Origin of the sequence: Pedobacter rhizosphaerae (assembly GCF_900111155.1) — a bacterium.
Lineage (GTDB): Bacteria > Bacteroidota > Bacteroidia > Sphingobacteriales > Sphingobacteriaceae > Pedobacter > Pedobacter rhizosphaerae.
The window spans coordinates 1-115,343 of the sequence record NZ_FOGG01000012.1 but is presented as its reverse complement, the minus strand read 5'-3'; the positions used below and the strand labels follow the sequence as shown (position 1 = coordinate 115,343).

Genomic DNA, 115,343 nt, shown 5'->3' with positions numbered 1-115,343 from the left:
TGATGCTGAAATTGTACAGCTTATTCTGGACAATTTATTGTCTAATGCCTGCAAATATACCGTATCAGGCAAGATTGAAGTGCGCTTGCGTTATGAACAAGATCGTTTAAGCACAACTGCACTTATTTGTGTTGCGGATACCGGATGTGGGATCGAAAAGGAACACCTCGAGAAAATTTTCGATCGTTATTATCAAATCCCAAAAACAGTTAGTCAGGGCACTGGAGTTGGATTGGCACTGGTTAAGGAACTAACTGCGATACATCAGGGCAAAATCTCGGTGAAAAGCGAGCCGGGAAAAGGAAGTGAATTTTGCGTTCGATTACTCACTAATGCAGTAGCTTCAAATTCCCCGGTTACCCAGCCAGAAGCTACTCATCAAACCATAGATGAAACCGCCCGCCCTTTAGTTTTACTGGTGGAAGACGAAAGAGATGTGAGAGAATACCTGGCCAAGATATTAGCTGTAAATTATGAGGTCATTACTGCGCAAAATGGAAGAGAAGGCTTTGCTGAAGCAACAAAACGCATACCCGATTTAATATTGAGTGATGTTATGATGCCGGATATGGACGGTTTTGAGATGCTAACCAGGATTAAGGAACAGCGCGAAACAAGTCATATCCCATCCATTTTCTTAACGGCCAAGGATACCGATTCAGATAAAGCTCATGGTTATCGCCTCGGCATTGATTCTTACCTCACTAAGCCCGTAAGTCCTAAAGTGCTCAACTTAAGAATTGAAAATCTCCTGATGAAGCGCAAAGCCGTTTACGCGTCTATTATGGAACAGCTTTCTAGCGATAGAAAGACTGGAAAGGAAAATGAAGCACCAGCAACGAATCCAGACCTATGGCGAGAAAATGCCTTCGTTAGCGAATTTGTAAATCTCGTTGAAGCATGCATACAGGATGAAGTGCTGGATGCTGCCACATTATCAGAAAAAATGAACATGAGCCAGTCTACCCTTTACCGAAAGTTAAAAGGACTTACAGGCAAAAACATCAACCAACTGGTACGTAAAATCAGGATACAGCGGGCGGCACATTTGCTACGTTCGGGAGAATACAATGTTACCGAAGTAGCCCTCATGGTTGGCATCAACAGTTCGATATATTTCCGTCAGTGTTTTAAGGAAGAGTTCGGACTACTCCCCTCAGAATATCAGAAAAAAGGCACTCAAAAGGCATAAAAGTTCATTTTTGACCAAAAAACAAATGTTAATTGACGGATTTGTATATGTCTGAAAACAGTGCAATCTCCTAAGTTTGGTTTCAGTAACCAATTATAAATCCAGTTACATTGAGCAAACTGCCTCTTCCCTAAGAGAGGTGCTTCGACCGTTTTTCAAATTGATGGTTGTGGGTTTCTCGTACATCAGGATCTGTAATATGGGTTACGAAAACACTTTTTAAACAAAACCAAATATAACATGAGAATCCTGAAAATTTTCTTTTTCTGCCTGATGGTATGGGTAATCCCCAAATACTCTTATGCGCAACGCAAGATTACCGGACAGGTATTGAGCGAAACCAATGAACCCCTAACCGGCGTTACCATTGTAGTTCCTGGTGCCGTCCCAAAAGAAATTACAACAACCGATGGTCAGGGACGCTTTACCCTTAATGCAAGTAAGGGTACATTTCTGGTAACCTACATTGGTTACAAAAACCAAACCATCACCATTGGCGAAAAAACCCAGTTTACGATTACAATGGAAAGCGACGACCAGGGGCTGGAAGACGTGGTAGTAGTAGGTTATGGTAAGCAATCCAAACGCAACATCACCGGAGCAGTAAGTAACCTGAAATCAGAAGATGTGGTACGTACTTCATCCACTTCTACCGCAGGAGCGCTTGCGGGTAAAGTGCAGGGTATTTCTGTACGCGCCAAAGATGCTCGTCCAGGACGTGGAGCCAATATCGAAATCCGCAACATGGGTAATCCATTATTTGTAATTGATGGTGTAGCATATGGCGGGCAAACCGGAACAGACTGGGTAGGTACACAAAATGCCTCAGGTGCCGATATCTTTAACTCCTTAAACCTGGAAGATATTGAAAGCATTTCCATCCTGAAAGATGCTGCAGCAGCAGTTTATGGATTCAGGGCTTCTAAGGGGGTCGTTCTAATCACCACGAAAAAAGGGTCAAAAGATGAAAATGTAAAAATAAATGTCAACGGTTATCTGGGTTGGCAAAACCTGACCCGTTTCCCTGAAATGGCTACAGCTGCGCAATACACCAAAGGGTTGGTAGAAGCAGCACAGAATGAAGGGCGCGATCCGAGCACAGTGTATACCCGTGCCGAACTTGCAAAATGGCAGGCCGGTACCGAACCAGGCTATCAGGGATATGATTACGCTGATATGGTTATCCGCAAAAACATTCCGCAAAAATACATCAACGCCAACATCACCGGTGGCGGTAAAAAATCAAATTACTTTCTATCAGTAGGCAACCTGCAACAGGATGCCATGATTAAAGATTTCAACTATAAACGCACCAATTTACAAGCCAACCTCGAGGCAACAGTTCTGGAAGGGCTTACTTTAGGCACACAGATCTCAGGCCGACAGGAAAAAACACAGGATGTGGGTTTGCCTGGTGGCGATGGCTATTTCTCTTCTATCCTGGCCATCTTCAAAAACAGACCAACAGTGGGGCCTTATGCCAACGACAATCCACTGTATCCTAACCAAACCAATGAATTTGCCTATAATCCGGCAATTTTTAGCCGCGACATTGCAGGTTACAAAGACAATAGCTTTATGAGCGGCAATGTGAACATGACCGCAACTTACAAAACCAAATTTGGTTTGTCGGCAAAGGGTATCGTTTCTTACAATTACACCAATAACAAATTTGATGGGTTTCAGTACAGTTATGACGTATTCCGGTATGAAAACGGCAATTATGTGCGCAGCAACGGAACCAATTCGAGATGGCGCTATAAAACTGACCGTGTGGCCATAGCGAGATCAGGACAGTTTCAGTTGGATTATACCAAGCAAATCGGCGATCATAACTTCTCCGTAATGGCTGGATATGAACGCTCTGATTGGAACAGAACACTGACTACCATTGGCTCTAATCCTACCAACAACTATATCCCTCTGGTAAACACCATCTCTGAACTGAGCGGTGTTGGTGATGAATGGTTGTATGAAGCGAGGGCAGGTTATATTGGCCGTTTGAATTACAATTACAAAGGTAAATACCTGTTAGAAATCCTCGGCCGTTATGATGGCTCCTACCTGTATTATTCAGGCAAAGAGTGGGGACTATTCCCTGGGGGAAGTTTAGGATGGAGAATCTCTGATGAACCTTTCTTTAAGTCGTTGAAAAGCGTAGTTAACGACATGAAAATTCGCGTTTCAGTTGGTCAAACCGGGCTGGAAGAAGGTGTAGGCATGCATGGCTACTTATCCGGCTACAACTGGGCTTCAGGAAGTGCAGTATTAAACGGAGCCTACTACCCTGGAATTCAGCCTAAGGGCCTTCCCGTAAGAAATCTTTCGTGGGTAAAAAACACCAACTACAATGTAGGTATAGATGTAGGTATGTTTGATAATAAATTAACCTTCACAGCCGATGCATTTAAAATTATCCGTACGGGTTATCCAGGAACAAGGTATGATGTTTTACTACCTTCTGAAATCGGATATACATTACCGAATGAAAACTTAAACAGTAATGGCTACTACGGTGCCGAAGGTATCATTACTTATGCCAGCAAGGTAGGCGAATTTAACTATACCGTGAGTGGAAACTTTACTTTCTCCAGGTACAAAGTGCTCGATTCTTACAAACCGCGCTTCAGCAATTCATACAACGAATATACCAATTCAAGCGAAAACCGTTGGGGAGGCATCTGGTGGGGCTACGAGGTGGTAGGCCGTTTCCAGTCTGAAGCAGAAATCCGTAATTATGCTGTAAACAATGATGGACAAAACAACAGAACACAGCTTCCTGGCGACTTTATCTATAAAGATGTAAACGGTGATGGCGTAATCAATGATCTTGATCAACGTCCTATAGGCTACCCTACAGGCTGGGCACCAATGATGTCATTCGGTGGACGCATCGGCCTAAGCTACAAAGGTATTGACCTGAACATTGACCTAGCCGGTGGCGCTATGCAATCGTGGAATCAGGATTATGAATTAAGAAACGCATTCCATGGTGGTGGAAATTCGCCTGCCTATTTATTAGAAGACAGATGGCACCGTGCCGATCCTTACGATCCAAACAGTGCCTGGATTCCGGGTACCTATCCTGCCATCCGAAACGGTAATACTGGCCCTAACGGTAGAAACAACAGTTTCTGGCTAAAAAATGTGAAATACTTGCGTGTAAGAAATATGGAACTGGCTTATAGTCTGCCTAAAACCATTGCCGAAAAGATTAAAGCACAGAAAATCCGCTTTTATGTAAACGGTTCAAATATGATTTCTTTCGACAATGTAAAAGATTTCCAGATCGATCCGGAAATCGAAGCAGCTGCAGCAGTAGTATATCCGCAGCAGAAAGTATTTATGGCAGGATTTAACATCACGTTTTAAAAAATGATTAAGATGAAAAAAATTTATATAGCTTTTGCACTGCTTTTCGGTTTAAGCATGAACAGTTGCAAACACGATGAATGGCTTTACCGCGAGTCAAAAACCACCATTACAGATGAGCAATTGTGGAATGACCCCAATTTGATTACCTCTCTTCTGGCGAATTACTACGACCGTTTACCCTCACTTCATGGTGTATTTAATACTGGCGGCATGACAGAGATTGATGATGCCATGTGGTCGGGAACACGAGATCAGAATGGCAGAAACGATTTCCAGTATGGCAACGACTATGGTCGCTACTGGAATTATGGCTTGATCCGCGACCTTAACCTTTCATTAGAAAGTATAAACGCATTAGGGGGTAAGTTAACACCAGCCCAAAAAAGCCTTTTTATTGCTGAAATGCGCTTTATCCGCGCTTTTGTTTATTTCGAAATGGTAAAACGCATGGGTGGCGTGCCTTTGGTAACCAAACAACTGATTTACGACTTCAGTGGCGACCCTACCCCATTACAGATCCCACGCGCTAAAGAATCAGAAGTCTACGATTTCATTTATAAAGAGCTGGAAGAAGTTAAAGTCGATTTATCAGCTAATAATGGTATAGCCACCCGTGCAAATAGATATACTGCACTGGCATTGGAAAGCAGGGCCATGTTGTACGCAGCTTCTATTGCTAAGTACAACAGTTTAATGGCAGCACCCATTACCACTACCGGTGGCGAAGTAGGCATTCCGGCATCAATGGCAACCGACTATTACAATAAATCACTTACGGCTTCAAAAGAACTAATTGCGGGTCCATATGCCTTATACAATACCAACCCAGATAAGGGGGCTAACTTCTACGACATGCTGAATAAGAAACCGGTTAGTGAAGTAATCTTTGCTAAAGATTTTTCATTGGGCACCAAAGTGCACCGCTTCACTTACGATAACATCATCAAAAGCATGACCGAAGATAACGAAGCTTCATCTGCTATTTCACCATCATTAAGTTTGGTAGAAAGCTTCAATTATCTCGACGGAAGCAAGGGTACATTAAAAGATAAGGATGCAAACGGCAACTACATTGCTTATACCAACCCGGCCGATATTTTCGCCAATAAAGATGGTCGTTTATTTGGAACAGTAATTTATCCAGGTACCACATTTAAAAACAATCCGGTGAGGATGCAGGCGGGTGTAGCAGTGTATAACAATGGCGCTTACCAGTTAACTACATCAGCGGTACTGGGTGGCAACTACACAGATGGGCAGATTTGGACAGGGTTTGACGGTCCTAAAGACGATGCCGTGGATGTGAGCAATACAGGTTTCTATATCCGTAAGATGGTTAGCGATGCCCCGGCAGCAAGTACCCGAGGAACAGCTGCTGTAAACTGGTGGCCATGGTTCCGCTTAGGCGAAATTTACTTAAATGCTGCAGAGGCTGCTTTTGAATTGGGTCGTCCGGAAGGGTTAGGCTACGTGAACACCATTCGTACACGTGCAGGATTTCCGGCCAACAGTTTAAGCACATTAACAAACGACATCATCCGCAATGAGCGTCGGGTTGAGCTTGCTTTTGAAGATCACCGTTATTTCGATTTGAAAAGATGGCGCATTGCGCATTTGGTTTGGGATGGTACAGAAACCGATCCAAATGCAGTAGTAATGGGCTTATATTCTTACCGCGTGGTAAGACCGGGCCATCCCGATAACGGAAAATACATTTTTGCACGGGTACGCCCAACCCGCTTCCGTCGCGCAAGGATGTTCCGTATGGCCAATTATTATTCTTCAATCGCCCAGGATGTATTAAACAACAACCCTAAAATTGTTCGTAATCCATTCCATTAATCTCTAAAATGATGAAAACCAAATTTTTAACCCTAATAGCAGCTGCCAGTTTATTTCTGGCCAGCTGCAGCAAATACGATAATTTTGATGCACCCGAACTAACCTTATCAGGTAAGGTTGTATACCAGGGCAAAGTGCTGGGTGTACGCAATAATGGTCCTCAGCTGGAACTCTGGCAGGATGGTTATCCCCTCAAATCTCCTATTTATGTTTACATGAACCAGGACGGAAGCTTTTCGGCAAAATTATTTGCCGGACAGTATAAACTCACGCGACGCCCTGATGCGCCATGGCTACAGCAAGCCACTGATACCATCAGAATAAACCTTACCGGAGATACCAACCTTGAGGTACCGGTAACGCCATATTTCTCCATCACCAACGAAACCTTTGCAAAATCCGGTAATACCATTAATGCAAGTTTCGTAGTGAATAAAGTAGTTCAAACGGCAAACGTGGAATTGGTTCGGCTTTATCTGGGCAAATCGGTGTTAACTGACCAGGTACTTCGTGATGTTAGGGTAGATGCCAATATATCCTCCTTAGTATTTGGTTCAGCAACCAGCCTCTCAGCCGATATTCCCGACAACCTGAAAAACCTCGACTTTATCTACGCAAGAGTTGGTGTAAAAGCTACAATTGCCAGCGAATATGTTTATTCACAAGTCCAAAAAATAGCACTAAAATAATCAACAAAGAAGGGTCATGCAGATACGAACCCAATTTTTTATGAAGATAACCCATTTAACGACCCAGACACATGATTAAAAACTATCTAAGCTTGTGCTTTATTCTCCTGGCCGCTTTACAGTTAGTTTTAGTTAAAAAAACATTGGGCCAGACCTACAAGTCTGGCCCTGCTGATAAAGATTTTGCAGGCTACCTTTTTACCTATTTTAAGGGAAATGCAATTAAAGATGAGGCAATATGCTATGCCATTAGTACTGATGGCTATAATTACCGTGCCTTGAATAATAATGAACCTGTGATCGATTCGAAAACTATCAGTTCCACAGGTGGTGTTCGCGATCCGCACGTCCTTCGTGCTGAAGACGGAAAGACGTTTTACATGGTTGCTACAGATATGACCTCCTCCAAAGGATGGGATTCGAACCGCGCAATGGTATTAATGAAGTCAACCGACCTCATCAACTGGAAACACACCATAATCAATATCCAGAAAGACTACAAAGGACACGATGACCTTAAAAGAGTATGGGCTCCGCAAACCATTTACGATCCGGCAAAGGGCAAGTACATGGTTTACTTTTCCATGCAACATGGCCATGGTGCTGATATCATTTATTACGCCTACGCCAACAGCGACTTTACAGGCTTTGAAGCAGAACCTCAGGTACTGTTTAACCCAAAAAATAGAAAGTCCTGCATAGATGGCGATATTATTAGCAAAAACGGCTTATTTTACCTTTTCTATAAAACTGAAGGCAATGGAAATGGAATTAAACTGGCCATCACAGATTCTCTTACCTCCGGAAAATGGCTGGAGCAGCCGGGATACAAGCAACAAACCAAAGATGCCGTTGAAGGTTCGGGTGTATTCAAACTGAACCGCTCTGATAAATATATCCTGATGTATGATGTATATGGAAAAGGCAAATATCAGTTTTGTGAAAGTGCTGATCTGGACCGCTTTAAAGTGATCGACCATGAAATAAAAATGGACTTTCATCCGCGGCACGGTACAATTATGCCCATTTCCCGCACTGAGCTGAGAAATTTGACAGCAAAATGGGGTCTTCCGCAAGGGATGGAGCTGAAGCTGGCCAAAAACCCCGTAATTGATGGCTTTTACGCAGATCCGGATGTTCTCTATTCAAACAAAACCAAAAAATACTACATTTACCCTACCAGCGATGGTTTTGATGGCTGGGGAGGATATTACTTTAAAACGTTTTCTTCTACCGACCTCAGCAACTGGAAAGATGAAGGGGTAATCCTCGACTTAAAAAAAGATGTTAGCTGGGGCAACCGCAATGCCTGGGCACCAACCATAGCCGAAAAGAAAGTGGGAAAAGATTATAAATATTTCTATTACTTTACCGCAGCACAGAAAATTGGTGTCGCTTCGGCCGATTTACCAACAGGCCCTTTTAAGGATTCGGGCAAACCCCTTGTTAATTTTAAACCTGCCGGCGTTAAGGGTGGGCAGGAAATTGATCCTGCTGTATTTACCGATCCGCAAACAGGGAAAAGTTATCTGTACTGGGGGAATGGGTATCTGGCAGTGGCCGAACTCAATAAGGATATGCTTTCCTTAAAAGCCAATAGTACCAAGGTGTTAAATACAGATCAGACCTTCAGGGAGGGCTGTTATGTATTTTTCAGAAAAGGAATTTATTACTTTCTGTGGTCAGAAGATGATACAAGGAGCGAAAATTACAGGGTACGTTACGGCACTTCTAAATCACCACTAGGGCCAATCTCTGTTCCTGAAAACAACCTGATCCTGCAAAAAAATCCTCAATTGGGTATCTATGGAACCGGGCATAATTCGGTTTTACAAATTCCGGGTAAAGATGAATGGTATTTGATATATCATAGATTTAACTACCCAAATGGCATTAATATGGGAGATGCCGCAGGATTTAACCGCGAAGTTTGTATGGACCAAATGTTTTTCGATGAGAAAGGTAACATTATCCCAGTAACGCCAACACACTAAATAATGATAAAATCGATTAAAAAGTTGACCTTATTACTTGCTGTAGCTGCTTTAACTACTGCAAATCTTTCTGCCCAGACAGGATTTGGCAGCCCTGAAAAAATCAATTCCGAATGGCGTTTTCATCTTGGAGATATAGATCTTAAAAAAGAAGTAAATTCAAGAGATAGGTCCTGGAAATCTATACAACTTCCGCACGACTGGAGTATTAAGCAGCCCTACAGCCCTACTTATGCCAGTGCATCGGGATATCTTCCCGGAGGAATTGGATGGTATCAAAAAAAACTCAGTATTACCAAAGATGATGAAGGGAAAAAACTATTCCTGTACTTTGAAGGGGTATACAACAGAAGTGAAGTGTATTTAAACGGACAGCTGCTCGGCAAAAGACCCAACGGCTATATTTCATTTAGTTACGATATAACACCCTTTGTAAAATACGGAGCAGACAACCTGATCAGCGTTCGGGTAGATCATAGCCAGGATGCAGATTCACGTTGGTACACCGGCTCAGGAATTTACCGAGATGTTTATCTGGTTCGTTCCAAGCCTGTTCATTTTGAGCAATGGGGAGTATTTGCCTTCCCTGAAGTTAAGGCAAACAAAGGTATTTTGCATGTTCAGGCCACTTTGAAGAACGAATCTTCTTCAAACACGGCATTATCGGTTGTTTCCGAATTATTAGATACAGAAGGGAAAACGGTAGCGAAGAAAAAAAGCAAGCTCGCACTTGCATCAAAAAGCAATGGCGAAATTAATGTTGATCTGGCTGTAACTAATCCGAAGATCTGGAGTCTTGATGCGCCGAATCGTTATACGTTACGTACAAGCATTGTTCAGGGTAACCAGGTGATTGACAGCACAACAACGATTACCGGATTTAGAACTTTCACTTTTAATCCCGACAAAGGTTTTGCACTTAATGGTCAACCTATGAAAGTTAAAGGTGTGTGTTTGCATCATGATGCAGGAGTATTGGGGGCCGAGATGTATCCCGAGGTATGGCGCAGACGTTTAATCACTTTAAAATCACTCGGCGTTAATGCCATTAGGACAAGCCACAATCCACAGGCTCCATCTTTATACAACCTTTGCGATGAATTGGGTATATTGGTAATGAATGAAGCCTTTGACGAGTGGGAATTCCCTAAACGCAAATGGCTTCAGGGTTGGAATGTAGGCACTCCTGGATTTCAGGGCTCTTTCGATTTCTTCAAAGAATGGGGTGAAAAAGACCTTGCAGATATGGTAAAAAGAGACCGTAACCACCTTTCTATATTCGCCTGGAGCATTGGAAACGAGGTAGACTATCCTAACGACCCTTACTCCCACCCTGTACTGGCTGGCACTGCAGAAGGCGGCTTTACCCAGCCCATTTTTGGTGGATATAAAAAAGATGCTCCAGATGCGATGCGCCTGGGTGATATTGCCAAAAGGCTTGCTGCAGTTGTAAAAAAATACGACAAAAGCCGTCCCGTAACTGCTGGATTGGCCGGAGTAGCCATGTCTAATGAAACGGAATATCCTGGAACCCTGGATATTGCAGGATACAATTATACCGAAAGCCGCTATATCCAAGACCACAAACGCTATCCTAAACGTGTAATTTTTGGAAGCGAAAACCGACACGATTTTAGTGCCTGGAAAGCGGTAAAAGACAATGAACACATTTTCGGGCAATTCTTATGGACAGGTATTGATTACCTGGGTGAATCTGGCAGATGGCCTTCACGTGGTTTTTACTCAGGTCTCCTTGATTTTGCAGGATTTATTAAACCAAGGGGGTATTTCCGCCAATCACTTTGGTCTGACAAACCCATGGCATACCTGGGCACCTACCCTATTAAGGGAGAAGGCCATGCAACAGACGTTTGGTCGGTACTTGAAAGTGAACAGGGACAATCCAAAAATGAAACCCCTTCAATGGATGCATGGCCCATTTGGAACTATCAGGAAGGGCAGATTATACGTGTTGTTTCCTACACCAATGCAGCTAAAGCGCGTTTAGAACTCAATGGAAAAGTAGTGGGAACCACCAAAGAATACGATAACAAAAACGGGATCATTTATTGGGATATTCCCTATGCCGATGGAAAGCTTGAAGTGGTGGTAATGGATACTAAGGGAAAAGAGGTAATCAGGCACCAACTGCAATCTAGCAAGCGCCCGGATGCAATCAAATTAATGCAGGGAGAACAAATCCAGCTTAAAGCAAAAGATGGTGTTGCACAAATAGAGCTGCAGCTGATGGATGAAAACGACATCCCTATAACCACGGCCGATAATGAAATTACCTGTGAAATTTCAGGAAATGCCCGTTTATTGGGAATGGAAGCCGGAGATAATGCAGACAAGGGAAATTATACCGATAACAAACAAAGGGCATTTCATGGCAAAATGATCGTTTATATCCAATCAACAGGAAAAGCAGGTGATGATGTTTCGGTACGTTTTAATTCACCCTGGCTAAAAACCGCACAAGTAAAGATTACATTGTTATAAGTTGCCTAATAGGACGTCATAACTTGTAATTAGCAAACAATATTCCTTCAAATCCCGGGCTAATCTCATATTCTAAACGCAGATGGCCCGGGCTTATTTATTTTAACATAACTTTCAATAGGTTCATTTAAAGCCCATACACAACCAACCAAACCAGATAAGGCATTCAATCCCGAAGAATGGCACCGAGCAAAAATAGCTCCCTATTTTTTTAGAAATGCTTCTGGGTAACCATGCCTGATAAAATAGATCATATCCTCGCTGAAAAGCTCTAAAATGAGATTTTTTATGGCCTGATTGTACAAAACATTTCCAACTGCTCGTTTGTTGAGAAGTACAATGATTTGACCTGCTTATGATCCCCACAAAAATAACATCACTAAAAGTTGTGAAACACCAGCCAATATCAACCTCCATGGTCTCACAGCATACTGAAAAGGAAAATGAATATTTTCTGAGGTATATAAAATTCCCTCTCCATTCCTCAATAAATCCTTTGGATCATTAATTTTGCAGGATTAGATACGTTTACCGCAAACCTATCCATAAACAACCGTAACACATCAATGGCAGAAAACAATAATTTTGACCGGGAATTCTGTGGCAATCTGGCCATCCATCAAACCAATTCCATCCAAGACTATGGGTATCTGCTGGTACTTAACAGTTCGGACCTAAACATTATACAAGGCAGTGAAAATATCGCTGATTTGACCGGGATGGATATTAGAACACTGATAGGAACATCCTTTGTCGATTTTCTAAACGAGGAAGATAAAGAGCGTTTTCGGGAAGAGGCTACCAGACAGGGACGCACCAGGGTGCCATTCAATTCCACCATCAGTGGCAATGGCTTCAATAAATCGCTTAATATACTACTGCATATTAGCAGGGAAATCATCATCATGGAAATAGAGGAAGCTGACCTCTCCTCAGCACGTACCTTTTCAGAAGTATTTCAGGAAGTGAGATCATTTATCTCTACACTGGAAGGAATTGAAGAACTGGAAGAAATTTGTAAGACCAGCCTTGCCGAAATCAGGCGTTTGTCTGGGTTTGATGGAGCCAGGATGTACCGCTTTGATACACAATGGAATGGAACGGTGATTGCGGAGGATATTGAAGGTGCGCTGGAGAGCTACCTCGGACAGACTTTTCCTGCCTCTGATGTGCCTAAACAGGCCCGTGCACTTTACATTAGAAATCCATTCAGGTTGATCTCTAACCGCAACTATAAGCCGCAGCGACTTTTTCCGGTAATCAATCCCGCTACAAATGGTTTTACAGATCTATCAGATTGTAATTTAAGGAGTGTTGCTGGTGTTCATCTCGAATACATGGCCAATATGAATGTAAGCGCTTCTATGTCAATCAGGGTAATGGTAGATGGAAAGCTCTGGGGCCTTATCTCTTGTCATCATGTTGCAGCCAGGCATCCGAGTTTTGAACTTCGTTCTATTTTTGAATGGCTCAGTATGGAAATATCGCACAGGATATCATCAGTTCTGAAACAGGAACAGCTCAAACGCTCGCATGAAATATTGCTTTTACAAGGCGAAATTGCCCGGGCGGTTTATCAAAGATCAGATATTGTACTTGGGCTTATGGAAGAAGGATACCAGAGTCTGCTCTCGCTCTTTAAATGCTCAGGCATGATCATCAGTCTCAACGGAAAAATTCATTTCAAAGGCAAAGTACCACCACGCGAAGAGCTAGACAACCTGTTGCTTTGGGCTTCAGGAATGGGATTTAGTAAGGTGTTCTCCAGTAACGAGCTGAGCCGCTCTTATGACGAAGCCAAATCATTTCAACAAACAGCAAGCGGGATTCTTAGCATACCAATTAACAGCAAAAACGGAGATTACCTGCTTTGTTTCAGACCTGAGGCGGTGAAAGACATTAAATGGGGTGGAAATCCCAATCAGGCGGTCAACTTTGATCAAGACAGTCCGCAATACCATCCCAGAACCTCATTTAAACTTTGGTTACAAACAGTTTACGGACAGTCTGAGGCCTGGTCGGAAACAGATATTGAGGCCGCAGAATCTCTTAAAAACTTCCTGATGGAATTTAGCTCATCCCTTGTTCTTTAATCACAATACTTTAATATGCCCGAAAATAAAAGAGAAGAAAAGACCAAAAGATACGATAAATACATAGTCGCCATCGGTGCATCGGCCGGAGGCTTAGAAGCTATACATGAGTTTTTTGATCATATGCCGGGCAGTGCCAGTTTTTCCTTTGTGGTGATACAGCACCTTTCTTCAGATTATAAAAGCCTGCTGGTAGAGTTAGTGGCTAAGCATACCCATATGAAAGTATTTGAGGCTGCACACGATATGGCTATTCAGCAAGATTGCGTTTATATAATTCCAAACAATAAACTCATGACCGTGAGCAACGGACGGTTAAAGCTGGCCGAGAAATCACTGATTAAGGCTCCAAACACTGCAATAGATCATTTCCTTTACACCCTGGCCCGCGATAAAAAAGAGAAGGCTATAGCGGTTATCCTCTCGGGTACAGGAACCGATGGAACTAAAGGCATCCAGGCGATTAAAGAACGTGGTGGTATGGTGATTGTGCAAGACCCCGACACAGCAAAATTCGATGGAATGCCTAACAGCGCCATCTTATCTGGCAATGCCGATTTTGTGTTACCGCCATCCAAAATGAGTGCCGAACTCTTTAATTATGTAAATGAAGCCCCTATACAAATCCTTGAAAACGGAAAGGTAAATGAAACGCTGCTAGACAGCATTTTTAAGCTGGTGCACGAACAGAGCGGAAACAACTTTCATCTTTATAAAACCCCAACCATCATCAGGCGCATTGGGAGAAGAATGAACGAAAACAAAATTAAAACGCTGGAAGAATATGTGACCGTTTTAAAGCAAAACAATGAGGAAGTTAGGATTTTGGGGCAGGATTTTTTAATTGGAGTAACCAAATTTTTTCGAGATATAGATGCCTTTGATGTTTTCTCAGCGCAACTGGATCAAATTGTTGAAGAAAAGAAATCTGGCGACACCCTAAAAATCTGGGTTTGTGCCTGTAGTACAGGCCAGGAAGCCTACACAGTGGCGATCATAGCGAATGAATGCATTTCGCGATCGGGAAAAGATATTGATATTAAAATTTTCGCTACGGATATTGATGAGAAGAGCATTGAAATTGCTTCCCGTAACCAGTATCCGGCTTCAATTAAACAGGAAGTTCCTTCCAAACTATTCAAAAAATACTTCCATCAGGATGGTAAGTTTTTTTCTTTGATTACAAAAGTTCGAAAACAGGTGGTATTTGCGAAACACGATGTTACCAAATCACCGCCTTTTATCAAAAATGATGCAGTTACCTGTAGGAATATGCTCATTTATGTGAATAATGTGCTTCAGGAGAAAATTCTTTCCGTTTTTCATTTTTCACTTGTTAATGGGGGAATTCTCTTTTTAGGATCAAGCGAAACAGCCTCGGCCATGAAGAGTGGGCTCAGTGAAATTTCGGGTAAATGGAAAATCTATAAAAAAACTGGTACAGTAAATTATGCCCATTACAATACCTACAACACCACATCTGCCACAACTTCCGGCCGGGAGAAAAAACGGGGGGCTGTACCTGAAAGCCATTTAAGCTCAATTGAAAAGAATTTTGTTGAGTTTATGGTTCGAGACATGGGATATGCGGCTGTGTATATTGACAAATCTTACATCATTCAGGAAGCTATCGGAGAATACAGGCGCTACCTTTCCCTTCCTGATGGAAAGATAGAGCTCAATATCTTAAAAATGCTGAGTAGGGAGATTTCTGTCATCTTAAACAGTGCCTTAAGAAAAGCCTGGAAAGAACAACAGGTAGCTCATCTGAAACACCTGCATCTCAAGCTTGATACCCAGGATATTTACCTGGATGTATCCGTTCAACCTCCCAGCGCTGCCTCCGGATCTTCGCTCACCCTGATTCTGTTTAAAGAGTGTCCGCCAGAACAGGCGCAGATAAGAGAAGAAGGTGTTGAAACAGATCATAGTCTCATCAACCACCAAGACTATATATTCGAGCTGGAAGCCGAGCTTGACGAAACCAGGACGAATCTGCAGATGGCTGTGGAAGAAATGGAAACAACCAACGAAGAGCTACAATCTGCAAATGAAGAGCTGCTCTCGGCTAATGAGGAACTCCAATCGAGTAATGAGGAGTTACAGTCGCTTAACGAAGAACTTCATACCCTAAATACAGAACACCAGGTCAAGATCAGGGAATTACTTGATCTTAATGATGATCTGGATAATTATTTTCGCAGTACAGATATTGGCCAGATTTTCATCGATCCGGATATGTATATCCGCAAATTCAATGTCGCTGCAATTGCCATGGTTAATCTGATTGAGGCCGATATTGGACGGTCTATAGAGCAGATTTCTAACAACATTGTCAATGAAAACCTCAATACTGACATACAGCAGGTTCTCTCTACCGGCCACGTAACAGAAAAAGAAGTTACCCTTAAAAATGGTAAGAGTAGTTTGATGCGGATAATGCCTTATATACGTAAGGACAGAAAGACCGATGGCGTGGTTATTACCTTCGTGGATATATCAAAGCTTACCGAACTTAACAATATCATTACCGGGGTATTTAATGCCAGTTTAAACGGGGTAATGGTGTTCAGGGCAATACGCAATAAACAGCACCTGATTACTGATTTTGAGGTCATTTCCTTTAATGATGCTGCCGTAAAATTACTCAAGAAAAACCATTCAGATCTTCAGAAGGCACACCTAACGGGGCAACTCGAGCAATTGCTTAATCAGGTTACACTTGATCGTTATATCAACGTCACCGAAAAAGGCACGCCCTTTCATTCGGAACTTCAATTGCGTGAAAATATGTGGATAGAGATTGTTGCTGTAAAAATGGCAGATGGTTTTGCAGCTACTTTAACCGATATCACTCAAAAGAAAATCTCTGAACAGAAACTTAAGCGAAACTACAACGAACTCCTGATGGCCAGGGAGAACCTAAAACAATTAAACTCTGGTTTGGAGGTTAAGGTAAGGGAAAGAACCCGTAAACTTTCTGAAAGCGAGTCGCGTTTTAATCTGGTATCCAGGGCAACCAATGATACGGTATGGGATTGGAATCTTTCTGAAAATACGATGTGGCGGAACGACAACTTCAGCACCATGTTTGGTTATGAGAACAATACGGAGAGTCAGAACATTACCTTCTTTTTTAACAAAATCCATCCCGATGATAAAAAGAGAGTGGTGGATAGTGTTTACGATGCCATTAATCAGGGTGCCGAACAATGGTCCTCACAATACCGCCTGAAACGAAAAGACGGAAGTTACGCAACTATACTCGACAGGGGAAGCATTCTGCTGGATGAGAATGGCGTTCCTTATCGGATGGTGGGCTCTATACTTGATATTTCTGTACTTACCGATACTGAAATCAAACTGAACTCTACAGAACGGAAATTCAGGAAGATCTTCGATTCGAATGTAATAGGTATGCTTTTTTCAGATGTACAATCAGGAAAAATAGAAACAGCAAACCGGATTTTTTTGGATATGCTGGGCTACACCCAGGCAGATTTTCAAAATGGCAATATCAACTGGAAAGACATTACGCCGGAAGAATATATGCCGATCAGCAAGATGTCTGCAGAACTGCTCAGGGCAGAGGGTTTCTGTCCTCCTTTCGAAAAACAGTACCTCAGCAAAAGCGGAAAGGCTATTGATGTACTCGTAGGCGCAGCAGTGCTTGATCCTGAACACCCCAGGGATGCCGTAACTTACGTGATCGATATTTCTAAGCAGAAACATAATGAAAAGCGCAGAAATGAGCTTCAGCAACTTGTTAAACGGCAACAGGAAGAATTTTATCGTATTTTTCAGAAAGCGCCGGCACTGATTAGCATACGCAGGGGGCCAGAACTTCGCTATGAATTTGTTAATGATGCCTTTATTTCCTTTGATGGAGATGTAGAACACATTGGGGCTAAAATGGCTACCGATTCACCACTGTATATCCCTGAAATAATTGAGATTGAGCAACAGGTACTTCAAACTGGTGAAACATTTATTGCAAGCGCCTATCCCGTGCAAAAGCAGACGGGCACTGCGAACAAGCAGGAAGACAGGTGGTTTGACCTGATTCTTAACCCTGTATTTTCTGCCGATGGGAAAATTGACGGAATTTCGTTCTTTGGTTTTGAGGTTACCGACCTGATGGTTGCCCAGCGCACCACCAAAGCACTGATGAACAAGAAGGACGAATTTATGAGCATTGCCAGCCACGAACTGAAAACACCAATCACCAGCATTAAAGGATATCTCCAGTTTGCTATGAAAATGGCCGGAGAAGAAAGATTTGGGGATATATTTCGCTTTATCGACAAAGCTAACCGTCAGGTGGGAAAACTAACCACCCTGGTAGATGATTTGCTTGACGTAACCAAGATCCAGGCTGGAAAAATGACTTTCAACACTTCTACATTTAAAGTAGAAGAAGTAGTAAATGAAGCTGTAGACGGCGTTCAGGGTAGCCTGACGAAGCAAACACTGGTGCGGGATGTGGATGATATTGCTATAACAGCCGACCGGAACAGAATTGAACAGGTGATTTCCAACTTTCTTTCCAATGCGGTAAAATATTCACCACAGGATAAGGAAATTAAAATCACAGCCAAATCTGATGGAAAAATGCTGAAATTATCGGTTAAAGATGAGGGAATTGGTATTCCACCAGACAAGGCCAAATTGATATTTGAAAGGTTCTTTCGCGTGGAAGATTCTTCGAGCTTTGTATCGGGGCTTGGCCTAGGCCTATATATCTCTTCACAGATCATTCATCGTCATGGTGGCGAAATCGGTGTAGAAAGCGTACCTGGTAACGGCTCTGAATTCTGGTTCAGCGTTCCCCTTCAGGCTAAACTTTAAAGAGCTATACGTAAGAAATAAAATCAGTGGGGTTTGATTTTAAGATCCATTGTGATTCTTGAGCGTACTGATGTAAAACCATGACAAGTTGTTGAAGTGCCTGATTAAGTACTATTAGGGCATTTTGACAAGCTATCATTGACATTATTTTGGGGGTATTTCGATTAGCTCAATGATTTGGTCGGTGGGGACACCAACCAATAGAGAAAAGATATTAGCGTTTATTAATGAGGCACTTTATGTCGATATGAAATTCCGCCCAACAAGGCCAGAGCACCACATCTTCGTTCTACCTAAACCTGGCCTAACAAATTTTTCGGGTAGCACTACCCAAGCCATACCACTGACTTCAAAAGAAAAATTTTCAGCCAGTGGTTTTTGTTTCTTTTTGCCAACAAAAAGAAAGAGCTCTTCGGCGGCGGCGAGCCGGGCAAAGACTGTGTAGGAGGATAAAAAATGTGATTAACTCACTGATCTGGTCAGGTAGGGACACCAACCAATAGAGAAATTACAAGATAGTTGATTCTTTTTTTCTACGACTCATTTATTTGTAACAAAATCGTTTTTCTTAAACCTAAAAATCAAATTAAACAGTTTGAAATATAAATTTGTTCAGTAATAGAAATCCTCATCAGGTTTAAACACATTAATCATGGAAAATAAACTAACTGAAAAGATCATCCTGGAACAAGAAAATAAGCTTTACAAGGCAATCAAAAATGCTAACATTACTGCGCTTGCTGAGTTGCTTCATGATGACCTGCTATTCATTCTTCCCAGCGGGCAAACGATAACAAAGGAGGACGATCTGGATACTTATCGCAATGGCGCATTAAAGGTTGACGAACTGCTGCCGGAAGTTGAAAATCTAAATATTATCGATGATGTGGCGGTAATTACCTTAACAATAAAATTGAATGGAAAGTTTAATGAGCTGCCCTTCGAAGCTAAATTTCGCTACATCAGGTTTTGGAAAAAATCCGGGGATAAGATAGAGGTAATCGGTGGTAGCGGAATCGCTATTTAATAATCGTGGTTTAAGATCGTTTCAGAAATTCATTTTCATTTTGTCGTTTTAAGACGCTCAATGCTTATAATATCCTAACGATTAATGTTATCAGCCCTACCCTGCTGCGCCTATTTCACCGCCCTAATTGCCTTATCAAAAGACAGCAGCAGGTTCTTCTGATCTACCTGCTTCAAAGGAACCTCATGTACCCCACTTCCCCGGCCTGCAGTAAAATAAACTTCAGTTTTAACCTCGCTCCCTCTTTCAAGTCGCTCCTCAAACAAAGCAATCCCGAACAAAGTGCTGTCAACCCTAGAGGAAGCAATTATACTCACTGTTCCGAGATCGTACTTCCCGTTATTCTTTAAAGTCACAATCCCCTCTTTATAAGTATAGCTCACTCCTTTCAGCGTTTCCAGATAGGTTTTATTCTTGCTGGTAATGGGCTGATAAGACTGTGCATGAGCCGAAACCCCGGCAAACGAAAGCATTAAAAACAAAATAATTTTCCTCATGATCTTCAAAAAATAAAAATAGGATAAAAATCTAAAAAAATCGCCAAGAGCCTTATACCCTGAACGCAAACTGTGGATTACTTACATAAAAAACGATATATTATGTGATAATCTCCAATTACCAAAAGCTTAAACTGCTAAGCCTAATTAAGAAATAAGAGGATTTTTTTGTTATAATCTGAACTAAATATTATTCATTCGCAAACAAAGCGATGCGCTAATCGTTTATCAAAAAAATCTACCACAATACTTTTGTTTTTTATGCTGTTAAGAAAAAATATTCCCTTTACTTATATCTTTAAAAAGATCAGGATCGAACTGCTTTATGTTCTAACCATTGGTCTTATAATTTATTACCTTACCTCCACTTTCCGAAATGTAATTCCGGAAATGCCATTGGGAATACCCGCATTTTTAGGTACGGCCATATCTGTAATATTATCCTTCAAGCTTAATCAGTCTTACGACAGGTGGTGGGAAGCAAGAAAAATATGGGGAAGTATTGTAAACGATAGCAGAACATTTGTACTTCAGTTGCAATCATTTTTACCCAGGAACTGCAGCGACATTAAAACAATCGCCTTTCGGCACCTGGCCTGGTGCTACAGTCTCAACCGCTCACTTAGGGGAAAAGACGGATCAGAACACCTTGAAAATTTTTTGAATGATGAGGAGCTTCAACACATCAAAAGCCATAACAATCGGCACTTGGCTATTCTTCAGCTGAACACTTCGCACTTGGCTGACCTGAGAAACATGAATATGTTGAACACTTTTAGCCACGTACAGATCAACAATACCATGGTTAACTTCTCTAACGAAATGGGCATGGCAGAACGTATCAAAACTACTATATTTCCAGTTACTTACAGGTACTTCCTGCATCTGGCCATATATCTCTTTTTAATTACCCTTTCCATCTCACTTCGAGATATTGAAAGCTACTTTGAAATCCCCTTACTGCTGGTTATTTCGGCAGCTTTTTTTCTTTTAGAAAAAACCGCCACCCACCTGGAAAATCCATTCAGCAATTTACCTACAGATACGGCTATGGATGCGATATGTAATACTATAGAAATTAACGTTAAGCAGCTCTTATCAGAATCAGAGGTGCCTGCCCCATTGAGTTCAGAAACCTTTTATATATTATAGCCCGAAGTGGTTTTAGACTCCAAACTCCCAGCTCCTAACTTGTTTAGCTGCTGAGTGGCTAAGTGACGAGTTGGATCTGCACCCAAAACTCCCATCTCCAAACCCCCAACTCCTAACTTGTTTAGCTGGTGAGTTGGCTAGGTGGTGAGTTGGCTATACGCCCAAAACTCCCAGCCCCTAACTCCCAACTCCTAACTTGTTTAGCTGGTGAGTTGGCTAGGCGGTGAGTTGGATCTGCACCCCAGACTAAAGACTCCAGACTGAGGACTAATTTGAGGCGGAAAAGCGAAAACGGTATAGTTATAAACAGGCCAAACTATTTATGCCTATATTTATTTTACCAAATCCAATCACATGCAGTTTTCAAACAAGCGACTTTACCTATTCTTCTTATTATTACTGTCAACTACAGGGTATGCCCAAGATCAGGAGTCGAAGGAAACCTTCGCAGATATTGCACTCAGCAATAGGATTGATTTTGTGGATTCAAAATTCGACCAACCGAGATTCAGTTGTGGTTTTTTGATCAAATATAAGGCAGATACATTTGCAGTAACAGCTAAACACCTGTTAAAGATTATTAAACCAGCCGAAATGAAAACACTCTGGTTTGAAAACTATATCAAAAGCTGGGTCTTGTATCCATTAGATAAAAAAGACCAGGTAGTTACAACAGATAATCTACTAAATGAAGATAAATCGAAATCGCTTAGTGATAATGCGACATACCAACAAGACTGGTTACTATTTTCAATAAAAAACAATCACTCCAAAGTGAAACCTTTAGAAATACGAACAACACCGTTAACTCCGGGAGAAAAAGTATACGTGCTTGGCTGGACTCGAAAAATGGAAGAAGGAAGTCAGCGGGTATATGAATTTGAGTATTATAAATCAATCGGAAGCCGCATTTTATTAAAGGATGTTATCGTACCCCAACAATTCGGAGGGTTAAGCGGCGCTCCTGTAATAGACAGGCAAGGATTGTTGATTGGTATAGTTTCAGGGGCAACCGTTGATCCTGAAACGAATAAAAAATACTTCTCACCCTGCTCAACAGATGATTTACTCAAGTTTATTGCAAATTTATAAATCACACATATTCCAAAACCGGGACAAAGACAATTAAATCTTTGTAAACAGCATCAGCTGATAAATAAGCCTTTGAATGAGGTTTGTAAAATCCCAAGTTGAAACATAATCAGGAGCACCAGCAATATAATTAAGCCGATAAGTATATTTTCGAGAGAAAAGGTATCCTGGGGCAATTTTGCTGTCCATTGCCGAATTAGTGCGTTCATTAATTGATAAATTTAACTACTAACACCAATCCTAAATAATTGTTTAGTGTAAAACGGAAATTTCTCTGAAAAAATACATCTTGCAGTTAAATGAGAGATGGAGACAGCAAATTAAAGCATCTATTTGATATAGATCAGCCAAAGTGCATTCTATCAATTGCGCCAAAATGATATTAAGCTAAGGAAAAGATTAAAATGAGTCTGTGTTTATGGCTTATAGGGTGATAAAAACGGAAACTAGCTTCTTTTGGACTTCAACATAACGGCAGGCATAGGAACCTCTCCCTTATCCTGGCCATAATATTTGAATAGGACAACAAAATTAACCTGCTTTGCTCTGAGATAAGTTATTGGACCTGAATTCCCTGCTAAGCTGCTTAATTTCATGGATAGATATGGTATCCGGATCGTTAAATTGCCGGTAAAGAATGGTTGTAGGAATCTCTAAATAGCCTGTATTGGTAGTAAGCAATACGTGCGAATCTGCTGCAAATACGGAGAGGTACTCTCCCACATCAGGCCTGAACTCGGCTATTCTAACTAGTAATTCATAATACAGGTAGAGAGGAAATTTCATGCTGCAAAGCTAACTAATGATAAATTTAATATTAAATTATCATTATATCAAGGTTAAATCTCACCTTAACATAGAGTTAACCTTCGGAGGGAATACATAAAAGGGTATATTCGAGCGATTATTCATCAAAGTAATTACGACATGATAAACCTATTAATGCCCTTTGTAGGCTGGTCTGGTGTATTATTCTGCACACTGGGTTATCTATTACTGAGTTTAAAGATCATCCGTGCCGACTCCCTGTCTTTTCAGTTACTCAACATTACTGGTGGTTTATGCCTGGCGGTAACAGCCTTCAATACCCAGGACCTACCCAATGCTGTAGCCAATATCCTTTGGATGTCTATAGGATTATTCGCACTCAGCAGGCAGTTCAGCCGCAAGCAGATCGGATCTGAGGGGAGGAATGGATAAAGCATCATAAGCCCGCTGCTTATAAGCCTCCAATCGTTCGTTGTAAGCCTTTTTATCACTTTCCATAGAGAGATAAAAATACGCTCCATCTACCAAAACAAATATAAAATCTGCTACGGCCTGAGGATCACTTATTTTTGTGAGTGATTGTGCATTGCACTGATCTATCATAGTGGAAAGTCCGGTACGCAGAGCATCCAAAATGACCTTATACTTCTGCTTAATCTTTTTCTCTCTGAAGGCCAGGGCATAAAAGGTATAAAAAAGTCCATCATCAAAAAGCAGGTTCCACTTTTTGGAAAAAAGCATCTCAATGGTACGTTGAAGATCTGTTATAGTAGCCTGCCCCTTATGCTTAATGGTATAGATCAATAGGTATCGCTCCAGAATATGATCAATAAGCGCGTAAGTCAGGTCTTCCTTAGTCTCAAAATAATGTATAATCAGGCTGGGGTTAATATCCATTACCTTCGCAATCTTGGCGATGGAAGTGTTTTCGTACCCTTCTTTTTTTGCCACCTTATAAAATACCTGGATAATCTCCAGTTGTCTGGCCTCTTTTAAACTCTTGCGTCCCATCCTGCTGTTAATTTTGATTGCGCAAACTAGTCAAATCTGCAGAAATTTCACAACTTATTTTCGATAATAAATTGAATGAACGTTCAATTAATCTTTTAATCAAAGATTAACTTCCCCTTAATATGATATACTCAATTTAGCGGCCGCTGAAATACATATAGCATATTCTAAATCAAACAACTAAACAATAAGCAAATGAAAAAAAAGCTACTTTGGATGTTCTTTACCCTGTTCATCTCTGCCAGCAGCTTTGCACAAGGCATAGCCGTTAAGGGCGTGGTGTCTGATGCGAAGACTAAAGAAACCTTACCCGCAGTAAACATCAGTGTAAAGGGAACAAACCTGCACATAGCTACTAACGGCAATGGGGAATACACTTTAAGTAACCTGAAAGCGGATGCCATATTGATATTCTCTTACATTGGATACAAACAAAAGGAAATCCAGGTTGGAGGCCGAAACACCATTAACGTTGTCCTGGAGGCAGATTACGCCAACCTGGACGAAGTTATGGTAGTGGGCTTCGGTACCAAGAAAAAGATCAACGTAGCAGGAGCCATTGATCAGATCTCGGGTAAGCAGCTCGAATCAAGACCCGTAAGCAATGTAATGCAGGGGCTTCAGGGGGCTAGTCCGGGGCTAAATATCACATATGCCGGCGGTGCACCAGGGAGTGTTCCAAACATCAACATCAGGGGCTATACTTCTATTAATGGGGGCTCTCCGCTTATCGTTATTGATGGTATTCCGGCTACCAGCAACGATGATATGCTACGCCTTACACCGTCAGACATTACCTCATTTACAGTATTGAGAGATGCAGCCTCCGCAGCAATTTATGGTGCCAGAGCAGCATTTGGCGTAATTTTGATTACCACCAAACAGGGTGTAGCAGGAAATAATGTAATCAGCTACAACAGCTTTTACTCCTGGTCTAAACCAACCCTACTGCCAAAGCCCGTTACCGACCCTTACATTTTTTCGAGGGTATTAGAAACCTCTACCGATAATACGCCCTGGGATTATGTGAATTATTCTGATGAATATTATCGCTGGGCGAAAGAAAGGTCGGATAATCCGGCTATTGAAGACACCCGTTTAAACCCCACCGATCCCACTAAATGGGCTTATATGGGAAGCAACGACTGGTATAATTACTTCTTTAATAATTCCAGTATCTCTAAAAGCCATACCCTATCATTTTCTGGGGGTGCAACTGTGAATAATAAGCCACTAACCTATTATCTATCGGCAGATTATGCCCGAGACAATGGATTAAACAAATTGACAGCCGATTATTGGGACCGTTATGGGTTGAGATCAAAAGTTGGTTTTTCTCCGCTTTCCTGGCTTAAGATAGATAACAACCTGAATATTTACCAAACCAAACGTGCCGTTCCTAATGGAAACATTACCGACCTGTATTACCTGATGCCTACAGATGTGGCTAAAAATCCTGATGGTACCTGGGCCAATACCGCAGCCGGAAAGCTGGCAGCCAAACTTGTTGACGGAGGAAATAACCTGGGAAATATGTTCGGTTTCCAGAATATTACCAGTGCTACTGCCCTATTTTTAAACGGAGATTTGCAAGTGAATGCCGACGCTTCTTTTAAACGTGAGCTTTGGAAGGTACACAACGATAGTAAAAAATATAAAATTGGTTACGGACCCAACGATATCCGTGAAGAAGGTGGTACTGGCTCTGTAACTGAAAACAACAGCTATCTCTACAATAATACCTTTAACGTTTATGCCACCTATAAAAAAACGATTGGTGATCACTTTATGAGCGCCATGGTTGGTTTTAATAGTGAAGATTACGATTATTCTACCGTAGATGCTTACCGTGATGTGCTGATTTCTTCATCACTGCCTTACCTTTCGCTAACCAGTGGCACCGGAACCGTGGGAGCAGCTTATTCGGCATATGCGACCAATAGTGTATTCTCACGCTTAAACTACACCTATAAAAACAGGTATATTTTAGAAGCTACCGGTAGATACGATGGTTCTTCACGCTTCCCGGTAAACAGACGCTGGGGCTTATTCCCATCGGCCTCGCTTGCCTGGATAGTGAGTAACGAAGATTTCTTTAAATCGCTTTCTCCTGCTGTATCTACCTTCAAGTTGCGTACCTCTTATGGCGATCTAGGTAATCAGGGGGCTCTAGGAAACGATAACACAGCCAATTTTGGTTATATCCAATCGCTGGCTACCGGAACTTCCGGTTATCTGATTGGTGGTGCAGGACAAAACCTGGTTATAAACGGTGCACCCGGACTTAACGTAGATCCACAAACTTACACCTGGGAAAGGGTATCTACCTTGAACATGGGGGCAGATTTAGGCTTGTTAAATGATAAACTTTCTTTCACCTTCGACTATTACATCCGTGATACTAAAGGAATGTTAACTGCCGGGCAGGAATTACCTGCGGTATTGGGTACAGGGGTTCCACGCCAGAATGCTGCCGACCTTCGCACCAAGGGATGGGAACTATCTGTAACCTACAGAGATAGATTTAACCTGGGTTCAAAACCTTTCAGTTTTGATGCGAAATTATTTCTTGCCGATTCCAGAGCCAAAATCACCAAATTTAAAAACGATCAGAACCTGTTCTCTGGATACCGCGTAGGTCAGGATATTGGGGAGATATGGGGACTGGAAAACGATGGCGTTTTCCGCAGCAAAGCAGAAATTGACGCTTTAGATCAATCTGCAATTATTCCATGGGGAGCACTTTCCATTGTTGAGGGCTGGCCTAAATACAAAGACCTGGATGGAAACGGAAAAATTGAACGTGGATTGAGTTCAAATAATGCAAAGGACCTGAAAGTAATCGGCAATAGCTTAGATCGTTACACCATAGGCGCAAACCTAAACATGGACTGGGCAGGCTTTGATCTTGCTGTGTTTTTACAAGGTGTACTGAAAAGGGATTTCTATCCACATCACTACCTTTTCTGGGGCCCTTACCAACAGCCTTATGCCAATGTTTATCCATGGAATCTCGATTTCTATCGCGGCGCTGCAGATTCACCGGCACAAAGGGCCAAGCATTCGGCTTCTTATATTGCAGCAGGTTTGGCCGATGCGAATACCGATTCAGAATATCCCGTATTACAATCATGGCTGGCAGATGCCAATTATGGCGCTGGTCTTGATATCCCACAAACGAAATACCTCTTAAATGGTGCCTACTTAAGGATTAAAAACGTATCTCTGGGATATACTTTCCCTGGCAAATGGACTAAGAAATTTAATGTATCGCGATTACGGGTATTCGTAACCGGAGAGAACCTATACGAATTTTCATCCATCAAAAAATACATAGATCCGGAAGCCGTAAACCAAGGCCCAAGTGCCTGGGCGTATCCCTATCAAAGAAGATATGCTTTCGGTATAAACCTCGATTTCTAATATTAGCGACCAATTTATCCTATTCAAATGAAAAAGTACACATACATCATATTTATTGCAGTGTTGGGATTATTCGCAGGCTGTAAAAAGGGTGAACTCGACCGTTTTCCCCAGACTTCAATTTCTCCGAATCTATTCTTTAATACAGAAAGTGATTTATCTTTATACATAAACGGTTTGCTGCAACAGCCCGATCGGGGCACATATCTGAACGACCAAAGTACAGATAATGTGGCAACTACGGCAGCTGTAGAGGTTAAAAACATCATGACGGGTAGTGCCAATGCCCAGAATATTACCACCGGCTGGAGCTGGACACGACTTAGGAACATCAATTATTTTCTCGAAAATTATGGAAAGGCTCAAGTTACTCCCGTTATAAAAAACCATTATGCAGGTTTAGCCAGGTATTACCGTGCTGAATTCTATCTCGATAAAATGAAGCGTTTTTCTGACGTTCCCTGGTATTCGGCCACACTCGAACCAACAGATGAAGATCTTTATAAACCACGTGACCCCAGAACACTGATAGCAGATAGTATCATGGCCGATCTGGATTTCGCCTATAAAAACGTGAGGGAAACCGTTCCTGTAGGTACCCCAGGAAAATGGGCGGTAGCCACACTTTATGCAAGGGCAGCGCTGTATGAAGGCACATTCCGCAAATACCACAATGAGCTCAACCTAAGCGCTTCGGCCAATACGTTTTTAGAAACTGCAGCCAGAATTTCAGGAGAGATCATCAACGCTAAAAAATTTAATATCTACAATACCGGAAAACCTGACCAGGATTATGCTACTTTGTTCTCCAGTCAGGATTTAACAGGCATCAGTGAGGTTATTATGGTCAATATCTTTGATCTGGCAAAAGGAAAGAGCCAGAATGTAAACTCAACTGTGTTTGGAGATTATGAGCAGGCCCCGGCAAGAGATTTGATTCAAACTTACCTGATGAAAGACGGAAGCCGTTTTACGAGCCTACCCAATTATAATCAGCTGGGTTTTGTTCAAGAGTTTCAAAATCGCGATCCACGCCTATCTCAAACAATGGTGTACCCAGGGTGGATCAGGGTACCAGATGCAACACCTTACATTCAGCGTTTAAACAAAAATTTCACCGGCTATCATCAATTAAAGGGTTATGTAAACAGTAGCGATAACGCCATATTAAACGGCGTAGATTTTCCCGTGTACCGTTATGCCGAGGTATTGCTTACTTACGCTGAAGCTTTAGCAGAACTTGGAACCTTAACACAAGCACAATTAGACCAGAGTGTTAATCTGTTGAGAAGAAGAGCAGGAATACCCGATCTTAATTTAGCCACAGCAAATGCAGCTCCTGATCCGGTATTACAAGTTCAGTACCCGAATGTAACCGCTAACCTGGGGGTAATACTAGAAATAAGAAGAGAGCGACGGGTAGAATTTGCCTTTGAAAACATGAGGTTTGATGACCTGATGCGCTGGAAAGTGGGTAAACTATTGACTAAAAGCCCTGAGGGGATCTATTTTGCAGGACTAGGCAAATATGATCTAAGTGGCGATGGTGTTGATGATATTATCTTAATTGACAGAACGGCAACCATCCCTGGAGAGGACCAAAAGGAAAAAAATTCATTGGGGGTAAAACTCATCTATTACCGTTCCGGAACAATTGGTAGCGATGCAACGGTTTACCTTAAAAATGGCAATAGCGGAGGCAATATTGTAACGGAGAATGTAACGCGCAATTTTGAGGAGCCGAAATTCTACTATCGCCCTATCCCTCAGCAGCAGGTGGTACTTAATCCGAATCTTAAACAAATATTTGGCTGGTAATTATAAGATATGAAAAGGAGATCACTATTAAAAGCGATGGGCTTGTCGGCAGGTGCTGCACTTACCGGAGGATTACCCGCGCTCGCTTCAACTGATAAAGATAAAACAGCCGCCAGAAAACCTGTACTTACAGTTGCCCATATTACCGATGTACATATCCGCGAAGGCGATGATGCCCCCGAAAGATTTAAAAAATGCCTGAATCATATTATCCAAAAGCACCGGCCAGACTTTTTCCTTAACGGTGGAGATTCTATTAATGATGCTTCTTATGACAATGTAGTTCGAGAGCAGGTAACTGCACAATGGGCAATTTGGGATGAATGCATTAAGGCAATAGAACGATATGAGATAAAAAGTTGTATAGGTAATCATGATACTTGGTGGAAAGCACCAACCAAGGAAGATGAGATGTATGGTAAGGAGTATGTAGTTAAGCGACTTAAAATACCCGGACGCTACTACAGCTTTTCAAAAGCAGGCTGGCATTTCATTATTCTGGATGGGAATAACAGTAAAATCTCTCTGGATGAGCAGCAGTATAACTGGCTGGAACAAGAACTGAAGCATTTAAAACCGGGTACACCTACCCTGCTGATGTCACACTATCCTATTCTGGGTACGACACAGGTATTAGTAGGCGGAGGGCATTCTGATTGTAAAAAACTGAAAGACCTTTTCTACAAACATCAGGATAAGGTAAAGATCTGCCTGAGTGGACATAATCACCTCTCAGACAACACTTGCTATAACGGTGTACGCTATTGCTGTAACGGAGCCATGAGTGGGTTCTGGTGGGGAAAAGGCGATGCAGAATCGGCAGGGCCAGGCTATTACCTGGAAACTCCGCCAGGTTATGCCATACTTAAAATGTATGCCGATGGAACGGTGGAAAACGACTATTTTCAACATCGTTTCTAAGCTTTAAAAGCATATTTTAAACAGTGTGGTTAAGGAACGAGGCTGCCTTATAAATTCCATTTAATTCTGTCACGTTGAACCTGTCGAAATAGAGAAGTTTGTAAATGATAGTAGGAGGACTGGTAGGTGCGGACAGCAACCAGTAGATAAATTCTGTCACGTTGAGCCTGTCGAAACGCACTAAAACTACATAATTTGATCCTTCGACAGGCTAACAATGACATTATTTAGCTTACCTTAATAACATTGGTGTTGTGCCCACCAGCCGAAATAGAGAAGTTTGTAAATGGTAGTAGGAGGACTGGTAAGTGCGGACACCAACCAGTAGATAAAGACGGTTAGGTGGGGAAACTAATGCTATTAACTTAAGGAGAAAACTAAAATGGATTGTCAATCCTGAGCCTGTCGAATGGTAATCCATTTTAGTTTTCGACTTATTAAGAAGGTCTTCGACTACTTGTCCCGATTTCACATCGGAAAGCTCAAACTGACAGCATTTAGCTTAAGTTAACAGCATTGGTGCGGACACCGACCAGTAGAGAAATAGTTTTTTCCATTTTCTCTTAAGAGCTTATTTGTGTTTTAACTCTGTAAAATGGGAAGATGCACGGTAAAAACTGAACCTTTATCTCTTTCGCTTTCCAGTGTAATCCTTCCCCCATGGCGGCTTACGATATTGTGAACTAAAAACAATCCGATTCCGAAGCCGCTAAAATATTGCTCATTCTGCCCCTCAACCCTGTAAAAACGTTCAAAAATCTTTTTCTGATTTTTTTCTTCAATCCCAATCCCATAATCCTTTACTGCAATTAACACCTCATCTCCTATTGCCGATACGGCAATATCAACCACATTACTTTTAGGCGAGTATTTTACTGCATTGGCCAGTAAATTAATCAACACCTGACTAATCCTGTCTCTATCAGCAGTGATAGCTGTTCCGGCACCTAATTCCAGCTGAAAGAAATGTTGCTGATGACTCAAACGGAAATCCTGCACCACTTCATTTACCAGATCATCTATATTGAAACGATCCATTTTCAGGTCCATCCTACCCGCATCTATTCGGCTAAGATCGAGCATATCACCAATTAGACCCGTTAATTGTATTAACAAAACATCTATTCGAGATAACGATGAATTCAGCTTCTCCAAAAATGGAGTCAGTTCTTCTCTTGATAATAACCTTAATGCCAGTTGCACATGGCCTTTTATGGCCGTAACCGGGGTTTTGAGTTCATGGCTCAACATACTCACAAAATCACTCTTGCGCTGTTCTTCTTGTTTTATGGCCTGAATATCGGTAGTTGAACCCACCCACATGGTGATGTTTCCCTGCTCATCTAAAATCGGCGATGCAATATTCAGATGCCAGATATAATTTCCCGTGGTATCCCGAAAACGCATCTCGGAAATATGAGGAACGCCATTTTGAGCAGCCAAAGCCAGACCTTCCTGAAATGCAGGGATTTCATCTGGATGCATCATTTGATGGTAGCCAAAATCCCGGAGTTCTTCAAAACTCAATCCGGAAAAATCAAGCCAATGTTTATTAAAAAAGGTTACCTCTCCGTTGGGTAATGCATTTGATATTTTGGCGGGTACCAGATCTGCGAGTTTTCGAAAATGTTGTTCACTTTGCTCAATAGCCTTCCGGGCATTTACCTGTTCGGTTACATCCCTGGTAACACCTGAAACTGCTACCACCTCGCCGCTGGCATCAAAAACAGGAGTTAAAATATAATCATACGTTCTTGGTCCTAAAACCGCATGAGGAAAATCTACTTCTCCACGGATAGCTTCACCAGTTGCGATAATCTGGTCTATCTCCCGCTCGTGCATTTCGGCATGCCAGGGTTCATATCCATTCTCAAGCAGGCTCTTTCCAACAGAATCTTCAAAACTTTTCCCCCACATCTCGAGCAGGGCTTTATTGGCGTAGGTAAACCGGTAGTCTAATCCAAATACATAAATAAGATCGGGCGTATTGGAGGTTACCGTTTCATAAAGCCGTTGTTGCTGTTCGGCTTGCTCTTTTGCCCGCTGCAATTCAATTTCTGCCTGCTTTCTTAGTGTAATATCGCTGGCTGCACCAAACCACTCTAAAATATTCCCTTCTGCATCCAGTATTGGCACAGCCCTCGAAACTGTCCAGCCTGCACTCCCATCTGCGCGCAGAACCCTATGCTCCAGGTCAAACATCGTCTGATTTTCAATCGCTTTGGCTATTGCAGCATTTACCATTTCCAGATCATCTGGATGGACATTAATTTTCCGCCAACCTATAATGGGTTCAGAAGTGCTCTTCAAAAAGCCCCTGCCATCCAGCTCATACATCACTTCCCAATCTGGGCTAAGCCGATAAACCACATCCGAAGTTGCCGCTACAAGGGCACTGAAGCGGTCTTGGTTTACTGCACCATCACTCATATTTAAAAAGCTATTAATTTTCTCAACATGGATGCAAATTAATCAAAAGATTATAAACGTAAAGTTACTTATGAAATGTTGATTAAGTTGATGAATCCTATTTCCATGCTTGATATGGTAAAACAATAGGTTTAGTGACCTCATAATCGCAACAAGGGCTTCCCTTTATTTTTTTTTATTTTTAAATATTTAAGGCTTCAAAGAACCGTTTTAATTCAAAATAATCATGCTATGAAAACAACCGATACCGGAAACAGCACCGAATCATTCGTACCAAAACCTTTTTCTCAGACCTTTTTCCATGGAACCAAAGCCGATTTAAAAATCGGAGATTTGATCCAAACGGGCTATCAGTCAAATTTTGTTGATAGGAAACTCAAACACATTTACCTTTCTGCTACACTAAGTGCCGCAATATGGGGTGCCGAACTGGCCTCGGGAGAGGGCCGGGAAAGAATATACCTGGTAGAAGCAACAGGCTTGCTGGAAGATGACCCCAATGTAACCGATAAAAAATTCCCAGGCAACCCCACCATGTCGTACAGGTCGGTGCATCCATTTAAAGTAATTGGAGAAGTTACGGTATGGCAAAGCCATTCGTCTGAACAGATCAGGGCTATGAAAGAAGGAATTGAAAAACTCAAACAGCAAGGGATTATGGCGATAGAGGAATGAGACTATTCAGTTCTATGAATATATAGAAACCTTATTTAATTGAGACCGAATTAGTATACTCTGGCTATCGCAAAAAGTGCACACGACTACATAAATGTAAAAATAATAATACACTCGAATATTTTCACTGAGACATAAGTGTATATTGCTATATTTATGTCGTTAAGACAATTAAACGCTCCATCATAAACTCATGTTCAAGCTCTCCTTCATAAACAAAAAGCGGTTAAGCAAAGTTAAACAGCAGCTTGCAGGAGATCATTTAATATTTCTTAATAGCATAATAATCCAGGAAAGTACCGCATTTTTAATACCCTCAGATAGTTGGAATGGAAAATAACATTAAAGATATTCTAGGCATGTTAATCGCTATCGTAGCCATCACCTTTGTCCTTCAAAAACTTACAAAAGGAAAATCCTTAACTAAGGAGGAAGTTGAAAAATGCTTTGAATGTAAATCCATCTATTATTCAGTTCCCGAATTATTTCCGGAAATAATAAAAAAGTAAAAGCATATTCTTCCACAAGAAGAACAGCAAAATAATGTTAGTTTGTTTGGTTTAGGCTCGCAGGGATGCGGGCCTTTTTTTGTCACAATAGCGGGTTTTGCTTAACTTAGGTGCTTCCCACATTATCTTTTTTCTCTATGGATTCAATTGCATTTTCCACTCAGCTGGCCAGTCAGATAGCCTCTCTTAGCAGATCACAAAGGCTGGCCTTCGGGCTCGACCTCTGTAACCGTCTGCTGCCAGATTATATTACTTTCTTTCAGGAATATAATTGGGGTGATGCGGAGGTTCTAATCCGATCGTTGGAATATGTAAAGTCTGCAACCGATACTGAAATTGATGAAGACAAGGTAAATCAATTGATGGATGAACTTGATCTGGTTATTCCAGACACTGAAGAGTTCGGTGATTTTTCTACCAGTTATGCCATAAATGCCTCATGTGCGGTATGGGAACTACTCGAATATTTATTGGATGACGACCAAACCCATTTTATGCACATGAGCACACTCGCAACAGACACCATAGATTTCAAGTTACAGGAAATTGTTGATACGCTTACGGCTGAAGAGCTTGCCACACATCCTATGCGCATAAAAGAGTGGCAATATCAATTAGAGATAAGCAGATAAGCCTGGCATGAACGCTAAACAGAAACTGATTTTGTATTTCATTGATACGGGCTTTGCTGTTGATCAGTACAACTGGTGAAGCACCTGGATCGTTCATCTTATTTAAACTAAAGATACCGCAATACCAATTCTTCCCATTCCTCCTCTAACGAGATTTGCGGGCGACTTTCTCCAGCTCTTCGATACCAGTAATCAGCATTCCAGATATCCCCTTCTTTTCGATGCAGGTAAGCATGTATCCGCGCAGAAACCCGATCACTTAAGTGGTCAACCCGGCTGTGCGCAGCATTCCAATCACCTTTTGCATCATACCACAAGGCGATTAAAGGTGCAGAAAGCTGATCACCCGGGGCATCCATTTTTAAAGAATTTTTAAATGCTGCTAAATTCATCGAAATAAGGGAATGGTTTTATCACAAAGTTACAACTGATACTGAAATATTAAATCAAATTCTTATCGTGACTAAGCAACTAGGTGAGATCCGCTTCTGCAAGTAAAAATTAAAGTTCTTTAGGATACTCTTCTTCCGTTACTGGTGCTAACCAGGTAACCTGAACATCATCTTTGTAGTTTGTAATGGCCACATGTACCATGCTGCTTATTGAGTTTGCCCCATGCCAGTGTTCAACATCTTCAGGGATGTTCACCACATCTCCCTTTTTAATCGCCTGAACGGGTTTACCTTTCTCCTGATAAAATCCATTGCCCTCAATAACCAATAAAACCTGTCCTTTCGGGTGCGTATGCCAGTTGGTACGGGCACCGGGCTCAAAGGTTACACTGCCTGCAGAAAAGTCATTATTTTTATCTTTTGAAACTAAAAGCGTTAAAAACGCATTCCCTACAAACCATTCATTTGGCAGTGGTTGTCCTTTTGGAAAAATTTCTGTTGTATTCATTGTTGTTTTCTTTAATGTTAGTATTTAAAATGTAACCTACACTATTAATTCAGGAATCTCACAGCTAAAATATTACTTTAGGTTTTGTTTAAAAAAGTTTTCTAACTGATCAAATGGGATGACATCTGTTTGATCATACAAATCAACATGTACTGCATCTGGAATAATATAAAGCTCTTTTGGTTCTGCCGCCATCTTGTAAGCGTCTTCACTAAAATAACGGGAATGGGCATTTGCTCCTGCAATTAAAAGTATCGGACGGGGAGATATTTCTCCAATATAAGTTAACAAGGGCATGTTCATAAAAGAAAGTGGATTGGTAACTAGCCAGGCTCCATTCGAATTAACAGAATTGGGATGAAAACCTCGTGGAGTACGATAGTAATTATAATAATCAACAACGAACTGTGGCTCATCTCCTTTTAATTTTTCAGGTAAATTCCTAAGGCCATCGGCAGGTTTCCCCTGCTCTGCGTCAACCCAACGCTGTTCACTCATTGCTTCAAGCATTTTAGAGCGTTCCCCCAACGTCATTTTATCATTATACCCCTTCGACATCACTCTGGTCATATCGTACATGCTTGTAGTAGCCACTGCCTTAACACGCTTATCAACAGCTGTAGCATTCAAAGCCATACCTCCAAAACCACAAATCCCAATGAGTCCTATTTTATTTCTATCAACAAATGGCTGCAATCCCAGAAAGTCAACAGCCGCACTGAAGTCTTCGGTATTAATGTCTGGAGAAGCCACATTACGGGGTTCACCCTCACTTTCACCAGTATAAGCGGGATCAAATGCAACTACAGCAAAGCCACGTTTGGCCATTGTGTTGGCGTATAAGCCAGAAGATTGCTCTTTAACTGCCCCAAAAGGACCGCTTATCGCCAATGCGGGTAAGGTTTCATTTCCACGTTTTTTAGGAAGATATAAATCGCCAGCCAGGGTAATTCCGTAACGATTCTTAAAAGTGACCTTTTGACGAGTAACCTCGTCGCTTAGTTCAAAAGTATAATGTCCATTTTCTATGTTATTTTTCATTTTTATTACTTTTTTAGATTGTGCTATCGCATTTCCACCTATTAAAAGGAATGCGATTAATAAAAGGTTAATTATTTTCATCCTATCTTATTTTTATTGTTTTTTTATCGCTTACTTTTCAATTATTGAGCATTAGCATAACTCGACATATTGGCATTTTCAATTGAATTTTGGTGATTTTCTTTGGCCAGCCTTTTATCCAAAACCACTCTGAAAAAGATCATCAGCAATGCCAATACACCAAAAACTGCCCCCAGCCATGGTAAATCATTAATACCCCTATTTGCAATAAACCACCCTCCAACTGCAGTTCCAATAGAAACGCCAAGATTACCAAACGATGATTGTAAGCTGTTGGCAAACTCCGGTGCTTCGGGTGCGGCGTCTATCATATAAGAAATGGCAGTTAGAAAAGCAGGACCGTACATTATCCCCCAAAAAGCGATCACCAGAATTTGAATAAGAAAGTTATCACCGGAAAATTGCAGGATAATAGGAAGCACCATGGTACCCAACAGGAAAAAGGCTGTGGTAAGCGGAATGTTTTTAGACAATAAACGACCTGCCAACCAATTGGCAAATAGGCCTGCTATACCAAAAAGGAATAACATATAGCTAATCTGTTCCCCCGTCATCATTTTTGCTTTACCCAGATAATCTGCGAAATAGCTATACGATGAAAACCATGCTGAAATTAGAAATACGTTCATGGCCACACTGATGATAAAACGAGGTTTTTTCAATATGCTTAATTGACTTCCATAAGTTGGTGTCTCGGTAACAGGCATATCAGGTATAAATGCCATGATGCCCGCAACAGCTATAAGGCTAATCAAGCCCTGCACCATAAAACTCGTTTGCCAGCCGTATAAACTAGACATATATGTTGTTAATGGAATGATGGTTACCTGCGCTATAGCAATACCACCAATTACAATTCCCATTAACTTATGCTGTTCAGCTTTTGTTGACTGACTAATGACTGCGCCCATTGCTGCTGAAAAGAATACTGGCTGCAAAATGGCTGGCAGCACCCTGAAGACCAGCAACAACCAAAATGGTGGCCCGAATGCGGAAACAATATTCGACACCAGGAAAAGTGATATGGCAACCATCATCATCTTTTTCTTATTGATACCCGATGTAAAAAGGACAACGAAAGGCCCCAGTAAGAAAATAGTTAATGCAAAGGCACTTAGTAATAATCCGGCCTGCTCAATTGCAATATGATAATGTGAAGCAACCTGGGGCAGTACACCAATTATACCGAATTCTGTACTGATAATCCCTATTACCCCCAGGCATCCCGCGTATGCTATCCTCTTTAACTCAGCTATCCTGTTGTATGGTTTCATATCTAATGCTTTCATCAATAATAGAAAGTACAAAGATACCCGCCCCATTTGCTCGGGCGCTAAAGATTATCAAACCGATGATTAAGAATTTCAAACCAGCAACTCGCGAAAGGAAGTAGGATTGGTTCCAGTTACTTTTTTAAAGAAGTTGTTAAAGTAGGTAGGATATTCGAACCCTAATGCGTAAGCAATGTCGGCCACATTCCAATCGGTATGTTGAAGAAGTGCCTTCGCTTCATTAACAATACGTTCTGTGATATGTGCCGTAGTGGGTTTACCTGTAATTTCCTTCACTGCCCGGTTGAGATAGTTTGCATGTACATTTAGTGAAAGGGCATAATCCTGAGCTGTTTTAAATTTGAGGGGCCTATCTATTGTTTCTACAGGGAATTGTCTTTCTAACAACTCCAGAAATACGGAAGTAAGTCGACCTGCTGCATTTTTGTGCTGATCGAAACTGACCGATGGTTGTATTTTGAGCGCTTCATGGATAATCAGATTGATGTAATTCCTTATGAGGTCGTCCTTGTATGCATAGTCACTCTTTTGCTCCTCAATCATTTTAAGGAACATGGTGTTCAGTAAATCTCTTTGTTTTTCATCAAGGCTCACGATAGGCGTACCTCCAATTTTGAAAAGTGGAGAATGTTGCAGGCTCTCACTACGCCCCAAACTGCTAAAAAAATCTTCAGAAAAGAGCACAGTATATCCTACATAGGTAGTAGAAAGTGTTTCCCAGGAATAAGGGATATGGGGGTTACCAAAAAATAAAATGGTCCCTTCATGTTCAAAACTCCGGTCGGCATAATGAATAATGCTTTTGCCTGTAGTAAGGCAGATTTTATAAAAATCTTTACGATTATAAATGCGTGTTGCATGGCTATCTGCTTCAAGCTGCCATACATTAAAGCCTTTCAATTTTAACTCACTGTTGAATTCTGATACCGGACGTTCGATCTTTGCCATTTCACAAAGTTAAGAAATTCAAAACAAATGAGCTTTCCCTGTCAATGCCAGGTATCACTTCTTTAACGAAGTTTCCGCTCCCACTTTACTACCAGACCTTTCACTTTTAATTTTTTCCCGATGCTGCATGCCCCAACGGGTCATCGCTCCCACCACTTCTTCCAGCGTATGGCTGTAAGGTAACAGCTGATATTCTATCATGACCGGATACCCTACTGATACTTTTTTGATGATAAAACCATTGAGCTCAAGTTCTTTTAATTCGCTGGATAAAACCCTTGCCGATATTCCGGTTACCTGCTTCTGAAGTTCAGTAAATCTGTTATTTCCCCTGGCCATGGCAATGATAATCATTAGCTTCCATTTACCTCCGATGGCATATAGCGCATCGCTAACAGCCATCAGTACCTTAGTACATTCAGCTGTAAATTCTTTATTGGACTCTGCAATTTCTTCTTTCATATTTCAATATAATCAATTGGTTATTCACTAACTTTTAGGTAACTACTAATAAAATGTAAGCGAATATACGCTAATTTTGGCAATAACAAAAAGCTTAATCCACAGCATAAGAGTGTGCAAAATTTATACTATAAACATAACAGTATGAAACTTGATCAAATTATAGATTCTTTAATATTGGAAATTTATCCATTAATGCCCTCTACAGGTACCTGGCCATTTACCATGGTCCGTGTAGAACGCAATAACCTGCGAGGCATGGAGCAACTTCCTCAATTTTATGCTTCTTCTGGCCTGCTCATTCTTCAACGTACTGACTTCCTCGAAGAGCATCTGGTAGATTATGCGCGGGGAGCTAAAGAATACGGTAATCTTTCATCAGAGCAAAGGCTTGAGTACCTGGAAAAACACAGAAAACAGCATGAAAGCAAAGAAAAACTTAAAGAATGGGTCGACAGAATTACCAGCCTGGCCATTGGACTAATTAGCCAGGTTGCGATACAGAAAGGGCTGCATCTTAACCCTATTGGTGTAGATTTCTCTGTTGTAGATACTTATTTGAAGTTGAAAAGCAAAAATCTCAAAACCTACCAGTTATTCGATATCTATCAGATAGATCCATCATCATTTGGATAACATTACCATGCTAATGCGATATCATTAACCACATGCAAAAAACAATTTTACATAATCAAAAAAATCATGACACTAGAAAATTTAATAACAAAAGACGAATTAAGGAGCCTGACAGATGCTTATGCTTCCTTAGGAGATGACAAGAGAATTTCTGAGCAAATGGCTTTATTTACGCCCGATGCAACTTACCAAGTTTACATGAACGGCTCCTTGGTCGCGAATATTGCCGGAACAGAAAATCTGGAAAAGGAATTTAACGGGCACGCTTCACAGGTAAAAACCTATTTCACCCTGAATGGGCAACACGTAGTAACTATAGCGGAGAACACGGCAACGGGCACTTCATTTTCTCAGATTAAAATGATCAGAGAATCGGAAGGAAAACACAACATTACAGACTATAGTGTAAAGTATGATGACACTTATGTCCGCCAAAATGGAAAATGGCTGATAAAGGATCGCACAGGGTACTTTGTGATCGTAGAGGCCAGGGCACTGAATCTTTAATACAATAAACAAGAAAGGTTGCTGAATCTGATAAAGATTAGGTTAACCTTTCTTGATCCAAAAATCTATAAGTTTGAAAACCAATCAGCATAAAACACAAAAATGCTGAGCTGATTATTTTTTCTTCCTCAAGAACCCTCCATTTGCATTAAAGTACAATTTGGTGTCGTTAGTTAGCTCCAATTTGTAGCCAGCAGCACTTTTATCAATGCTTTCTACCCCAATGCCCGAAAATTTCTTTTTCAGATAAGCCTGTATCGCCCCTGGAAAAAACGAGGTTGGTAATTTATTGGGCTCTTCCGCCTTTGCCTCAATCCAATTTCCGGCCTTGCCAAAATCGATTTCCGTATCATCTGCCAGTTTTACCTCATAAAAAGTACCTTGTGGTGTTGGCGATTTTTTTGCTTTAACTTCCCTTACTGCGGTCTTTCCAAAATGTTTTTGAATAAAGGCCAGAGCAGTTTTGGGGAGTGAAACCTGTACCACAGGCTTATGATCAAATAAAGTTGTGCTCATAACCACTTCCTCATCAAAACGATTGGGTGGGCTGGCATGTAAGCTAGCGGAGAACAATAAAAGGGCAGGCAAAATTTTGAATGTATTCTTCATCATGTCAATTAAGATTTTTTAATACAACGTGCAAGTAATCCAAATGTTTACAAAAATATGCAGACCATTATCTAAGGAATATTTTCTGTATATTAAGCCTGTTAAAAATCAATATCCTACAGATAGTTATCTATTTTATTTAGCTCATCTGGAGTAACTGATATACACCTTAACCAAATACCATGAGCGCCTCTCTGCCCACAAATGTGCCTTGCTGCAATAATTTATACTTAGCCGTAGAGCTGGGCAATCATCCGGTAAAAAAGCTTAGCGATTACCATATCTCCTGCAAAACATCTATTACCCGATAAATACATTATCTAAACGCAAATCAACCCATATTAACCCTATCTCACATCCCAAAATTATGAAATCAATCAAAATGTTATCGGCATTTCTAATGCTATCCTCTACATTATTTGCTCAATCTATCAAATTTCCTTCGGTAGATAGCGCTGAAGATCCTACAACCGTTATCACTGCAATTGAAACCAATAGCAATGCCACAATTGTATCTTTCAAACATACCAGCCCCGTAAAAGGCAATTGGGTACAATTAAATAAAAGCATGTATTTACAGGATGCTAATGGCGAGGAAAGATACAACTACATCAAATCTGAAGGAATTCCCTTAAGACCGGAAAGATTTGTTTCTAAGGAAGATAACCAGGAAGTAATCTTCAAGGTATATTTTGAAAAGTTAAAACCGGGAACTAAAAGTATCAATATCATCGAACGGGCACGTTCAATGTCTGAATTAAATAATGGCATTAACTTTCTAAATTACTTCAAGGTAGACCTACTTAAATCTAAGTCTGAAACAAGCCATGAAACCCGTGCAACGCAAGTTATTATCGCTCCACCTCCACCCTTAGAAAATGGCACATCAACTGCAATGGGTTTTGAAAATATGGCCAACCTGGCTCCAATGATGAACAACATGTATGGCAGTATGCTTCAGGCACAATTGAATACGCTTAGCAAGCCAGCGGTAATCAATCAAATGGCCAAGGTTACCAAAAATTATTATGATGCTTTAATTAAGGCTGGCTTCTCTGTTGATGCCGCTTTAAAGATTGTGATTTCCAAGCCATTGGTATCGATAAATGATGGAGTAAGAAATTAATGAAAAAGGGTTTAATATTAGTCATTATCCTTCATTTCTTTCAGCTTGAGGTAAGCTCACAAGAGGTAAATTTACAGGTACTATTTCAAAAAGTTAATGCTGCATCGGGAAAGATAAGTAGTGGCCGATATCAGTTGGGAGAAAGTTATCAAAAAGTATCTGTTGGAGAAGACAGCTCCAACAGAACAAGCTATTATGATGTTTACTTTAAACTAAATCCTGCTGACACCCTGGTTGGCTATAAAGTGGCATCTGCCAGCAGTTCGGGGCTTACCCAACTTTATAACGGACATGAGCTACTTACATTAACATCCTGGGATGGTCAGCTTGAAATTAGCCCCAGCTCCAAAAATATCCGGAGGATTAAAGATTTGAAACATAGCTTTACCCAGTATCCATTTTTCCATAATGTAAATACTGGTTTTCAGAACATTAGTAAATACCATAGGGAAAAAACCGTTAATCTTGCGCTAAAAACCGTTCAATACAGGGGAAATTCCTGTTTTAAGATAACCGTTCCCTCGGGTGGAGTTCAAAAAACAAATGCTTATTCCAACTATTACATTTCTGCGGTTAGCTTTTTACCAATGGGGCAGGAAATTGTGATGGAAACCGTCATTTCAAATGCCAGGGAAATTCAGACTTTTGAATACTTCGTCTCAGCCTTAAAAGCCAATATAAAAATTGATGATGATAAGTTTAACAAGGAATCGTTACCTGGCTACAGCCGGGAAAGCATTGTTGATGAATCTGTTAAGCCAGTGAGCAATGAACTTCTTAAAAAAGGCTCCCTTTCTCCTGATTGGGAGTTACCTTTAATTAATGGCGGAACGCTGAAAGCCGGCGATTTAAAAAATAAAGTAGTAATTCTGGATTTTTGGTACAAAGCCTGTGCGCCTTGCCAACGACAAATGATTGCGTTGCAGCAACTCCAAGATAGATTTGACAAGCAAAAAGTGGTCTTTATTGGGGTTAATACCATAGATGATCCGGTAAAAGATAAGCTTCAGACTTTTTTAAAAAACAGAGGTTTAACAATGCCAAGTGTTTATAACGGACGCGAAATAGAAAAACTTTATCAGGTATACGCTTCTCCGGCATTATTTATCATTAATCAGCAAGGTATAATTAGCTTTTCACTTGATGGATATGCTGATAACCTGCTTCAAGAGGTACAAAAGGAAGTAGAGAAATTGCTCTAAACTGGCATTTTAAGATCAACTATCCATTGGAGCATGAGAAAAATTGCTCTTCAGCTATTGAAACAGGTAAAAATACTGAGAGATGTGGAATCTACTTAAGCGACCACTTTTGCAACTTAGCAGGCGGTTTCACTGGTATATGTTTTGTTTGGCTTACAACATACGCTAAAACAAAAACTTATGACACAGAAAGAATTCAGTGAGACCATTAGTTTGCATGCGCCATCACTTAAATCGCATGCACTCCATTTCACCAAGGATCCCGAAGATGCCAATGACCTCCTGCAGGAAACCTTGCTTAAGGCCACCCGCTTTGTCTCCAAGTTCGAGGATGGCACTAATATTAAAGGCTGGCTCTTCGTGATCATGAAAAACACGTTTATTAACAACTATAAGAGGAGTTTAAAAACCCGCGACCGTACAGTACAAGAGGATGAAATTACCTCTGCCAACCTTCATTACAGTGCCAGCACGAATAGTTCAGTGGGAAGTTTTATACTGCAGGATATTAATCTGGCTCTGGCCATGCTACCAGATAAGTATTCGGTTCCCTTTATCCGCTACTTTGAGGGCTACAAATACCATGAAATTGCTGAAGAGCTGCACCTACCTTTGGGAACAGTAAAAACCTACATACATGAAGCTCGGATTTTACTCAAGAAATATCTCAAACAGTACCAGTCATAAAAGCCAAAAGGGAAAGCAATCAAAAATTACTTTCCCTTTTTTTATACAGTATCTTAAAAATCATGCAATGCTAAAGCGCTTCATATGGTGTAAAAATACTTGTTTTAGAGGTGCAGAATACGCAAAATAATAATATTAAGATTTCAATAAATGGTGGTAGAAGTGCAAAAAATTTTATCAGTTAATAATGCCCTTGGTATAGGCAAAGCGCATGAGTACGGCAGTATTCTTGGCTCCTGTTTTATCTATCAGGCTTTGGCGATGTCCTTCCACTGTTCTGCGGGAAATAAATAGCTTATCGGCCATCTCTGCATTGGTTAAACCTTGACCAATAAGTTGTAAAATCTCGATCTCCCTGGAAGAAAAATCGGAATCATGCATTTTATTAGCAGTTAGAAATGTAGATTCGATTACCTTATCTATAATTTTTATGGAAAGGCCTGAACAGATGTATCGCTCCCCGGAGATAATTCTCGATAGCGCAAAGAAAAGTTCATCAGCATCTACCGACTTGGTTAGAAACCCCTTTGCCCCCGCACCTATCGCCTGGTAAAGGTGGGAATCGTCTTCAAGCATGGAAATAATAAGTACCGGAACCTCGCATTGATTTTCTTTAAGGGCTTTAATCATAGCAATCCCATCCATAACCGGCATACCAATATCCGAAACAATCAGATCTACCTGTAACCCCTGGTCCAATGCATTTAGTACCTCCTGTCCGTTACCTGCGTCGTAAATTACCTTGTACTCATTTGTGGATTCCAAAAGCATTTTAAGTCCGTACCTGATGACTTTGTGATCTTCTGCTAGAATAATATTTTTCATGATGATTTAGGCGTGATCAGGACAAAGCTGATTTGGATTGTCGAGTAGCAGGCATATAAAGAACACCTCTCATTCCAGAAAGTTTTAGAATTACCTATTTCATTTGACGGAAGATAAAAAACCGGATGTTGTGCATCCGGTCATTATTTCACTCTGAGTTATATTTCATTACTGTACTCGCTCCATTGTGCAATTCCTTCGGGTTCTGAAGACTTAACTTCTGCGCTTTTCTCCTCGCTCATTTTTATATTCAATGCTTCGGTCTCTTCCGTTTCCTCTGCTTTACGGTCTGGAAGATCGGTTAATCCATCGGTTACTTTCACAAAAGTGATTGGATCTTCAATTAATTCCCAATCCTTGCCCATTCCTGGCATTTCTCCCGTATTCCATGGTCCTTCAAACGAATTTTCTGGAGAAAGGTTAAAATACTGTTGGGTAAATCTTGGGTCGGCCTGTAAAACACCAGGAGGAAAGTTTGGTTGTATGGTATCTAATGCGGCTTCGAACATTTTATAATGGGCTACTTCCCTGGTCATCAGAAACGACAGTGTTTCCTTTACATATGGATCGTCTGTAAACTTCATGAGGTGTTCATATACCAGTTTTGCCCGTGATTCTGATGCCAGGTTGGATCTTAAGTCCACGGTCAAATCGCCATTAGAATGGATATAAGATGCACACCATGGGATGCCCTGACTATTGGCAAGCCTCGGCCCGCCACTGCTAAGCATTACAAAATGTGGATTTGCCGTAAGCGCCGAATGGATAATATTTTCCTTCGCTGCATTGCCATCTAACACCTGCATAATCTCCGAAGCATCAGCGGCATCTTTTAGTTCTCCATTAATCCCTTTTAGCAACATCTGAATGGTTGCACCAACAATCTCCAGGTGGGAAAACTCTTCTGTAGCAATATCCATCAGCATATCATACTTATCGGGATGTGGCTGTTTAGCGCCAAAAGCCTGGGTAAAGTATTGCATTGCTGCTGCAAGCTCGCCATTCTCGCCGCCGAACTGTTCTAATAAAATATTAGCAAAAACCGGGTCTGGCCTGGAAACCCTTGCATTAAATTGTAGGTCTTTTGAATGATGAAACATAAGCTTATTGTTTTGTTATTCGTTTATGAAACTGATAATCTTTACAGCTTCCGTAGTAAACACATTAAAAAGAGCCAACTGGTTTGCTTAATAAACAAAACACGTAGTGAGGCACAGAACAGGTAGCGAACCACGGTGTATACCTGTTATTAGAAATCTTTCAGGATAGTATTCCAGAAACCAGCAAGTGCCATTGCACGAATGACATTCCAACAGCACTTCCTCCATTCACGAGTAAATTCCTGGCTTTATCGAGCAAGGGCTGTTCATCAATATTAGGTACTTCATTACGACCGTGAACTTCGGCACTAAGCACGTTCTCCCTACGATAAACCATGAAGGTGGAGGTTGCCCTATCGGTAAAGAAATGAGCAATCTTCTCTCCTGCCTCCCCGGGAATGCTACTTGGCCTGGCTACAAATAAGGTGAAATCAATATCTGAGCCTACATCAGAAAATTTTTCCAGATATTCTATACAAACCCAGTCATAGCCTTTGCCCACTTTGGTCCCTGGCCCGGGAATATCAATCCGTACGTAATCATTTTCTTCCACAGGTCTGTTTAGCGGCAGTCCGCTAAAATCATACAGCGCAAAATCACTGGCCTCAATGGTAGAGATAGTTTGCCAGTTATTTATATCCAACAAGCGAACAACAGCTTCTTCATAAGCAGCTCTGGCCTCAGCGCTGGATGAGAATTTCTTTTCTTCCTCAGCGTCAGTTTGTTGCCCAATCTGCTGGGTGGGTATAAGGGTTTCTTTTTCCATTACTGTGTTTTATTAAAAAATCCCATTCGCCGAGGAATTGTTTTTATGTTTCCTGTAATAAGCCTAAATCGGGTAATCGACACGAGATGTGACAAATACCTGTTAACAAGATGTAAACTACCTGTTTGCGCATTATTCTAAACCATTTAGTATCAGCATAGTTCTTAAAGCAAACAGAAACCAAAAAGAAAAATATATGGCAACTACAACAAAAGCAGCAACAGCTAAGGCTGCGAGCAAAACAGAACCTAAAAAAACGACAAGTAATAATAAAGGTAAAATTGAACCATCAGAATTCCATGAGTTTTTTGTTGATGAGCTAAAAGATATCTATTGGGCAGAAAAACATCTGGTGAAGGCACTTCCAAAAATGAAAAAGGCTGCTACCAGTCCTGAGCTTGCCGCAGCATTTGATAAACACGCGCAAGAAACCCAAACGCATATTGATACCCTGGAACAGGTTTTCGACCTATTGGGCGAAAAAGCTTCAGCAAAAAAATGTGATGCTATGGCTGGATTATTAGAAGAGGCGAATGGTATTATTGAAGATACTGACACGGGTACCATGATCAGGGATGCAGGATTGATTCTTGCAGCGCAAAAGGTTGAGCATTATGAAATTGCTACTTATGGCACCTTAAAGGTATTTGCTCAGAATATCGATCGCGCAGATGTGGCAGATCTTTTGGATCAAACGCTTGAAAATGAAAAGGCAACGGATGTAGCCCTTACTGAGATTGCGGTTAGCACCATCAACGCTGAGGCCGCAGCAGAGTAAACAAAAGCTAAATTAGCTTACTTCAATTAAAGAGCTGTAACCTAACCCATTCATCTTTTGAAAGTTGACAAATTAAGCTTCCCGATGAGATCGGGAAGCTTAATTTGTACGTTAGAATTGATGATTCGAACGTTTTAGTTATTTATTATGGGATATTATGCGGCATCAATAGCTTCGCGAAGCGCTTTTGCAGCTTCTGCAGGATTTTCTGCCGCATAAATTGCTGCTCCGGCAACTGCAACCTGAGCGCCAGCCTTAATAACAGCACTCACATTATTGATGTTTACACCACCAGCTATTGATACCGGAACACCCGCTCTGGCTGCCTCATCAATCAATACCTGTATAGAATATCCCGCAGTCCATTGTTCGTCAAGTCCAGCATGTAATTCCACAAATTCTACGCCTAAATCAATAACGTCCTGCGCTCTCTTTACGCGATCAGGATATCCAATGGTATCTACTACTACACCTTTACCATGAGCCTTGGCTGCTTTAACTGCACCAATAATTGTTGCATTTCCTGCTGCTCCCATAACCGTTACCAAATCAGCACCTGCCTTAAATGCGATATCTGCTTCCAATTCACCTGCATCTGCAGTTTTAAGATCTGCGAAAACCAGTTTATCAGGGTGAGCATTTTTCATTGCTGTAATAACGGTTGAACCCATATTTTTGATTAATGGAGTTCCTAATTCTATGATATCAACATAAGGAGCCACTTTTGCTGCAAGTGCCAAAGCTTCGTCTGTGGTTAATAAATCTATTGCTACTTGTAATTTTGCCATGTTTTTGATTATTTATTAATGTTATTGATTGATTTTTTTATTCCAGATTAGCGTGTCGTTCCCATAGTTCTTCTGCTGGTACCGCACTAATTTTCCAAAGCGATTGAAACACTACATCCATCAGGAGAAATAAGAACTGCTCAAATAAGCTGCCTGCATATTGCTTGGACTTTGATCTCTTCACCTCCTGTTTTCCTGCTGCAGGGATAAAGATTACATGATTAGCCAGTTCGGCAAGTGGAGCATCTGCTACAGTAGTTATGGCAACAATTTTTGCACCCGCTGTGCATGCCTTCTCAGTTGCCCGAACAATGGAAGAGGTAGTTCCAGAGCCAGAAGCGGCAATGAGTAAATCGCCCTTTCTAATTGCCGGGGTAGTGGTATCTCCCACAAAGAACACAGTTAGGCCGAGATGCATCAATCGCATAGCAGCTGCACGTAAGGAAAAACCCGAACGACCTGTAGCTATTAAAAAGATTCTTTCTGCCTGTTGGATATGGTTAACCATTGGAATGAGGTTTTCTGTATTGATCTTTTTGGCCAATTGCAGGTTTTCATCCAATATTAAATCCAAATTTAATTGTAGCTCCCAGCTGAGTTGCTGAAAATCCAGCTTAGTGATCTGGTTGTCCTCTATTTCCATATTCATTTTTACTTGCCCAAAGGTATTACCACGCCTTGTACCTAGCTTTACACAATTGGCTCATTAAATGGGATAATTTGGAAACATTATAGCCTAAAAGTCATATTATTAACCATACTTCCCCCGTATTTCCGAATAGTCCACCTCTATTACCTAAAAATCCAACCCATAGCTGATTAACCTTTTATATTTGTATTTATGAATGCAGCACCTACCCTGGGCCTTGAGAAAGCCATGCTTTATATGCGAAACCTTGCTAATTGTCCGCCGAGTTATTTAAATGATCCCGGAAGGAAGGATTTTTTCGAAATTGTATGGCTTAAGAATGAAGATCCGCTACATGGCATTACCGATCCAGCATACCGGATAAAGGGCGACTGGGTTTACCTCATCCCTCCCTATCGTGTTCATCAATTAAACAAGGCAGGGAAAAAGGGAGAATTAATTTCCTTCAAAAGGTCGATGCTGGAAGAAGAGGATAAAGATTTTCTACTCGATCTTTTCAGGATATTTAATGTTCAGGGAGAATTTTCCTGCCTGCGCCTCGATGAAGAAGCGGCTAAAGGATTGGGTGACATTTACCGCCTGATGGAGGAAGAATACCAAAAGGGTAATCACTTTGTGATGATGAAAGCACTTTTAAAGGTACTTCTTCTGAAACTGATTTCTGTAAAAGAGCTCGAATTTACCGGACATGATACTCACCAGAAAAGAGTTTATGAATTTCTAATGCTTTTGGAGGGTAATTTTCAAACGGTAACCAATATTGATTTTTATGCCGGGAAATTGGGGATCAGTTCCAAGCGGCTAAACCAGATTCTAAAGGAAAAACTGGATAAAACCGGAACTCAAATCATTCACGACAGGATTATTTTAGAGGCTAAACGGAAGATGATTCACAGTGAAATAACGATTAAGGAAATCGCTTACGAACTCGGATTCAGTGACAGGCCCTATTTTAGCAGGTTCTTCAAAAAACAAACCGGACAAACACCAGAGGAATTCCAAAAAATGGCTCGGGCACACATAGAATCTAGATTTAATACCCTGGTATAAGGAGAGATGGTGTGAAGGATGTAAGAGGTATTGATGGAAGCATGGACGATGTACTGTGCGATCGCCATTCTTTCCATTTTTCCATTTTACATAACTAAAAAGATGTAAGATGTTGTGATGTAAGGATGGACGATGTACCTCGCGATCGCTATTCAGTCCATTTTCCACCTTACCATTTTACATAACCAAAGAGATGTAAGATGGCGTGATGTAATTATGGACGATGTACCTCGCGATCGCTATTCAATCCATCTTCCATATTACCATTTCACATAACTAAAAGAGATGTAAGATGTTGTGATGTTAGCATGGACGATGTATCCGGCGATCGCTATTCAATCCATCTTCCATTTTTCTATTTTACATAACTAAAGAGATGTAAGATGGCGTGATGTAATTATGGACGATGTGTCCGGCGATCGCTAGTCAATCCATCTTCCATTTTTCCATTTTACATAACAAAAGATGTAAGGATGGACGATGTACTGTGCGATCGCGATTCAGTCCATTTTACATCCTTACCATATTCCCTATCTACGCCATTCCTCCAAACACCACATACATTTGCTCTTCTTGTAAAAGGCCATGAATAATTTCGATGAAATAATCGTGTACATATATTGCTAATTTTAACGCAAAACTCTGCTTAATTGGTTTTTCCAGAGTAGGGAATTCTAGTTCTGGCACTCGCTTAGTAAAAACTGTGGGACTGGTAATGGCCTGAAGCAAATCGGTTTTAAATTCAGTGCGGGGTACACTTTTCATCCCAAATTGGCTAACCCATGGATTCGGCATTCCAAAATCATGTAATTTAAATCCATCTGCCCTGAGCCTTAGCATCAAATAGTAAAAGGCAACTTTACTGGCATTATTAACCGTATGAAACAAACTTAATGTCATGAAGTAACCATTAATAGCAGCGCCTATCACACCTCCCACCAAAACACCATTTTGGTAAGCTTCTACACTATGTGCGGTTCCCATTTTATTTAATTCGACAGCACAATTAATATATTCTTCACTTAACCAGGTAATTGCCTTAGCATCTCTGGGTTTTGAACAGGCACGTATGGTGGCCTCAAAGTCATGGTCAATTTTAATTTCAAACTCCTTAATATCCCTTGCGCGTTCCTTTTTTAATAACCTTAATAATCCATCTTGCATTTTAAAATGATCAATAGGTATTATTCCCCTGGCTTCCGGATCAAGCCATTCTATAATTTTATGATTTCTCATGTTGGGAAATACAACAGGCGATAATTCCAGCTGGCTATTTGCCCATAAAACGGCTTCCTTTTTACTTCTCGAAGCTTTGGATAAAGCGAAAAAACAAAAATGCTGTAGTTTTCTCTTCAATTTATGCTTGGTACCGCCTGGAAAAAAAGCAGCTAATAATTTAGATGAAATACGCATGCGAGGATAATTTTGGTTGATCCTCAAAATTAACTGGCAAACTGTAAAACAACATTGTAAACTGGTTTGCAGTATTTGAACAATTGAAAGCTAATATATGATGTAAGGTGGTGTGGATGTAAGAGGTATTGATGGAATGATGGACGATGTACCCGGCGATCGCAATTCGGTCCATCTTACATAATTAAAGGATGTAAGAGGTGTTGATGGAATGATGGAAGATGTACCCGGCGATCGCCATTCGGTTCATCTTACATCTTACCATTTTACATAACCAAAGAGAATGTAAGGGGTATTGATGGAATAATGGACGATGTACCTGGCGATCGCTATTCAATCCATCTTCCATATTTACATTTTAAATAACAAAGAGATGTAAGGTAGTTTGAGGTAATTATGGACGATGTACCTGGCGATCCCTATTCAATCCATCTTCCATATTTACATTTTAAATAACCAAAGAGATGTAAGGTAGTTTGAGGTAATTATGGACGATGTACATGGCGATCGCTATTCAATCCATCTTCCACATTACCATTTTACATAACCGAAGAGATGTAAGGTGGTGTGAGGTAATTATGGACGGTGTACCCGGCTATCGCCATTCGGTTCATCTTACATCTTACCATTTTACATAACCAAAGAGAATGTAAGGGGTATTGATGGAATAATGGACGATGTACCGGACGATCGCTATTCGGTCCATCTTCCATATTTACATTTTACATAACCAAAGAGATGTAAGGGGTATTGATGGAATAATGGACGATGTACCCGGCGATCGCTATTCAATCCATCTTCCATATTTACATTTTACATATTCGAAGATGTGAGTTTTTTTTATACGAACGAGAGTAATTCCAAAACAGGTACCTCATGAGTAAAAGCCAGTGGTGAGGTAATAGCTCTTAATAAAGCTTCCTTAAAATCTTTTTTGGGCAAGCTTTTCATTCCAAACTGTTGTATCCAGGGGTTCGGCATACCAAGGTCGTGGAGTTTATAGCCATCTGCTTTTAGCTTCAGCATTAAATAGTAAAAAGCAACTTTACCCGCGTTATTAACAGTATGAAATAAACTTAACGACATAAAATAGCCATTAATGGCAACCCCCACTACTCCACCTACCAGCTTACCGTTCTTATAGGCCTCTACACTATGCGCAATGCCCATTTTGTGTAACTGGATAGTACTATTAATATATTCTTCACTCAACCAGGTAATGGCTTTCAAATCTCTTGGCTCTGCGCAAGCTCTGATTGTAGCTTCAAAATTTTCGTCTATTTTAATATCAAACTCTTTAACTTCTCTGGCCCGTTCCTTTTTAAGTAACTTAAACAAACCTTCCTGCATTTTAAAATGATCTATCGGCAATATGCCCCGTACTTCCGGATCCAGCCATTCTACAATTTTATGATTGCGCATATTAGGAAATACAACATATCCCTGTGTAAATGCACTCACTAAAGCATGTGGAGATAATTCAAATTGACTATTCGCCCACAAAAGCGCATTGCCTTTACTTCTTGATACTTTTGATAGCGCAAAAAATAAAATTTGCTGTAATTTTCTTTGCGCTTTATGCTTCGCATTACCCGGAAAGAAAATGGATAATAATCTTGAGGAGAGTTGCATGGCAAGAAATATTTGGTTTAATAGTAAATTTACTCAACAAAATGTATAAAGTTACTACAAAATGGTTTACAGTATTTTAGCAATTATACTCGATACTTCTATTCAGTACTTAGTCCATAGTCGTTAGTACTTAGTCTGGAAGTATACTTTTCTGGCTCCCCATCTTGATACTTAATACTTAATACTTGATACTAAATACTCCGTCCAACAGGATGGTACAGGACAGAAATGCAAAATAAATGACCTAAACTCGTATTATCAATTAGCCAAATATTTCATTTCACCAACTATTAACGATTTAATCTTCGGTTCATTAGTAACAAAAGACAACTGATTACCAACTTATTATAAAATAAAAAGACATTATTCCTGATTACAACAGTTTTCAGAAGCTAAAGCAATCTCTCGTTTAGAACATCGCAACAAATCAACCTGGTTACTAACTTAATTATTACATGAATGACAACTTTTACCCCTTGCAAATCAAACTAGTTTACTACGAATTGGCTTAATGCGCAGCGCTAATTAAGCAAACTATCATTAACGAGATTGATAGTTATATATAAAACCAAATATTTCCTAACCAAATTATAAATTATGGATTTCAATTTCAATTCAGAAATGCCGCAATGGTGCAAGCCTAAGGCAGGCAAGAAAATTCTGATTATGGGACTCTCAGCGCTATCGCTAGTGCTTTTAAACGAAACAGCGATTGCCTATCCAAACCTATCAAATGCTGTTACCAAAACACGTTATGCCAATAAGCTAGATGTATTGCTAAAAGGAAAAATAACGGATGAAAAAGGTGAAACTTTAGTAGGCGTAAGTTTAAAGCTAAAAGGTACTACCATTGTTACCACAACAGACGCTAACGGGGCTTTTTCGATCAATATTCCGTCTAGTGTAACCAATCCGACATTAGTAGTTTCTTATATTGGCTACACCACACAAGAAGTTCCGGTAACAGGTAAAACAACGGTAAGCATACAGCTTAAAAGCTCAACGAATGATTTGGATGAGGTTGTGGTTGTGGGTTACAATACGGTTAAGAAGAGTGATTTAACAGGAGCAGTAACGAGTGTAGGTGCAGAGGAAATCAGGTCAAGACCAGTAACCAATGCTTTGCAAGCCATTCAGGGTAAAGCTGCAGGGGTGGATATTACTTCTAACGAGCGCCCAGGCCAAGTAGGAAGTATTCTAATTAGGGGAGTTAGATCTCTAACAGCGAGCAATTCACCATTATATGTTGTGGATGGAATCCCATTACAGGCCGGAGGAATAGACGCTATCAATCCTAATGATATTGAAACTATAGACATCTTAAAAGATGCATCGGCAACCGCTATTTATGGTTCACGTGGTGCAAATGGTGTGGTTTTAGTAACTACCAAAAAAGGTAAAGCAGGTAAGGTGACCATGGATTATGTAGGAACCGCAACCATAGAAACCTTAAACGACCGAACTGAAATGATGAATTCTGCACAATATGTAGAATTTAGAAGAGATGCTTTCAGAAGAGCAGGCACATATCCGGCTGTACCAACCTTAACTGATGACAGAAGAATTTTTGCCGGAGATACCTTTGTGCTAGATAATTTACAGCAGGGCTGGGCTAACGGTGTATATGATGGTAGTTTAATTCCAACTACAGATTGGGGATCATTGGTTACCAGAACAGGTGTTACACAAGATCACGTTTTGAGTGTTAGTGGTGGTACAGACAAAATAAAAGCCTATGGCTCTTTTGGTTATCTGAATCAGGAAGGTACACAACTAGGACAAGATTTTGAAAGATATAGTGGTAAACTGAGCGTAGAAATTAACCCTATAAAATGGTTTAAAATGGGTACAAACCTCACGGCATCCTACGGCCTTCAAAACTATGGTTTTCAGGCAGCAAGCGCATCAGGAGCAAGCAGTATCTATTTTGCAGCACGTGGTATGCTACCTCTAGCCGTACCATTTGATGCCAACGGAAACAGAATTAATCTACCAGGAGGCGACATCAATATTCAGAACCCAATACTTGAAGCAGATTACAATATCAACCTGCGTAAAACACTGAGGACAATCGGATCAATTTTCGCAGAGGTTAATCTTTTAAAGGGTTTAAAATATCGTGTAAATTTTGGACCAGACTTCTCCAATTATTATAATGGAAGATACCAGGATGCAAAATCCGTAAACCGTGATGCAGGCGTGCCAGGCTCAATCAACAATTATGCTCAATTAAATCAAAGCAGCAGATTCGCCTACACACTCGATCATTTATTGTATTATGACAAAACCATCAACAAACACAATTTTGGTGTAACCTTATTGCAGAGTTCTTCATCTTTCAGAGAAGAGTCATCTTCACTAACAGGTAGTAAAATCCCACTAACACAATCACTTTGGTATGGTTTGAATCCAGGCAATATTACCGGATTAGATGGATTTAGTACTGATTTAAGACGGTCTACTCTCGCTTCCTATATGGCAAGAGCCAACTATAGTTTCGACAGTAAGTATCTCTTAACGGCTTCTGCACGTTGGGACGGTGCTTCACAATTGGCCGCAGGAAATAAATGGGACTTTTTCCCATCTGCTGCTATTGCATGGCGCCTTGATCAGGAAGATTTCATCAAAAACATTAAATGGGTGGATCAGTTAAAATTCAGAATCGGTGTAGGAAGTACAGGAAATTCATCGGTTGACATTGGTAGTACATTAGGTCTTTTACAACCTTTAACCTATACTTTTGGAAGCTCGGCGCAAACCGGATATGTTTCTTCTGACGCATCCTTAGCCACCCCTATCCCATTACCGAACAAATTATTAAGTTGGGAAAAAACATTACAATATAACTTAGGTTTGGATTTCGATTTATTGAAAGGAAGAATTAGTGGTTCATTGGATGTGTACAAATCAAAAACTACAGACCTGATCTTGCTTAAAAAGATTGCTTCTGTAAATGGATATGTTACTTCTTATGATAACATCGGTTCTACTAAAAACAAAGGGATTGATTTAACATTAAATACGGTTAACCTTAAAACCAAAGATTTCAGTTGGGAATCAACCCTCAATTTCTCCGTAAGTAAAGATGAAATCGTTAAATTGGATAACGGAGACATGGTTGCAGATCGCTTCTTCATTGGACAAAGAAATGGGGTAGCATTTGATTATATCAAAGACGGAATTTGGCAAAATACCCCAGAGGATATGGCAGAAATGGCTAAGTTTAATGCAAATATTGCCAGTGTAAATAGCCAGTTCAAAGCAGGAAGCATAAAAATCAGAGATTTGAATGGCGACTACAAAATAGATGCGAATAATGATCGTGCCATTTTAGGGCATTATAATCCAAGCTGGACAGGAGGATTAACGAACACCTTTAACTACAAAAATTTCGATCTTTCTATTTTTATCATTGCACGTTATAACTTCCTGATTCAAACAGGTGCTGAATCTTTACAGGGCCGATTCGCTCAGCGTGTTGTTGATTACTGGACACCAACAAACCCAACAAATGATTATCCTGCACCGAATTACAATAGTGCTGCCGGCGATCCATACATCAGTTCGATGAACTATCAGGATGCCTCATTCATTAAAATAAGAAATATATCATTAGGTTACAACTTTGCGCAAAGCCTGGCCAATAAATTAACACTTTCCAGATTGAGAGTGTATGCACAGGCTATCAATCCTGGGCTCATTTACTCTAATGTTAAATGGATCGACCCTGATTTAGGTGGCTCGACCTTTAACAGAGGTGTTGTATTTGGAATTAACGCAAGCTTCTAACCAAAGAAAAATATGATTATGAAAAAGATTACACAATTAATATCAGGAGTAGCCTTATTGAGCGGATTAATGATTCTGCCAACATCCTGTAAAAAGAGTTTTTTAGATGAGGAAGTGATTAACTCAAGGAATACTGCCGATTTTCAACGTACTGACGGGTTGGACGGGTTGGTAATTGGTATGTACCAAAGCTTAAAATTCCATTTTAACTATACCTGGGCTTACACTACCGCTAATTATGGCGTTGATGAATTTACTGTTGGAGGCGACAGAACAGAACAAATGTTCAACTCTTACGATGGGAATTTCAACTCCTTTTCTGGCGATATTGCTTCCATTTTTGATAATATGTATGGCAATATCAATTCGGCCAATATAGTTATTCAAAATGTTCCCCTGTATTATCAGGGAGCGAATAAAAATACGCGTTTAGGCGAAGGTTATTTTATGCGTGCTTTCGATTATTTCAAATTGGTTAAACAATTTGGAGGAGTTCCTTTGAAATTGGAGCCTTCTGAAACTATTCAGGATCAGTTTACCAGAAGTTCGTCCAAAGAAGTTTATGAACAGGTGATCCAGGATTTTATCAAAGCATACGACCTTCTTCCGCCGACCCCTGGTGAAACCGGAAGAATTACCAAATGGGCAGCAGCTCATTTTCTAGCTAAAGCCTACTTATTTAGGGCGAGTGAAATTAATAGCTCATGGAATAGTGATACCAAAGACGCAGATTTACAAAATGCAATCAAATATGCAGATCTTGTCATCAACAGCGGAGCACATACCCTCGCTACTAATTTTAGCGATCTTTGGAATTTCACTACACCAGATGGTCCAAATGAACAAAACAAAGAAGTAATTTTAGCTGCTCAGTTTTCCAATAATACCACTACACAAGGACGTTACGGTAATCAAATCCACTTGTATTATCCTTCAGTTTACCAAAATCTTCCTGGTATGGTGAGAGATTTGGCTGGTGGCCGCGAATTTCAGCGAATGAGATCAACGGATTACGCTTTGGATGTGTTTGACAGGGTGAACGACTCGAGATTCTGGAAAAGCTTTAAAACCCGATATATTTGTAACAACCCAGCTGGTGCACCCAAATGGACTTCCGCAAATGCACCTACCCCCGCTCAGGTTGGGCAAGTTAAATTTGTGGGTGGCGAAGAGTCTATCCTTTACATTGTAAACAATGCCGGAGATACCCGCTACACAGCAATAGACCCTAATGCAACGGTGGCCTTACCAACCGACATTAGTCGCCGTAAACCTAATATGTATGTAAGATACTTTGCCGGACAACCCCAAAGTTATTTGAATACACATGGAAATTATGGTGTAAGTCAGTTTGTTGCTTTATCTAAATTTATGGATGGCTCAAGAAATCTGGTTGCTTCACAATTTGGCCAACGCGATGGCATATTAGCCCGCCTAGCAGAAACCTATTTAATTGCAGCAGAAGCATATGGAAGATTAGGCCAATTTGCGCAAGCGATTCCTTATTTGAACAAAGTTAGAGATCGTGCAGCCTATAAAGAGGGCGAAAACAGAGAAAGCTATGTAGATGGTGGTGTTGCTTACAAAACTAACCCGGCTACAAATGCCACTGCCCTTTCTTCATATTCTGATAAAAACACATATTTCGAATCGAACAACATACCTGCTACTACGGCAAGTACATTATCAGCATTACACTTAAACACAGAGGCTGACATTTTTAACTCGAACAAAGATTTTTATGATAAAATCGGGGCAAGTTCTAACACTGATAAGTTTATTGCCTATATTTTAAATGAAAGATCAAGAGAATTAATGGGCGAATTGATGAGATGGGAAGATTTAGCCAGAACCAAAACTTTAGTATCCCGTACAGCTGCTTTTAATGCAGAGGCTAAACCGCAGGACAACAAACACTATCTACGCCCGATACCGCAAAGCTTTTTGGATGTAATTAAAAATAATGGTGCTCCTTTAACATCAGCAGAAAAACAAGCTATGCAGAACCCCGGATGGTAGGCTTATTTAGTCTGGAGTCTAAAGTCTTTAGTCGAGCGTCTTGGAACGCATAAATAAATAAATGAACTACTTAACAAAGAGGTTGTTTCATAAATAAAAATCTGTCATGTTGAGCTTGTCGAAACGTCCTCAATGCTATTAACTTAAGGGGAAAACTAAAATGGATTGTCATCCTGAGCCTGTCGAAGGGTAATCCATTTTAGTTTTCTCCTTATTAATAAGGTCTTCAACTACTTGTCCCGATTTCACATCTGGGAGTTCAGGATGGACAATCGATATTTATGACACAGCCTCTTTGTTTTATCTCAAAAAACTTACAAATAACACAGGATAGTACAGGTTGCCCTTCTAGTTTACCCAAGGTATCTTTAGAATAATAACCCTAACCAAATTGTAACTATCTCATGAAGCACAAGCTATTTGTACTTTTTTGCCTATCCATAATAGGAATCCCGTTAAGTTTTGCTCAAAATTTAAGAAACACCTTCAACTTTAATCCCGGATGGAAATTATACGTTGGCGATATTCAAGGCGCTGAACAAAGCACTTTCGATGATAAAGACTGGAAAGCCATTACCCTACCCTATGCCTGGAATGAAGACGAAGCCTTTAAGAAATCAATAGAAAACCTTAGTACCGGAATCTCCTGGTATAGAAAGCATTTCAAACTTCCAGCCGGATCCTCGAACAAAAAAATATTCCTGGAATTTGAAGGGGTTAGACAGGCAGGAGAATTTTATCTCAATGGAAAATTTATAGGAAGGCATGAAAATGGCGTAATGGCCTTTGGTTTCGATATCAGCGAATTCATCCTTCCCGATCAGGAAAATATACTAGCTGTTAGAATTGATAATGCCTGGAATTACCGCGAAAAGGCAACTAATTCTGGCTACCAATGGAGCGACAAAAACTTTAACGCCAACTATGGTGGTATTTCTAAAAATGTTAGATTGCACCTCACAGGCAAGCTATATCAAACCCTACCGCTTTATTCATTTCTCAAAACTACAGGCAATTACATTTATGCTAAAAACTTCAATATCACCGGAAAAAGCGCCGTAATTGTATCTGAATCAGAAGTGAAAAATGAAACTACTGCCAGTCAATCTGTTCAGTATGAAGTAGAAATTAAAGATGCGGATGGAAAAATTATTAAAACTTACACTTCTGAGCTACTGAACATTGCAGCGGGTGCTACCGCTCAGCTTAAAGCCGAATCGTTAGTGAATGGTTTAAATTTCTGGAGCTGGGGCTATGGCTACCTCTATACTGTAACCTCACGTTTAAAAGTAAATGGCAATACCGTAGATGCGGTAAGCACCAAAACAGGCTTCAGAAAAGCAGAATTCAAGGATGGTATGGTTTACTTAAACGATCGGGTATTGATGATGAAAGGCTATGCACAACGTACAAGTAACGAATGGCCAGCTATTGGCTTATCTGTTCCGGCATGGTTAAGCGATTACAGCAACCAGTTGATGGTAGAAAGTAATGCCAATTTGGTTCGCTGGATGCACATCACGCCCTGGAAACAGGATATTGAATCGTGCGACAGAGTAGGACTGATTCAAGCCATGCCAGCAGGCGATGCAGAAAAAGATGTAACTGGTACCCGATGGGATCAGCGAAAATCAGTTATGACGGATGCCATGATTTACAACAGGAATAATCCAAGTATCCTGTTTTACGAGTGTGGAAACGAGTCTATCAGCGCTGCACACATGCAAGAAATGAAGGCGATCAGAGATCAGTATGACCCTAATGGAGGAAGAGCCATCGGATCCAGAGAGATGCTGGATATTCCATCGGCAGAATATGGCGGAGAAATGCTTTATATAAATAAAAGTGCTACTAAACCGCTATGGTCTATGGAATACTCCAGAGATGAAGGTTTAAGAAAATATTGGGATGAGTTCTCCCCACCCTATCACATTAATGGTGCAGGGCCATTACACAACGGCGCTGATGCCAGTACCTACAACAGGAACCAGGATACCCATGCCATCGAAAATATAATCCGCTGGAATGAATATTATGTAGAACGACCAGGAACAGGTACAAGAGTAAGTTCTGGAGGGGTAAACATCATTTTCTCTGATTCAAATACCCACCATCGTGGTGAAGAAAATTACCGCAGAAGCGGTGAAGTAGATGCGATGCGAATTCCGAAAGATGGCTTTTATGCACACCAGGTGATGTGGGATGGCTGGGTAGATGCCAAGAAAACAGGAATCCATTTAATTGGCCACTGGAACTATAAAACAGGAACGAAAAAGAATGTTTATGTGATTGCTGCTGGTGATAAGGCTGAGTTGTTTTTGAACGGAAAATCACTGGGTTTCGGCGAAAAAAGCAACGGTTTCCTTTTTACATTTAAAAATGTTGCCTACCAACCTGGCGCAATCAAGGCTGTTTCTTATAATACTAAAGGTATCAAGCTTGCGGAAACACAATTGAAAACAGCTGGAGAACCAGTGAGTGTTAAGTTAACGAAAATTCAAAACCCAACTGGCTTTAAAGCTGATGGAGCCGATTTAGCCCTGGTTCAGGTAGAAGTTGTAGATGCGGCCGGGAACCGCTGCCCTATTGCCTTGAACATGATTAACTTTGAGTTGAATGGTCCGGCAGAATGGCGCGGCGGAATTGCCCAGGGACCAGATAATTATATCTTGTCTAAACAATTACCCGTTGAGGGTGGGGTAAATAGGGTTTTAATCCGATCTACTACCACAGCAGGCAAAATTAATGTGATTGCAAAAGCGGATGGACTAAAACCAGCTACACTTTCACTGGAAACTTCTCCCGTAAATGTTGAAAATGGATTATCTAATCAGTTTCCTGCTGATGGATTAAAATCAAACCTTCAGCGAGGTGCTGCACCTTCTGCTCCTACCTACAAGCTGAGTAGAAAAGCGGTTAAAATTGTAAGTGCCTCTGCAGGTGCCAACAGCGACAAAGCTAATCTGAGTTACGACGATAATGAATTAAGTGATTGGGTGAATGACGGCAACCTAAATACGGCCTGGATTAAGTATGAACTTGCGCAGGAAACCACCGTAAACCAAGTTCAATTAAAGGTAAACGGTTTCAGGACTAAAGTTTATCCTTTACGCATTTTAGTGGATGGAAAAGAAGTTTTTAAAGGCAATACCGTACCTAGTTTAGGCTATTTTACGGCCATCTGTAAGCCAACTAAAGGAAAAACAGTAACTGTTCAGCTCATGGGATCGGGTAAGGAAACCGATAATTCGAAGATTGGTGTTGAGGTGAACGGAAAGAAACTAGATGATGGCATTGAAAGAGCGGAAACAAAATCAAAAGGTGGTTTAAGTATTATTGAGGCTGAGATTTATACTTTGCCTTAGTGGGGAGTATAAAGAAACTAGTATCAAGTATTTAGTAGCAAGACTGGGAGCCAAAGTCATACTTCCAGACTAGGGACTAACGACTACGGACTAGGTCCTGAATAGAAGTAGCAGGATGAATGAAAGGATTTCTCTGCCATAAAAACCATTGAACATGAAAACAGCTAAAATCAGTCTCCTCGCTATTGCATTATTCGCAGCAGTTCAAGTAGCTTACAGCCAGAACAAAGCCAGCATTGAGGTTAACTTCAATAAGCCTGTTGCCCCAATGAAGCCCATATGGGCCTGGTTTGGATACGATGAGCCCAATTATACCTACATGAAGGATGGGCAGAAATTATTAACCGACATTGCAAGGCTCAGTCCTGTTCCGGTGTATGTACGGGCGCATAACTTACTAACTTCAGGCGATGGAACACCTGCCCTAAAATGGGGATCAACCAATGCTTACACTGAAGATGCCAATGGAAAACCCATCTACAACTGGACTATTGTAGATCGTATTTTCGATACCTATGTAAAACGAGGGATGAAGCCTTTGGCACAAATCGGCTTTATGCCCGAAGCTTTGTCTACAAAACCCATCCCCTATCAGCACCATTGGAAACCGGGTACCCGATATGAGGAAATATTAACAGGCTGGGCCTACCCGCCAAAGGATTATCAGAAATGGAGCAACCTGGTTTATGAATGGGTTAAGCACTGCGTAGAAAGGTATGGCCAAAAAGAAGTAGAAAGCTGGTTTTGGGAAGTTTGGAACGAACCCGATGGTGCTTATTGGAAGAGTACTCAGGCAGATTTCTTTAAGCTATATGATTATGCTGCTGCTGGCCTTAAAAGGGCATTACCAACAGCAAAAATTGGTGGAGCGAATGTTACGGGCGGAGGTAGTAAATATTTAGAAGCTTTTCTTAATCATTGTTTAAAAGATACCAACTATGTAACAGGTAAAATTGGATCCCCATTGGATGCCGTTTTATTTCATGCTAAAGGCTCGCCGAGGGTAGTAAACGGAACGGTCGTGATGAATATCAGGACAGAGCTTCGAAATGTAGATGCCAATTACAAGGTGATCAGTAAATTTCCTCAGCTCAAAAATATTCCGGTCATTATTGGTGAATTTGATCCGGAGGGATGTGCAGCATGTGGCATGTCTACTAATCCTGAAAATGCTTACCGAAACGGCACGATGTACTCGAGCTACACCGCAGCTTCCTTTGCCAGATTATATGAACTCACAGACCAATACAACATCAATCTTTTAGGAGCAGTATCATGGTCGTTCGAATTTGAAAACCAACCCTGGTTTGCTGGCTTCAGAGATTTAGCCACCAATGGCGTAAATAAGCCTGTTTTAAACGTATTCAGGATGTTTGGAAAGATGAGTGGCAATCGTGTAGCCGTTAAAAGTAATCTGATGTATCCTTTAAAAACAGTGCTAGATTCCAGTATTCGTAAACCAATACCAGATATTGGTGTTTTAGCAGCAGGTTCTGAGAAAAGTGCAACAGTATTAGTTTGGAATTACCATGATGAAGATAAGAAAGGTGCTATAGACAGTATTTCTGTCGCTCTGAATGGCTTAACTAAGAAAGAAGTAACGATTACCCATTACCGCATTGATGACGAGCACAGCAATTCTTACGCAGCCTGGAAGCAAATGGGATCACCGCAACAACCTACCCCCGCTCAGATTGCCCAATTGGAAAAATCAAGTGAACTGAAAACGATAGGTAAGCCCATAAAATTTAATCCGGAAAAAGGACCGTTCAAGTTTGTGCTGGCCAGGCAAGGCATTTCGTTATTGAAGATAGATTAGAAATGTGGTGCAAGGTTCTGAAAACCAAGGTTCCAAAACAGCAATATTATTTGATGTTCCGTGACTCACCGAACATCAAATAGTGATGTCTATTTTACTTAACCTTCACCGGCTTCAGCTTTTCGAAAACATCTACAGGTAAGATATTCCCCTGTTCGTCAAATCGCATGGGCGAGATGCAGGTTTCCCGATTATAGCCATTCCCACCTGGAATTTTAAAACGGTGGTAGGCAATGTACCAGTCGTCTGTTCCCGGAACCCGAACCACTGAATGATGTCCGGCACCTTTAACCACGCCTTTTCCTTTTAAAACCGGATGGTTTTCTGCCTTAACAAATGGTCCTAAAGGAGATTTAGAAGTGGCATACGCAACCGAATACCTCGGATCGCGGGTATCGTACTCAGACCACATCAGGTAATAAGTTCCTTTTCTCTTAAACACAAAAGAACCTTCATTATATCCCTTTGGTTTAAAAGTTGCTACCTTGGTACTGTCGTAAGAAACCATATCTGCTCCCAGCTTCACAATATTGCAATTGCCTTGTCCAAAATACAGGTAGGCCTCTCCATCATCATCAACAAAAACCATCGGATCTATCATTTGCCCTTTCAACATTCCTTTTTTAATTAAAGGCTTGCCAAGTGCATCTTTAAAAGGCCCTACAGGCTTATCTGAAACGGCTACACCAATGTTTACATCAGCCGTAAAGTAGTAATAGTATTGACCATTTTTATAGGCAATGGCAGGTGCCCAGGCCCGTGCTTTTGCCCAGCTCAGATCTTTTGGTAAATCCAATATCACTTTTTCGTATTTCCATTTTACCAGATCTTTACTAGACCAGGCGGTAAAACTGCTCGAATTCCATCCTTCCGAACCATCTGTAGTTGGATAAATATAAAATTTGTTGCCAAAGGCAGCAATATGCGGATCGGCATAAACGTTGGGCAGAACTGCAGCCGGCGCATGCAAAGTATCGGTTTGAGCAAGGGCACTACAGGAGAAAAAGGCTACTCCAGCAAGTGTTAATAAAGCATTTTTCATGATCTCCATTTATGGTTTCTTAAGTTAATTTTCGGGTGCCCCGCCCCACTTTTCATTTAAACGTCTGGCTTCTTCTCGGGTGATCCCAATTACGCTGCCATGTCGTGGATAAAAATCCTTGGTAAAAGATTCTGGTGTTGGGGTAAAATGGTACAGATCTTCTGTACGCTGAAATTCGTAGCGATGGTTCGTGTACAAATCATACATCAACACATAAGTTGCAGAATGATTAAGCTTGAAAACACTTGACCCTTCAACCACTATTTTTTTAGCAGAATAGGCATCCAGATAATTGAAATCTTCTTTCCATGGCCCTTGTAAACTTTTAGCGGTTGCTTGCCTGATTCCATTGGCAAATTCTTTTCCTTTTTCGTCCTTGGTATTTCCCTTAAAGAAGAAATGATAGGTACCGTCTTTATAAATAATATCTCCATCAATCGCGCCATATTTCGGACTAAACATCAAGGTTGGTTCATTTTCAAAACCATTAAAATCTGGGTTAGCATAAGCCGAATAGAAATCCAGCTTGGCATCGTCCTTAAATTTGACCGTAAAATAAACCAGATATTTAGCCGCAGCAGGGTCGTAAATAGTTTGCGGTGCCCACACCCATTGTACATTTTTAAATTTTGTGGGATAGCTTTTCTCCAAATCGATAAAGGCATCTGTCCAGTCTGTTAGGTTCGCAGATTTGAGCATCACAATGCCAAGATTATGCCCCCAGCCATTTTTTGCAGTATTCATATCGGTTGCCACCAGATAAAAACTTTTCTCATCTTCTCCCCTCAGAATGTGCGGATCTCTGATCCCCCCCGTTCCAGATATTTTTTCTGAAGGAATAATGGGTTGATTTTTATTCAGTGCAAACCAATTAATGGCATCGGCACTTAGCCCAAACCGCAATTGTTCATCCTTCTCCCTCGGGCCCGAACCTTCAAAGTAGGCAAATAAATAACCATCTAAAGCCTGCTCCTGGTAAGCAATCCATACGGTAAAAGATTTTTTAAGTTTTGCTTTCCCATTTGAAAGGAAGGCCGTAAGCGTTACTTTTATCTTTTTTCCCTTGCGTGGGGAAAGTTTTTTCAATATTCCCTGATCAGAAAGATAGGCTGAATTACTTGATTTCCAGCCAATAACAGACCCATTTTTCCCAATAGAATCGAGGATCAAATTCCAGTGCAAATTCTGACTATAACCAGCCGGGATAAGCAAAGATTGCGCATCGAGCACAACTTTCTGCTGATCGGTACTGTCTTTTTCGTCCCACAGTGCCGCCTTTAAATTTATAGTAATAAAAAGCAGCATTGCAGAAAAAAGTATGGATAAATTAAGCTTCATCATCAATTATTTACCTGTTATACTAAAAACCTTGCTGGCATGTGCTTCAAGCTGTTTAGAAAAAGTAGCACCCGAGCCTTTAATGGTTTCTCCAGTCCACAATTCCTTAGCTTTGTATTCATTTCCAATGCCCAATGCTTTAAGATCAACTGAAATCGTTGCTGCATCTTTATCGCCAATGTTAAACAATGCTAAATAGCGTTCCCCCGTTTTACTATTGCGAGAAGTGATGGCCACCTTTCCATTTTCCATGAACAGTTGACGCACCTCTACTCCATCTTTATGCATTTTAAGGATTTCTTTATTATTGAGTAAGGATAGGGTGAATGCATCGTTAGAAGGAAGATCTCCGCCAAACATCAAGGGAGACCGAAAGATGGTAAAAAACGTCATTAGCGATACCTGTTCATCTTTGGATAAACGTGTCATACGGTCTTTTCCGCGTTCTCCGCGGATGGCAATTCTGCCTAAGGGAATCATATCACAATCTGGCCATGTTCCAGGTGCCGTATAAGCATACCAACCTTGTGCAACATCCATTAAATGAACTAAATCCTTCCAAACATCCCACACATCATCTACCATGCGCCACATATTGGCATGTTCTTTAACGTGGTTAGCATCTGCAACAGGTGTTTCTCCAGGTGAGGTGCTTAAAATGATTTTTCTGCCTGTACGGTCTATCGCCTTTCGGATTAATTCTATCTCTCCCTTGTGGTAAGGGCGGGATAAATCATCTACCTTAATAAAATCTACTCCCCATGAAGCGTATAATTCCAAAATGGAGTTGTAATATTCTTGTGCCCCTGGCTTATCGGCCACAATGGTGTAATTATCCCTCAACCATTTGCATTGTAAATCGGTAGTGTAAATCTGATCGGCAGTAATGCCTTGTGTGCCTTTAATAGGAAGTTTCCTTTTTACCGCTTCTACCGGGATACCCCGCATAATATGGATTCCAAACTTTAAGCCTTTATTGTGTACATAATCGGCCAAAGCCTTAAAACCTTTACCTCCTGGAGCTGAGGGGAAGCGGCCATCATAAGGTAAATACCGGCCATATTCATCCATCACGTACCGTGGATCGGTTTGGTTATAACCACCTGCCTTATCATTTTCAACGAACCAACGAATATCTACCACTACATATTCCCAACCAGCTTTTTTAAGCTTGGCAGCCATATAATCGGCGTTTTTTTTGACTTCAGCTTCTGTTACAGTTGATCCATAACAATCCCAGCTATTCCAGCCCATTGGAGGCGTTTCTGCCCAGCTTTTAAAAGAGGAATTCGTTTGTGCTTGTGTGAACGATGTCATGCCACAAACAAATAAAATGGTTAAGGCTTTTTTAAACATATTTTTATAAATCAGTAAATCATGGTTAGAATTTCATATCCAGTCCCCATCTCCTGGCCAACGCTTGTGCTTCTTTTCGGGTAACCTGAATAACAGCAGGATGTTTAGGTACCCTGAAATTTGTCGATTTCATTACGCCCTCATTGAAACGCCCAAGGTTTTTAAAATTGATAAAATCACTGGTTTCACTGAAACCAAAATTGTGTGGATTGATGCGATAAATATCATATATGAGTACCCATTTATTTTCTCCAATTCTTTTGTAAATGGTTGGAGCTTCACAACCTGCAGGTTCTGGATCATACCATTTTGGGTCGTACTGATACCCGGTATTAACCGAATCAGAAACGGCCTGTTTTATACCCGAAGTGCCATCATGCGAAGCATAAAACATATGGTATTTATTACCTACTTTTGTTATGTCGGCATCTATATACGCTACTTCTTTAGGATATTCAAACAAGGGTTTTGGAAAGGTTTCCATTTTACTAAAATCATCACTCATGTAGGTGTAATAAACCTTTTCCTTCCCAGCGCCATAACGCATGGAAAAGTAAAGCATGGTTTTCTTTTTACCTTCATCGTAAATCATTTCTGGAGCCCAGGCACAGCCAATATTAGCCAGCTCCGGAAATGCCATATCTACCCGTAATACCTGATGTGTCCAGTTGATTAAATCTGGCGACTTCATTAAAACAATACCCCGGTTGTTTCCCCAGCCAAATTGCTTGCCGTCTCGTTCCCATTCCGTATTGCGAAAGCCGGCCTTTTGTCCATAAATATGGAGGTCGGTTAAAGCCAGATAAAACATCCCATCGGGACCACGATAAATATATGGATCGCGAATGCCCTTTTGCTCTGCAATGGTATCTCCTGCTATAATGGGTTTGCCCTGATTAACGTCGGTAAAGCTGTAACCATCCTTGCTTAAAGCCATATACAAACCATGGGTATCGTCTTTAAAATAAACCATCAGGTAGGCCGACATATCTTTTTCCGTTGGTACTTTGTGCCTTTTTTGAGCATTTACATTACCGAATAAAAGGATGTGTAGCAAGATAATGAGGCATGCAAATGGCATTCTGCTCAGTTTCATTTCTGGTTATCATATTTGGTTAAATCAAAAATAAAAAAATAAACGTTAAATCAACGATTATTTAAAAATACTTTTTGTGAGTGGTTTGAGATCCGTGGTTCGTGGCGCACGAATCACAATCGATAATAAATAATTTTTGATGGTCCGTGGGCTACGGACTATACGACAGCATATCAAAAACAAATTATGATCCCGAGGTTCGTGGCGCACGAACCACAATCGATAATAAACAAGTAAGTTTTAATTCATGGCCCGTGAGACACGGACCATGGTACAATTATAACAAATCCATGTAATGCGTTAATATTTGAAATTCATCGATGCCATCATGGTAAAATTTGGCAGAACTCCATTTATAATCCACTGAAAAAGCAACCAAATTCCACATTTCTTGTAAAGGATTTCTATGAATGTAACTTATTTTCTGTTCTAATTTCCCCCGGTTATCCATCAAAATCGCTAAGGCATCGCGTTGCCATATTCTAAATGACCGGGAATGCTCTTGTACCATAAAATGTTGCAACATTTTTTGATTATTTAACTTTAAATCTTTTAAAATTTCGTGGGCTATCTTCTTGTTAAATGATGCAGCAGGCATTTCCTTACCATTAAGCGCTATGTTTTTCCAAACTATATGCACATGGTTAGGCATAATGACGAAGGCGTAAATCTTAATCAATTTCCGGTCTACCAGATCTTTTAGCGTTTCGATGATTAACTGCTTATAGCTCTCTGGCTGCAAAAGTTTTATCCAATCTTTTATGGTAGAAGTCCAAAAATAAGCCTTATTCAAGACCATCTTTGAATTACGTTCCACTTTAAATACCCTGATTTTAGGTCGCATATGCTATCAGTTTTACTAGATTTATGATATAAATCTGGGATAGCATATGACAATAGGTGATGATCACTAATATAGGGATTTTTTAAAGGATTAAAATCACAAATGCTAGTGAATCAGCTTACCATGATTTCGTTTATCAGGCACAAATGATGGTTCGTGGGACACGAACAACGGGACCACAATCAATAATAAATAAATTTATAATGGTTCTCTATGATGGTTCGTGGGTCACGAACCATGGGAGTACAGGATGGGCTTAAAATTGCAATGGTTTATATTTGAATTAACCAAATATCCTATCATGCTTAGTGGGCTTTACACCAAAATTTATACAGGCTTTATATTTTTCTTTATCCTGAATGCTGCTATTTCATTTGCCCAACAACCGGGTAATACCGATGCCATTTATTCTGGTATTCCCTGGTACGATCAAAATGGGAAGGTACTGAGTGCACACGGAGCAAATATCATCAGGGATAATGGCAAGTTTTATCTATTTGGAGAAGCACATAGCGATACGAGTAATGCTTTTGCGGGCTTCAATTGCTATTCTTCAAATGACCTCTACAACTGGAAGTTTGAAAGTATTGCCCTACCGCTGCAAGCAAGTGGTAAACTAGGCCCTAATCGGGTGGGTGAAAGGGTAAAAGTGATGAAAAATCCACATTCCGGCGAGTACTTTATGTTTATGCACGTAGATACCGTAGGTTATAAGGATCAATTTGTGGGCTATGCCACTTCCAGGAACATTACTGGTCCCTATCAATTTAAAGGCGCGATCTTGTTTAACGGTAAGCCCATCAAAAAATGGGATATGGGCACTTTTCAGGATCATGATGGTAAGGGCTATATTCTCACACATGGGGGCGTGATTCACCAGTTGGCAGATGATTATCGATCGATTGTAGCGGAAACCAATAAGCAACTTACTTCTGGCTTTGAATCGCCTACCTTGTTCCGCAAAGGAAATACCTATTTTTTTATCGGTTCTAACCTAACCAGCTGGGAAAAGAACGATAATTACTATTACACAGCCAGTTCTTTGAGTGGCCCATGGACTTCACAGGGTTTATTTGCCCCTAAAGGTAGTTTAACCTGGAATTCGCAAGCTACGTTTGTATTGCCAATTGAGGGCACCAAAGACACTACTTTTATGTTCATGGGCGACAGATGGTCGTACCCAAGGCAATTATCTGCTGCAACTTATGTATGGCAGCCTTTAACCATATCTGGTACATCAATATCCATCCCACAATACCTGCAAGGCTGGCAGGTGAATTTGGAAACAGGAGAAGCTACCCTGGCCAAAACCAATTTCAAAGTAATTGAAAATTCCGACAAAGGGATTCACTATAAGGGTAAATGGGCGCATCTTTCAGATACCATCTCTATAAGCAGAGCGACTAACAAAAACGATTCTTTCAGTTATTCTTTTCATGGGAAACAGATTGGCTTACACAGCTTGGCTTTGCCAGATAATGGCTATGCAAAGATTATCCTTCGAAATAAAAAAGGAAAACTCATCAATCAAAACTTAGTAGACCTCTACAGTAAAACACCAATCGCAGGCTTGGTATACCTCAGTCCTATTCTACCCCATGGAGCATACACTTTAACAGTATCTGTTGCCGGGGAACGTCCAAATTGGTCTGATAAGCGGAAATCGAATTATGGCAGTACGGCAAATACGATTACGGTAGATAAACTAATAATTAGTTATTGAATGAGTGAGTAATTGAATGAGTGAATGACTGAATGAGTGAATGAGTGAATATTGAATGAGTGATTGAAAGAATGATAGAATTAGGGATGAGGAAATTAAAGAACAGTAACATGGGATAAAAATTTTCTACTGCTTAATTTTCTTCAATTAATTACTGATATTCTTGCATATTCTCTTTTAGGCAATGTTAGTTTTGAAATACCTCCATGAGTGTTGATTTCACACCTGCAGTATTTAGAGAATGATGTACAGCCGAGCCAATTTCGGTATGCGCAGCTATCCTGAGTACATTATCGCTATCTGATAAATCTATCGTCCACTCGCTGATATCTTCAAATGCCAGAAGGCAGTTCGAAACCAATTCTACCTCTTCCTTTCTGGTGATTTTGGTGTACATGATGATTATATATTTTGACATATGTGTATAAATAGTTCTTCTTTTTAAAATCTTCTCTTAAATACCGCAGTCATTTTCACCAATAAAGGTTGAAATATCTTCGGGCGAACAAAAGTAATCAATTATTACTAAATAATAATCAATGATTACAAAATTTTATTTTTATTTTTGCTTTATGGAAAAGCACATAGATGAGAAAATAAGGGAAATGGAGGCCATGCAGGATAGAAATTGGCAGCGCCTTATTTTCAATCTTCGCAAACACCTCGACTCCTGGTCGCATCTGAATGTAAGACCCAGCTGGGGCGGAATGAAATTATCCTACTGGCCAATTATCTGTAATATTGGTATTGATGGCTCTACCCCTTCTGAGTTATCGAGAAAGTCGATGATCACTAAACAGAATATCAGCCGAACGATAAAGGAGCTAGAGAAGTTAGGCATGATCACGAGTAAAACGAATGAAGTTGATAAGCGTAGTGATGTACTAATCCTGACCGATGAGGGCAAAAAACTGATTTATGAGGCCAATAGTGATGTGTTGAAAATGAATGAGATTTACAGTGAAATTGTTGGTGCAGAAGAGCTGGAAGTAACCTTAACAGCCCTCAATAAGATTCTTGCTTATCACGAAGACCTTTTGAAGAAAAAGGAAAGGGTTTAATCTGGATTAGCGGGATATGGCGTAAAATATACCGTAAAGCTCTAACACGCACGTCACCCTGGACTTGTTTCAGAGCTTTATTTTAAAGATGCTGAAATAAATTCAGCAAGACGGATACAAAGCGATGAAAACTGGTCGGTGGTGACACCAACAAGTAGAGCAAATGGATTTCTAACACGCACGTCAACCTATACTTTTTTCAAGGCCTTATTTTAAAGATGCTGAAATAAATTCAGCATAACGGATACAAAGCGATGAAAACTGGTCGGTGGGGAGACCATCCAGTAGAGCAAGCGGCCTCTTCAATTAATTTACCTTCAATACTAACACATTGGGTTTTGGTCACAAGCGGGACGCTTGCGCCAGAAGGTGATGCTGAAATAAATTCAGCATGACGAATATTGAAACGAAGAAAACTGGTTGGTGGGGAGACCAACCAATAGGAAAATAAAAACTGGTTGATGAAACCACCAACCAGTTAAAAAATAGCGTTTATTTACTCCAGTCGAACGGTAAGTACCAGTTTGCCGGGTCCATTAACTTTTGTCTAACACTTGCTGCGTTAGGATTGCCCGCTTTTAATAATTTTTGATAAATGCGATCGGCCAAAAAAGCTGGATTGTTCTGACGGCGTGCAATGCGAACTAAATCTGGCCAACGGTTACCCTCAAAAGCCAATTCTAAAGCGGCTTCTTCAATTAATTTACCTTCTAGACCAACCACATTGGTTTGAAAGCTCACATCAATTGGGGTTACGTTAGCACGGGTTCTAATCCCGCAGCTGCGATACCAGGTACCCGAAACGTCGTTATTTTTTCTGGCATCAAAGTAATAAGGTGAATCTTGCGGATACGGGGTAATCATGGTATTTAATTCTGCAACAGAAACCGGCGACATGGCACCTGCCAAAAATGTGCCTACATAATAAGTTCTATTTAAGCCAATATTTAAAAATGCCCAGCCCAGTTTAGTTTGCCCATCCCGGTTAGCGGCCTCAGAAAAACGAAGGTGTAATAAGGCTGCGCGATAAATACCCCATTTCCCACCATTATCTGTCAGTTTGGTAATCGCATCGCCCATGGCAGAAGTGTTAAAAGAAAGTTTACTTCTTGGGTCGTAGGGAATTCCATTGTTAGCCGTTTGACTATTCCATAAATCCTTTATTGCCTGCGATGGCTTAATTTGATAGCTTTTTAATGGTGAACATAAATCGAGCATTGGATTTACCGGCTTAAATGCAGGATTAAAAGGCATGGCCCAAAACCATTCCGATCCCCAGGCGCTGAGGGTGGTTGGCAAACCGAAGATCGCCCTCCAGCCTGCTTCCGTACTATTCAATAAGCTAGATTCATCCTGGCTCCTCGTGTACTGAACGGCCAAGTTGGCGTAGGTTGCATCGGTGAAATTATTAATCTTGTAAAAATTAAATCTGAAGTTATCACCCGAGTTATTTTCAGCGTTCATCAATTTAGCATAGTTCTCTGCGGCCTTGATATAATTACCCTTCCACAAATAAAGATCACCTAAAAGGAAGGCCTTTGAAATGAAGAGCTTTTGTGTAGAATTTCCGTCAATGGTAACATACAGCGAACTTCCAGATGGATAAGCGTAAGCCTCTTTATAGGGTAAAGCTTCATTAAAAGCAATTAATTTATCGAGCAACTCATCGAACGTAGTTTTCGGGTAGCTGGCCAAATTGTTAAAATCATCTACAGATTTAAATGGCTCCGTGATGTAAGGTATGCTACCGTACTGGATCCCCAATTGCAGGTAAATCCAGCTTCTTAATGCCGCGATATCCGAATAACGTTTGTTATAATCGTCTACACTCATTCTCAGATTTGCCTTCATGGCATCAAAATTTTTGAGCACGTCGTTACAGTTTACGATCACCTGATAATACGGTCTTGGATCTACGTAAGGATTGGTACGACTAGTGGTATGCGATGATAATTCCTGCAAATCTGCACTCGATCGGCTGGTTACATCAACCAGATCACCTCTTAATTCATTTTGAAGAATGTAGAGCTTTTCCAGTCCCTGAAACTGACCGTATATTCCAATTACGGCAGCATCTGCATCTGATAAGTTTTTGAAACCGTTAATGCTATCTAATTTATCTTCTGTAGGTACATCGAGCATTTTTCTACACGACCATGAACCAACCGATAAAACACCTAATATTAAAAGTGATGCAATTTTTTTATTTAAATTCATCTTCATGATTAATCTTTCTAAATTATAATCCAACCCTTACGCCCAATTGAAACGACCTGAATTGTGGTTCCAAAGTCGTATCCACACCTTGTGTAAATAAACTGCCAGAACTGCTAAACTCCGGGTCGTAACCCAAATAATTGGTAATCGTTAATAAATTATTCCCTGTAGCATATACTTTAGCGTACTTAATAGATTTTAATTTAAGTGGCACATTATAGGTAACAGTAACTGTACGCAACCTTAAATAAGAACCATCTTCTATCCAACGATCAGAGAATTTTGCATTGCCCATTGGATCGCCATAGGTGGCTTTTGGCACATCAGTAACCTGCCCCTCACCTTTCCACCTGTTGTTAATGTTTTGCGTTTGATTGTAATATGTACTTCCTGATTCCAGTTGCGCCCTGGTGTAATTGTAAATGTCATTTCCACCCACGAAAGTAATCAGGGCATCCATACTCCAGTTTTTATAGGTAAAAGTGTTGTTCATGCTTCCAAAAAAGTAAGAATTTGGATTTCCAATCACCGTTCTGTCGTTATCATCTATGATCTTATCGCCATTGGTATCAATAAACCTTACATCACCTCCGGTAAAAGGTACTAAAGCACCCTGGCTATTGCGGATAGATAAACCTGCTTCGGCAGCTTCTGCATTGGTTGTATAAACACCATTCGTTCTTAAACCATAAAATTGATTAGCAGATTTACCCTCGCTGGTGATGTATGTCCCTCCGGCAAAACTCGTAATCACAGAATTTCCACCTGGCAGATTCGATACTTTATTGGTAGAGGTTCCTATGGTTAAGCCGGCATCCCATTTAAATTTTTTATTTAAAATGCGGCCGTTCAAGGCCAGGTCGCCCCCCTGAGTATTCATTCCTCCGTTATTGTTAAGATAGGATGCTGTACCGCCCACTGAGTTAACCAGTTGATAGGTTAACATATCTTTGGTGCTGTTTCTCCAGTAATCTACGCTGATACTTAATCGTTCACTGAAGAATGAACCATCAATACCTAAATTGAATTTACGAACGGTTTCCCATTGCAGGTTTGGGTTAGCATAGTTACCGGTAATTACCCCTCTCATACCGAATAAGTTTTGAGAAATGTAATATTTGCGTGCGGTATAATTACCCACATCATCATTCCCCACCAGGCCATAGCTCATTCTTAACTTTAATAAATCTACACGGTTTAAGTTTCTCATAAATGGCTCTGACGAGATTACCCATGCTGCTCCTATGGCAGGCAAAACGGCAAATCGGTTACCATTAATTCTCAATCCATCATCAAAATTCATAAAACCCTGTCCCTCTTTATAGCCAAATCTTGATGAACCATCAACCGCCATAGAAAAGTTAACCAGGTACTTGTCTGCATAGCTATAGTTGGCCGATAAATAATTATTCAGGGTACGCCATTTGCCAATATCCCCCCCAAAAGTTCTAAAAGCAGCGTTACTGTTACCAATACTAATCAACTCATCCGTAGCAGAGTTATAGCCAAGTGCAAAATCCTGCTCGCTTTCACTTTGCGAATAACGGAAACCGGCTATAGCATGTATTTTACTGTGTTTACCGATAGATTTATCGAAGGTTAAACGAAAATCGTTAAAAAAGCTAAAGAACCTGGAAACTTGTGTACCTAAGCGGCTATCGCCTACATAATTAGAAAGTGTATCGTTGGTTACACCTTTTCTGGGAACAAACAGCGTTTCCTGCGACTTGTCGTAAGTAAGCCCTGTCAAGTTAGATAACTTGAAGTTTTTATTGAAGGTAAAATCGAAGTTAATGTTTCCAAAAAAGCGATAAGCTTTTTTAAAGTTTTGTCCTTTTTCAATTAAAGCCCTGGGATTACTTACCTGCAGGGTATCATAATCAGCCAAATTTGGCGATACTGCCCCAAAGGCATCAATTTCGTTTCTGGCCATAAAAGGCGATTTAACCAGAGCTAAAAACAAGGGATTGGTTGCTGGTGCAATGCCCTGATCTTTTAATCGCTGCTCGGTATAGGTAAACGACAAACTGGTGGTTCCCTGTAGTTTTTTAGTCAGGTTTAAATCACTGTTAAAGCGTGTACTGTATTTTAATAGATCGGTACTATCTATTACCCCTTTATCTCTGCTATAAGCTGCTGATAAGGCATACTTTGCGATGTTATCTCCACCAGTAACCTTTAAAAAATAGTTTTGATCAAAGCTGGTTCTCAAAACCTGGTCTTGCCAGTCTGTTTCGTTGTGATATTTGAAATAATCGGGATTAGTCGGGCTTTCATTCATATAAGGTTTAGCAGCAATAGCGGTGTTGCTTAAACCCTGACTTTTAAGGATATCTGAAAGGTATAACCGATGGTCTGCCGCGTTCATCACCGGAAGATTTTTCGGTCTGAGGTTAACACCACTATTTACTGCGAAATCGATATTAGTAGCTAAATCATGCGCCCGGTTAGTGGTAATCATCACTACGCCATTAGCTCCTCTAACACCATAAACTGCAGCTCCAACAGCATCTTTCAGGATACTGATGTTCTCTATATCTTTCACATCAATAAATTGAAGCGGATTATTGATATGCCCTTTTGTTAATGATACGCCGTAGCTATTGGCATCATAAATCATTCCATCAACTACGTACAAAGGCTGATTGGTGCCATAAAGAGAATTGAAACCCCTGATCAGGACATCGGCTCCAATGCCTGGTGTACCCGATCTTCTGGTGGATTTTACGCCTGCTGCCCTACCCTGAACATAGCTCATTGGATTTTCCGAATTGTTGGCCCAAATATTTTGCAGTCCGATGTTACTCACTGCAGCAATAGATCTCGACTGCGATTCTGTTCCCAAAGGAGTTAACACTTCATTGTAAACTGAGGTATAACTTACCGGATAGAGCTTCGTTTTAAGTTCCTTCTCTTTGTAAACAGGTAATACCTTGGTTTGGAAGCCCGTTGCAGAAAGAATAATGGTTGCATTAAAATCTGGAACTACAATGGTAAATCTTCCTTTCTCATCTGAAATGGCGGCATTAAAACCCGGAACGGTTACATTAACCCCTACTAAAGGCTTGTTAGTATTCCCATCCAGCACAATACCTCTCACTTTTTCACCTTTAACTGTTCGGGCTTTAACTTTTACAGTGGTGGTATCTGTTTTTGTTTCTACAGAATCTACTTCCTGGGCCTGGGCAACAAAGCCAAAAACCAGTGAGCAAACCAGTAATACGCAAACTTTTTTAATCGTTGTAAAACTATACATAGTATTTTTTTTCAAAGCAAGATTCATAATTAAGGTAAAACAGGTTCAAAGCGTAGATAATCCAAAATCAATGTATTTACATTTACAGCGGTAGTGGCCGCAGATGTTAACCTGAAATTCAAATTCCCGAAAGTAGCAGGTGTATATTCTCCTAAATACGTTTCAGTGTAAGTGAGCGGGTTTACCAGGTGTGTAAAGGTGAGATTAAAGGTTGCAGTACCAGGATTAAGGAAGAAGAAGCGCTGAGTAAATGCCGCTACCTGTGAGTCGCCAAGAGCACCTGATATTGCCCTTGCATATACTTTGTATTTAACCGTTGGAACATTGGCCCGGACATAAAAAACACTGAACTCTGAAAGCAAATGATTATAAACCTGTATGTCTTTGTATTGCTTTCCTTTGTCATCCAACTTCGTTCTATAAGATATTGTTCTTGATGCTGAAAAGCTCAGGGGTAATTCTCCTTCCACTTTAAATACAGGAACTTTATCTGTTAAGCGGAAAGGCAATGCCTTCAATACGTGAACAATTCCGTTACTGGCCCGATATGATTTAACTACATTCCCCTTATTAAGCGGAATTTTCACTCCTCTTACAGACAATAAGGTATCTGGTAGCTTGTCGGCAGTATACACGCCCTTAACCGTTAAATCTTTAACCACATAAAATGATGCACTTAAATTAGGATCAACGCTTGGATAATAGTTGGCCAGCTTAGCGGTTTCGCTTGTAAAGGCAGCATCCTGAAGCATAAAATAGGTGTATTCCTGAGCCTCTGCACGTAAGTCGGCCACGTTAACCCAGTAAGTATTTCTGGATACCATAGGTGGATTAGGTGCAAAAATAGGCCTGCCTAAAGCGTTATATCCAATGATGGTTGCGTTGGCACTATCGATAACAGAAATAGAAAGTGCATTGATATAGTTCTTTTGAAGATTAGCATCTGTGCTGGATAACATATAATCCCAGATGTTTAATCTGCTTGGTACTGCCTGGTCTACCTTATACAACACGCCATTTTTTACAAATTGGCCGTTGCCTACAATATTGCTCTCCTCAAATTTGGCATCAATAATATTAGCGTACTTACTATTGAGCAATTTTACTCTTAAAGTATCATTGGATTTAGTAGACAATGGATAAGTAGATAGGGCTATATGATTTGCTACAAAATCCTTCAATTTTACCGGATCGGCAACAATTGCAGCATCCAAACCAGCCAGTGCGGCATTGGAAGGTGCCCAAACGGTATAATTCTGGGCGCTTGCCAACACTTTATCATACCCCGTGCTTTTAACAAATCCATTGAACACACTGATATCTGCCTGGCTGTCTATTTTTTGAGCAAGATCTATGGTATTATCTACATTCTTCAGCTCATTATGTACCTCCCAGTTATCTTTACAGGAGCAAAAAACTGTGCTAATACTGAAAAAGGCGATATAGATTAAATATTTTTTAGTCATCATACTTTATATATTTTGGTTAGCTAACTATCTGGTTTATGGACGCTTAAATATCACGCCCGGTGTTGGGTGAAATCTTGGATAATTCTGATCATCATCAACCGGAATAAAATGTATCATATCCAGGTTCACTCCATTACCATTTCCCCTTAAACAGGTTAGTCTTACCCAATGTCTGTCTGTAGTTTTAATGTCTACCACTCCGGCCAGTTTACCAACCATTGCTTTCCATCCATTGCTAGAATTTGTTGGCAATACACCTTTTGTTACCCCATCAGTAGCGGTTTCTGCTGTTGTTCCCATGTATCTTTTGAAACCATTTGTTAACATTAAACCATCAGCAGAAGGTAATCCACCGTTGGCATCTGCCACTCCGGAGGCTGTTAACTGTTGTCCGGTATCCATTAAGTTAGGTAATACCTGCTCCTGGCTTGTTCCTACATCAACTGCGGTTTGCAACAGGTAATTACCTACATTATAGGTGTAACATATCCAAACTCTGTACTTACCTTTTACCAGCATTGGTGTTCTCAGCTCAATCCAAACTGCTCTGGCATTGTTACTGGTACTCATGTTAAAATTCATAAGATCCCTGTTGGCGTAGGCCCTGGTATTATCAAAAGGTAAAGTTGAGGTAGAGTATACCGGACCAATGGTATTAGATCTGATTTGATCCAGGCGAATACCAGAGGTTATCAACTTACCGTTTTGCAACAAACTGATTGATTGTCCGGGCACACGCCAGGCCGCAAGGGCCTTCAGTTCTGGCTGGTCTCCAAGATCGAAGAAAACACCGGTAGGAACCCGCGGCTTAATTTTATAAAAACTTTTGGATTCGTGAAGTACGCCATTCGATGCAGTTACATTACTGATGGTTCGGTTTACCTCTACTCCAGGCTCTATAACCCCATTAAATTCATCATCGTTTAATAAGATTTTTGTTCCTGATAATTTAGTAGTTACGATCTCTCCTGGCACCAAAGTAGTTAAAGAAGGAGAAGAAACGATATCGGCAGTGTAACTTGCTCCCGGAGAAATGTGATACGCCACGTACATCCATAAACTATCTGCATGACTTTTAGGATTTCCGGTTTTAGAAAGTTTAGCTTTCAAACTGGCATAATCTGCAAAACCCGCTGCCCTTAAGGCCGAATCTGATTCGAGCACCACAGTTTGAAAACGCCGGGTGGTATCTGGAATGTTAGCACGAACATAATTTAAAGAATCGTAAAATCCTGTTTCCTTCATAGCCTGGGTAAAAATGCTATATCTGCTGTTGCTCTCAATGGATACCGCTAATGTTTTAGATGCAGGAACCAAAACATGATCCAATACATGGATAATACCATTTCCTACACGCACATTAGACTGTGTAATTAAAGCCTCTTTATTAATTACATAACTACTAGTACCTTCTTTAAAGGTTACCCCGGTTAATAAGTACTGGCCATACAAAGTGATTTGAGCCAATTTACCATCTGTAAACTTAGCAGTGGATACGGTATCTTGTAAAACGTGGTACCGCACAACATCCTTAAGCTCTTCTGGTGTTAATTGACTAACAGCCGTTTTATTTAAATTTTTTAACCAGGCATTTACAGCGTTGTTGTCTGGTGTAAACATGGTGTATTTTCCGTATGCTGCTAAATAGCCTTTAGTACCCGAACGGTCTAAAATTTCGCTGAAGAGCGAAAACTTCTCCGGATTTTTCTCTAAAAAACCTGTGATATTGACATCATCGGTTGTGGCAATGGTAAAGCTTTCTCTTTTACAAGCATTGATCACGAAAAGCATAAATACAACAAGCAAAACCGAAAAGGCAGCGTTGTGGGAGTTTAATTTCATTTTCATATCAATATTTATTTAGTGTAAAATGGATTCTGTACTAGGTTAGGATTGGTAAATAGCTCTGATTGAAGGATTGGCAGGTAATGGCTATTGTAATCTCTAAATTTGGTAATGGCCGATTGTTGCAAGGTAGGCGATACGGTTTTTGAAACCATATCCAGCAAGATATCTAATCTGCTGTAATTGTTGCGTTTGGCATGACGCAAGAGATCGTACCAGCGCTTTCCTTCAAAAGCAAACTCTCTTGCTCTTTCTGCCAGAATATAATCACATAAGGCTTCAGTGTCATCAGGATCAACATCAACTTTTGTGGCATTTACGGCATTTCTTCTTAAACGCAGGGTATTAACCAATTCTAAGGCCTCTACACCTCCACCGGTTAACGCTAAAGCCTCCGCTTTAATCATCATTATATCCGAAATCCGGTAAGCCTGCCATTTTACGTATGAAGGGTTTTCTGTGCCGTATTTTTGAATGGTTGCCGCAGAATTGTAATAAGATCCTGGTCTGATATCGTAGACATTGTCTGGGTCTGTTTCATCCGGAACAAAAATTTCTGAAGGTACGAGCGGAGATGCAATATAACGTCGTCTGCTATTCACCAAAAGATTAAAAAATGGATTTTCAACGGGCTGATCAAACTCAAATATCGTTTCTATTGATGAACCACGAAAAAAAACGGTATTGTACCAGGCAGAGGTTGAACTTACCAGGGCAAATCTTTGAGAATCGATAATTTTATTGCATTCTACCAAAGCGTTCGGATAATCTTCCATCCACAGATATACATCGGCCAATAGCGCGTTTACTGTAAATTTAGTAACCCTCCCTTTGTCAGACCTTGTATTGCCATAGGTGGTTAAGGCAAACTGCTCAGCTTTCTTCAAGTCGGCAACAATTTGCTTCAATATATCGGCTTGCCTGGTTTTTGGTAAATTTTGTAAGTCGGTATCTTTTACGGTTGCCGTTAACTTTAACGGAACATCGCTAAATGTACGGAGCAAGTAGAAATACATCAAACTTCTTAGGGTTAATGCTTCTGCCATATATCCGTTTAAAGTGGCCTCTGTAAAGGTTGGATCAACACTTTTAACACCTGGAGCATAATCTAATACGGTATTGCAATAGTTTATGGTTCGGTAAAAGGCAGCCCAGTTGGCAATGGTATTATCAGCGGTGATGTTTACGTTCACAATATCTACTTCCTGGGTAGTAATGGTTGGTCCGCCGCTGATCATATCTGCCCTAAGCTCGCCAAACATAAACATATACTCCAGTAAGGATCTGTCTCCAATGCTTGGCGGAGGTGCTAATAATGAGGCATAACACCCTGATACAGCTGCTAATACATCTTCCTTGGTTTTCCAGAATTCTTGTCTGGTAATACCATCTCTGGGTTCTAAATCAAGCCATTTGTTGCAAGAGCTGCCCATCATGAGCAAGATCAATAAACATGTACTATATAATGTCTTCTTCATATCAGCTGTATATTAAAAATTAGCAGTTAATCCCACAGTAACAGTTTTAATTGGTGGGGTGGTAGAATTATCAACTACGGTATTTGAACCGTTTAAACGAATGGGAACTTCAGGATCCTGGCCGGTATATTTGGTAAAGGTTAGGATGTTTTCTACAATTACATTTGCCGAAACCGACTTCATGCCAATGCGTTTCATAAATGTTTTTCCGAAATCATATTTTAGTCCCAAGGAGCGTAGTCTTAAAAATGATCCATCTTCAATGTATCGGTCTGAGCCTAAGAAATTATAACCACCGCCGTATATTGCCCTTGGAATATCGGTTTCATCACCTTCTTTTTTCCAACGACGCAATACCGCTGTACTTTGGTTGTTGAATCCGTACATGTTGGTGGTATTGATTTTCGTTCCATTAATGATATCGTACCCTGTACGGAAAGAGAAGTTAATGCTCAGTTTCAGGTTTCCGTTAATGGTAAAGGCAGAACCAATACCTCCGGTTAACTTAGGGTTACCATTACCTAAATACACAATATCTTTATAATCGATATTTCCATCATGGTTAATGTCTTCATACATCGCATCGCCAGGTTGAAAAACATAATCTACCGACGGATAGGCAAAACGCATATAGATTTTATCGCCATTTGGCCCAACAATCTGGTTGCCATTTTCATCTAATGCGATAGTAGAATTTCTGTCTTTGTACACACCTTTAAATTTGAAACCGTAAAACGATCCAAACGGATTATTTTCCTGAACAAAAACTTTGTATACGTTATTCGATGTTACCCTTCCTCTGTTTTCTCTAGGGTAAAGCGGAGAAACTTCACGAATCACGTTCTCATTGTGTGCAATATTGAAACTCATATCCCATCTGAATTTTTTGGATTTCATTACTGCACCCATAATGTTAAATTCCCAACCCTGGTTATCCATAGTACCTACGTTCATATCTACCGTAGAATAGCCATTGTAGCTGGATACCGCTAAATCTTCATAGAAAAGGTCGGTAGTACGCTTACGGTAAAGGTCAAAGTCGATGTTTAATCTTTTAAATAAGTTTAAGGTAACCCCTACGTTAGATTGTGTTACCGTTTCCCATTTCAAATCGGTTAATTCCATATTGGTAGAATAAACCCCTGCATTATCTAAATAGCTAAAGCCATAATTTTGATAAATATTGAAGAAGGTATAATCATATCGGGGCACGTTACCACTTTTACCATAACTGGCCCTCAAACTTAAGTCATCAATATATTTTTGGGTTCTTTTTAAGAAAGGTTCTCCAGAGATTCTCCAACGACCAGAAACGGAAGGGAAAATACCATATCTGTTAGATGCGCCGAACTTAGAGTTACCATCTCCCCTGATACTCGCATTGATGATATAGCGATCTAATAATTTATATTGTGCAGTAGCCAATAAACCCACAGAACGGGTTTGGTTATAGGCTGACGAAGCAGAGTTTGATAAGTTCGTACGGCTATCTACCGATGGATCGGTTAAATAAGAAGAAGCCGTATTGGTGGCCAATAAATATTGACTGGTTCTACGGCTATCTTCACTATCGAACCTTAAAAAAGTGACTAAATCATGTTTACTACCCAGTTTTGGAGTATAGGCCAAGGTCATACTGGTATTCATGGTAAACGAATCTCCATCCTGATCGAAGGCGGTATTCACCACAGATTCGGTAAAGGGACGACCTGTTGCAATTTGCGGCAGGAAGGTTTTAATTTTGGTGTTGTTAATGTTCACCAAAAAGCTTCCGGTAAATAGCAACTCAGGCTGAATTTGGTATCTCAAACTGAACTTCGGCGTGATACGCTCTCCCAACTGGTGGTTGATCCCGGCACTGGCCATAGCCAATGGGTTAAAGGTAACCGCATAGGCCCCTTGAGCTGTTGCTGCCGGACTAAAAAAGTTAGAAGTCTGATTTCCATATTCATCGTACTCATAAAGACTTTGGTTGGGCATTTTATTATAGGCCACATCTCTTACACGGTCTCTCCCACCCAGTGGATTATAAAGTGCATTCTGATCGATATGGGTATAGGCAATGTCTGAGGAGAACCTGATTTTATCAGAAACCGTATAATCTAAGTTTACCCTGGCCGAAACACGGTTTAAATCTGTTCCTATGGTGGTACCATTTTGGTTAAAATAGTTCACAGAAGCACGGTATCTTGCTTTTTCACCTCCCCCGGAAATGGAAAGGTTATGGTCTTGCAGGTAACCTACCCGTGTAATGGCGGCTAACCAATCGGTATTATTGCTGTAGTTGTAATAATTGTACGGATCGTTCTTATCGTACTGAAACTGTTTGGCAAATTCTGTCGTGGAGAATTGTCTTCCGGCATTGTAGAACTCTTCTAAAATGAGTGAAGAATACTGATTTCCATCTAACATTGGGATCGGACTTGGCTGTTTGGAATACGACCCTTTGAAGTTGTAGGAAATGGCTGGAGGGCCAATAGCTCCCCTTTTTGTGGTGATTACTAAAACCCCGTTCGCTGCCCTTGAACCCCATACTGCAGTTGCAGCAGCATCTTTTAATACACTGATTTCTTTAATATCGGATGGGGCAATATTTAAAAGCTGACCATAATTATTTTCATCAGAAGTAGCGAAATCAAAATCAGAAGGAATAGTAATATCATAAGGCATTCCATCCAATACAATTAATGGATCAGTAGCCCCGTTAATAGAAGAGGTTCCGCGAATACGAATTTGCATGGGTGCACCCGGATCCCCTGTACTGGCTGTAATGTCTACCCCAGCCATTCTTCCCTGTAAAGCCTGATCAATAGAGGCAGATTGCATGTCTTCCAGCTCTTTAGCATCAATGGTTACCGTAGAAGAGGTTTGATCTCGTTTATCAATCACCATCCCACTGCCTGTAGCAGCTTTAGCTTTAGAAACAATCTGTACTTCTTCCATTTGGTTATCTGCAGATTCCAGTTGAAAATTAATAACTGGTTTATCTATGGCTACGGCTGCAGTTGATTTATAACCAATATAAGACACTGAAATGCGGTAGGTTTTATCGGCTACTGGCAAGGTATAGTTTCCGTCAATATCTGTCGAAACCCCTTTAATAACCCTTTTATCTTTATCAACAATGACTACCGATGCACCAATAATGGGTTGTTTATCTTTTTTATCAATTACCTTCCCTTTTACGTAGTTAATCTGCTGTGCATGCGTAATGGTCGACACCAGCAAGCAGCATAGTAAAATAAAAAAACTATAATTATATCTTTTAAACATATGAGTTAGAATTGATATTTTAAATAAGAATTGATTTGATGGATCACCGTACGGTTAGAAAGGACATTGCTTCTGTCTGCAGCGCCTAAAAGCACATTTACCGAAGTATTGGTTACATCGCGCAGAATCAGCGAATTGGTGGTATTGGTTGTTACGGTTACCTTGGCGGCATCACCCGACTCATCCTTAAGCAAGGTTTCAAATGAGCCTGTTTTTTGTCCATCACTGGCTACACTGTTTTTAATAATGTGATACTGTATAAATTTAGATACCTTACTGATATCCGAGGCATCTGTTGGGGTATAATTAGGAGATCCATTGGCCAGCTTAGGTAATAAGCCTGCGGTTACTGCAGCTTGTATAGCTGTATTTGTAGGAATAAATATCGAATAGAAACTACCATCGGTTATTCCCTGTATGGCACCCGAAGTGGCATTGTAAAGCGTTACATTGTTTTTAAGATATTGAAAGAAAGAATAATACGGATCTGTAGTTGTTAAAGCATATCTTTCAATGTGTTTACTTACCGGAAGTGAGGTGTAGGCCAATACGCGCGTAGCATAAACATCAGCACCATTTACAGCATTAACAATTGAGTCTATTTTGATGGTTTTATCACTTGCAGCAGCTAAATCTTGAGTTCCCGCAGAAAAAATAAATCCTTTATCATATTTAATGTATTCTCCGTTTGATGCCTCTAAAATCCCGCTACCGGTGGCAAAGTTAGGTACAGCCCTATCTCCTAAAGGAATAATGTGTGTTTGGAGTAATCTTCTCAATATTGTTAAATCACCTCTGATAGGTGCAGAAGGGAAAAACGGATCATAAGAGAAGCCGAGGCTTACTAAGGTTGCATCGGGTATAGGAACAATAACATATTTTAAAGAAGCTGTTTTAATTGGAATGGTATACCCCAACACATCCATGGCCTGTTTCATAATATAAAAGGTTGGATCCAGGTTTACTTTTCCGTAAACAGTAGCAAATGAATTTGCATTCTGAGCCTCATTTACACCATAAAAAAGTCCGTTACTTAAAAACTGTTTGTCTACAACATTGCCAGGGTTCAGTTTTGTTACTTCACCTAAAAAGCTGTTAACCGAATTAAATTTACCAGGCCAAACCGCTGTTCTGTAGAAATGAGAGTTTACAAAATCCCTGATAATATCTGGTCTCAAGGCATAAAGCTCTGAAAGTTGTGCCTTATAATCGCCAGGCTGAAGTCTGCTTTTAGCATAATATTTTAATAATACTTTAGCATAGGCCTCTACCGCAGCATCGGTGGGTGCAAAAAGGGTATACATCCCAATCTGCGCATCGTTTGCATCATCTTTGAGGTAGTTCTCATTGTTAGGAGAAAAGCCTAAAAGTGCGCTATAATTCTTGGCATAAACATTATCGGTTTTACCGGTTAATACCTGGTAGCGACGGCTGATATCTGCATTTAGATTATAAGTAACGTACTTATCTAACAACGATTTAAATGCGCTGTATTGTGATTTAGCACCGATATACTGATCGATGCTTTGTGGAGGGGTTAAAACCCTGTCAATAATATGAATAACACCATTTTCGGCTACAATGTCTTCCTGGGTAATTCTGGCTGGACCAACATTCTTTCCTGTAAACTCAGAACTTGGATAAAAATAATTGTAATCTACCGCGCCTATTCCGGTAAAAGACATAAATGGGGCAAGGAAGTAAGGCAAATTCTTGTTATTGAAATCGGTAGGGAGGTAACTTCCGTTGCGATTGGCTGCAATCACTTTAATCGGCTTTCCGTTATTATCGGTACCGTCATAAACGAAGTCATAATATACAGTTCTTCTTCTGAAGCCTGCATTTTTAACAAAACCACGGGCGGTTAAGTTGTCACTTAAACGTTCGATTTTTTCCCCGTCATAGGTCATGGAATAACGCACTATTGCGGAGGCCAGATCTGCATTGATCTCGCTCAGATTGTTATCCTTCAAATAAATGGCAAAGGCTTCATCGGTTGGTGCAAAAACAGTCCAGGAACCGGCGGCACTTAAGGTTTCTTTATAACCAGCCTTGTCTACACATTCTAAAAACTTACTGAAGTTTCCTTTTACTTGAAGCTGCTGATAAATGGGGTCTGCCAGCGTTTCTGGCCGGCCATAAAACTCATCAAATTCCTTCTTTCTACAACTGCTAAGCAGGACAATAATTGTCAAACAAACAGTTAAAATTCTTGGCAAATTCTTACTCATAGCGGTCTTATTGGATAAAACGCCATCAGTTCAATTGCAAAAAAAAGCCATTGATCTAAATCAAATTAGAAATTAGGTAGAATAGAGATGATTTAAATGAGTGTAAATTTTTATTGCATAGAACCGGTTTACGGACGTTAATTAATATTTGGTTAAAAAGTTATTTGGTTAGTTTTCTTGATCTAATATATACAGGCTCACAAATATTTCCATCCTGTACCATCCTGTCTGTTTATTATAAAATATTATCACAAAATGTATAATAGGCTATACAAGATTGATAAAACGTTTTAACTACGTTTTTACTTAAACATAATAATTGTATTTATTTTAAAAAAAATGGCAAAAAGGTTTATAAATATGGTTTTATAACCACAGGACCGATCAATCCTGAAGGCATAACAGACCAATTTGAGGCATCAAATTCCCTGTAATTAATGTTTACGAAATTGATTTCATGGTACTTCCGCCATTGTACTTTTTTAACATCTAAATCACGGATACGGTTGGCCATCAAATTCACTACTTCTATTTTTATGGTATTGTTGCCAGCTTTTAGATATTTACCAATTCTTGCTTCAAAAGGGATACTCCACAAAATACCCACCTCTTGCCCATTAATCCACACACGGGCACTCTCATCTACCTGGTTTAACTGCAACAGGTATTCTTTTGCCTTTTTATTGGGCAGGTTAAAATTGCTGGTATAAACCCCTGTTCCGGAGAAGGCTTGAAGCTTTGGATCATTCAACGTAGTCCAAGAAACAAGCTTATTTAATTTTTGATCTGCAGGAAGTTCTGGCCCTCCGGCTGTAAAATGCAGATTCCAGGGGTTGGTTAGGGCAATTTCCTTTCCTGGCATATCTAAGTAAGTCCAGTTTCGTGTTGCTGATGCCGGAACATTACTCACCAATAAAAACAAACTCTCGCCCGATTTCAATTGCAGCCTTACTTTATTATCCTTCACATTGGCCATCCCCGTTAATCCATCCTGCGGATTTAAGATCTCTACTCTTCCTTTCTCATTGATAGGAATAAAAGCGTCTATATCTTTACTCGTATGGTTAACCAAATAGTAATATTTTCCTTTTTCCGTCTTCCTTCTTATCACTTGTAAACCAATATCGGTTAATTCCTCTCTCTTCAGTCCGTTTAAGAGGAGCGCCTTTTGCACATCAGCTGCCAGAAATATCTGCCCCTTCCCTATTTTAAATTGTGATATCCCATCTACTGCCGGAGAAAAATTTATTTTAGACAATGCTGTTTTCAATTTTTCTCTTCTTACCTGGAGGTTACTCCTTCCGGGTACATCCTTTGGCAAATCCTGAAAAATCACATTTGCACCCTCAGCAGCCATATTAATTACTTTTTCCAAAGTTTCGGGATTCATTAATTCGCATTTAGGAATCACTAATGTTTGATAAGGGGCTGCTTTTGCAGCAGTAATCAGGGTTTTATCCTTTACAGTTGTTTGTTGTAATAAGCGATCTGATGCAAAATCAAATGCATAGCCCACTTTATCCAATTGCTTGGCAAGCTTGTAAAAAGCACTGGGATGTAGCCATTCATCTACATCATGCACCTTTAACGGCATATCCAATCCTTTGGCTTTGTTCCAAACATCGTAAACCGGCCAATAGAGCAATATTTCATTGTCTGATGTTCCTGTTTGGAGGATAGACTGACAACGGGCAATATAATTGTTTAACCCATTTGCATGTGGCCAAAGGCTATTGTTGGGGTTCATTTCTACCGAAGCATAAAACAACCATCCTGGCCAGGGTACCTGGCTTGGTGAATGAGTGGTGCCGTGATAAAAAATATGGTTAATGCCCGACAAAAACAGCTTTTCTGCTTCAGGCTTGCATTGCGAATAAGAAGTTTTAAAATGCTCGGTAAGCCAGGTGAAGGTTTCTGATGAAGCCAGTTTCTTTCCTCCGGTATGTGCTGCAGAAGAAGCAAACCTAGACATTATTGGGTCTGGATCTACATTTCTGACATCCGCAGAATCTCTCCGGATGCCCGGAATTGGAAAATAACTCGATCCAAAGATTTCTGTTTCCGGAATATCTACCGCCCCATATAAATCTAATAAATTACCCGGAGAGCCATGCGACTGATTTTTAGTTAATGCTTTCTGCTGGTGTGCCCAGTTGGTCCAGTTTTGGGTAAAGTTCTTCAAAAGTAACTCATCCATTGTTTCCCGGTAATCAGATTTAAGGCGGGCAACGTTTTCATCAGCCGAATCTTTGCTCACCAGCTCTTTAATGTAGTTACTTAAGTCATATCCTCTGTTTTGTTTAAATGCCTCCAGGAAAGTGGGTGTCCAGGTTGCACCATAAACTTCATAACTATCATTGAAAAAAGACCTTACACCAGGTGCTTGATTTCCGAATGCATCTGTAAATCTTTTTAAATAGACGTCTGTGGATTTACGATCCAGGTGATCCAGGGTAAAGCCCTCGCCACCGGGGGCTGCCCGCTTAACCAGCTGACGTGTTTTACCTGAAAAAAGGGCATAGATATCCCAGTTACCAGAAGCAGGAGACCAGTTTAGGGTTCCGTCTGCCTGAACCAGTTTCAACAGGTTTAGGGTTTCACCACCTGCGCTGTAAGCAGTAAGGGCTTGCAGTTCCGCAAACTCTTGTTTAGCTTCTTTAACCTGAATACGCTCCGTTAACTTCTCGCCCGCCTTTAAACTATATTTCTGCGTAATGAGTTTGCTTGCTGCATTTTCAGGCTTAATTTGCGGTCCGCCAAATGGCCAGCCCGTACCCGTATTCATATCTACCCCTAAGCCTAAACTATTGGCTTTATTAACTGTAAAACGAACCATATTCATCCATTCCGGAGAAAGGAACTGGATGTATTTCTTTTCAAAACCAACGGCCCCATAAATGGGTGTAATTTCTACGCCGCCCAATCCGGCAGCACTGTATTTCTGCAACACATCATTTAAGTTCTGCTCATCAACAGCATTCCCCATCCACCACCAGCGTGTCCAGGGCTTCATTTGCCGTTCTATTACCGGCCAGGAAGAAGTGTTTTTTTTTGCAGGACTTTGAGCATCTACCTGGTTAAGGATAGCCATACCAAAAAGCAGTGCAGGCAGAAATAATTTGGTTTTCATAAAGGTTAATCTAAATGGAATACAAGGGCTAATGGAAAAGATTGTGGAGATTGATCGGGATTGGTTTCCATGATATCGGCCATATAAGCCCACCATTTCTGAACAATTGCTGTACTGCCCAAATCCTGCGAAGAATTACCATTTTGTTGCTGCACAGCAAAAAGGATGTTGGTTTCTTCATCTAAAAAAATAGAATAATCGCTAATGCCATTTTCTTTGAGCAGGGTGGCCAGTTGTGGCCAAATCTCATCATGTCTTTTTTTATATTCGGCAGCAAAACCTGGCTTTAGCTTCATTTTAAAGGCAATTTTCATGTCTTAATTGATTTTAAAGGTAATATCAGACTCATTATTGGCTGTTGACGTTATCCAGAGCGTTTTCTTAGTCGAATCATAGCGCCATTTTAGCGCAGCGCCAGCAGATGGAATCTCTTTTTCATTTTCTTTAACCACTTGAGGAGGATTTTTACTTACCCAGTGGATGCTCAATTCATATTGGTGCAAGGTGGGCTTAAACTGCCCTTGTGGTTTAGCAATTTTGACTGTGAGTCCATCTTTTGTTAAAGAAGAAGTAATTGCTGTTAAGGAAAAGTTGCCTGTTTTGTACGCTGAGCTTAAATTATCATCTTCATAAAGATCAAATTTGGATTCGCCATAAGGGAAAATATCCAGGGTAATCACATCTACCGGTTTCTGTCCGCTGTAAATCATTTCCGGTTGCATAGGTATAATGCTTCCGCCCTTTACAAAAAGGGGGATAGTATCTATCGGGGCTACCACATGGTGATATTTCTGACCTTCATACCGCTCGGCAGTGTAATAGTTAAACCAGGTGCCTTCTGGCAAATAAATGGAACGGGTTATAGCCCCTTTGGTAGTTACCGGTGCCACCATTAAATTATCGCCAAACATATACTGATCGCCAATTTCATACACATTTTCATCATCCTGATGATTCAATACCAATGCCCGCATCATCGGGATACCACTTGCATATTGTTGATGCATACTGGTGTATATATAGGGAAAAAGTCTATACCGCAGCAAATCATATTTCTTAAAATTATTAAGTGCCTGTTCGCCATAAGCCCAGGGCTCTTTATACCCCGGATGATCCATACCAAATACCAAAGCCACAGGGCTGAACATCCCAAATTGTACCCAGCGCATATAGAGCTCCGGATCGGCTACATGCTCAAATCCGCCCATACAGTGTGCCCAGGAGCCAACCCCCGAAATACCAATATTTAAACCGGCTTTAATTACAGGAGCAAAGTACTGCCATTCGCTAGGCCAGTCGCCCGCAAAAATATATGGATAACGTTGAATACCCGCATAGCCTTCCCTGGTTTGGTTTAATCCTCTAAATCCATTGAATTTCTCGAACTCCAAAAACGGTGCTTTCGCATAAGCGATAGGGAAAACATTGTGTAATTTCTCTGCTTCCTTTCCTGTTGGCCCCACTTTCTCACTTTCATTGGCTAAGGCACCGAAAGCACTGCCTTCATCGGTTTTCAGAAATTTAGCGCCCAGTTTTGCAACACGCATTACTCCATTGTCCCACCACCATTGGGTAGCTTTTTCATCAAAAAAGTTAACAAACTCTCCAGGTTTTCCATTTTCGGGATAGGTATAGCCTTTTTCCCTGGCCTGATCTAAAAGGTTTAGTTTTTTGGCATTGTCAAATCTCGGACGGAGGTGCAATCCTACCATTTTATAATTCATGGCATAAATGCTATCAAACATCCCTTTCGGGTCATTAAAGGTTTCTCTCCATTCGAAAGAGGTTGCACCCTTCCCCCCTATTTCTCCAAATAATCGCCAGGTAGAATCCAGCCAAAGCAAATCTACCGGAATACCCAGTTCCCTGTATTTTCTCGCCAGTTCCACTACGTAACGATCAGATGTTTTCTCTTCATGACTCCAGGTTCCGCCACTGTAAGTCCCTGCATGTAAGCCTAAAGCAAATTGCGGCAACATGGGCGATTTTCCGGTTATCGAAGTATAGCGATCTAAAATTGATGGGAAGGTTGGACCGTAAATGAAGTAATAATCCAATTCGCCATCGGCGGCTTTAAAACTGTACTGATCTTTTTTTGAAGCACCCATATCCCACGAAGTGGCAAAAGAGTTATGCAAAAAAATACCATAGCCTTTGGTGCTCATAAAAAATGGAACCGGACAGTAATTCGCTTCTAAAATATTGTATGCACCAATGGCATGAGGCAAGCCCTTTCCACGGCCCACATTTAAGGTTACTTTTTTAAAACGGCGATCCATGAAGTCCATCCGCTCACCAAAACCAAAGAAATGCTCGTCGGGTTGAAGCTTTTTAGTTACCCCTACCTGGGTATTTTCCCTGGCTATAGCGCCCTTATTTTCGGCACTCAATAACTTGCCCTTAGTATCAAAAACATCCACCCTAAATGGTGATTTATAGATTTTAACCAGGATTTTAGAAGTGCTTAGCAAAAAATGATCTTTTTTATCTTCAGCCTTAAAGTTTACGTTTGCCCAGGCATAATTAACCACCATCAGGTTTTCGTTTTCCTCAAACTTGCCGTTCCAGCTACTGCGCAGGCGAAACATTTCGGGCGTACAAACTTCTACTCTTACTTCTCCATTCGCCGTGATCAGAGAAACCAGATTACCTTGCCTTTTAAAGCCAGATTTATAATCGCCAATGGTTTGTGCATGGGCAATTGCAAGCGTAAAAACAAAAACAAGGGCAGCAGCCCAAAATTTCTTCAACATATTATTCTGCGACTACTTTTTCAACTTATAAACCTCTGTTCCGGCCAATAGAAAACAACCTAAACCATAATCTTCAAAATCAGGCATACTGGTATAACTAACCGGCTGACCATCTTTAGGCTCTTTTCCTGTTCCCTGTAAATAACCCAGGAAACCATTTTTATGCACGGCTTCTTTAGCCATCGCATTCCAGCCTTTTACTACGATTGGCAAGTAAGTGGCCTTATCTAAAATGCCTTTATTAACTCCCCAAGCCATACCATATATAAACAAGGCTGTTCCAGAAGTTTCCTTACCACCAAAATGTGTTGCATCATGTAAGCTTACATTCCAAAAACCATCTGCACGCTGAATGGGAACTAAAGCCTTGATCATTTCATGATAGGTTTTCAAATATTCTTCGCGGTGGGGAGCATTTTCGGGCATGATTTCTAAAACCTTTACCAATGCAGCTACAACCCAGCCATTGCCCCTGGACCAGTAGCAATCTTCTCCATTAGGTTCTTTGTAAGGTGGAACAAAATCTTTGTCTCTCCACCAAAGGCCATCCTTGGCATTGTATAAACCACCTCCTTCTACATTTTTGCTGTGCGCATACATTTTATACATATGCTCATAGTAACGATCATCTTTATATAGCTGGGCTAGTTTTGCATAAACAGGCATTCCCATTTGAAGGGCATCAATCCAGGTCCAATCGCTAACGTCGTTGTTCGTAATCATTAAATCGATAGAGGCCTTAATATCCTTTATGCGTTCCGGTTTAGGATCAATATTGTACAAATCAATATAAGTTTGCCCGGCAGCCTGGTTATCTGCGTTTTTTGTCTTTATGCCGTCTCTCAATCCCCAATGATGTTTCTCTCCCCACTGCACAGCATAATCATAATAACTTTTATCGGGATGAATCTGGTAAAGACTCATTAAACCTTCGTAATAAACGGCCCTGGTCCAGATATTACTTGGTCTTTCTTTATTCGTGATGATAGATTTACCTGCATCAGGCCATTTATTCATGAAATAGGCATTGGTAAGCTTTAAAGATTTTAAAACCTCCTTTTTAGAAGGAATTTTCTGTGCTTGTATTGAGCAAATGCTTGTGCCCGATAAGATCAGGGCGAGGATAATTCTTTTCATGAGTATTCTATTTTATAATGCTAAAAGGCTCCGGTAAATTAATTGCTTTTTGGCTTAGGCTTCAATTCGTCGGGACTATCTTTTGTAAAAGTATCAAATTGCTGTTTCGAAGGGCTGGTAAAAATGTCTTTAACCGTATCAAAAGGCACTTCATATTTTGGGTTAAACCGGGCAGACATCATGTATTGCTGTAAGCTAAAGTAAAGCTGTTGTGCACCTGGAGCATTCTTCAAGTCTGGACTCAGGTTAGCGCTCGAAATAATGAGTTTTCCCTTACCTACTTTAGCTTCTAAAACCAGTGCCAGACGACGGTTCATAAACCAGGTATCGATGGGTTGAACAATGGGTTTAAACCCAGCAGGAAAATCTTCCAGATTCATCACCTGCGCCTTATTTACAATTTCCCACCACTGCATATCACTGTGATAATCGGTTGGGAAATCTTTTAAGGCTGGATTTTTTGGATCGCAAAGTATGCCTAAAGTATGTGGTGGACGCATTTTAAACCAGGAGGTATTCCAAAATACAGGCAAAAAGGTTTGTACTACTTCTTTGCCTTTAACTACCTTACCTGCCGCATTTAGAAAAACATTTCCGCCTTCATCCAGAATTTTTTTAGCCTGATCGTCTAATTGCTCTGTATAATAAAAACTGGTTTTATACTTAGGCAGCTGCTTAGGGAAGAACCAGAAATCCCAATCGTTAACATATTCCGTTCCATCAATTGATACCTCTAATTTTAATTTACGTGCTGTGGTTATCGGATTAGACGAATAGGTAACTGATCCGATTGGTGTATTTACCCCTACAGGTAAAGTGAATGGCCCGAACTTATAGGTAAATACTGTTTTGCCCTTCTCATCTATCAATCTGCAAGTGATGCGGGCGTTTTGCAATGCTGCACTTCCCCAGTGTGCGACTTGAATTTTGGGCTCAAATTTCTCATCACTGGTGTAAACAAATTTTGGCACTTCAATTAAGGGTACGGTACTGTTAGAGAAACGTTTAAATTCCTTTGCCGTAATGTATCCTTTTTCATCCCAAAAGGCATCTAAAACCCCAACCATCGCTGTTCCCTGACCAGGATAATCGTTTAATGATAAAAGTTGGTAACCGCTGTAATTGGGTGTACGCAAGGCTTTTTCAATTTCGTTTTTATAACACAGCGCCTGTAATTTACCCGAAGCCATTAAGAACGCCTCCGATTGGTCGGCCATATCGTGATCCTTTAAGTCTTCCTGGAACATTTCGAAGTTTTTGGCCTTATAAATTCCGGTATATTTTTTAATTTCTTTAAAGTTCGGAAATACACAATATTGCCCCATTTCGTGTGCTACGAAAGGTACTTTAAACTGCTCAATTTGTTTGGCATAGGTAGAAATACTTTCTGGTACTCTACCCCAATCTAAGCCTCTGGCTCCAGCGCGAACCATAAATTCGTTGTTTGGAATCACCGGCCAGCTTCCGCCCACAGATGCACCGGTATACAATCTCCTTGAATCTTTAGCCTTCCAATAGTTATTGAACTTGGTGAGGTATTCTACCTGTCGGCCCCGGGGCTCATTTCCATAAGCCATCATGCAAAACGATGCGTAATTTCCATAGCTCTTGGTCATTCGGTTGGTTTCGTCGTAGATAAATTGATCGATAGGTTTACCATCTCCGATGGATGAGCCATGATTGGCCCAGCTTGGTCCTTCAGGCTGGAGATAAAATCCGGTTAAATCTGCCGCAATAAAAGCTGCCTCAGGAGGACACCAGGAGTGGAAACGCATATGATTAAGTCCGTGGGCCTTTGAAATCCTAAAAATACGTTCCCATGAAGCTACATCCATGGCTGGATATCCTGTTAATGGGAATTCGCAGTTATTAACGGTTCCACGAAGAAAAACCGGGCGACCATTAATTTCAAAATGCCGGTCTACTGCCTTAAACTCGCGCATACCAAACTGAACCTGCTTTTCATCTTTTTTACCATCTTTGGTAAGCAAAGTAGCTGTTAATCGGTATAAAGCGGGGTCAAATTCATCCCAGGCAGCAATTTTATCACCCATTGGGAGCTCAATTTCTAAAGTACCGTTTCCATTATTAATCTGATAGGGAACTGTGATGGGCTTCACCTGAATGATATTTTTGGTATTAAAACTTGTTGCGGCAAGTGTTACGTTTCCCGTTGAGGAACTGTTGGTATAGTCTTTAAGCTGAATCTTAACTTTTGCAGATTTGGTTTTGAGATTGGGGTAAATCTGAATATCCTCGAAATAAATTGCAGGGCCTGCCTGTATAAACATTTTACCTACTACCCCGTTCCAATTTCCCTGCGTGTGATCGGTTAAACTGTGTGAGTCCTGACCAACATTAATGGCTTTGATGCGGTTATCAATTTGCAGGGTGATGGTATGCTTCCCTGGTTTTAGCTTGGCCGGAAGTTCGAAATTTTGTGCTACTACAAAGGTAAATTGTGTGCCGATTTCTATATCATCAATCCATACCCGGGTTTCGGAATGTGGATATTCTAAGGATAAAACGATGCGTTTATCATTCCAGTCTGCTGGAATTTCAATGTCTTTCTGGTACCAGGCGGCACCGGTATAATGTTTGGCTGGCGTTAGCCAAAAAGGGATTTTAAGGTTTCCTGGCTGGCGATATTTTTCTAACCGGGGATGAAAAAAATATGAGCTATCGTAAATACTCCCTGTCCATTTTGTTTTTAAGGTAATTTCATCTCCCTTAAGGTTGCCCGCCATAGAGCCTGGAAGCTCAACGGTTTCGGGAAGTTTTTGGTTAAACCATTTTTGAGTTTGGCCTTCATCTTGTCTATCTATTTTAAAGCGCCATTTTCCACTCAGGGAAATTTGCTGAGCCCTTGATAATCCATTGCTTAAAAGCAACAATACAATGGCCGATGTAAACCATTTTAAAATTGATGAACCCTGTATCTGCATAGTAGTTAATAAATGAACGCTATTTGCAACGTTCACCCTATTTGGTTAAAGAGGCTATGATAAGCTTTAATCCGGAGTTACGCAACCTGTGGTGTCCTGTATCGTGTGTTAAAACCATGGTTCGTGAAACACGAACCATACGTCCACCCATGGTTCGTGACGCACGAGCCATACGGTTCACGAACCATACAGCTCACGAACCATACGTTCGTCTATCTCACGAACCATATATTCGCTAGCCCGCCCCGCTAAAATGGTCCGTTTGTAACGGACCATGGGTTATTTCAAATAATTCCTTAATTTATTTCGCTTCAGCGCCTTAATGCCCGTAACCACTGCTGCTGCATTAATTTTAGCCCCTGCTTCGTTGGTATGGGTATGGTCTTTTTCGGTGAAATAGGTTTTAACCACTTCGGCACTTAGGGCGCTGTATTTATCTTTGATCAGTTGATTTAAGGGAATAAAATCTACTTGCTCTGCTTTTGCCACTTCTTCAGCCCATTTGGCATAGCTATCATCAGCTAAAACTACTTTTCCATCTTTAACCGGATTGCGCGGAATTGGCGAGCAAACAATTGGTGTTGCACCTTTGGCTTTAATATCCTTAATAAACTTACGGAGGTACCAACCATAAGTATACACTACCTCTTGCTTTTTCTTAATTGGATTATAGATCTCTTTGCTTTCTACTCCTATTCCTTTTATCGTTCCACGCGCACGTGCCGTATCGTCTAGCGGGCTACTATCATTGTGGCCAAATTGCATCATTACAAAATCTCCCTTCTTGATTTTAGCCAAAACAGGTTCCCATAAACCATTGGTTTGAAAAGTGCGGCTACTGGTTCCGCCCAATGCATTATTTTCTACATTAATTTTGTCCGTATTGAAAAATGTACCTATAAAACTTCCCCAACCCCATAAAGCGCCATCTCCCTTCCCTTTTCCATTCTTTACAGTAGAATCTCCAATTAAAAACAAGGTTGGTTTATTCTCTTGCCTTAAAATAATACAGGATGAGAAGATTATAAATGCACTGAAGAGTATTAAACTGATTTTTATTTGAATTGATTTCATTATTTATGCTGTTATTGATGATGTATTTCTCTGTATTTTAACCACCTAAGGCATCTAAGCTATTATTTTCTTCTTATTACTTTAATTCTTGCTCTTTGTCTTGTCTTGATACCTGATACTCACTACTTGATACTATTTCAAATACTGCTTCAACTTACAATCCTTCAACTCCTTAATCCCCTGCACCACCGATTCGGCATTTACTTTGGCTCCATCCAGATTAGTGTGGGTATGATCTCCGGGAAAGAATAGTTTTACTTTTTCTGGTCCTAAGGCATCATATTTATCGGCTGTTATTTTATTGAGATCTACGAAATAAGCATTTTCTTCTTGCGCCACTGTTGCTGCCCATTTACCGAAATCGTTATTTGCCCTCACCACTTTTCCCTCTTTGAATATATTTCTTGGTATCATGGAAACCACGATTGGGGTAGCGCCCTTGGCTTTGGTTTCGCGCACAAATTTGCGAATGTACCAGCCATAAGTATGTACTGTTTCTACTTTTCCATCAGGCCAGGTCAACACCTTGGTTTCCTCACCTGTTCCCTTAAGAACCCCTCTTCTTCCAGCTTTGGTTGTATCTGGAGCACTGCCATCATTATGGCCGAATTGCATGGTTACAAAATCGCCTGGCTTTAAGCTTTCTAAAACTTTATCCCATCTGCCTTCAGATAAAAATGTTCGGGTACTCCTTCCAGCCATGGCGTTATTTTCTACGTGAATCTTCGTGGTATCAAACAAGGCAACAATGGGTGTACCCCAGCCCCAGGTTTCCTTATTAGAATTGCGTACGGTAGAATCGCCAATGGTATGTAGGGCAGGTTTATTATTTTGGGTAAATGCAGCAGCCAAAATAACGATGGCAAGAGCGGATAATAATTTTATAGCTTTTAACTTCTTCATATTGAATTAAGTTTTTATTAATTGTTGACTTCTAATTTTATCGTTCCACCAGACAAACCTTCGGCGGATGCTTTAATTTCTATTGTTCCGGGTTTAGTGCCTTTGATGTTGGCTAAACAAACACCACGGTATGCGTGTCGTTGCTGGGCTTTGTACATTTCATGACTCATTACATTTCCATTATCAACCGCATCGATAGTACCCGCTCCAGCAATCGAAAATTGAATAAGGTTATCGGCATTCGGGCAAATATTCCCGTTAGCATCTACGACAGTGGCCTTAACGAAAGCTACATCATCCCAGCTGTTACCAATCTTACTTCTATCAACTGTAAGAACAATTTTAGCAGGTTGACCAGCAGTTTTCAGTTCTTCGTTTACCACTTCCTTTCCCTTATTTTTCCCTACCGCTTTGATACTTCCCTTTTCAAAAGTTACATCCCATAATCGAGGAGAATCATCGGCTGGCTTAGGTTTACTTCCTAACGATTTACCATTTAAGAAAAGTTCTACTTCATCACAATTGCTGTAAACAGCCACTTTTGCATCATCATAAGTATCAAAATCAGTTGGTGTCCAGTTACTAATCCAATCTCCGGCCCCGGCATTATCTTCCTTACGCACAATGTGTACCACAGGCTTTTCTGCCCACCAGCTTTGTCGCTGCAAACTCTGTTGCTTCCAACTGCCTATGCGATCAAATAAACCTTGTGCATTCGTAACCTGAGGCCAATCTGCTTCACCAAGGTAGTCAAAACCTGTCCATAAAAACTGACCCGCCATAAAAGGATTATCCCTTAAAGCGAGGTATTGCTGAATAACATGTGTATTTTCTGTTCCGATTACTTTTAGATTAGGTTTTTGATTATGCAGTGCTACCAATTCATTCTCCCGGTAGTTTTGTCCGACAATGTCCATCGTTTCTGCAAAACCATTGGTATACACTTTGGAATTTGCCGGGCGAAAAAGCGCCATGGTTACGGGTCTGCCCGGATCTAACTGATGAATCAAGTCTTGCTGATCTTTATATTTTTTAAATCCTTCCGGACTATTCAGATCATCATGAATTTCATTACCAACGCTGTAAATTACGATAGAAGGATGATTCCGATCTCTTAAAACCATATCGCGGGTATCACGTTCCCACCATTCTTTCCAAAAACGATTGTAGCCTTTCTCGCCATTATTTTTTGCTGAAGTCCAGGTATCAAAGGTCTCATCCATCACCAAAAATCCCATCTGATCGCATAAGTCTAAAAACTCTGGGGCGACAGGATTATGTGCCGTTCTAATGGCATTAACGCCAACCTCCTTTAGCAATGCTAACCGATACTTCCATACGCTTAACGGAACCGCAGCACCAACTGAGCCTCCATCGTGGTGTAAACAGACTCCTTTTAGCTTAAAGTTTTTCCCATTTAACCAGAAGCCTGTTGCAGCATCAAATTTGAAGGCCCTGATGCCAAAAGTATTTACCTGATCATCAACAACCTTCCCCGCTACACTTACCTTGGTTAAGGTTTTATAAAGGAAAGGTGTTTCTACATTCCATAATTTCGGATTGGCTACAGCAATATCCTGTTTGAATTGAAAGGATTTTCCTGCCCCAAGGTTTTCTTTGCTTTGAGCAGACTTAACTACTTTACCATCACTATCTATAATAGCGGTTTCTACCGTAACCAAACCTGCTTTTGAACTTTCATTAATTACACTGGTTTGTACTTTAACTGTTGCTTTTGCAGTTGTAGCATCGGCTGTAGAAATGTAAACACCCCAATTTTCTACGTGTACCAAATCTGTTGCAACTAACCGAACGTGTCTGTAAATCCCCGCACCGGTATAATAGCGTGAGGCGGGTTGCACTGTATTGTCTGCTTTAACGGCAATTACATTGGTTTTTCCCTTTCCAAAGTTGAGGTGCCCGGTTAAATCGTAATTGAAGCTAATATAACCATAAGGCCGTTTGCCTAAATGAAAGCCATTTATATACACATCACTATTGGCCATTATGCCATCAAATTCAATTGATATCTTCTGTTTGGCCATGGCTTCGTCCAGGCTGAAACTTTTCCTATACCAACCTATTCCGGCAGGCAAATAACCTCCACCCCTTGCAGTGGGATTACCTTTATCATAGGCACCTTCAATGCTCCAGTCGTGAGGGACCGATAGTTTCTTCCATTTGGAGGCATCAAAATCTACCTTTTCAGCACCAGCTGCATCTTGTTGTACAAAAGACCAATTATCATCAAAGTTAGTGATGGTTCTTACAACAGAATTATTTTGTGCATAAGAAAGTTGTTGCAAGAGCAAAAGCGCTGCGATTAACCCCAGCCTTAAGCAGCTGAATTTATTTGTATGTTGCTGGTTCATCATTTATTTTTTGGGTTCAACTAAAACTATGTGAGGCTTTGGTGCTTTTTTCATGCCGAAGCCGAAGTAAAATCCGGTATGGGGAGGCTGGTTATAGCCAACATTTTGCCAGGCAATGCTCAAGCGATATTGTGGATCGTGCATCAAGGTATAATTACGGTGCTCAGTAGGAATAGTGGTGGTGTAAATTCTCAAGCTTTGGTTATCATAAGCCCGGAGGATTAATTCTTCTCTCCAATCGCCAAAAAGATCAGCACTCAGTGTAGGCGTAGATTTGGTTCCATTGTTAGATACAGCGCCATTAGCAGTGAAAAGACGGCCTCCACGATATTTATCAATATGGTTTCCATCCAGGAGTTCGCGGGATAAGTCAGCATCCCAATAAATTAGAAAGTTGGTAGAACGAGGTGCTTCACCTACGTGATTCCCTTTGATATCGAACAAGCCATTTGAGCCCGACCACCACATCTGTGCACCATAACGCGTATGGTCAATGTTGTCGGCCACACCTCTGCCCACATCTTCATCTTCCGATCCATGCCATAAAATTTCACCGGTTTTAGCATCATATACTGCTGCTCCCGCCCCCTTTGTTCCTTCTTCAATTTCATGCACCCCAAATACTTCCAATCCCGGGCGTTCAGGATCTAAATCCGATACATGCAGGGCATCGCCATGTCTCAATCCTGTGGTGTAAAGCCCCTTGCCATTATCATCCACACACATCGATCCGTATATAATTTCATCTTTCCCATCGCCATCTACATCGGCTACGCTTAAACCGTGATTGCCCATGCCTGAATAAGGATTTCGTCCATCTTTGGTATCGAATACCCAGCGCGAAGTCAATTTACCCTCACGCCAATCCCATGCGGCTAAAACTGTGCGACCATAATATCCTCTACACATCACAACACTGGGATGAACACCATCTAAGTAGGCAATACAGGCATTAAAGCGATCTGCTCTGTTTCCAGAATTATCATTTTTCCCATTTCCTCCTCTGCCGCCCCAGCCACCAATATTGCCTCTCGAAGGAATATAATCCGTAGTGGCAAGCGCTTCTCCGGTTTTCCCACTGAAAATGGTAAAAAATTCAGGCCCGTCTAATATTTTGCCATTCTTATTTCTATAATCTTTTGTCGAATCTCCAATCACTTTTCCCTTTCCGTCTACCGTTCCATCGGCAGTTTTACAGGCAAATTCTGCAATTCCATCCCCATCCAGGTCGTAAACCATAAATTGGGTATAGTGTGCACCTTCCCTGATATTTTTCCCCAGGTTAATCTCCCACAAAAAGGTTCCATCAAGTTGGTAAGCCTGAAAAATTGGAGGGTCGGTTATTCCATTAGACGAATTATCTCTACCCCTCCCTGTTTGGTGCAATACGATATCGTATTCGCCATCTCCATTTAAATCGCCTACAGATGCATCATTAGGTGTATACCCCGCAGGGGTACGCAAAGGCAGTGTTAAATATTGCTGTATGGGTGATTGTGCGCTTAGCTGGAATGCTTTACTGGCCTCCTGCTCCTTACCGTCCAAAACAGCCTTTACAAAATAACTGTTGGCCAAACTCAGATTAGCTGTTACATCTATGTAGTTGGTGCCTTTGGTTAAAACTACCTGATTAAGCTTTACAGCCGTTCCGCCAGCTGTGCTGCGATACAGGTTAAAAGCAATATCATCGGGCTCTGTACCCAAAATACGCCAGCCAACATACACAGAATCCTTCCCCTGCCGAACCGCAATCATGCCCCTGCCAAGCTTCTCCATCTCACGCTGGGCATAAGCACTATTTATGCTAAAAATGATCAGTACCCATATAAAGTATTTCTTCAGGAAGTTCATTTTATAAACCATTGGTTTTTCTTGTAATAAATGGCTCATCCTACTGTACCTGATAAGTAATTTTGGTCGAAATAGCATTGGATTGTGCTGCAATCCCTTCTGCCTTTACCACTACGCTTCCTTTGTTATCGCTGTTGAAAAAGCTAATGCTCACTGCCCCCTTTTCATTGGTTTGAATGGATGGATTCCAATATAATGTAGTTCTTAAATCTTTCGACTGGCTATTTGAAATGTTATAATTGGGCGAATAAAAAGTTCTGGCGTTGTAATAACCATTTAAATTGATGTTGAGCAAATTAAGGTTCGGACCTCTAAGCGCGCTATCCTTCAGGTTTAACGAAATTACATACACGTCCTGCGCCTGGTTATTAACCAAATGCTTAACCACTACCTGATTAATTTGATCCATGGTTAAACTGTAAAAATCTAAACGGTCAAATAAGTCCTCCCGATTATTGATCAACACTCTTGGCCTTACTTTTTTCCCATTGGCAACAAACATTACACCCTCATTACCAGCAGAATCCAGGTCATCTACAGGCTGAGCCCCATTAGCTTTAGTAAGCAAAAAATGATCTAAGCCTTTAAAATCATAGTCTGCAGCAGTAATGTTAAATACCTGATCGGGATAACCAAATGTACTTAGCGTTTCCTGAAACAATTGCACCTTTTGATTTCTGTTTGCGTTAATTTCCACATCGCCCAAGGTGATAGAATCACCAAATTTATAGGTTCTTCTGTATTCTGTTCGCTTACCCAATTCACTATTAAACGCCGATGAAACCACTTCATTCCCCTCTTTTAAAGTAATGGGCTGTGGTTTAAAAACAGAATCTATTTGCAACCAGCCACCTTTTTTACCTTCATTGTTTTGAGAGGATAGCTTAATGGCCTGATTTCCGTACCATTTTAAACCGTCCAGAAAATAACGCCCGTCTGCATCTGTTTTGGTGAGATAAATCTTGTTTCCAATAAAATTTGAACCAAATAGCGTGATATTCATACCCGCCATTGGTTTGTTGGCCAGTTTTTCCCTTACTAAACCTTTGATGGTAAAACCGGGCTCGGGTAAATAACTCACTTTAATGGTCGAATCGGCAATCCTGCGCCACAAATAATCTCTCCAACCCTGGGTAAGTAATAAAAGATCAAGCTGTTTTGAAGCTCCTGGATTTTCAGGATCGAGATACTGTTCGGCATTCTTAATTTCTCCCTTTACTTCTGATTGCAACAGCAAATAAGAAACCAGGTTATTCCCACTTTGAGGCACCAGCCCATCCACTGCCGCCAATGATATCGACGCTTTTACAGGCTTTCCTGAAAGATCTGTGGCATTAATATTCAAAACCACCTTCTCTCTGGGTTGATAATTGGCTTTATTCTTACTAATGGTAAAGCGCACATTATTATCGCCGGGAATAAAAACCAATCTTTCGCAATGGGGCTTGCCCTGGTCATCTACCACCGTAATTACTGCAATCCCTCTTGGAAAACCTTTAACCGGAATGGATACTGAAACACTTGGCTTAGTCATTTTTAAGGTACCGGTATAAATGTTTTCTCCGGCATGCTTGATGATAACACTCAGCGTTTTTCCATTGAGCTCAGCAAATATGCTTTCATTCGCACTGATTGCGGCTTTTATATTCAGCGAATCTCTGGTTACATGCAGCGACAATCCCTTTTGCAAAATAACAGGTAGTTGAGTACTAAATTTTTCCGTTCCAAAACTTCCCACTACCCGGTACTTTTCGTTGCGCTGAGGGGTAAAAGCAAAAATACCCATTCCAACTTCCGTACTTTGAAAGGTAGTTATGGTATCGCCTTTTGCAGAAACAATACTGCCCTGGGTTTTCAAACCGTTACCCATTTCGTCATTGGCCTTAAAAGCTACAATCCCGTTTACGCCTTCTACTAAAGCGCCCCCTTCCGGATAAAAAGCAATATTTTTTTGTGGGGTTTTGACTGTCGGATTGGCTTTTGACGCATTTTTACTGCTTTCTGCCAGGTTGTTATTGAGGTAAATGCGCTTTTGAAAGACAAAATTATCGCCAAAATTACGCATCCAGTTGGTGTAAGCCCTGATATTGTACCAACCCGAGGGGATAGAATCTTTCAGTCTGAAATCACCATTTCCCAGGCCGTTTTCTAAACGGATTACTTTCATATCCAGCACTGCCGCTTGGGGGGAAATCAATTCTACATACAAATTATTACTAGTACCGGTTAAACTGGTACTCTTTCCATTAACCAGGTATGCACTAAACCAAACATCCTCCCCCGTACCATAATAATCCCTGTCTGTTTGTAGATATACCTTTTCAAAAAACGGTTTTAATGTTTTTTGAGCTGATGGATTTGAGGCTGCTTTTTCCTGGGCACTGCCGTAAATCGAAAAGCATATCGATAATACGACAAGAAACGTTTTCTTGAGGTTCATTTTATATTCAGATTATCATGGTGTTGTGGTAATTTCATAGGTTTTTCCTGCAGCAGTTTCTATCTTACTCAACAATAAACCATTCTTTTTTTCTGCTTTAACCCGTATGTTATTCACTTGGATGGGTTCATGGGTAGATAGGTTTAATGACCCTTCATTTTTTGCCAGAATGGTCGCTTTAAGCAACTTGCCATTTTTCCAGTAAATGTCTACTACATATCCGCCGCGGGCAATCAATCCTTTTACACTACCGGTATTCCAGGCGGCCGGGAGTGCAGGCAATAGCTGAATTTGCCCCAAATGGCTTTGCAAAAGCATTTCGGCAATACCTGCAGTGGCTCCAAAGTTTCCGTCAATTTGAAAAGGAGGATGCGTATCGAACAGATTATTCAGGGTCGAACTTTTCAACAGCTCCTGATACATTTTGTAGGCATGGTTGCCATCAAGCAATCGGGCCCAAAAATTAATTTTCCAGGCTTTGCTCCATCCCGTTCCTTCATCACCCCTAACTTGCAGGGTTTTACGGGCGGCATTAGCATATATCGTATCAATTAATGGCGAAATCTCTCTTCCCGGATGCAAACCAAACAGGTGAGAAACATGGCGGTGCTGCGGATCTTCATCCTCAAAATCGCCATACCACTCTTGTAAATTACCTTTTTTTCCAATCTGTAGTGGCCGCAGTTTAGCTAACTTTTGCTTTAAAAGTGCTGCAAAATCTACATCAGTTTTTAAAATTTGAGCTGCTTCCACCACATTCACAAATAAATCTCTGATAATGGATATATCCATAGTAGAAGCAATGGTTACCACTTCTTTATTTCCATTAGGTAGCAGATAGCTGTTTTCAGGAGAAGTAGAAGGAGCGGTTACCAGGTAACCGTCCTGCTCTACTAACCAATCTAAACAAAATAGGGCTGCTCCCTTCATTAAGGGATAAGCAGTATCTCTTAAATATTTTTGATCCTGGGTAAATAAATAATGTTCATACAAATGTTGCGACAGCCAGGGGCTACCCAACGACCAGTTCGCCCATTTAGGGTCTCCTGTTCCCTCTCCCACCGGGTTCGTCTGCGCCCAGATATCGGTATTGTGGTGTACGGCCCATCCTTTGGCATGGTAATAATGAGTTGCCGTTTTTTCTCCGTTTACAGCCAGGTGCTTAATCTGCGTAATCAAAGGCTCGGTAAGTTCTGATAAGTTGGTCACCTCCGCAGGCCAGTAATTCATCTGTAAATTGATATTGGTGGTAAAGTTACTTCGCCATGAAGGCCGAATCAGGGGATTCCAGATGCCTTGCAAATTGGCAGGTATTCCGCCTGGTCTGGAGCAGGAAATCAATAAATATCTTCCAAACTGGAAATACAATTCTTCCAGGCCAAAATCGGTTTTCCCGGTTTTATAATTGGCTAAACGCTGGTCTGTTGGCAGATCTGCAAGTTGGTTTTCTGCATGGTTTATCGACAGGCTTAAGCGATTAAAATATTTCTGAAAGTCGAGAACATGATCCTTTTTTAAGGTTTCAAAAGTCTTTCGCTCTGCCTTTTTCAAAAAACTGATGGCTTTGGCATTCTCGTCAAGGCCATTTTGATCTGGATACTGATCAAAACCGTTAAAACTCGTTGCTCCAGAAATGAGCACCAAAATTTCGCTGGCCGAACGTACATTTAGTAAACTATCGGTACTTAACTTACCATCTGTACGAATGATTTTCAACCTCGCCTGGTACCGCATGCCATTGTGATGGAGACTATCGCTGTAAATTAGTGGCTTTTGATTTCTTCTTTCATCAGAGGTAATCCTCGCCTTTCCTTTTAGTATGATCTGATTATCCGAATCTGTACTTACCGAATGCTCCAGTTCATCGCCCAAGCCAAAGCTTACGTTGATCGCCCCTTTCACACTCGACTTCAAACGCATTACAATTACCTGATCGGGAAAAGAAGCAAATATTTCCCGGGTATAGCTCACATTATTGGCTTTGAAGGTAGTAGTGGAGATCGCATCGGCAATATTTAAACTTCTGGCGTAATCGCTTACTGTTCCAGCTATGTTTTGTTTTAAAATCAGATTAGCCAAAGGCTGATACATGTTGGTGTTCGGCCCTTGCATCTTTTTCATCAGCTTTACAGCCTGGGCATTATCACCAGCAAATAATAATTTCCTTACTTCACTCAAATACGGGAAAGCCCCTGGATTAGGATTCGGATCTGCCGGCCCTCCCGTCCACAGGGTTTCTTCATTCAATTGTATCAGCTCTTGATCTACTCTACCAAAAATCATGGCCCCCAGGCGTCCATTCCCAATCGGAAGTGCCTCATCCCAGTTTTTCGCAGGCTGTTTATACCACAAAGTACGGTTTGAAAATGTAGGTTTTTGAGCGTACAAATACGTACACATACAAGCAATCAATACGATAAGATTGAATGATTTGAGGCTCATAAATTCTGTTGGTTAGTGCTAAATCTTAAGGCTAAAAAGTAACCAGGATTTCAATACAGGCCAATTTAAAGAGTAAATTCTGAAGGCGCATCCTGTAGTATCCTGCTATGGCAGAAAGTAATAAATAAAATACAGTTGAAAAAAATAACTGTATTAATAACGTTTATTATCTTAAATCTTTTACTTTTACGATAAGATCTTCCAAATATAGAACCGTATGAAATTAAATTCTCCTATCAAGAGAGTCCTATGCGCTTGTATGGCTTATTCCTTAGCGGGATTGAGTTCGGCAAGTTTGTTACAGGCCCAAACCCTGAAAAACATTACCGTTAATGTAGATAATACCCTGGCCAAAGTTCAGCCCAATATGTGGGGTGTCTTCTTTGAAGATATCAACTTTGGGGCTGATGGTGGTATTTATGCCGAACTGATCAAGAACAGGTCTTTCGAATTTGCCAAACCATTAATGGGCTGGACGGTAAAAAGGGCAAAGCCAAATGAGGGAGATCTTTTAGTGGTAAATCGTAAAGAGGTAAATACTGCCAATCCAAGGTATTTACAGGTTAATAACAACCAGGAAGGATTAAGCATAACCAATGAAGGCTTTAAGGGCATTGGCGTGAAAAAAGGCTTACGTTATGATTTTTCTGTCATGTACCGTCAATCTGCTGCCCATGTTAAACTACGCCTCCAATTAATCAATGCTAAGAATGAGGTCATTGCTGAAGGTTCTTTAGCTCCTGAAAAAACAGGCTCCGAATGGCACAAGCAATCCGTTAGTTTTACTGCCACAGCAACAGAGCCTAAAGCCAAATTTAGCATCGCCTTTGAAGGAAAAGGCAAGATCGATTTAGATATGATCTCTTTATTTCCCGGCGATACCTGGAAAAACCGTCCTCAGGGATTAAGAGCGGATATGGTTCAGCTACTGGCCGATATGAAGCCTGGTTTTATCCGTTTCCCCGGTGGATGTATTGTAGAAGGAACTGACCTGGCGAACAGATACCAATGGAAAAAGACTATAGGCCCTATCGAAAACAGGCAATTATTAATGAACCGCTGGAATGTAGAATTTGCTCATCGCCCTGCACCAGACTATTATCAGAGTTTTGGCCTAGGGTTCTTTGAATATTTCCAACTGGCAGAAGATATAGGTTCTGATGCCCTACCCATTTTAAACTGTGGTATGGCCTGCCAATTCAATACAGGCGAAGTAGCTGCCATGGATGAACTTGACCCTTATGTACAAGATGCTTTAGATCTTATTGAATTTGCCAATGGCGATGTAACAACCAAATGGGGCAAAATGAGGGCCGATCTTGGGCATCCAAAACCCTTTAATTTGAAGATGATGGGCGTTGGAAACGAAAACTGGGGGCCTCAATATTTAGAAAGGCTGGCTGTTTTCACCAAGGCCATCAAAGCTAAATATCCTGATTTCAAAATTATTAACAGTTCGGGAACGGATCCTGAGGGCGAAAGATTCAACCTCCTAAACACCTCATTAAGAGCAAATAACGCTGATTTCATCGATGAACACTATTATCGCCCGGCAGATTGGTTTTTGAAAAATGCAGGCCGTTACGACAACTACCCCCGCAACGGATCGAAGGTTTTTGTAGGAGAATATGCCGTTCATGCAGATAAAAGCTTAACCGGCCCGGATAAAAGCAACTGGCAAAGTGCCCTGGCTTCGGCATCCTTAATGACTGGCCTCGAGCGAAATGCAGATGTAGTGCAAATGGCCTCCTATGCGCCTTTGTTTGCGCATGTTGATGCCTGGCAATGGGCACCCGATATGATTTGGGTAGATAACCTCGAATCTTACGGGACACCAGATTATTACGTTCAAAAACTCTTCTCTACCAATAAAGGAACTGATGTAGTTCCAATCACCCTGGAAAATAAAAATATTATTGGCCAGGATGGTTTGTATGCCTCATCGGTAATTGATAAGAACACAAAGGAATTAATTATCAAAATAGCCAACAACGCAGATAAAAGCCAGGATATTGCCTTCAACTTAAATGGAAAAACCAGGTTAAAAGCCAAAGGAACGGTAGAAGAATTAGCCAACGCCAATCTGGGGCAGATTAATACCTTTCAGAATCCTAAAGCAGTAAGCCCCCAAAAAAGTACTGTAAACGTAAAAGACAAAAAAATCAAAATTGCATTAAAACCTTATTCATTTACCGTAATTAAAGTTCCTTTCGGTTAATCTTGTCATGCAGCTTAAAATGAAAAAAATATTCCTTTCCATTGCCCTGCTCAGCACTGCTGTATGGGCAAAGGCACAAACAGAAACAGTACTCCAAATTAAACCCGCTGGCGATCAGGTCATCAGTAAACACATTTACGGCCACTTTTCAGAACACCTGGGCAGGTGCATTTACGATGGCTTCTGGGTAGATGAAAACGCTACCATACCAAACAAAGGACGAATCAGATTAGACATTGTAGAGGCATTGAAGAAGATCAAAGTTCCTAATCTGCGCTGGCCCGGAGGATGCTTTGCTGATGAATACCACTGGAGAGATGGAATTGGCCCAAGAAACCAACGCCCAAAAATGGTGAATACCAATTGGGGTGGCGTAACAGAAGATAACAGCTTTGGTACGCATGAATTTTTAGACCTCTGCCAAATGCTTAACTGTGAACCGTACATTGCGGGCAATGTGGGCAGTGGTACCGTTGAAGAAATGGCTAAATGGGTAGAATACCTCAACTTTGATGGAGTAAGCCCCATGACCGCTATCCGTAAACAAAATGGAATGGATAAACCATGGAAGGTTTCTTACTGGGGTGTGGGCAACGAAAGCTGGGGTTGCGGTGGCAATATGACACCCGAGTATTACAGCGATTTATACAGAAGATATGCCACCTACGCCAGAGATTACGCCGGTGCGCCATTAAAAAGAATTGCCAGTGGTGCCAATGCCGACGATTATAGATGGACCGAAACCTGTATGAAAAACATTGGTGCGGGTAGAATGTGGGGATTAACCTTACACTACTACACCCTTCCTACCGGAAAATGGAATGCCAAAGGATCGGCAACCAAATTCGACGAACAAGAGTATTTCTCTACGATGAAAAACTGCCTCCGGATGGAAGAAATTGTAAGCAAACACGCCGCAATTATGGATAAATACGATCCGAAAAAGAAAGTAGCCCTCATTGTAGATGAATGGGGAATATGGACGGATGTAGAGCCTGGCACTAACCCGGGCTTCCTCTATCAGCAAAACAGTTTGCGCGATGCCTTGATTGCGGGAACAACGCTCAATATTTTCAATAATCATTCAGACAGGGTTAGGATGGCCAATCTGGCTCAAACCATTAATGTACTACAGGCACTTATTTTAACCGAAAAGGAAAAAATGATCCTCACCCCCACCTACCATGTTTTCGACTTATTTAAGGTACACATGGATGCTAAATACCTGCCAATCAACTTCTCGAGTCCGGATTATGTTTTAGGCGATAAAAAAATTCCAGCCTTAAATGTATCTGCTTCGCAGGATCCTACAGGTGCCATCCACATTTCATTGGTTAACCTTGATCCTAAAAATAAAATTACCTTAAATACTGATCTGGGCGACTTGAAGTGGAAAACGGTAACGGGGCAAATACTTACTTCGGCTAAGCTTACCGACATTAATACTTTCGCAGATAACAATAAGATCCACAATGAAAAGTTTACCGGAGCCAGGAAATCAGGAAATAGCCTTAAGGTAGATCTTCCGGCACAGTCTGTAGTGGTTTTAGAACTTAAATAAGTAATGATGAAGAAACTATTATTTCTCTCCATTTTCCTAATATCTGCTCTCTTCAATGCGCAGGCACAAAAAAAGCAGGATGTTTACCTTTTCGCTTACTTTAAGAATAATGGAGAAGATGGTCTTCATTTGGCTTACAGTCGCGATGGCTATAAATGGGCTACACTCAAAAACGATCAGTCATTTCTTACCCCTACCGTAAGCAACGATAAGTTAATGAGAGATCCTTGTATTATCAGGGGCGCTGATGGATTATTTCACATGGTTTGGACCGTAAGCTGGAAAGATAAGGGAATAGGCTATGCCAGCTCCAGGGATCTGGTTAATTGGAGTAAACAACAATTCATCCCGGTAATGGCCAAAGAAGCAGGCGCAAGAAATACCTGGGCTCCCGAAATTACCTATGATGACCAGACTAAAACCTATCTCATCTATTGGGCCACCACCATTGAAGGCAAATTTCCTGAAACAGCGGCTAAAGAAGAAAACGGATACAACCACAGGATGTACTATGTAACCACCAAAGATTTCAAAACCTTTTCTGATACCAAATTGCTTTATGATCCGGGATTTAACGCTATTGATGCCTCTATAGTTAAGGATGGCGGCAAGTTTATCATGTTCTTGAAGGATGAAACCCGTAACCCTGTGCAAAAGAATTTAAAAATTGCCTACAGCGATAAGCTGGAAGGCCCTTACGGTAAAGCCAGCGCCCCAATTACAGGAAAATACTGGGCTGAAGGACCTACCACCTTAAAAATTGGTGAAGATTGGCTGGTGTATTTTGATAAATATACTGAGCATAAATACGGTGCAATCACCTCAACAGACCTAAAAAACTGGACAGATATTTCTGATAAAATAGCCTTACCAAAAGGTTTAAGGCATGGTACTATCATCAAGATTAAAGAAAAAGAACTCAGCAAACTATTAAAACAATAAGTGATGTTAAAAAAACTAGGTTTATCCATCTTAACCCTGTCAATGATACAATTGGTCGGTAAAGCACAGGAGAAAATTATTACAGCCACAGCTAATCCCATCATTACAGATAAATACACTGCAGACCCCGCAGCATATGTTTATAAGGATTCCGTTTACCTTTACACTGGTCATGACGTATGCCCGAAAGGCAAGGATCGTTACGAAATGCACGAATGGCTGGTTTATTCTTCAGCAGATATGGTAACCTGGAAAGAACACCCTTCGCCCTTGAATGTAAAGGATTTTGCCTGGGCAAAAGATGATGCCTGGGCTTCGCAGGTAATCGAACGCGACGGTAAGTTTTATTGGTATGTAGCCATTTCGCATGGTACTATTCATGGAAAATCAATTGGTGTAGCAGTTGCTGATAATCCTCGTGGCCCATTTAAAGATGCCATTGGAAAGGCATTGATCACCAATGATATGACCACTGATGTAAAAATCAGCTGGGATGATATCGACCCAACGGTCATTATTGATGATGACGGACAGGCCTACCTTTTCTGGGGAAACCAGCAGTGTTATTATGCCAAACTCAAAAGGAATATGATTGAGTTGGATGGCCCGATCCAAAAAGTAACGCTTACCGGTTTTACAGAAGCACCCTGGGTACATAAGCGTAAAGGCTGGTACTATCTTTCTTATGCATCCGGCTTCCCGGAAAAAATTGTTTATGCCATGAGCAAAAACGTAAATGGCCCATGGGAATACAAAGGTATATTGAACGAGGTTGCCGGAAATTCCAATACCAACCACCAGGCGATCATTGATTTTAAAGGTAAATCCTATTTCATTTACCACAATGGAGCAATCAATACCGACGGCGGCAGTTATAGAAGATCCGTTTGCATCGACTACCTCAACTATAACAGCGATGGTACCATGAAAAGAGTGATTATGACTTCAGAAGGGGTGAAAAAAGCAAAATAATTAATTGAACTACTGGCTGGTGTCATAACCAGCCAGATAACTAGGCTCAATAAAATCTCTTCATAAATCTCGCTAACACACTCGTCACCCTGAATTTATTTCAGGGCCTTATCCTAAAGATGCTGAAACAAGTTCAGCAAGACGGATTACGGATAAGGGAATTATAAACGGATCTCTCTAACACACCCGTCACCCTGAATTTATTTTAGGGCCTTATCTTAAAGATACTGAAACAAGTTCAGCAAGACGGATTACGAATAAGGTCTATCTACTGGCTGGTGTCCCCGCCAGCCAGATAACTTTAGGCTCAATAAAATCTCTCTAACACACTCGTCACCCTGAACTCGTTTCAGGGCCTTATCTTAAAGATACTGAAACAAGTTCAGCAAGACGGATTACG

General features: G+C 40.7%; 76 protein-coding genes (1 of these 76 running past the window's edge). 34 read left to right on the top strand and 42 right to left on the bottom strand.

The window, feature by feature from the left end:
- The 9 genes from BMX11_RS11770 to BMX11_RS11725 all read left to right on the top strand — a co-directional run.
- Positions 1-1,192, top strand: the end of a protein-coding gene (locus BMX11_RS11770) for a hybrid sensor histidine kinase/response regulator transcription factor (protein ID WP_090884448.1). The gene continues 2,831 nt to the left of window position 1, outside the view; only the last 1,192 of its 4,023 coding nucleotides appear in the window; its start codon lies off the left edge, out of view; it ends in the stop codon at positions 1,190-1,192.
- A 240-nt stretch (positions 1,193-1,432) separates the two neighbouring features.
- Complete coding sequence (locus BMX11_RS11765) at positions 1,433-4,564, top strand: SusC/RagA family TonB-linked outer membrane protein (RefSeq protein ID WP_090884446.1); 3,132 nt, start codon at positions 1,433-1,435, stop codon at positions 4,562-4,564.
- 12 nt (positions 4,565-4,576) lie between these two features.
- Positions 4,577-6,409 carry a RagB/SusD family nutrient uptake outer membrane protein gene (locus BMX11_RS11760; RefSeq protein ID WP_090884544.1) on the top strand — a complete coding sequence of 611 codons (1,833 nt, stop codon included), beginning with the start codon at positions 4,577-4,579 and terminating at the stop codon, positions 6,407-6,409.
- An 8-nt stretch (positions 6,410-6,417) separates the two neighbouring features.
- A complete protein-coding gene (locus tag BMX11_RS11755) occupies positions 6,418-7,098 on the top strand; it encodes a DUF3823 domain-containing protein (RefSeq protein ID WP_090884445.1) in 681 nt (226 codons plus the stop codon).
- A gap of 71 nt (positions 7,099-7,169) precedes the next feature.
- Entirely contained in the window at positions 7,170-9,092 is a 1,923-nt protein-coding gene (locus BMX11_RS11750) for a glycoside hydrolase family 43 protein (RefSeq protein ID WP_090884443.1), read from the top strand.
- A 3-nt stretch (positions 9,093-9,095) separates the two neighbouring features.
- On the top strand, positions 9,096-11,594 hold the full coding sequence (locus tag BMX11_RS11745; RefSeq protein ID WP_090884441.1) for a glycoside hydrolase family 2 TIM barrel-domain containing protein: 2,499 nt from the start codon (positions 9,096-9,098) through the stop codon (positions 11,592-11,594).
- A gap of 566 nt (positions 11,595-12,160) precedes the next feature.
- Complete coding sequence (locus BMX11_RS11740) at positions 12,161-13,687, top strand: GAF domain-containing protein (RefSeq protein ID WP_090884439.1); 1,527 nt, start codon at positions 12,161-12,163, stop codon at positions 13,685-13,687.
- 15 nt (positions 13,688-13,702) lie between these two features.
- Positions 13,703-18,535 (top strand): chemotaxis protein CheB, encoded by a 4,833-nt coding sequence (locus tag BMX11_RS11735; RefSeq protein WP_090884437.1) that lies wholly within the window; start codon positions 13,703-13,705, stop codon positions 18,533-18,535.
- A 652-nt stretch (positions 18,536-19,187) separates the two neighbouring features.
- Entirely contained in the window at positions 19,188-19,562 is a 375-nt protein-coding gene (locus tag BMX11_RS11725) for a nuclear transport factor 2 family protein (protein ID WP_090884434.1), read from the top strand.
- A gap of 110 nt (positions 19,563-19,672) precedes the next feature.
- On the opposite strand, the gene BMX11_RS11720 is transcribed toward BMX11_RS11725, so the two are convergent.
- Positions 19,673-20,059, bottom strand: a complete 387-nt coding sequence (locus tag BMX11_RS11720; protein WP_090884432.1) for a hypothetical protein — start codon at positions 20,057-20,059, stop codon at positions 19,673-19,675.
- A 261-nt stretch (positions 20,060-20,320) separates the two neighbouring features.
- Between BMX11_RS11720 and BMX11_RS11715 the strand changes: the two genes are divergently transcribed.
- The gene (locus tag BMX11_RS11715; protein WP_090884430.1) at positions 20,321-21,211 is read left to right on the top strand and encodes a bestrophin family protein; all 891 of its coding nucleotides are present in this window, start codon (positions 20,321-20,323) and stop codon (positions 21,209-21,211) included.
- 354 nt (positions 21,212-21,565) lie between these two features.
- Complete coding sequence (locus BMX11_RS11710; RefSeq protein WP_090884429.1) at positions 21,566-22,303, top strand: trypsin-like serine protease; 738 nt, start codon at positions 21,566-21,568, stop codon at positions 22,301-22,303.
- A 531-nt stretch (positions 22,304-22,834) separates the two neighbouring features.
- Here the strand turns inward: BMX11_RS11710 and BMX11_RS11705 are convergent.
- Entirely contained in the window at positions 22,835-23,089 is a 255-nt protein-coding gene (locus BMX11_RS11705) for a hypothetical protein (RefSeq protein ID WP_090884427.1), read from the bottom strand.
- A 141-nt stretch (positions 23,090-23,230) separates the two neighbouring features.
- Between BMX11_RS11705 and BMX11_RS11700 the strand changes: the two genes are divergently transcribed.
- The gene (locus BMX11_RS11700; RefSeq protein ID WP_090884424.1) at positions 23,231-23,503 is read left to right on the top strand and encodes a CBU_0592 family membrane protein; all 273 of its coding nucleotides are present in this window, start codon (positions 23,231-23,233) and stop codon (positions 23,501-23,503) included.
- Here BMX11_RS11700 and BMX11_RS11695 read toward each other — a convergent pair.
- Positions 23,441-24,082 carry a TetR family transcriptional regulator gene (locus BMX11_RS11695; RefSeq protein ID WP_090884421.1) on the bottom strand — a complete coding sequence of 214 codons (642 nt, stop codon included), beginning with the start codon at positions 24,080-24,082 and terminating at the stop codon, positions 23,441-23,443. The genes BMX11_RS11700 and BMX11_RS11695 overlap by 63 nt on opposite strands.
- A gap of 195 nt (positions 24,083-24,277) precedes the next feature.
- Between BMX11_RS11695 and BMX11_RS11690 the strand changes: the two genes are divergently transcribed.
- Genes BMX11_RS11690 through BMX11_RS11680 form a run of 3 tightly spaced genes read left to right on the top strand, consistent with a single transcriptional unit; the run spans position 24,278 to position 30,244 of the window.
- The gene (locus BMX11_RS11690) at positions 24,278-27,505 is read left to right on the top strand and encodes a SusC/RagA family TonB-linked outer membrane protein (protein ID WP_090884419.1); all 3,228 of its coding nucleotides are present in this window, start codon (positions 24,278-24,280) and stop codon (positions 27,503-27,505) included.
- Between the two features lie 27 nt (positions 27,506-27,532).
- Positions 27,533-29,323, top strand: a complete 1,791-nt coding sequence (locus tag BMX11_RS11685; protein ID WP_090884417.1) for a RagB/SusD family nutrient uptake outer membrane protein — start codon at positions 27,533-27,535, stop codon at positions 29,321-29,323.
- Between the two features lie 9 nt (positions 29,324-29,332).
- Positions 29,333-30,244 carry a metallophosphoesterase family protein gene (locus BMX11_RS11680; protein ID WP_090884415.1) on the top strand — a complete coding sequence of 304 codons (912 nt, stop codon included), beginning with the start codon at positions 29,333-29,335 and terminating at the stop codon, positions 30,242-30,244.
- A gap of 582 nt (positions 30,245-30,826) precedes the next feature.
- Here the strand turns inward: BMX11_RS11680 and BMX11_RS11675 are convergent.
- Positions 30,827-32,674, bottom strand: coding sequence for a PAS domain-containing sensor histidine kinase (locus tag BMX11_RS11675; protein WP_090884413.1), 1,848 nt, complete (start codon positions 32,672-32,674; stop codon positions 30,827-30,829).
- 231 nt (positions 32,675-32,905) lie between these two features.
- Here BMX11_RS11675 and arr point away from each other — a divergent pair, with 231 nt between their 5' ends.
- Positions 32,906-33,349: an NAD(+)--rifampin ADP-ribosyltransferase gene (gene arr / locus BMX11_RS11670; protein ID WP_090884411.1), complete on the top strand. Its 444-nt coding sequence runs from the start codon at positions 32,906-32,908 to the stop codon at positions 33,347-33,349.
- Between the two features lie 646 nt (positions 33,350-33,995).
- A complete protein-coding gene (locus tag BMX11_RS11660) occupies positions 33,996-34,490 on the top strand; it encodes a DUF416 family protein (RefSeq protein ID WP_090884407.1) in 495 nt (164 codons plus the stop codon).
- Positions 34,491-34,597: 107 nt separating this feature from the next.
- Here BMX11_RS11660 and BMX11_RS11655 read toward each other — a convergent pair whose 3' ends face one another.
- From BMX11_RS11655 to BMX11_RS11630, 6 genes are all read right to left on the bottom strand, one after another.
- A complete protein-coding gene (locus BMX11_RS11655; protein WP_090884405.1) occupies positions 34,598-34,882 on the bottom strand; it encodes a hypothetical protein in 285 nt (94 codons plus the stop codon).
- Between the two features lie 109 nt (positions 34,883-34,991).
- Positions 34,992-35,390, bottom strand: coding sequence for a (R)-mandelonitrile lyase (locus BMX11_RS11650; RefSeq protein ID WP_090884403.1), 399 nt, complete (start codon positions 35,388-35,390; stop codon positions 34,992-34,994).
- A 72-nt stretch (positions 35,391-35,462) separates the two neighbouring features.
- Positions 35,463-36,512, bottom strand: a complete 1,050-nt coding sequence (locus tag BMX11_RS11645) for an alpha/beta hydrolase (RefSeq protein ID WP_090884401.1) — start codon at positions 36,510-36,512, stop codon at positions 35,463-35,465.
- A 41-nt stretch (positions 36,513-36,553) separates the two neighbouring features.
- Positions 36,554-37,801, bottom strand: a complete 1,248-nt coding sequence (locus BMX11_RS11640) for an MFS transporter (RefSeq protein WP_245738646.1) — start codon at positions 37,799-37,801, stop codon at positions 36,554-36,556.
- 75 nt (positions 37,802-37,876) lie between these two features.
- Positions 37,877-38,752 (bottom strand): helix-turn-helix domain-containing protein, encoded by an 876-nt coding sequence (locus tag BMX11_RS11635; RefSeq protein ID WP_090884399.1) that lies wholly within the window; start codon positions 38,750-38,752, stop codon positions 37,877-37,879.
- A gap of 54 nt (positions 38,753-38,806) precedes the next feature.
- Positions 38,807-39,214: a winged helix-turn-helix transcriptional regulator gene (locus tag BMX11_RS11630; protein WP_090884397.1), complete on the bottom strand. Its 408-nt coding sequence runs from the start codon at positions 39,212-39,214 to the stop codon at positions 38,807-38,809.
- 144 nt (positions 39,215-39,358) lie between these two features.
- Between BMX11_RS11630 and BMX11_RS11625 the strand changes: the two genes are divergently transcribed.
- The gene (locus tag BMX11_RS11625; protein WP_090884395.1) at positions 39,359-39,850 is read left to right on the top strand and encodes a hypothetical protein; all 492 of its coding nucleotides are present in this window, start codon (positions 39,359-39,361) and stop codon (positions 39,848-39,850) included.
- A gap of 66 nt (positions 39,851-39,916) precedes the next feature.
- The gene (locus tag BMX11_RS11620; protein ID WP_090884391.1) at positions 39,917-40,357 is read left to right on the top strand and encodes a nuclear transport factor 2 family protein; all 441 of its coding nucleotides are present in this window, start codon (positions 39,917-39,919) and stop codon (positions 40,355-40,357) included.
- 114 nt (positions 40,358-40,471) lie between these two features.
- Here BMX11_RS11620 and BMX11_RS11615 read toward each other — a convergent pair whose 3' ends face one another.
- On the bottom strand, positions 40,472-40,969 hold the full coding sequence (locus tag BMX11_RS11615; RefSeq protein ID WP_090884389.1) for a PepSY-like domain-containing protein: 498 nt from the start codon (positions 40,967-40,969) through the stop codon (positions 40,472-40,474).
- A 364-nt stretch (positions 40,970-41,333) separates the two neighbouring features.
- Between BMX11_RS11615 and BMX11_RS11610 the strand changes: the two genes are divergently transcribed.
- The 3 genes from BMX11_RS11610 (at position 41,334) to BMX11_RS11600 (ending at position 43,981) form a co-directional block, all read left to right on the top strand.
- Entirely contained in the window at positions 41,334-42,092 is a 759-nt protein-coding gene (locus BMX11_RS11610; RefSeq protein WP_090884387.1) for a hypothetical protein, read from the top strand.
- Positions 42,092-43,294, top strand: coding sequence for a peroxiredoxin family protein (locus tag BMX11_RS11605; RefSeq protein ID WP_090884385.1), 1,203 nt, complete (start codon positions 42,092-42,094; stop codon positions 43,292-43,294). Before BMX11_RS11610 ends, BMX11_RS11605 begins: the two co-directional genes overlap by 1 nt.
- Positions 43,295-43,474: 180 nt before the next feature.
- A complete protein-coding gene (locus BMX11_RS11600) occupies positions 43,475-43,981 on the top strand; it encodes an RNA polymerase sigma factor (RefSeq protein WP_090884383.1) in 507 nt (168 codons plus the stop codon).
- Between the two features lie 177 nt (positions 43,982-44,158).
- Here the strand turns inward: BMX11_RS11600 and BMX11_RS11595 are convergent, their stop codons facing one another.
- From BMX11_RS11595 to BMX11_RS11585, 3 genes are all read right to left on the bottom strand, one after another.
- Entirely contained in the window at positions 44,159-44,806 is a 648-nt protein-coding gene (locus tag BMX11_RS11595; protein WP_090884381.1) for a response regulator transcription factor, read from the bottom strand.
- Positions 44,807-44,964: 158 nt separating this feature from the next.
- The gene (locus tag BMX11_RS11590; protein WP_090884380.1) at positions 44,965-45,906 is read right to left on the bottom strand and encodes a manganese catalase family protein; all 942 of its coding nucleotides are present in this window, start codon (positions 45,904-45,906) and stop codon (positions 44,965-44,967) included.
- A gap of 160 nt (positions 45,907-46,066) precedes the next feature.
- Positions 46,067-46,672: a hypothetical protein gene (locus tag BMX11_RS11585; RefSeq protein WP_090884378.1), complete on the bottom strand. Its 606-nt coding sequence runs from the start codon at positions 46,670-46,672 to the stop codon at positions 46,067-46,069.
- A 196-nt stretch (positions 46,673-46,868) separates the two neighbouring features.
- Here BMX11_RS11585 and BMX11_RS11580 point away from each other — a divergent pair, with 196 nt between their 5' ends.
- Positions 46,869-47,450 (top strand): YciE/YciF ferroxidase family protein, encoded by a 582-nt coding sequence (locus BMX11_RS11580; protein ID WP_090884375.1) that lies wholly within the window; start codon positions 46,869-46,871, stop codon positions 47,448-47,450.
- A 155-nt stretch (positions 47,451-47,605) separates the two neighbouring features.
- Here the strand turns inward: BMX11_RS11580 and hxlA are convergent, their stop codons facing one another.
- Positions 47,606-48,238 (bottom strand): 3-hexulose-6-phosphate synthase, encoded by a 633-nt coding sequence (gene hxlA / locus BMX11_RS11575; RefSeq protein ID WP_090884372.1) that lies wholly within the window; start codon positions 48,236-48,238, stop codon positions 47,606-47,608.
- Between the two features lie 37 nt (positions 48,239-48,275).
- Positions 48,276-48,887, bottom strand: a complete 612-nt coding sequence (gene hxlB / locus BMX11_RS11570; protein WP_217643825.1) for a 6-phospho-3-hexuloisomerase — start codon at positions 48,885-48,887, stop codon at positions 48,276-48,278.
- Between the two features lie 192 nt (positions 48,888-49,079).
- Here hxlB and BMX11_RS11565 point away from each other — a divergent pair, with 192 nt between their 5' ends.
- Positions 49,080-49,937, top strand: coding sequence for a helix-turn-helix domain-containing protein (locus tag BMX11_RS11565; RefSeq protein WP_090884370.1), 858 nt, complete (start codon positions 49,080-49,082; stop codon positions 49,935-49,937).
- A 534-nt stretch (positions 49,938-50,471) separates the two neighbouring features.
- Here BMX11_RS11565 and BMX11_RS11560 read toward each other — a convergent pair.
- Both BMX11_RS11560 and BMX11_RS11555 read right to left on the bottom strand, forming a co-directional pair.
- A complete protein-coding gene (locus tag BMX11_RS11560; protein WP_090884368.1) occupies positions 50,472-51,350 on the bottom strand; it encodes a leucyl/phenylalanyl-tRNA--protein transferase in 879 nt (292 codons plus the stop codon).
- 840 nt (positions 51,351-52,190) lie between these two features.
- The gene (locus BMX11_RS11555; RefSeq protein ID WP_090884366.1) at positions 52,191-52,982 is read right to left on the bottom strand and encodes a leucyl/phenylalanyl-tRNA--protein transferase; all 792 of its coding nucleotides are present in this window, start codon (positions 52,980-52,982) and stop codon (positions 52,191-52,193) included.
- A 597-nt stretch (positions 52,983-53,579) separates the two neighbouring features.
- On the opposite strand from BMX11_RS11555, the gene BMX11_RS11550 reads away from it, so the two are divergent.
- The 4 genes from BMX11_RS11550 to BMX11_RS11535 all read left to right on the top strand — a co-directional run bounded on the left by BMX11_RS11550 (position 53,580) and on the right by BMX11_RS11535 (position 63,974).
- Positions 53,580-56,771: a SusC/RagA family TonB-linked outer membrane protein gene (locus BMX11_RS11550; RefSeq protein ID WP_090884364.1), complete on the top strand. Its 3,192-nt coding sequence runs from the start codon at positions 53,580-53,582 to the stop codon at positions 56,769-56,771.
- 18 nt (positions 56,772-56,789) lie between these two features.
- Complete coding sequence (locus tag BMX11_RS11545) at positions 56,790-58,790, top strand: RagB/SusD family nutrient uptake outer membrane protein (RefSeq protein ID WP_245738645.1); 2,001 nt, start codon at positions 56,790-56,792, stop codon at positions 58,788-58,790.
- A gap of 404 nt (positions 58,791-59,194) precedes the next feature.
- Positions 59,195-62,155, top strand: a complete 2,961-nt coding sequence (locus tag BMX11_RS11540) for a glycoside hydrolase family 2 protein (protein ID WP_090884360.1) — start codon at positions 59,195-59,197, stop codon at positions 62,153-62,155.
- A 154-nt stretch (positions 62,156-62,309) separates the two neighbouring features.
- Positions 62,310-63,974, top strand: a complete 1,665-nt coding sequence (locus BMX11_RS11535) for a GH39 family glycosyl hydrolase (protein ID WP_090884358.1) — start codon at positions 62,310-62,312, stop codon at positions 63,972-63,974.
- 94 nt (positions 63,975-64,068) lie between these two features.
- On the opposite strand, the gene BMX11_RS11530 is transcribed toward BMX11_RS11535, so the two are convergent.
- The 5 genes from BMX11_RS11530 to BMX11_RS11510 form a co-directional block, all read right to left on the bottom strand.
- Positions 64,069-65,016 carry a family 43 glycosylhydrolase gene (locus BMX11_RS11530; protein ID WP_217643824.1) on the bottom strand — a complete coding sequence of 316 codons (948 nt, stop codon included), beginning with the start codon at positions 65,014-65,016 and terminating at the stop codon, positions 64,069-64,071.
- A gap of 24 nt (positions 65,017-65,040) precedes the next feature.
- Entirely contained in the window at positions 65,041-66,357 is a 1,317-nt protein-coding gene (locus tag BMX11_RS11525) for a glycoside hydrolase family 43 protein (RefSeq protein WP_217643823.1), read from the bottom strand.
- Between the two features lie 3 nt (positions 66,358-66,360).
- The gene (locus BMX11_RS11520) at positions 66,361-67,710 is read right to left on the bottom strand and encodes a glycoside hydrolase family 27 protein (RefSeq protein WP_090884353.1); all 1,350 of its coding nucleotides are present in this window, start codon (positions 67,708-67,710) and stop codon (positions 66,361-66,363) included.
- A gap of 25 nt (positions 67,711-67,735) precedes the next feature.
- Positions 67,736-68,806, bottom strand: a complete 1,071-nt coding sequence (locus tag BMX11_RS11515; RefSeq protein ID WP_090884350.1) for a glycoside hydrolase family 43 protein — start codon at positions 68,804-68,806, stop codon at positions 67,736-67,738.
- Positions 68,807-69,083: 277 nt separating this feature from the next.
- The gene (locus BMX11_RS11510; RefSeq protein ID WP_217643822.1) at positions 69,084-69,650 is read right to left on the bottom strand and encodes a transposase; all 567 of its coding nucleotides are present in this window, start codon (positions 69,648-69,650) and stop codon (positions 69,084-69,086) included.
- 301 nt (positions 69,651-69,951) lie between these two features.
- Between BMX11_RS11510 and BMX11_RS11505 the strand changes: the two genes are divergently transcribed.
- Positions 69,952-71,373 carry a family 43 glycosylhydrolase gene (locus BMX11_RS11505; RefSeq protein ID WP_090884347.1) on the top strand — a complete coding sequence of 474 codons (1,422 nt, stop codon included), beginning with the start codon at positions 69,952-69,954 and terminating at the stop codon, positions 71,371-71,373.
- Between the two features lie 187 nt (positions 71,374-71,560).
- On the opposite strand, the gene BMX11_RS11500 is transcribed toward BMX11_RS11505, so the two are convergent.
- Positions 71,561-71,791 (bottom strand): hypothetical protein, encoded by a 231-nt coding sequence (locus BMX11_RS11500; RefSeq protein WP_139180173.1) that lies wholly within the window; start codon positions 71,789-71,791, stop codon positions 71,561-71,563.
- Positions 71,792-71,945: 154 nt separating this feature from the next.
- On the opposite strand from BMX11_RS11500, the gene BMX11_RS11495 reads away from it, so the two are divergent.
- A complete protein-coding gene (locus tag BMX11_RS11495) occupies positions 71,946-72,434 on the top strand; it encodes a MarR family winged helix-turn-helix transcriptional regulator (RefSeq protein ID WP_175474540.1) in 489 nt (162 codons plus the stop codon).
- A gap of 492 nt (positions 72,435-72,926) precedes the next feature.
- Here BMX11_RS11495 and BMX11_RS11490 read toward each other — a convergent pair whose 3' ends face one another.
- The 18 genes from BMX11_RS11490 to BMX11_RS11405 all read right to left on the bottom strand — a co-directional run bounded on the left by BMX11_RS11490 (position 72,927) and on the right by BMX11_RS11405 (position 109,250).
- Entirely contained in the window at positions 72,927-74,651 is a 1,725-nt protein-coding gene (locus tag BMX11_RS11490; RefSeq protein ID WP_175474539.1) for a RagB/SusD family nutrient uptake outer membrane protein, read from the bottom strand.
- Between the two features lie 22 nt (positions 74,652-74,673).
- A complete protein-coding gene (locus tag BMX11_RS11485) occupies positions 74,674-77,922 on the bottom strand; it encodes a SusC/RagA family TonB-linked outer membrane protein (protein WP_217643821.1) in 3,249 nt (1,082 codons plus the stop codon).
- Between the two features lie 14 nt (positions 77,923-77,936).
- The gene (locus BMX11_RS11480; RefSeq protein WP_090884337.1) at positions 77,937-79,376 is read right to left on the bottom strand and encodes a fasciclin domain-containing protein; all 1,440 of its coding nucleotides are present in this window, start codon (positions 79,374-79,376) and stop codon (positions 77,937-77,939) included.
- A 33-nt stretch (positions 79,377-79,409) separates the two neighbouring features.
- Positions 79,410-81,224 (bottom strand): fasciclin domain-containing protein, encoded by a 1,815-nt coding sequence (locus BMX11_RS11475; protein ID WP_090884334.1) that lies wholly within the window; start codon positions 81,222-81,224, stop codon positions 79,410-79,412.
- Between the two features lie 8 nt (positions 81,225-81,232).
- On the bottom strand, positions 81,233-82,699 hold the full coding sequence (locus BMX11_RS11470; RefSeq protein WP_090884332.1) for a RagB/SusD family nutrient uptake outer membrane protein: 1,467 nt from the start codon (positions 82,697-82,699) through the stop codon (positions 81,233-81,235).
- Between the two features lie 12 nt (positions 82,700-82,711).
- The gene (locus BMX11_RS11465; protein WP_090884330.1) at positions 82,712-85,972 is read right to left on the bottom strand and encodes a SusC/RagA family TonB-linked outer membrane protein; all 3,261 of its coding nucleotides are present in this window, start codon (positions 85,970-85,972) and stop codon (positions 82,712-82,714) included.
- A gap of 5 nt (positions 85,973-85,977) precedes the next feature.
- Positions 85,978-88,203: a fasciclin domain-containing protein gene (locus tag BMX11_RS11460; RefSeq protein ID WP_090884328.1), complete on the bottom strand. Its 2,226-nt coding sequence runs from the start codon at positions 88,201-88,203 to the stop codon at positions 85,978-85,980.
- Between the two features lie 352 nt (positions 88,204-88,555).
- Positions 88,556-91,333 carry a glycosyl hydrolase gene (locus BMX11_RS11455; RefSeq protein ID WP_245738644.1) on the bottom strand — a complete coding sequence of 926 codons (2,778 nt, stop codon included), beginning with the start codon at positions 91,331-91,333 and terminating at the stop codon, positions 88,556-88,558.
- 5 nt (positions 91,334-91,338) lie between these two features.
- Positions 91,339-91,647, bottom strand: a complete 309-nt coding sequence (gene rhaM / locus BMX11_RS11450) for an L-rhamnose mutarotase (RefSeq protein ID WP_090884326.1) — start codon at positions 91,645-91,647, stop codon at positions 91,339-91,341.
- A gap of 3 nt (positions 91,648-91,650) precedes the next feature.
- Positions 91,651-94,086 (bottom strand): glycoside hydrolase family 31 protein, encoded by a 2,436-nt coding sequence (locus BMX11_RS11445; RefSeq protein WP_090884324.1) that lies wholly within the window; start codon positions 94,084-94,086, stop codon positions 91,651-91,653.
- A gap of 12 nt (positions 94,087-94,098) precedes the next feature.
- The gene (locus BMX11_RS11440) at positions 94,099-95,223 is read right to left on the bottom strand and encodes a glycoside hydrolase family 88/105 protein (RefSeq protein WP_090884322.1); all 1,125 of its coding nucleotides are present in this window, start codon (positions 95,221-95,223) and stop codon (positions 94,099-94,101) included.
- A gap of 38 nt (positions 95,224-95,261) precedes the next feature.
- A complete protein-coding gene (locus BMX11_RS11435; protein ID WP_090884320.1) occupies positions 95,262-98,168 on the bottom strand; it encodes an exo-beta-1,4-galactosidase in 2,907 nt (968 codons plus the stop codon).
- 279 nt (positions 98,169-98,447) lie between these two features.
- Positions 98,448-99,242, bottom strand: a complete 795-nt coding sequence (locus tag BMX11_RS11430) for a rhamnogalacturonan acetylesterase (protein ID WP_090884318.1) — start codon at positions 99,240-99,242, stop codon at positions 98,448-98,450.
- A 132-nt stretch (positions 99,243-99,374) separates the two neighbouring features.
- Complete coding sequence (locus tag BMX11_RS11425) at positions 99,375-100,145, bottom strand: rhamnogalacturonan acetylesterase (protein WP_090884316.1); 771 nt, start codon at positions 100,143-100,145, stop codon at positions 99,375-99,377.
- A gap of 17 nt (positions 100,146-100,162) precedes the next feature.
- Positions 100,163-102,520, bottom strand: coding sequence for a glycoside hydrolase family 2 TIM barrel-domain containing protein (locus BMX11_RS11420; protein WP_245738643.1), 2,358 nt, complete (start codon positions 102,518-102,520; stop codon positions 100,163-100,165).
- Entirely contained in the window at positions 102,521-104,407 is a 1,887-nt protein-coding gene (locus BMX11_RS11415; RefSeq protein WP_245738642.1) for a rhamnogalacturonan lyase, read from the bottom strand.
- A gap of 1 nt (position 104,408) precedes the next feature.
- Positions 104,409-106,808 carry a hypothetical protein gene (locus BMX11_RS11410; RefSeq protein WP_090884314.1) on the bottom strand — a complete coding sequence of 800 codons (2,400 nt, stop codon included), beginning with the start codon at positions 106,806-106,808 and terminating at the stop codon, positions 104,409-104,411.
- Between the two features lie 15 nt (positions 106,809-106,823).
- Entirely contained in the window at positions 106,824-109,250 is a 2,427-nt protein-coding gene (locus BMX11_RS11405; RefSeq protein ID WP_175474537.1) for a glycoside hydrolase family 95 protein, read from the bottom strand.
- A gap of 217 nt (positions 109,251-109,467) precedes the next feature.
- On the opposite strand from BMX11_RS11405, the gene BMX11_RS11400 reads away from it, so the two are divergent.
- The 4 genes from BMX11_RS11400 to BMX11_RS11385 are packed head-to-tail and all read left to right on the top strand — an operon-like array spanning position 109,468 to position 114,943.
- Entirely contained in the window at positions 109,468-111,468 is a 2,001-nt protein-coding gene (locus BMX11_RS11400) for an alpha-L-arabinofuranosidase C-terminal domain-containing protein (RefSeq protein ID WP_245738641.1), read from the top strand.
- 19 nt (positions 111,469-111,487) lie between these two features.
- A complete protein-coding gene (locus BMX11_RS11395; protein ID WP_090884527.1) occupies positions 111,488-113,029 on the top strand; it encodes an alpha-N-arabinofuranosidase in 1,542 nt (513 codons plus the stop codon).
- 3 nt (positions 113,030-113,032) lie between these two features.
- Positions 113,033-113,971: a glycoside hydrolase family 43 protein gene (locus tag BMX11_RS11390; RefSeq protein WP_245738640.1), complete on the top strand. Its 939-nt coding sequence runs from the start codon at positions 113,033-113,035 to the stop codon at positions 113,969-113,971.
- Positions 113,972-113,974: 3 nt separating this feature from the next.
- Positions 113,975-114,943: a glycoside hydrolase family 43 protein gene (locus BMX11_RS11385; protein ID WP_090884308.1), complete on the top strand. Its 969-nt coding sequence runs from the start codon at positions 113,975-113,977 to the stop codon at positions 114,941-114,943.
- Positions 114,944-115,343: the final 400 nt, after the last annotated feature.

What these genes read in the sequence shown, in the direction of transcription:
- BMX11_RS11765 (WP_090884446.1), top strand. Translation starts at nt 1,433, where the DNA reads ATGAGAATCCTGAAAATTTTCTTTTTCTGCCTGATGGTATGGGTAATC.
- BMX11_RS11760 (WP_090884544.1), top strand. Translation starts at nt 4,577, where the DNA reads ATGAAAAAAATTTATATAGCTTTTGCACTGCTTTTCGGTTTAAGCATG.
- BMX11_RS11755 (WP_090884445.1), top strand. Translation starts at nt 6,418, where the DNA reads ATGATGAAAACCAAATTTTTAACCCTAATAGCAGCTGCCAGTTTATTT.
- BMX11_RS11750 (WP_090884443.1), top strand. Translation starts at nt 7,170, where the DNA reads ATGATTAAAAACTATCTAAGCTTGTGCTTTATTCTCCTGGCCGCTTTA.
- BMX11_RS11745 (WP_090884441.1), top strand. Translation starts at nt 9,096, where the DNA reads ATGATAAAATCGATTAAAAAGTTGACCTTATTACTTGCTGTAGCTGCT.
- BMX11_RS11740 (WP_090884439.1), top strand. Translation starts at nt 12,161, where the DNA reads ATGGCAGAAAACAATAATTTTGACCGGGAATTCTGTGGCAATCTGGCC.
- BMX11_RS11735 (WP_090884437.1), top strand. Translation starts at nt 13,703, where the DNA reads ATGCCCGAAAATAAAAGAGAAGAAAAGACCAAAAGATACGATAAATAC.
- BMX11_RS11725 (WP_090884434.1), top strand. Translation starts at nt 19,188, where the DNA reads ATGGAAAATAAACTAACTGAAAAGATCATCCTGGAACAAGAAAATAAG.
- BMX11_RS11720 (WP_090884432.1), bottom strand. Translation starts at nt 20,059, where the DNA reads ATGAGGAAAATTATTTTGTTTTTAATGCTTTCGTTTGCCGGGGTTTCG.
- BMX11_RS11715 (WP_090884430.1), top strand. Translation starts at nt 20,321, where the DNA reads ATGCTGTTAAGAAAAAATATTCCCTTTACTTATATCTTTAAAAAGATC.
- BMX11_RS11710 (WP_090884429.1), top strand. Translation starts at nt 21,566, where the DNA reads ATGCAGTTTTCAAACAAGCGACTTTACCTATTCTTCTTATTATTACTG.
- BMX11_RS11705 (WP_090884427.1), bottom strand. Translation starts at nt 23,089, where the DNA reads ATGAAATTTCCTCTCTACCTGTATTATGAATTACTAGTTAGAATAGCC.
- BMX11_RS11700 (WP_090884424.1), top strand. Translation starts at nt 23,231, where the DNA reads ATGATAAACCTATTAATGCCCTTTGTAGGCTGGTCTGGTGTATTATTC.
- BMX11_RS11695 (WP_090884421.1), bottom strand. Translation starts at nt 24,082, where the DNA reads ATGGGACGCAAGAGTTTAAAAGAGGCCAGACAACTGGAGATTATCCAG.
- BMX11_RS11690 (WP_090884419.1), top strand. Translation starts at nt 24,278, where the DNA reads ATGAAAAAAAAGCTACTTTGGATGTTCTTTACCCTGTTCATCTCTGCC.
- BMX11_RS11685 (WP_090884417.1), top strand. Translation starts at nt 27,533, where the DNA reads ATGAAAAAGTACACATACATCATATTTATTGCAGTGTTGGGATTATTC.
- BMX11_RS11680 (WP_090884415.1), top strand. Translation starts at nt 29,333, where the DNA reads ATGAAAAGGAGATCACTATTAAAAGCGATGGGCTTGTCGGCAGGTGCT.
- BMX11_RS11675 (WP_090884413.1), bottom strand. Translation starts at nt 32,674, where the DNA reads ATGAGTGATGGTGCAGTAAACCAAGACCGCTTCAGTGCCCTTGTAGCG.
- arr (WP_090884411.1), top strand. Translation starts at nt 32,906, where the DNA reads ATGAAAACAACCGATACCGGAAACAGCACCGAATCATTCGTACCAAAA.
- BMX11_RS11660 (WP_090884407.1), top strand. Translation starts at nt 33,996, where the DNA reads ATGGATTCAATTGCATTTTCCACTCAGCTGGCCAGTCAGATAGCCTCT.
- BMX11_RS11655 (WP_090884405.1), bottom strand. Translation starts at nt 34,882, where the DNA reads ATGAATTTAGCAGCATTTAAAAATTCTTTAAAAATGGATGCCCCGGGT.
- BMX11_RS11650 (WP_090884403.1), bottom strand. Translation starts at nt 35,390, where the DNA reads ATGAATACAACAGAAATTTTTCCAAAAGGACAACCACTGCCAAATGAA.
- BMX11_RS11645 (WP_090884401.1), bottom strand. Translation starts at nt 36,512, where the DNA reads ATGAAAATAATTAACCTTTTATTAATCGCATTCCTTTTAATAGGTGGA.
- BMX11_RS11640 (WP_245738646.1), bottom strand. Translation starts at nt 37,801, where the DNA reads ATGAAAGCATTAGATATGAAACCATACAACAGGATAGCTGAGTTAAAG.
- BMX11_RS11635 (WP_090884399.1), bottom strand. Translation starts at nt 38,752, where the DNA reads ATGGCAAAGATCGAACGTCCGGTATCAGAATTCAACAGTGAGTTAAAA.
- BMX11_RS11630 (WP_090884397.1), bottom strand. Translation starts at nt 39,214, where the DNA reads ATGAAAGAAGAAATTGCAGAGTCCAATAAAGAATTTACAGCTGAATGT.
- BMX11_RS11625 (WP_090884395.1), top strand. Translation starts at nt 39,359, where the DNA reads ATGAAACTTGATCAAATTATAGATTCTTTAATATTGGAAATTTATCCA.
- BMX11_RS11620 (WP_090884391.1), top strand. Translation starts at nt 39,917, where the DNA reads ATGACACTAGAAAATTTAATAACAAAAGACGAATTAAGGAGCCTGACA.
- BMX11_RS11615 (WP_090884389.1), bottom strand. Translation starts at nt 40,969, where the DNA reads ATGATGAAGAATACATTCAAAATTTTGCCTGCCCTTTTATTGTTCTCC.
- BMX11_RS11610 (WP_090884387.1), top strand. Translation starts at nt 41,334, where the DNA reads ATGAAATCAATCAAAATGTTATCGGCATTTCTAATGCTATCCTCTACA.
- BMX11_RS11605 (WP_090884385.1), top strand. Translation starts at nt 42,092, where the DNA reads ATGAAAAAGGGTTTAATATTAGTCATTATCCTTCATTTCTTTCAGCTT.
- BMX11_RS11600 (WP_090884383.1), top strand. Translation starts at nt 43,475, where the DNA reads ATGACACAGAAAGAATTCAGTGAGACCATTAGTTTGCATGCGCCATCA.
- BMX11_RS11595 (WP_090884381.1), bottom strand. Translation starts at nt 44,806, where the DNA reads ATGAAAAATATTATTCTAGCAGAAGATCACAAAGTCATCAGGTACGGA.
- BMX11_RS11590 (WP_090884380.1), bottom strand. Translation starts at nt 45,906, where the DNA reads ATGTTTCATCATTCAAAAGACCTACAATTTAATGCAAGGGTTTCCAGG.
- BMX11_RS11585 (WP_090884378.1), bottom strand. Translation starts at nt 46,672, where the DNA reads ATGGAAAAAGAAACCCTTATACCCACCCAGCAGATTGGGCAACAAACT.
- BMX11_RS11580 (WP_090884375.1), top strand. Translation starts at nt 46,869, where the DNA reads ATGGCAACTACAACAAAAGCAGCAACAGCTAAGGCTGCGAGCAAAACA.
- hxlA (WP_090884372.1), bottom strand. Translation starts at nt 48,238, where the DNA reads ATGGCAAAATTACAAGTAGCAATAGATTTATTAACCACAGACGAAGCT.
- hxlB (WP_217643825.1), bottom strand. Translation starts at nt 48,887, where the DNA reads ATGAATATGGAAATAGAGGACAACCAGATCACTAAGCTGGATTTTCAG.
- BMX11_RS11565 (WP_090884370.1), top strand. Translation starts at nt 49,080, where the DNA reads ATGAATGCAGCACCTACCCTGGGCCTTGAGAAAGCCATGCTTTATATG.
- BMX11_RS11560 (WP_090884368.1), bottom strand. Translation starts at nt 51,350, where the DNA reads ATGCGTATTTCATCTAAATTATTAGCTGCTTTTTTTCCAGGCGGTACC.
- BMX11_RS11555 (WP_090884366.1), bottom strand. Translation starts at nt 52,982, where the DNA reads ATGCAACTCTCCTCAAGATTATTATCCATTTTCTTTCCGGGTAATGCG.
- BMX11_RS11550 (WP_090884364.1), top strand. Translation starts at nt 53,580, where the DNA reads ATGGATTTCAATTTCAATTCAGAAATGCCGCAATGGTGCAAGCCTAAG.
- BMX11_RS11545 (WP_245738645.1), top strand. Translation starts at nt 56,790, where the DNA reads ATGAAAAAGATTACACAATTAATATCAGGAGTAGCCTTATTGAGCGGA.
- BMX11_RS11540 (WP_090884360.1), top strand. Translation starts at nt 59,195, where the DNA reads ATGAAGCACAAGCTATTTGTACTTTTTTGCCTATCCATAATAGGAATC.
- BMX11_RS11535 (WP_090884358.1), top strand. Translation starts at nt 62,310, where the DNA reads ATGAAAACAGCTAAAATCAGTCTCCTCGCTATTGCATTATTCGCAGCA.
- BMX11_RS11530 (WP_217643824.1), bottom strand. Translation starts at nt 65,016, where the DNA reads ATGAAAAATGCTTTATTAACACTTGCTGGAGTAGCCTTTTTCTCCTGT.
- BMX11_RS11525 (WP_217643823.1), bottom strand. Translation starts at nt 66,357, where the DNA reads ATGATGAAGCTTAATTTATCCATACTTTTTTCTGCAATGCTGCTTTTT.
- BMX11_RS11520 (WP_090884353.1), bottom strand. Translation starts at nt 67,710, where the DNA reads ATGTTTAAAAAAGCCTTAACCATTTTATTTGTTTGTGGCATGACATCG.
- BMX11_RS11515 (WP_090884350.1), bottom strand. Translation starts at nt 68,806, where the DNA reads ATGAAACTGAGCAGAATGCCATTTGCATGCCTCATTATCTTGCTACAC.
- BMX11_RS11510 (WP_217643822.1), bottom strand. Translation starts at nt 69,650, where the DNA reads ATGCGACCTAAAATCAGGGTATTTAAAGTGGAACGTAATTCAAAGATG.
- BMX11_RS11505 (WP_090884347.1), top strand. Translation starts at nt 69,952, where the DNA reads ATGCTTAGTGGGCTTTACACCAAAATTTATACAGGCTTTATATTTTTC.
- BMX11_RS11500 (WP_139180173.1), bottom strand. Translation starts at nt 71,791, where the DNA reads ATGTCAAAATATATAATCATCATGTACACCAAAATCACCAGAAAGGAA.
- BMX11_RS11495 (WP_175474540.1), top strand. Translation starts at nt 71,946, where the DNA reads ATGGAAAAGCACATAGATGAGAAAATAAGGGAAATGGAGGCCATGCAG.
- BMX11_RS11490 (WP_175474539.1), bottom strand. Translation starts at nt 74,651, where the DNA reads ATGAATTTAAATAAAAAAATTGCATCACTTTTAATATTAGGTGTTTTA.
- BMX11_RS11480 (WP_090884337.1), bottom strand. Translation starts at nt 79,376, where the DNA reads ATGATGACTAAAAAATATTTAATCTATATCGCCTTTTTCAGTATTAGC.
- BMX11_RS11475 (WP_090884334.1), bottom strand. Translation starts at nt 81,224, where the DNA reads ATGAAAATGAAATTAAACTCCCACAACGCTGCCTTTTCGGTTTTGCTT.
- BMX11_RS11470 (WP_090884332.1), bottom strand. Translation starts at nt 82,699, where the DNA reads ATGAAGAAGACATTATATAGTACATGTTTATTGATCTTGCTCATGATG.
- BMX11_RS11465 (WP_090884330.1), bottom strand. Translation starts at nt 85,972, where the DNA reads ATGTTTAAAAGATATAATTATAGTTTTTTTATTTTACTATGCTGCTTG.
- BMX11_RS11460 (WP_090884328.1), bottom strand. Translation starts at nt 88,203, where the DNA reads ATGAGTAAGAATTTGCCAAGAATTTTAACTGTTTGTTTGACAATTATT.
- BMX11_RS11455 (WP_245738644.1), bottom strand. Translation starts at nt 91,333, where the DNA reads ATGAAAACCAAATTATTTCTGCCTGCACTGCTTTTTGGTATGGCTATC.
- rhaM (WP_090884326.1), bottom strand. Translation starts at nt 91,647, where the DNA reads ATGAAAATTGCCTTTAAAATGAAGCTAAAGCCAGGTTTTGCTGCCGAA.
- BMX11_RS11445 (WP_090884324.1), bottom strand. Translation starts at nt 94,086, where the DNA reads ATGTTGAAGAAATTTTGGGCTGCTGCCCTTGTTTTTGTTTTTACGCTT.
- BMX11_RS11440 (WP_090884322.1), bottom strand. Translation starts at nt 95,223, where the DNA reads ATGAAAAGAATTATCCTCGCCCTGATCTTATCGGGCACAAGCATTTGC.
- BMX11_RS11435 (WP_090884320.1), bottom strand. Translation starts at nt 98,168, where the DNA reads ATGCAGATACAGGGTTCATCAATTTTAAAATGGTTTACATCGGCCATT.
- BMX11_RS11430 (WP_090884318.1), bottom strand. Translation starts at nt 99,242, where the DNA reads ATGAAATCAATTCAAATAAAAATCAGTTTAATACTCTTCAGTGCATTT.
- BMX11_RS11425 (WP_090884316.1), bottom strand. Translation starts at nt 100,145, where the DNA reads ATGAAGAAGTTAAAAGCTATAAAATTATTATCCGCTCTTGCCATCGTT.
- BMX11_RS11420 (WP_245738643.1), bottom strand. Translation starts at nt 102,520, where the DNA reads ATGATGAACCAGCAACATACAAATAAATTCAGCTGCTTAAGGCTGGGG.
- BMX11_RS11415 (WP_245738642.1), bottom strand. Translation starts at nt 104,407, where the DNA reads ATGAGCCATTTATTACAAGAAAAACCAATGGTTTATAAAATGAACTTC.
- BMX11_RS11410 (WP_090884314.1), bottom strand. Translation starts at nt 106,808, where the DNA reads ATGAACCTCAAGAAAACGTTTCTTGTCGTATTATCGATATGCTTTTCG.
- BMX11_RS11405 (WP_175474537.1), bottom strand. Translation starts at nt 109,250, where the DNA reads ATGAGCCTCAAATCATTCAATCTTATCGTATTGATTGCTTGTATGTGT.
- BMX11_RS11400 (WP_245738641.1), top strand. Translation starts at nt 109,468, where the DNA reads ATGAAATTAAATTCTCCTATCAAGAGAGTCCTATGCGCTTGTATGGCT.
- BMX11_RS11395 (WP_090884527.1), top strand. Translation starts at nt 111,488, where the DNA reads ATGAAAAAAATATTCCTTTCCATTGCCCTGCTCAGCACTGCTGTATGG.
- BMX11_RS11390 (WP_245738640.1), top strand. Translation starts at nt 113,033, where the DNA reads ATGATGAAGAAACTATTATTTCTCTCCATTTTCCTAATATCTGCTCTC.
- BMX11_RS11385 (WP_090884308.1), top strand. Translation starts at nt 113,975, where the DNA reads ATGTTAAAAAAACTAGGTTTATCCATCTTAACCCTGTCAATGATACAA.